The organism is Flintibacter sp. P01028, assembly GCF_041925235.1.
GTDB classification, from domain to species: Bacteria; Bacillota; Clostridia; order Oscillospirales; family Oscillospiraceae; genus Lawsonibacter; species Lawsonibacter aceti.
Genome location: NZ_JBHEVC010000008.1, coordinates 1 through 114,230 on the forward strand (window position 1 = coordinate 1; position 114,230 = coordinate 114,230).

The 114,230-nt window shown below is 57.3% G+C and carries 101 protein-coding genes and 1 other annotated feature; of the genes, 40 read left to right on the top strand and 61 right to left on the bottom strand.

The window, feature by feature from the left end; all coding sequences use genetic code 11:
- The coding region (locus ACEVJK_RS12655; RefSeq protein ID WP_374740730.1) for a hypothetical protein at positions 1-2,540 on the top strand (2,540 nt) is incomplete at its 5' end.
- A 79-nt stretch (positions 2,541-2,619) separates the two neighbouring features.
- Here ACEVJK_RS12655 and ACEVJK_RS12660 read toward each other — a convergent pair.
- The 9 genes from ACEVJK_RS12660 to ACEVJK_RS12700 all read right to left on the bottom strand — a co-directional run bounded on the left by ACEVJK_RS12660 (position 2,620) and on the right by ACEVJK_RS12700 (position 14,936).
- A complete protein-coding gene (locus ACEVJK_RS12660; protein WP_374740731.1) occupies positions 2,620-3,303 on the bottom strand; it encodes a hypothetical protein in 684 nt (227 codons plus the stop codon).
- A 312-nt stretch (positions 3,304-3,615) separates the two neighbouring features.
- A complete protein-coding gene (gene rpiB, locus ACEVJK_RS12665; RefSeq protein WP_147572373.1) occupies positions 3,616-4,050 on the bottom strand; it encodes a ribose 5-phosphate isomerase B in 435 nt (144 codons plus the stop codon).
- Positions 4,051-4,069: 19 nt separating this feature from the next.
- On the bottom strand, positions 4,070-4,873 hold the full coding sequence (locus ACEVJK_RS12670; RefSeq protein ID WP_186852855.1) for a histidinol-phosphatase HisJ family protein: 804 nt from the start codon (positions 4,871-4,873) through the stop codon (positions 4,070-4,072).
- Between the two features lie 93 nt (positions 4,874-4,966).
- Entirely contained in the window at positions 4,967-7,402 is a 2,436-nt protein-coding gene (locus tag ACEVJK_RS12675) for a glycogen/starch/alpha-glucan phosphorylase (protein ID WP_147572371.1), read from the bottom strand.
- A gap of 243 nt (positions 7,403-7,645) precedes the next feature.
- Positions 7,646-9,082, bottom strand: a complete 1,437-nt coding sequence (gene glgA / locus ACEVJK_RS12680) for a glycogen synthase GlgA (protein ID WP_262669985.1) — start codon at positions 9,080-9,082, stop codon at positions 7,646-7,648.
- Between the two features lie 51 nt (positions 9,083-9,133).
- Complete coding sequence (glgD, locus tag ACEVJK_RS12685) at positions 9,134-10,249, bottom strand: glucose-1-phosphate adenylyltransferase subunit GlgD (RefSeq protein ID WP_147572369.1); 1,116 nt, start codon at positions 10,247-10,249, stop codon at positions 9,134-9,136.
- Positions 10,246-11,454 carry a glucose-1-phosphate adenylyltransferase gene (locus ACEVJK_RS12690; RefSeq protein ID WP_147572368.1) on the bottom strand — a complete coding sequence of 403 codons (1,209 nt, stop codon included), beginning with the start codon at positions 11,452-11,454 and terminating at the stop codon, positions 10,246-10,248. The genes glgD and ACEVJK_RS12690 overlap by 4 nt, the downstream gene beginning before the upstream one ends.
- Positions 11,455-11,531: 77 nt before the next feature.
- The gene (gene glgB / locus ACEVJK_RS12695) at positions 11,532-13,595 is read right to left on the bottom strand and encodes a 1,4-alpha-glucan branching protein GlgB (protein ID WP_340405997.1); all 2,064 of its coding nucleotides are present in this window, start codon (positions 13,593-13,595) and stop codon (positions 11,532-11,534) included.
- Positions 13,596-13,790: 195 nt separating this feature from the next.
- A complete protein-coding gene (locus ACEVJK_RS12700; RefSeq protein ID WP_374740732.1) occupies positions 13,791-14,936 on the bottom strand; it encodes a D-alanyl-D-alanine carboxypeptidase family protein in 1,146 nt (381 codons plus the stop codon).
- 293 nt (positions 14,937-15,229) lie between these two features.
- On the opposite strand from ACEVJK_RS12700, the gene hemW reads away from it, so the two are divergent.
- The 4 genes from hemW to rlmH all read left to right on the top strand — a co-directional run bounded on the left by hemW (position 15,230) and on the right by rlmH (position 19,425).
- Positions 15,230-16,477: a radical SAM family heme chaperone HemW gene (gene hemW, locus ACEVJK_RS12705; protein WP_262669983.1), complete on the top strand. Its 1,248-nt coding sequence runs from the start codon at positions 15,230-15,232 to the stop codon at positions 16,475-16,477.
- A 260-nt stretch (positions 16,478-16,737) separates the two neighbouring features.
- Entirely contained in the window at positions 16,738-18,033 is a 1,296-nt protein-coding gene (locus ACEVJK_RS12710; RefSeq protein WP_147572364.1) for a UDP-N-acetylglucosamine 1-carboxyvinyltransferase, read from the top strand.
- Positions 18,034-18,136: 103 nt separating this feature from the next.
- A complete protein-coding gene (locus tag ACEVJK_RS12715) occupies positions 18,137-18,949 on the top strand; it encodes an MBL fold metallo-hydrolase (RefSeq protein ID WP_262669981.1) in 813 nt (270 codons plus the stop codon).
- Positions 18,943-19,425: a 23S rRNA (pseudouridine(1915)-N(3))-methyltransferase RlmH gene (rlmH, locus tag ACEVJK_RS12720; RefSeq protein ID WP_262669980.1), complete on the top strand. Its 483-nt coding sequence runs from the start codon at positions 18,943-18,945 to the stop codon at positions 19,423-19,425. Before ACEVJK_RS12715 ends, rlmH begins: the two co-directional genes overlap by 7 nt.
- Before the next feature lie 154 nt (positions 19,426-19,579).
- On the opposite strand, the gene ACEVJK_RS12725 is transcribed toward rlmH, so the two are convergent.
- The 6 genes from ACEVJK_RS12725 to recG all read right to left on the bottom strand — a co-directional run bounded on the left by ACEVJK_RS12725 (position 19,580) and on the right by recG (position 26,678).
- Positions 19,580-21,421 carry a 5'-nucleotidase C-terminal domain-containing protein gene (locus ACEVJK_RS12725; RefSeq protein WP_374740733.1) on the bottom strand — a complete coding sequence of 614 codons (1,842 nt, stop codon included), beginning with the start codon at positions 21,419-21,421 and terminating at the stop codon, positions 19,580-19,582.
- A gap of 19 nt (positions 21,422-21,440) precedes the next feature.
- Positions 21,441-22,319, bottom strand: a complete 879-nt coding sequence (locus ACEVJK_RS12730; RefSeq protein ID WP_374740734.1) for a 4Fe-4S cluster-binding domain-containing protein — start codon at positions 22,317-22,319, stop codon at positions 21,441-21,443.
- A 46-nt stretch (positions 22,320-22,365) separates the two neighbouring features.
- Complete coding sequence (gene mutY, locus ACEVJK_RS12735; RefSeq protein WP_186852861.1) at positions 22,366-23,412, bottom strand: A/G-specific adenine glycosylase; 1,047 nt, start codon at positions 23,410-23,412, stop codon at positions 22,366-22,368.
- A 297-nt stretch (positions 23,413-23,709) separates the two neighbouring features.
- Positions 23,710-24,099: a C-GCAxxG-C-C family protein gene (locus tag ACEVJK_RS12740; RefSeq protein ID WP_240286535.1), complete on the bottom strand. Its 390-nt coding sequence runs from the start codon at positions 24,097-24,099 to the stop codon at positions 23,710-23,712.
- Between the two features lie 19 nt (positions 24,100-24,118).
- Positions 24,119-24,571 carry a GNAT family N-acetyltransferase gene (locus tag ACEVJK_RS12745; protein ID WP_186852863.1) on the bottom strand — a complete coding sequence of 151 codons (453 nt, stop codon included), beginning with the start codon at positions 24,569-24,571 and terminating at the stop codon, positions 24,119-24,121.
- 10 nt (positions 24,572-24,581) lie between these two features.
- Positions 24,582-26,678, bottom strand: coding sequence for an ATP-dependent DNA helicase RecG (gene recG / locus ACEVJK_RS12750; RefSeq protein WP_374740735.1), 2,097 nt, complete (start codon positions 26,676-26,678; stop codon positions 24,582-24,584).
- A 170-nt stretch (positions 26,679-26,848) separates the two neighbouring features.
- Here recG and ACEVJK_RS12755 point away from each other — a divergent pair, with 170 nt between their 5' ends.
- Entirely contained in the window at positions 26,849-27,787 is a 939-nt protein-coding gene (locus ACEVJK_RS12755; protein WP_374740736.1) for a D-2-hydroxyacid dehydrogenase, read from the top strand.
- Between the two features lie 42 nt (positions 27,788-27,829).
- On the opposite strand, the gene ACEVJK_RS12760 is transcribed toward ACEVJK_RS12755, so the two are convergent.
- The 20 genes from ACEVJK_RS12760 to ACEVJK_RS12855 all read right to left on the bottom strand — a co-directional run bounded on the left by ACEVJK_RS12760 (position 27,830) and on the right by ACEVJK_RS12855 (position 40,844).
- The gene (locus tag ACEVJK_RS12760; RefSeq protein WP_147572355.1) at positions 27,830-28,393 is read right to left on the bottom strand and encodes a DUF2313 domain-containing protein; all 564 of its coding nucleotides are present in this window, start codon (positions 28,391-28,393) and stop codon (positions 27,830-27,832) included.
- Positions 28,390-29,448, bottom strand: coding sequence for a baseplate J/gp47 family protein (locus ACEVJK_RS12765; RefSeq protein ID WP_374740737.1), 1,059 nt, complete (start codon positions 29,446-29,448; stop codon positions 28,390-28,392). The genes ACEVJK_RS12760 and ACEVJK_RS12765 overlap by 4 nt, the downstream gene beginning before the upstream one ends.
- Positions 29,442-29,816 carry a hypothetical protein gene (locus ACEVJK_RS12770; protein WP_147572354.1) on the bottom strand — a complete coding sequence of 125 codons (375 nt, stop codon included), beginning with the start codon at positions 29,814-29,816 and terminating at the stop codon, positions 29,442-29,444. Before ACEVJK_RS12770 ends, ACEVJK_RS12765 begins: the two co-directional genes overlap by 7 nt.
- A 10-nt stretch (positions 29,817-29,826) precedes the next feature.
- Positions 29,827-30,213 carry a hypothetical protein gene (locus ACEVJK_RS12775; RefSeq protein ID WP_147572353.1) on the bottom strand — a complete coding sequence of 129 codons (387 nt, stop codon included), beginning with the start codon at positions 30,211-30,213 and terminating at the stop codon, positions 29,827-29,829.
- Between the two features lie 11 nt (positions 30,214-30,224).
- On the bottom strand, positions 30,225-31,175 hold the full coding sequence (locus ACEVJK_RS12780; RefSeq protein WP_147572352.1) for a hypothetical protein: 951 nt from the start codon (positions 31,173-31,175) through the stop codon (positions 30,225-30,227).
- Complete coding sequence (locus ACEVJK_RS12785) at positions 31,172-31,744, bottom strand: LysM peptidoglycan-binding domain-containing protein (protein WP_240286545.1); 573 nt, start codon at positions 31,742-31,744, stop codon at positions 31,172-31,174. Before ACEVJK_RS12785 ends, ACEVJK_RS12780 begins: the two co-directional genes overlap by 4 nt.
- A gap of 41 nt (positions 31,745-31,785) precedes the next feature.
- Positions 31,786-32,352 (bottom strand): hypothetical protein, encoded by a 567-nt coding sequence (locus ACEVJK_RS12790; RefSeq protein ID WP_374740738.1) that lies wholly within the window; start codon positions 32,350-32,352, stop codon positions 31,786-31,788.
- Positions 32,349-32,603, bottom strand: a complete 255-nt coding sequence (locus ACEVJK_RS12795; protein WP_240286547.1) for an anaerobic ribonucleoside-triphosphate reductase — start codon at positions 32,601-32,603, stop codon at positions 32,349-32,351. The genes ACEVJK_RS12790 and ACEVJK_RS12795 overlap by 4 nt, the downstream gene beginning before the upstream one ends.
- On the bottom strand, positions 32,597-32,980 hold the full coding sequence (locus ACEVJK_RS12800) for a hypothetical protein (RefSeq protein ID WP_374740739.1): 384 nt from the start codon (positions 32,978-32,980) through the stop codon (positions 32,597-32,599). Before ACEVJK_RS12800 ends, ACEVJK_RS12795 begins: the two co-directional genes overlap by 7 nt.
- A 2-nt stretch (positions 32,981-32,982) precedes the next feature.
- Positions 32,983-33,372: a hypothetical protein gene (locus ACEVJK_RS12805; RefSeq protein ID WP_147572349.1), complete on the bottom strand. Its 390-nt coding sequence runs from the start codon at positions 33,370-33,372 to the stop codon at positions 32,983-32,985.
- A gap of 51 nt (positions 33,373-33,423) precedes the next feature.
- Positions 33,424-34,482: a phage tail sheath subtilisin-like domain-containing protein gene (locus tag ACEVJK_RS12810; RefSeq protein ID WP_240286551.1), complete on the bottom strand. Its 1,059-nt coding sequence runs from the start codon at positions 34,480-34,482 to the stop codon at positions 33,424-33,426.
- Complete coding sequence (locus tag ACEVJK_RS12815; RefSeq protein WP_147572347.1) at positions 34,479-34,982, bottom strand: hypothetical protein; 504 nt, start codon at positions 34,980-34,982, stop codon at positions 34,479-34,481. The genes ACEVJK_RS12810 and ACEVJK_RS12815 overlap by 4 nt, the downstream gene beginning before the upstream one ends.
- On the bottom strand, positions 34,979-35,299 hold the full coding sequence (locus ACEVJK_RS12820) for a hypothetical protein (RefSeq protein ID WP_262669968.1): 321 nt from the start codon (positions 35,297-35,299) through the stop codon (positions 34,979-34,981). Before ACEVJK_RS12820 ends, ACEVJK_RS12815 begins: the two co-directional genes overlap by 4 nt.
- Positions 35,296-35,646 carry a hypothetical protein gene (locus ACEVJK_RS12825; RefSeq protein WP_147572346.1) on the bottom strand — a complete coding sequence of 117 codons (351 nt, stop codon included), beginning with the start codon at positions 35,644-35,646 and terminating at the stop codon, positions 35,296-35,298. The genes ACEVJK_RS12820 and ACEVJK_RS12825 overlap by 4 nt, the downstream gene beginning before the upstream one ends.
- A 1-nt stretch (position 35,647) precedes the next feature.
- Positions 35,648-36,661, bottom strand: a complete 1,014-nt coding sequence (locus ACEVJK_RS12830) for a phage major capsid protein (protein WP_186852870.1) — start codon at positions 36,659-36,661, stop codon at positions 35,648-35,650.
- 21 nt (positions 36,662-36,682) lie between these two features.
- Positions 36,683-37,069: a hypothetical protein gene (locus tag ACEVJK_RS12835; protein WP_240286553.1), complete on the bottom strand. Its 387-nt coding sequence runs from the start codon at positions 37,067-37,069 to the stop codon at positions 36,683-36,685.
- A gap of 56 nt (positions 37,070-37,125) precedes the next feature.
- Positions 37,126-38,058, bottom strand: coding sequence for a hypothetical protein (locus ACEVJK_RS12840; RefSeq protein WP_374740740.1), 933 nt, complete (start codon positions 38,056-38,058; stop codon positions 37,126-37,128).
- Positions 38,055-39,194, bottom strand: coding sequence for a serine/threonine protein phosphatase (locus ACEVJK_RS12845; RefSeq protein ID WP_374740741.1), 1,140 nt, complete (start codon positions 39,192-39,194; stop codon positions 38,055-38,057). Before ACEVJK_RS12845 ends, ACEVJK_RS12840 begins: the two co-directional genes overlap by 4 nt.
- A gap of 97 nt (positions 39,195-39,291) precedes the next feature.
- Complete coding sequence (locus tag ACEVJK_RS12850; RefSeq protein WP_374740742.1) at positions 39,292-40,554, bottom strand: PBSX family phage terminase large subunit; 1,263 nt, start codon at positions 40,552-40,554, stop codon at positions 39,292-39,294.
- Positions 40,551-40,844, bottom strand: coding sequence for an XRE family transcriptional regulator (locus ACEVJK_RS12855; RefSeq protein ID WP_147572341.1), 294 nt, complete (start codon positions 40,842-40,844; stop codon positions 40,551-40,553). Before ACEVJK_RS12855 ends, ACEVJK_RS12850 begins: the two co-directional genes overlap by 4 nt.
- A 172-nt stretch (positions 40,845-41,016) precedes the next feature.
- On the opposite strand from ACEVJK_RS12855, the gene ACEVJK_RS12860 reads away from it, so the two are divergent.
- The 5 genes from ACEVJK_RS12860 (at position 41,017) to ACEVJK_RS12880 (ending at position 45,051) form a co-directional block, all read left to right on the top strand.
- On the top strand, positions 41,017-41,220 hold the full coding sequence (locus tag ACEVJK_RS12860) for a helix-turn-helix transcriptional regulator (RefSeq protein ID WP_147572340.1): 204 nt from the start codon (positions 41,017-41,019) through the stop codon (positions 41,218-41,220).
- Positions 41,217-41,642 carry a hypothetical protein gene (locus ACEVJK_RS12865; RefSeq protein WP_374740743.1) on the top strand — a complete coding sequence of 142 codons (426 nt, stop codon included), beginning with the start codon at positions 41,217-41,219 and terminating at the stop codon, positions 41,640-41,642. Before ACEVJK_RS12860 ends, ACEVJK_RS12865 begins: the two co-directional genes overlap by 4 nt.
- A 47-nt stretch (positions 41,643-41,689) precedes the next feature.
- The gene (locus ACEVJK_RS12870) at positions 41,690-42,532 is read left to right on the top strand and encodes an RluA family pseudouridine synthase (RefSeq protein WP_262669963.1); all 843 of its coding nucleotides are present in this window, start codon (positions 41,690-41,692) and stop codon (positions 42,530-42,532) included.
- Positions 42,533-42,625: 93 nt separating this feature from the next.
- Entirely contained in the window at positions 42,626-44,353 is a 1,728-nt protein-coding gene (locus ACEVJK_RS12875; RefSeq protein WP_147572338.1) for a phospho-sugar mutase, read from the top strand.
- Positions 44,354-44,571: 218 nt separating this feature from the next.
- On the top strand, positions 44,572-45,051 hold the full coding sequence (locus tag ACEVJK_RS12880) for a hypothetical protein (protein ID WP_240286565.1): 480 nt from the start codon (positions 44,572-44,574) through the stop codon (positions 45,049-45,051).
- Between the two features lie 66 nt (positions 45,052-45,117).
- On the opposite strand, the gene ACEVJK_RS12885 is transcribed toward ACEVJK_RS12880, so the two are convergent.
- Positions 45,118-48,231, bottom strand: coding sequence for an S-layer homology domain-containing protein (locus ACEVJK_RS12885; RefSeq protein ID WP_374740744.1), 3,114 nt, complete (start codon positions 48,229-48,231; stop codon positions 45,118-45,120).
- A 636-nt stretch (positions 48,232-48,867) separates the two neighbouring features.
- Between ACEVJK_RS12885 and ACEVJK_RS12890 the strand changes: the two genes are divergently transcribed.
- The 5 genes from ACEVJK_RS12890 (at position 48,868) to ACEVJK_RS12910 (ending at position 56,118) form a co-directional block, all read left to right on the top strand.
- Positions 48,868-49,494, top strand: coding sequence for a TetR/AcrR family transcriptional regulator (locus ACEVJK_RS12890; protein ID WP_147572335.1), 627 nt, complete (start codon positions 48,868-48,870; stop codon positions 49,492-49,494).
- Positions 49,491-50,867 carry a TolC family protein gene (locus tag ACEVJK_RS12895; protein ID WP_374740745.1) on the top strand — a complete coding sequence of 459 codons (1,377 nt, stop codon included), beginning with the start codon at positions 49,491-49,493 and terminating at the stop codon, positions 50,865-50,867. The genes ACEVJK_RS12890 and ACEVJK_RS12895 overlap by 4 nt, the downstream gene beginning before the upstream one ends.
- A gap of 11 nt (positions 50,868-50,878) precedes the next feature.
- Positions 50,879-52,048: an efflux RND transporter periplasmic adaptor subunit gene (locus tag ACEVJK_RS12900; RefSeq protein ID WP_147572333.1), complete on the top strand. Its 1,170-nt coding sequence runs from the start codon at positions 50,879-50,881 to the stop codon at positions 52,046-52,048.
- A gap of 6 nt (positions 52,049-52,054) precedes the next feature.
- Positions 52,055-55,177: an efflux RND transporter permease subunit gene (locus ACEVJK_RS12905; protein ID WP_374740747.1), complete on the top strand. Its 3,123-nt coding sequence runs from the start codon at positions 52,055-52,057 to the stop codon at positions 55,175-55,177.
- 269 nt (positions 55,178-55,446) lie between these two features.
- Complete coding sequence (locus tag ACEVJK_RS12910; RefSeq protein WP_374740748.1) at positions 55,447-56,118, top strand: hypothetical protein; 672 nt, start codon at positions 55,447-55,449, stop codon at positions 56,116-56,118.
- A 65-nt stretch (positions 56,119-56,183) separates the two neighbouring features.
- Here ACEVJK_RS12910 and ACEVJK_RS12915 read toward each other — a convergent pair whose 3' ends face one another.
- Positions 56,184-59,306: an S-layer homology domain-containing protein gene (locus ACEVJK_RS12915; RefSeq protein WP_374740749.1), complete on the bottom strand. Its 3,123-nt coding sequence runs from the start codon at positions 59,304-59,306 to the stop codon at positions 56,184-56,186.
- A gap of 125 nt (positions 59,307-59,431) precedes the next feature.
- Here ACEVJK_RS12915 and ACEVJK_RS12920 point away from each other — a divergent pair, with 125 nt between their 5' ends.
- From ACEVJK_RS12920 to ilvC, 12 genes are all read left to right on the top strand, one after another.
- The gene (locus ACEVJK_RS12920) at positions 59,432-59,863 is read left to right on the top strand and encodes a hypothetical protein (RefSeq protein ID WP_374740750.1); all 432 of its coding nucleotides are present in this window, start codon (positions 59,432-59,434) and stop codon (positions 59,861-59,863) included.
- A 345-nt stretch (positions 59,864-60,208) separates the two neighbouring features.
- A complete protein-coding gene (locus ACEVJK_RS12925) occupies positions 60,209-60,457 on the top strand; it encodes a phage ORF5 protein (protein WP_374740751.1) in 249 nt (82 codons plus the stop codon).
- Positions 60,458-60,462: 5 nt separating this feature from the next.
- Positions 60,463-60,978 (top strand): hypothetical protein, encoded by a 516-nt coding sequence (locus ACEVJK_RS12930; RefSeq protein ID WP_374740752.1) that lies wholly within the window; start codon positions 60,463-60,465, stop codon positions 60,976-60,978.
- Entirely contained in the window at positions 60,975-62,639 is a 1,665-nt protein-coding gene (locus ACEVJK_RS12935) for a major capsid protein (RefSeq protein WP_374740753.1), read from the top strand. The genes ACEVJK_RS12930 and ACEVJK_RS12935 overlap by 4 nt, the downstream gene beginning before the upstream one ends.
- A gap of 56 nt (positions 62,640-62,695) precedes the next feature.
- A complete protein-coding gene (locus ACEVJK_RS12940; RefSeq protein ID WP_374740754.1) occupies positions 62,696-63,697 on the top strand; it encodes a hypothetical protein in 1,002 nt (333 codons plus the stop codon).
- A gap of 120 nt (positions 63,698-63,817) precedes the next feature.
- Positions 63,818-63,964: a hypothetical protein gene (locus ACEVJK_RS12945; RefSeq protein ID WP_374740755.1), complete on the top strand. Its 147-nt coding sequence runs from the start codon at positions 63,818-63,820 to the stop codon at positions 63,962-63,964.
- Positions 63,965-64,212: 248 nt separating this feature from the next.
- Complete coding sequence (locus ACEVJK_RS12950) at positions 64,213-64,596, top strand: hypothetical protein (RefSeq protein ID WP_374740756.1); 384 nt, start codon at positions 64,213-64,215, stop codon at positions 64,594-64,596.
- A 237-nt stretch (positions 64,597-64,833) separates the two neighbouring features.
- Positions 64,834-65,068: a binding site (T-box leader), on the top strand.
- Positions 65,069-65,133: 65 nt separating this feature from the next.
- The gene (gene ilvB, locus ACEVJK_RS12955) at positions 65,134-66,762 is read left to right on the top strand and encodes a biosynthetic-type acetolactate synthase large subunit (protein ID WP_374740757.1); all 1,629 of its coding nucleotides are present in this window, start codon (positions 65,134-65,136) and stop codon (positions 66,760-66,762) included.
- A gap of 14 nt (positions 66,763-66,776) precedes the next feature.
- On the top strand, positions 66,777-67,262 hold the full coding sequence (gene ilvN, locus ACEVJK_RS12960) for an acetolactate synthase small subunit (protein WP_147572328.1): 486 nt from the start codon (positions 66,777-66,779) through the stop codon (positions 67,260-67,262).
- Between the two features lie 151 nt (positions 67,263-67,413).
- Positions 67,414-69,117, top strand: coding sequence for a biosynthetic-type acetolactate synthase large subunit (ilvB, locus tag ACEVJK_RS12965; RefSeq protein WP_374740758.1), 1,704 nt, complete (start codon positions 67,414-67,416; stop codon positions 69,115-69,117).
- A gap of 15 nt (positions 69,118-69,132) precedes the next feature.
- Positions 69,133-69,699: an acetolactate synthase small subunit gene (gene ilvN, locus ACEVJK_RS12970; RefSeq protein WP_147572326.1), complete on the top strand. Its 567-nt coding sequence runs from the start codon at positions 69,133-69,135 to the stop codon at positions 69,697-69,699.
- On the top strand, positions 69,680-70,699 hold the full coding sequence (ilvC, locus tag ACEVJK_RS12975; protein ID WP_147572325.1) for a ketol-acid reductoisomerase: 1,020 nt from the start codon (positions 69,680-69,682) through the stop codon (positions 70,697-70,699). The genes ilvN (ACEVJK_RS12970) and ilvC overlap by 20 nt, the downstream gene beginning before the upstream one ends.
- Before the next feature lie 56 nt (positions 70,700-70,755).
- Here ilvC and ACEVJK_RS12980 read toward each other — a convergent pair whose 3' ends face one another.
- The 7 genes from ACEVJK_RS12980 to ACEVJK_RS13010 all read right to left on the bottom strand — a co-directional run bounded on the left by ACEVJK_RS12980 (position 70,756) and on the right by ACEVJK_RS13010 (position 75,526).
- The gene (locus ACEVJK_RS12980; protein ID WP_147572324.1) at positions 70,756-70,995 is read right to left on the bottom strand and encodes a hypothetical protein; all 240 of its coding nucleotides are present in this window, start codon (positions 70,993-70,995) and stop codon (positions 70,756-70,758) included.
- 449 nt (positions 70,996-71,444) lie between these two features.
- Positions 71,445-71,666: a hypothetical protein gene (locus tag ACEVJK_RS12985; RefSeq protein WP_262669508.1), complete on the bottom strand. Its 222-nt coding sequence runs from the start codon at positions 71,664-71,666 to the stop codon at positions 71,445-71,447.
- Positions 71,667-71,801: 135 nt separating this feature from the next.
- Complete coding sequence (locus ACEVJK_RS12990; RefSeq protein WP_374740759.1) at positions 71,802-72,587, bottom strand: hypothetical protein; 786 nt, start codon at positions 72,585-72,587, stop codon at positions 71,802-71,804.
- Positions 72,562-72,840, bottom strand: coding sequence for a hypothetical protein (locus ACEVJK_RS12995; protein ID WP_374740760.1), 279 nt, complete (start codon positions 72,838-72,840; stop codon positions 72,562-72,564). Before ACEVJK_RS12995 ends, ACEVJK_RS12990 begins: the two co-directional genes overlap by 26 nt.
- A 95-nt stretch (positions 72,841-72,935) precedes the next feature.
- On the bottom strand, positions 72,936-73,124 hold the full coding sequence (locus ACEVJK_RS13000; protein WP_374740761.1) for a hypothetical protein: 189 nt from the start codon (positions 73,122-73,124) through the stop codon (positions 72,936-72,938).
- Positions 73,125-73,463: 339 nt separating this feature from the next.
- Positions 73,464-74,516 (bottom strand): stage II sporulation protein D, encoded by a 1,053-nt coding sequence (gene spoIID / locus ACEVJK_RS13005; RefSeq protein WP_374740762.1) that lies wholly within the window; start codon positions 74,514-74,516, stop codon positions 73,464-73,466.
- 65 nt (positions 74,517-74,581) lie between these two features.
- Positions 74,582-75,526, bottom strand: a complete 945-nt coding sequence (locus ACEVJK_RS13010) for an L-lactate dehydrogenase (RefSeq protein WP_147572321.1) — start codon at positions 75,524-75,526, stop codon at positions 74,582-74,584.
- 209 nt (positions 75,527-75,735) lie between these two features.
- Here ACEVJK_RS13010 and ACEVJK_RS13015 point away from each other — a divergent pair, with 209 nt between their 5' ends.
- Positions 75,736-76,374: a recombinase family protein gene (locus ACEVJK_RS13015; RefSeq protein ID WP_147572320.1), complete on the top strand. Its 639-nt coding sequence runs from the start codon at positions 75,736-75,738 to the stop codon at positions 76,372-76,374.
- Positions 76,375-76,581: 207 nt separating this feature from the next.
- Here ACEVJK_RS13015 and lepA read toward each other — a convergent pair whose 3' ends face one another.
- Together lepA and ACEVJK_RS13025 are read right to left on the bottom strand one after the other, a co-directional pair.
- Positions 76,582-78,390, bottom strand: coding sequence for a translation elongation factor 4 (gene lepA / locus ACEVJK_RS13020; protein ID WP_147572319.1), 1,809 nt, complete (start codon positions 78,388-78,390; stop codon positions 76,582-76,584).
- Positions 78,391-78,573: 183 nt separating this feature from the next.
- Positions 78,574-79,269, bottom strand: coding sequence for a helix-turn-helix domain-containing protein (locus ACEVJK_RS13025; RefSeq protein ID WP_147572318.1), 696 nt, complete (start codon positions 79,267-79,269; stop codon positions 78,574-78,576).
- A 239-nt stretch (positions 79,270-79,508) separates the two neighbouring features.
- Between ACEVJK_RS13025 and pta the strand changes: the two genes are divergently transcribed.
- Positions 79,509-80,483 (top strand): phosphate acetyltransferase, encoded by a 975-nt coding sequence (gene pta, locus ACEVJK_RS13030; RefSeq protein ID WP_147572317.1) that lies wholly within the window; start codon positions 79,509-79,511, stop codon positions 80,481-80,483.
- Between the two features lie 238 nt (positions 80,484-80,721).
- On the opposite strand, the gene ACEVJK_RS13035 is transcribed toward pta, so the two are convergent.
- The 4 genes from ACEVJK_RS13035 to ACEVJK_RS13050 all read right to left on the bottom strand — a co-directional run bounded on the left by ACEVJK_RS13035 (position 80,722) and on the right by ACEVJK_RS13050 (position 84,091).
- Positions 80,722-81,186, bottom strand: coding sequence for a helix-turn-helix domain-containing protein (locus ACEVJK_RS13035; protein ID WP_374740763.1), 465 nt, complete (start codon positions 81,184-81,186; stop codon positions 80,722-80,724).
- A 184-nt stretch (positions 81,187-81,370) separates the two neighbouring features.
- Positions 81,371-82,279, bottom strand: coding sequence for an RluA family pseudouridine synthase (locus ACEVJK_RS13040; protein WP_147572315.1), 909 nt, complete (start codon positions 82,277-82,279; stop codon positions 81,371-81,373).
- Positions 82,266-82,751: a signal peptidase II gene (lspA, locus tag ACEVJK_RS13045; RefSeq protein WP_147572314.1), complete on the bottom strand. Its 486-nt coding sequence runs from the start codon at positions 82,749-82,751 to the stop codon at positions 82,266-82,268. Before lspA ends, ACEVJK_RS13040 begins: the two co-directional genes overlap by 14 nt.
- 89 nt (positions 82,752-82,840) lie before the next feature.
- On the bottom strand, positions 82,841-84,091 hold the full coding sequence (locus ACEVJK_RS13050) for a pitrilysin family protein (protein ID WP_147572313.1): 1,251 nt from the start codon (positions 84,089-84,091) through the stop codon (positions 82,841-82,843).
- Between the two features lie 147 nt (positions 84,092-84,238).
- On the opposite strand from ACEVJK_RS13050, the gene ACEVJK_RS13055 reads away from it, so the two are divergent.
- On the top strand, positions 84,239-84,994 hold the full coding sequence (locus ACEVJK_RS13055; protein WP_262669499.1) for a M23 family metallopeptidase: 756 nt from the start codon (positions 84,239-84,241) through the stop codon (positions 84,992-84,994).
- Positions 84,995-85,240: 246 nt separating this feature from the next.
- On the top strand, positions 85,241-86,959 hold the full coding sequence (locus tag ACEVJK_RS13060; RefSeq protein WP_374740764.1) for a DUF262 domain-containing protein: 1,719 nt from the start codon (positions 85,241-85,243) through the stop codon (positions 86,957-86,959).
- Between the two features lie 251 nt (positions 86,960-87,210).
- On the opposite strand, the gene ACEVJK_RS13065 is transcribed toward ACEVJK_RS13060, so the two are convergent.
- The 4 genes from ACEVJK_RS13065 to ACEVJK_RS13080 all read right to left on the bottom strand — a co-directional run bounded on the left by ACEVJK_RS13065 (position 87,211) and on the right by ACEVJK_RS13080 (position 90,311).
- Positions 87,211-87,447, bottom strand: coding sequence for a helix-turn-helix domain-containing protein (locus ACEVJK_RS13065; protein ID WP_374740766.1), 237 nt, complete (start codon positions 87,445-87,447; stop codon positions 87,211-87,213).
- Positions 87,444-87,929 carry an RNA polymerase sigma factor gene (locus tag ACEVJK_RS13070; protein WP_374740767.1) on the bottom strand — a complete coding sequence of 162 codons (486 nt, stop codon included), beginning with the start codon at positions 87,927-87,929 and terminating at the stop codon, positions 87,444-87,446. The genes ACEVJK_RS13065 and ACEVJK_RS13070 overlap by 4 nt, the downstream gene beginning before the upstream one ends.
- 400 nt (positions 87,930-88,329) lie before the next feature.
- A complete protein-coding gene (locus ACEVJK_RS13075) occupies positions 88,330-89,568 on the bottom strand; it encodes an MFS transporter (protein ID WP_374740768.1) in 1,239 nt (412 codons plus the stop codon).
- Positions 89,569-89,660: 92 nt separating this feature from the next.
- Positions 89,661-90,311: a TetR/AcrR family transcriptional regulator gene (locus tag ACEVJK_RS13080; protein ID WP_374740769.1), complete on the bottom strand. Its 651-nt coding sequence runs from the start codon at positions 90,309-90,311 to the stop codon at positions 89,661-89,663.
- A 293-nt stretch (positions 90,312-90,604) separates the two neighbouring features.
- Here ACEVJK_RS13080 and ACEVJK_RS13085 point away from each other — a divergent pair, with 293 nt between their 5' ends.
- Complete coding sequence (locus tag ACEVJK_RS13085; protein WP_374740770.1) at positions 90,605-90,859, top strand: hypothetical protein; 255 nt, start codon at positions 90,605-90,607, stop codon at positions 90,857-90,859.
- 3 nt (positions 90,860-90,862) lie between these two features.
- Positions 90,863-92,512 carry a DUF4368 domain-containing protein gene (locus tag ACEVJK_RS13090; RefSeq protein WP_374740771.1) on the top strand — a complete coding sequence of 550 codons (1,650 nt, stop codon included), beginning with the start codon at positions 90,863-90,865 and terminating at the stop codon, positions 92,510-92,512.
- Positions 92,513-92,605: 93 nt separating this feature from the next.
- Here ACEVJK_RS13090 and ACEVJK_RS13095 read toward each other — a convergent pair whose 3' ends face one another.
- Positions 92,606-95,647 (bottom strand): S-layer homology domain-containing protein, encoded by a 3,042-nt coding sequence (locus ACEVJK_RS13095; RefSeq protein ID WP_374740772.1) that lies wholly within the window; start codon positions 95,645-95,647, stop codon positions 92,606-92,608.
- 403 nt (positions 95,648-96,050) lie between these two features.
- Between ACEVJK_RS13095 and ACEVJK_RS13100 the strand changes: the two genes are divergently transcribed.
- Complete coding sequence (locus tag ACEVJK_RS13100) at positions 96,051-98,315, top strand: glycogen/starch/alpha-glucan phosphorylase (RefSeq protein ID WP_340405948.1); 2,265 nt, start codon at positions 96,051-96,053, stop codon at positions 98,313-98,315.
- A gap of 41 nt (positions 98,316-98,356) precedes the next feature.
- Here the strand turns inward: ACEVJK_RS13100 and ACEVJK_RS13105 are convergent, their stop codons facing one another.
- From ACEVJK_RS13105 to ACEVJK_RS13115, 3 genes are all read right to left on the bottom strand, one after another.
- Complete coding sequence (locus tag ACEVJK_RS13105; protein ID WP_340405949.1) at positions 98,357-99,886, bottom strand: DUF6056 family protein; 1,530 nt, start codon at positions 99,884-99,886, stop codon at positions 98,357-98,359.
- A 19-nt stretch (positions 99,887-99,905) separates the two neighbouring features.
- Positions 99,906-101,393, bottom strand: a complete 1,488-nt coding sequence (locus ACEVJK_RS13110; RefSeq protein ID WP_186853384.1) for a DUF1846 domain-containing protein — start codon at positions 101,391-101,393, stop codon at positions 99,906-99,908.
- 136 nt (positions 101,394-101,529) lie between these two features.
- Positions 101,530-102,579 (bottom strand): sensor histidine kinase KdpD, encoded by a 1,050-nt coding sequence (locus ACEVJK_RS13115; RefSeq protein WP_240286495.1) that lies wholly within the window; start codon positions 102,577-102,579, stop codon positions 101,530-101,532.
- A 368-nt stretch (positions 102,580-102,947) separates the two neighbouring features.
- Here ACEVJK_RS13115 and gap point away from each other — a divergent pair, with 368 nt between their 5' ends.
- Positions 102,948-103,958, top strand: coding sequence for a type I glyceraldehyde-3-phosphate dehydrogenase (gene gap, locus ACEVJK_RS13120; RefSeq protein WP_147573480.1), 1,011 nt, complete (start codon positions 102,948-102,950; stop codon positions 103,956-103,958).
- 185 nt (positions 103,959-104,143) lie between these two features.
- Positions 104,144-104,575: a hypothetical protein gene (locus tag ACEVJK_RS13125; protein WP_186853382.1), complete on the top strand. Its 432-nt coding sequence runs from the start codon at positions 104,144-104,146 to the stop codon at positions 104,573-104,575.
- Positions 104,576-104,653: 78 nt separating this feature from the next.
- Here ACEVJK_RS13125 and ACEVJK_RS13130 read toward each other — a convergent pair whose 3' ends face one another.
- From ACEVJK_RS13130 to ACEVJK_RS13140, 3 genes are all read right to left on the bottom strand, one after another.
- On the bottom strand, positions 104,654-107,626 hold the full coding sequence (locus ACEVJK_RS13130; protein WP_374740773.1) for an S-layer homology domain-containing protein: 2,973 nt from the start codon (positions 107,624-107,626) through the stop codon (positions 104,654-104,656).
- Positions 107,627-108,015: 389 nt separating this feature from the next.
- Entirely contained in the window at positions 108,016-109,674 is a 1,659-nt protein-coding gene (locus tag ACEVJK_RS13135) for a ribonuclease J (RefSeq protein WP_186852889.1), read from the bottom strand.
- Positions 109,675-110,015: 341 nt separating this feature from the next.
- The gene (locus ACEVJK_RS13140; RefSeq protein ID WP_374740774.1) at positions 110,016-112,376 is read right to left on the bottom strand and encodes a sugar phosphate nucleotidyltransferase; all 2,361 of its coding nucleotides are present in this window, start codon (positions 112,374-112,376) and stop codon (positions 110,016-110,018) included.
- A gap of 129 nt (positions 112,377-112,505) precedes the next feature.
- Here ACEVJK_RS13140 and ACEVJK_RS13145 point away from each other — a divergent pair, with 129 nt between their 5' ends.
- From ACEVJK_RS13145 to ACEVJK_RS13155, 3 genes are read left to right on the top strand one after another with little or no spacing between them, the layout of a single operon-like run.
- Positions 112,506-112,724, top strand: coding sequence for a DUF1653 domain-containing protein (locus tag ACEVJK_RS13145; protein ID WP_147572394.1), 219 nt, complete (start codon positions 112,506-112,508; stop codon positions 112,722-112,724).
- Positions 112,721-113,053 carry an arsenate reductase family protein gene (locus ACEVJK_RS13150; RefSeq protein ID WP_147572395.1) on the top strand — a complete coding sequence of 111 codons (333 nt, stop codon included), beginning with the start codon at positions 112,721-112,723 and terminating at the stop codon, positions 113,051-113,053. The genes ACEVJK_RS13145 and ACEVJK_RS13150 overlap by 4 nt, the downstream gene beginning before the upstream one ends.
- Positions 113,054-113,112: 59 nt before the next feature.
- A complete protein-coding gene (locus tag ACEVJK_RS13155; RefSeq protein ID WP_186852886.1) occupies positions 113,113-114,108 on the top strand; it encodes a YafY family protein in 996 nt (331 codons plus the stop codon).
- The last annotated feature ends 122 nt before the right edge of the window (positions 114,109-114,230 follow it).

Consider the following 114,230-nt stretch of genomic DNA (forward strand, 5'->3'; position numbering starts at 1 on the left):
AGATCGGCACTTATGCCGACAACGCTGACGACTCCATGGTCATCAACAAGACCCTGAGCGCCCAGGCGATTCTGGTCACCGACAGCGACTATTTTGATTATAACCGCAAGGATCTGGCCTCCGATGGCGAGCTGAACCTGTACATCAACGGCGACGCCGCCTTTGAGAATGGGGACTATGACGACCTAGCCAATGTGACCCTGTTCGCCGGCGACCAGGTGGAGCTGTTTGAGAACGACGACAAGGAAGTGGACACCATCGCCGTGATCCGCTACTCCCTGGCCAAGATCGACACCATCGAGGACAACCTGTCCAGCACCTACACCAACAAGGGCGCCTCCTACGCCATTGATCTGGAGGACCTGAACGAGAGTTCCGTCGGTTCCGGCACCTACTATGACGTGTACGACGGCGATTCCTCTAAGGAACTGCCCGGCTTCAACGCTGAAACCTATGAAGAGGGAACCGTTCTGGCCGTGGCTCTGAACAACGACGGTGACGTGTTCGCCTCTCATGTGGCCAAGACCGCCGAGGGCACCATCACTACCTATAACAGCGGCTCTAAGGCCTACGTGACCATCGACAGCGCCAACTATCCCCTCCACGCCGTGGTGTTTACCTCCAGCCAGAGCCCCGCTCTGGATGAGGAGAACCGCAAGTCCCTGGCCTTCAACATGGACGACAGCATCTACACTGTTTACACCGACGCCAACGGCTATGTGGTGGGTATCGATGAGACCGAGTCCGTGAAGATTGAGGATGTGTACTATGTCTCCGGCATCCTGAAGGATACTAGCCGTTACACCACCTACTACGCCCAGGCCGTGTCCGTGTCCGACGGCACTATCACCGAGTTTAAGCTGGATCCCACCGACACCGGATTTGGTGGTACTCCTGCAACTCTGATTGGTGGAGGCAACTTTGCCAAGATTCAGGGCCTGTATACCTTCGACAAGGACGGCAGCAACTACGATGCCAAGCCCTACACCAGCGCCTCCGACAACACCTACTATGTATTCGGCGCTCCCACTAAGGCCAACGCCACCGACACCAACATGGCCGACAAGCTGGCCCGGGACGACACCAGCATGAAGCTGACCGGCGTCAGCCGCACCCTGTACCTGAACGACCGGACCAACTATGTGAAGGTTGAGGACGACCAGGCAGACATCGACGTGTCCTTCGTCACCGGCGGCACCTCCGTGGCCAATACCTGGACCTCTGGCGGTACCACCTACGGCACTGACGCCATCGTGATTGCCACCAAGACCGGCAACAACTATGTAGCTTCCTATGTGGTCCTGGTCAGCGACAAGTTCAACAACGCCGGCAGCGACGACGTGGTCTTCGTACACGAGCGTTCCAGCTCCTCCGTCAGCTACACTGACGCCGACGGCGAGAGCCAGAGCGGCTGGGCCACTGAGCTGTGGTTCCTGGATGGCTCCGGCAACAAGGAGACTGTGACCGTTACTACCCGTGTGGACGCCGGCTTCTACACCTGGGAGCTGAACGATGACGGCGTGTACGAGCTGAGCAATGGCAAGACCTATAATGCTCTGACCCTGGCCGCTGACTACAAGGATGAGACCGGCCACGCTGGCTTCACCGCCTCCGGCAACGACATCGACCTCACCGCCGGTGTCACTCTGGACAGCATCTACAACAACGGTCTGACCGTTAAGAACGTGTACAGCACCCACGACGCTGACGATGTGGCCTTCGCCGAGAATGTCATCATCGCCGACGACCGCAGCAAGGCTGTCCGCGACAACGATCCTTACACCAGCGCGATCACAAACGCCAGCCAGCTGAAGTCCGCGATTGACAAGGCTAACAGCGATGTTCAGGCCATCGTGTACTACGATGACGAGGAAGTCATCATGGTCTATGTTCTGAAGATGGTCGCCACCGCCGACAGCAATGTCGCTGAGATCAACTCCGTCACCCTGAATGGCGACGAGGTCAGCGTGTATACCACTTCCGCCGCTGCCGCTGCCAAGCCCATCACTGTGCCTGTCAGCAGCACTATGACGGTTGCGGCTGACGGTCTGGGCAACATGACCTATAAGCTGCAGCGCGACTACACTTCCGGCGATTTCAGTGGTAATACAATCAACCAGGGCAGCAGCCAGTTCTCTGGTACCGCTAACAAGGTGGATGTGATTGAGGTCACCGCTACCTCCGGTGACGGCAGCAAGACCGTATCCCGCTACTTCGCCGTGAAGACCGCAGTGGACTACACCATCAGCAACGTTGGCATGACCGCTACTACCGGCACCGCCACTGTGACCTTTGATGTGGCCACCGCTCTGACTGCCAGCCACAAGATCCAGGTCAAGCTGTACAGCAAGACCTATGAGGGAACTCTGGCTGCTGACTCCGGCGCGGTTGCCGCCAGCGCTGCTACTAGCCAGAGCGTTACTGGCTTGACTGTCCCCGTCACCGGCACCTATTTCGGCACCATTACCGTGTACGACACTGATGGGACCACCGTTCTGTACACTGCAGAGATTGCTGATCAGCTGCTGAGTGCAACCTAAATAGTATTTTCTGCTCACTCAACTCAAGTCGAGCAAAATACAAAGCAGAGCCCCGGGATTCTTCCCGGGGCTCCCCTTTTTACCGTTTCAGCCCATAGAGAACAATATGTCCTCCGGTCAGGATATCAGGCGCTCCCCCTCCCCGGCCCCAGCCTACCAGATTCAGGGTGTGCAGGTCGGACGGATCCAACTGTACCCCTCCCGGAGTCCATTGGGAGTCGCTGTATCTGTTGTTTCCCCAGCACCAGCCGCGTCCGGTGGCGCCAATCATCCCCGGGGCCAAATAAAGGCTTACCAAACTGCTTCCGTAGCTGCCATCCGGGATCATCGTGAAGTTGCACAGTGCGTCCATCCACTGGTTGTCAATTCCGGACCAGCGGTAGACGTTTTCCATGCCGTTGCACCGCAAGGCTATCCGCTCGCCGGGGGAGGCCACATTCAGGGACGCGTAGATATCGAGTCTGCGGTACTGGTTAAGGTCCAGGCCAGTCAGGTCAATATTTACTTTGGGCGAGCGTTTCTCAACGGACAGCTCCATGATTGGGACATAAAGAGTTGCCCACTCTGCCGCCTCCAATCGTGTTTTTAATGCGGCTATTTCCTGAAACATCGCAGCAGTTTCTGCCTTGCCTGCCAGACCCTCTGCCAAGTTAGTCAAAGCATCTTCTAACCTCTGGTTATCCTCGTTAAACTCCGTGCGGAGCACCTTATCCTCCGCCTCCCATTGGTTAAGCTGGTAGTGTTGGGTCTTGTTGGTTGACATGATGGTTCCTCCTTTAATGAGTAAGGTTAAGGGTGTGGCTTTTGCGGGGTACGCCTTTTTTATACACTTTGACAGGATTGTCTGAAGGGGCCTGTAAAATACGGCACGCCTAGTTGTCACACCCTGCATGACCGGTTAGTCGGGCCGGAGCCGTAGCGTGACCCCTTCTATCTAACATAAGAAACCGCCCCGGAGTGGGACGGTTTCATACATTTTTTGGAAATTATAATACAATTCTGTTCAAGGAGACTCTGCCATCGGGTCTCTTCCCATAAAAGGGACCTGGAGGCCACGCCCCCAGGTCCTTGCCCTTTATTTCTCCATATCCATGATTTGGGACACGCGGCGGGCGTGGCGCCCTCCCTCAAAGTCCGTGGTCAAAAACACATCTACGATGCGCTCGGCCAGGTTGGGCCCGATCATCCCCGCGCCCATCGCCAGCATATTGGCGTTGTTGTGGCGGCGGGTCAACTCGGCGGACAGGGGATCGGCGCACAGGGCGCAGCGGATACCCTTCACCTTGTTGGCGGTGATGGAGATGCCGATGCCGGTGGTGCAGATGACAATCCCCTTCTCACAGGCGCCGGAAGCCACAGCTTCGGCAGCCGCCTTGCCAAATACAGGGTAGTCACAGCTGGCGGTACTGTCTGTACCGAAGTCCTGGCAGGAGATGCCCTTGGCTACCAGATAGGCCTTGATATGCTCCTTCAAATTATAGCCGCCATGGTCAGATGCGATTGCGATCATAATAAATATCCTCCAATTCTTATAGTTTGATCCATTCAGGCCGCCGCTTCCGATAGACGGCAAAGCGATGGAATCCTGTTTCACGAAGGAGGGCCACAGCCTGGGAGATGCCGCGTCCCACATTTCCGGGGGAGTGGGCGTCAGAGCCGGTAGTGACCAACTCGCCCCCCAACTGATGGTAGTGTCTAAGGATGGGGCGCCAATCCTCCACCTCCCGGCCGCCGTGGGTGTTGACCTCGATTGCCTTCCCGTTTTGGATGACGGCACGGAGCAACTGGTCCAGCTGGTCCCCATACCGGTCCAAGGTGATGTGCCAGCCTGCTCTGCCGTTCATATAGCGGAGGGGATAGATAATATGGCCCAGGGCGTCGTAGCAGTCCAGCCGGGTCAGAGCCAGCATACTGGCGAAATAGTCATCCAGCGTGGTGTAGCACGCCTCCTCGGAGCGGTAGTCCAAATAGAAAAAATCTCGACCTCCCGCCTCTGGGCTCAGATTGTGGATGGAGCCGATGACAAAATCCAGGGGTGCGGCGGCCACAAGAGCCTCAGCCCGGCCGGGGTCCGTATAGGCCCCGCCCAGCTCGAGGCCCAGCAGCACCTTCACCTCGCTGCCGCCTTTGTCACGGGCCCGCCAGTATTGGTCCAAGATGGGCGTCCAGTCCCAGCCGCCCAGAGGAGCTCCGTTTTCGTCCTGCAGGTCACAGTGGTCGGTGGTGCACAGCTCCCGGAGGCCGGCCCTGCGTGCCGCCCGGACCATGTCCTCCAGCCGGGCGGTGCTGTCCGGTGAACAGCAGGAGTGCGTGTGGTAGTCTGTAAGATACATGGCCCACCTCCTTCTTCCCTATTGTAGTGCCTTTCCCCTGTTTTTGCAAGGGGGAAGGATGGAAAAGCGGGCCCTCCGGGCCCGCTTTTCCCATTATTTTCGGACAGGAACATGCCAGATCTCTCTGGCGTAGTCGCTGATTGACCTGTCGGCAGCAAAGAGGCCGGAACGGGCGATGTTGATGAGGGACATCTGATTCCATCGCTGGCGGTCGGCATAGGCCTCCAGCGCCCGCTTGTGAGCCTGGCAGTAGCTAGAGAAATCGGCCAGCAGCATATATTCATCCGCCATAGAGCCCCCAACGCCAAAGAGGAGGCGGTCGGTGATGCTGCTATACGACACATGGTCGTCAAAGCCGGCGGCGATCTGGTCAATGACCCGCTTCAGCCCATGGTCCCGCTGGTAGAGGTCCAGGGAGCGGTAGCCCTCCCGCTTGCGCTGGTTCACCTGCTCGGCGGTCAGGCCGAAGAGGAAAATATTTTCGTCCCCCAACTGCTGGTGCATCTCCACATTGGCGCCATCCAGAGTACCGATGGTCAGCGCGCCGTTCATCATGAATTTCATGTTGCCGGTGCCGCTGGCCTCCTTACCGGCGGTGGAGATCTGCTCGGACAGCTCACTGGCGGGCATCAGCTTCTCCGCCAGGGACACCCGGTAGTTCTCCAGGAAAACCACCTGAAGCTTATCCTTGCAGACCGGGTCCCTGCTGATTTGGGCTGCCAGGGAGTTGATGAGCTGGATGATCTCTTTGGCCACATGGTAGCCGGGAGCCGCCTTGGCGCCAAAGAGAAAGGTCTGGGGGGTGAAATCCATGTTGGGATTATCCCGCAACTGCTGATACAGATAGACGATGTGGAGGACATTGAGCAGTTGTCGCTTATACTCGTGGAGGCGCTTGACCTGGACATCGAAGATGGCGTCGGTGTTCAGGATAACGCCAGATTCCCGGGCCACATAGGCGGCAAAGCGGCGTTTGTTCTCCCCTTTGATGGCCTCCAGCTGCTTCAGCACGGACTTGTCGTCCTTGCAGTTCTCCAGCTTCCGAATGGCCTCCGGGTGGATGAGGTACTCGTCTCCTCCGGAGCAGTCCCGGATCAGGGCGTCCAACTTGGGGTTAATTTGAGACAGCCAGCGGCGGTGGTCAATGCCGTTGGTCACATTCTTGAACTTACCCGGGGCGGCCAGATAGGCGTCATGGAATACCTCCCGTTTCAGGATATCGGAGTGGAGGGCGGAAACGCCGTTGATATACTGGCAGGCACAGACGCACAGGTTGGCCATGCGCACCTCGCCCCCCCAGATGATGGCCATGTGGGCGATCTTGCCCTGGTCGCTGCCGTAGCGCCGCTCCAGCTCCCCCTGGTAGCGGTGGGCGATCTCCTTCAGGATCTGCCACACACGGGGGAGCAGGCTCTCAATCAAGGCCTGGGGCCACCGCTCCAGAGCTTCGGCCAAGACGGTATGGTTGGTGTAGCACACGGTATGGGTGACAATATGCCATGCCTCGTCCCAGGAATAGCCCTCCTGGTCCAACAGGATGCGCATTAGCTCCGGGATGACCAGGGTGGGATGGGTGTCGTTGATCTGGATGACATGCTTTTCATGGAAATTGTGGAGGGTGCCATACTGGGCCCGGTGCTTGCGGACAATGGACTGGACCGTGGCGGATACAAAGAAATACTGCTGCTTCAGGCGCAGGGATTTCCCCTCGTAGTGGTTGTCGTCGGGGTAGAGGACCTTAGCGATGACCTCCGCCATGGCCTGCTGCTCCACAGCCTTGAGATACTCGCCCCGGGAGTAGAGGGACATATCCACCGGGACCGGACTCTTGGCGTCCCACAGGCGCAGGGTGTTGGTATGCCGGGTCTGGTAGCCGGCGATCTCCATGTCCCGGGGAATGGCCAGCACGGCGGTATAGCCCACATGCTCAGGGTGGTTGACGCCGTTTTCATCCCATCGGTCCTCAATCTTTCCGCCGAAGCGGACCTCCTCCGTCTCATCCAGCTTGGGGATGAGCCAGGCGTCCCCCAGACCTAGCCAGTTGTCCGCCAGCTCTACCTGCTTGCCGTCGATGATCTTCTGCTTGAAGATGCCCAGCTCGTAGCAGATGGAGTAGCCGGTGGCGGGGATCTCCAGGGTGGTCATGGAGTCCAGGTAGCAGGCGGCCAGACGGCCCAGGCCGCCGTTGCCCAGGCCGGCATCGGGTTCCTGCTCAAATAGATCGGCGGCGGAGAAGCCCAGTCCCTCCAGCGTCTCCTTGAGTGTATTCAGCAGCCCCAAGTTATAGGCGTTCTTCTCCAGAGAGCGGCCCATGAGGAACTCCAGGGACAGGTAGTGGACCTGACGCCGCTGCCCCTCCCACACCTGGTTGCCCGTTTCGATTTGATGGCGGGACATGATGTCCCGGAGGACTAGGGCACAGGCCTTGAACATATGGTTGGGGGTGGCCTCTTCCACAGTGCGGCCGAAGTTGCGCTGGAGCTTACCGATAATCATCTCGGTGAGCTGGGCCTTGGTATATTCTGCCATAGAGAGCCTCCTGTAATATCAAAATCGGTGCTTCCGCACGCAGGAAAAATTGCAAAAAGCGGTCTTTGCCCAGCCATTGTATCAGGTTTGGGCAGGAGCGTCAATGGGCAGAAACGCCCAAGATATGGGCGTTTCCGGGGATTTCTCAACATTTTTCATAAGAAAAGATGCCTTGTAAAAATCGATGGGCCCCGGACGCTATACACATCGTCCGGGGCCCTCTGATTATGTCAGACAGAGCTGTCAGCCGAGGATGCGCTGATAGATGTCCAGATACTGCCTGGCCGAGTTGTCCCAGGAGAAGTCGGCAGTCATTCCCTCTCTTTGCAGAGCCCGCCAGGCCTTTTTGTTGCTGTGGTAGAGGTCTACGGCCTCCCGCAGCACCCAGACCATGTCCCCCGCGTTGATGTTGGCAAAAGTGAAGCCACGGCCGGTCCCATCAAACTTATTGTAGGGGACAACGGTGTCCTTCAGGCCGCCAGTCTCCCGAACCACAGGGATGGTGCCGAAGCGCATGGCGATCATCTGAGACAGGCCGCAGGGTTCGGAGACCGAGGGCATCAGGAACAGGTCGGCTCCGGCATAGATCATGGTGGACAGAGGGGCGGAATAGGTCAGTTGGGCGGCGAAGCGGCCGGGGTACTGACTCTGAGCGTGGCGGAACGCCTCCTCATACTGCCAGTCGCCGGTGCCAAGCACCACCATCTGCACGTCCAGGCCCATGATCTCCTGAAGGGAGTCTGTCACCAGGGAGAAGCCCTTGTGGCCAACCAGACGGGACACGCAGGCGATGATGGGCACATCAGGATTCTCCTGAAGGCCAACGGCCTGCTGCAGGGCCTGCTTACACTGGTTCTTGCCCTTGACCAAGGCGCGGGGGGTAAAGTTGGCGGCAAGGCCAGGGTTGGTGGCTGGATCGTAGAGGTCCACATCGATGCCGTTTAGAATGCCCTCCAGCTTGCCGCTCTGTTGATTGATGACCCCGTCCAGCCCATGGGCGTAGAAGGGAGTGCGCAGCTCCTGGGCATAGGTGGGGGATACCGTAGTGACGAAGTTGGAGGCCATAATAGCGCCCTTCATCAGGTTCACGTCCCGATGGTAGGCCAGCATCCCCTCGTTGAGATAGCTCTTGTCCAGACCGATGACATCCTGAAGGACCTGGTCGCCGTAGCGGCCCTGGTACTCGATGTTGTGAATGGTAAAGACGCTCTTGGTCCCTCCCAGTTGAGGGATGCGGTATTTCTCCTCCAGCAGATAGACGGGGACGAGGGCGGTCTGCCAGTCGTTGCAGTGGATGATATCTGGGGCCCAGTCCAGCTGTCCCGGAGTTTCGATGATAGCCCTGGAGAAGAAGGCGAACCGCTCGCAGTCGTCGAAATGTCCATAGAGCTGCCAACGCTTGAAGTAGTATTCGTTGTCTACAAACCAGTAGGCGACCCCCTCCCGCTCCAGATGGAAGATGCCACAGTAGACCTGCCGCCAGGACAGGGTGACATTGAAGTATTTGAGAAAGGTCATCTGTTCCCGCCACTCCTGGCCGATGCCCTCGTACAGAGGAAGGATGACCTTGACCTCGTGGCCCTCCCGAGCCAGAGCCTGGGGCAGGGAGCCGGCCACATCGGCCAGTCCGCCGGTCTTAATAAAGGGAGCAACCTCGGAGGAGGCAAATAGGATCTTCATAGACGATTCCTCTTTTCAAAAGATTCAAACTGGAGTGGATGAAAGAGACGGTCATACCACCGAATTTTTGGCGATGGCCAGGGGATATGTAGCGTGGCCCATGAGCATCCGGTCCTCATTAATCACCACGTTTTTGTCCGCGATGACATAGGCCAGAGAAGCTCCGGCTTTGACCACCGTACCCTGCATCAATACGCTGTTGGACACCTTGGCGCCCTTTTCTACAATGACGCCGCGGGAGAGGATGGAGTTTTCCACCACGCCCTCAATATAGCAGCCGTCGGCTACCAGGGACTGGACCGCCACCGCGTCGGGCCCGTAGTAGGTGGAGGGGTTGGACTGATCCTTGGTGCGGATGGGGCGGCTGATGTTGAACAAGTCAGCGCGGACCTTGGGATCCAGAAGATCCATGGAGTGTTGGAAGTAGTCGCTTACAGACTGGAAGCGGGCCACATAGCCCTGGTGGATGTAAGGCATCATCTTCAAGCTCTTGAGCCGGGGGCGCAGGACACCTCGGCTGAAGCTGTGGATATCGTGCGCGGAACAGTACTCTACCATATCCAGCAGCAGCTGCTTGGACAGGATGTACACCTCCAGGGACTCCAGGGCCTGGTCCGCAGTAGTGGGATGGATGGACAGATCCGTGATCCGGCCCTCCCCGCTGACCTCCACATACTCCGAAAACTGAGGAGCCCCTTTCAGGGTGGGGGTACACACCATAGTCACGTCGGCCCCGGAGGCGATGTGCTGCTCCAGTACCTGGGCCACGGGCAGGTTAACAGCGATATCGCCCCAGCCCATGATAACATAGTCCTGGCGGATATTCTGAAGATATCCGGCTACGCCGGCCAGAGCCTCCATGTTGCCCCGATACTCGCCGCCTCCCTTGCCCTGATATCCGAAGGGGGGCAGGATGCGCAGGCCGCCGTGTTTGCGGGACAGGTCCCAGTCCTTCCCGGTTCCAAGGTGATCCAGCAGAGATTGATAGCTCTCATGGACCACCAGCCCCACGTCGGTGATACCCGCGTTGACATAGCTGGACAACATGAAATCGATCAGGCGGTACCGCCCGCCAAAGGGCAGGGAGCAGGTGTTGCGGGGCCTGGTCAGCTCTCCCAGATTGGCGTTAGAGCGATAGGCGAAGAGAATGCCGTGGAGATCATTCATGCCCGATCACCTCCCTTCACTGCTTCCCGAACCATGGCGCCGGGGGACACCACAGCCTGTTCCCCTACGGTGACGCCGCTGGCCACCACGGCGATGCCCCATTTGGGATCATCGTTGGGAGCGGAGCCCACTACGGCGCCCGCCTCAATGACGGCGGCCTCTGCCACAATGGCGTAAGACACCTGGGCTCCGGCTCGGACCACCGCCCCTGGCATGAGGATGGAGTACTGAACGCTGGCTCCTTCCTCTACAGTGACAGAGTGAAACAGTACAGAGTTCTCCACCGTCCCGTCCACCCGACTGCCGCCGGTCACCAGAGAGTGGGAGATGTGGGCGTTGGGGCCTGTGACATGGGGAGGTTTAACGGGAGTTCTGGCGTAAATGGGCCAGTCTGGGTCATACAGGTCGATGCTGTTCCGGGGGGCCAGCATATCCATGTTAGCGTCCCACAGAGAATTGATGGTGCCAACATCCTTCCAGTAGCCGTGGAAGCGGTAGGCCATCATCACCTCGTTGGCGGCGAGCATGTTGGGGATGATGTTCTTCCCGAAGTCGTTGGTAGAGGCCGGATCAGCTTCGTCGTCAATGAGGTACTGCCGGAGCTTGGACCAGGTGAACACATAAATGCCCATGGAGGCCAGATTGCTCTTGGGTTGGGCCGGCTTCTCCTCAAACTCGTAGATCCGGTCGTTTTCGTCCACATTCATGATGCCGAAGCGGGTGGCCTCCTCCATCGTGACCTCCAGGACGGAAATGGTGCAGGCCGCCCCGGACTTCTTATGCAGGTCCACCATGTCGGCGTAGTTCATTTTATAGATGTGGTCACCGGACAGGATGACCACATACTCCGGGTCATACAGGTCCAGAAAGCCAATGTTCTGGTAAATGGCGTTTGCCGTACCCTTGTACCAGGTGCCCTGGTCGCCCTCCCTCATATAGGGGGGGAGGATGTGTACGCCGCCGTCAGACCGGTCCAGGTCCCAGGGCTGCCCGTTGCCGATGTAGCTGTTCAGCTCCAGGGGACGGTACTGGGTCAGGACACCGACGGTATCAATGCCGGAGTTGACACAGTTGGACAGGGGAAAATCAATGATGCGGTACTTGCCCCCAAAGGGGACGGCAGGTTTGGCTACATGGCTGGTCAGAGCGTAGAGGCGGCTGCCCTGGCCGCCGGCCAGCAACATGGCCACAACTTCTTTCTTCATGCTGTTCACCTCTTGTCTGTTTCGAGCGCGGGGGAAGGAAAACGTGAAATCAGGGCGCAGAGCTCTGGAATTTCCAATCAGTGCTTAGGGCTTTTCCCGGCAGGGGTCTTTTTCCCCCTGGTGGGAGCCTTTTTTTCTTTGGCTGGCGCTTTTTTGCCTTTGACAGGGGCCGCCTTCTCAGCCTTTGCCCCCTCCTCTTTGTCTGCCTTGGACCTGCGTGCCGGATTTTTCCGCACACAGCGGTAAATGACCGCCGACATGGGAGGCAGGTCGATAACCAGGGACTGCTGCTGGTCATGGCAGGGGACCTTCTCAGTTTTAAGCGGCTCCTTGTCCCCCAGTCCCTGGCCGCCGAACTGCTGGTCGTCGGTGTTGAGGACCACGGCCCACCGCCCGCCGAAGGGGGCGCCTACCCGATAGCCGTCCCGGTGCTCTGGGGAGAAGTTGCACACCACAATCAAAGGGTTGCCCTTTTTGTCCCACCGGAGGAAGGAAATGGTGTCGGCTTGATTATCATCGGCACATAGCCACTGGAAGCCCTGCCAGGAGTCGTCCTGCTCCCAAAGGGGGGGCTGGGAGAGGTAAAAGTTGTTGGCCGTTTTGAAAAATGCCTGGGTCTGGCGGTGGGGCTCGTACTGGAGCAGGTGCCAGTCCAGGGAGTACTCGTAGTGCCACTCGTTCCATTGAGCCAGCTCTGCCCCCATGAAGGTAAGCTTTTTCCCCGGATGGGTCAGCATATAGGTATAGAAGGCCCGGACTCCGGCGAATTTCATGGGGTTGTCCCCCGGCATCTTGCCAAAGAAGGAGCCCTTCATATGGACCACCTCGTCGTGGGACAGGGGAAGGATGTAATTCTCAGAAAAGGCGTACATCAGGGAGAAGGTGATATCCCGGTGATTGTACTGCCGGAAATAGGGGTCCAGCTTGATGTAATGGCAGATGTCGTTCATCCAGCCCATGTTCCACTTGAAGTTGAACCCCAGACCCCCGTCATGGACGGGCTTGGTCACCTTGGGCCAGGCGGTGGATTCCTCGGCGATCATCAGCACATCGGGATGGGCGGCAAAGACGGCGGTGTTCAGCTGCTGGAAAAACTCGATGGCCTCCAGGTTCTCCTTGCCGCCGTGGATGTTGGGCATCCAGGCCCCGTCCTGTCGGCCGTAGTCCAGATAGAGCATGGAGGACACCGCGTCTACCCGCAGGCCGTCCATGTGGTACTCCTCCAGCCAGAACATGGCCGAGGAGAACAGGAAGGAGCGGACCTCGTTTCGCCCATAGTCAAAGACCTGGGTGCCCCAGTCCGGGTGCTCCCCCTTCCTGGGGTCGGCATACTCATAGGTGGGGGTGCCGTCAAAGTGATATAGCCCAAAGGCATCCCGTGGGAAGTGGGCCGGGACCCAGTCCATGATGACCCCGATACCCGCCTGGTGGAGTTGGTCAATGAGATACTTGAGATCGTCAGGGGTGCCGAAGCGGCTGGTAGCGGCAAAGTATCCGGTGCATTGATAGCCCCAGGAGGCATCCAGGGGGTGCTCGGTGACCGGCAGGAGCTCCACATGGGTGAACCCCATCTCCTTTACATAGGGTACCAGATAGGAGGCGATATCCCGATAGCTGAGGAACTCCCCCTCGCCGGTGCGCCGCCAGGAGCCCAGGTGACATTCATAAATATTCATCGGGCCGGTATAGGGGACATATTTGGACCGATACTCCAGCCAGGACTGGTCGCCCCACTGGTAGGCGTTCTCCCACAGATCATAGATCTTGGTAGACACATCGGGCCGGGTAGCGGCGTGGAAGCCATAGGGATCGGCTTTGCCCACGAAGGAGCCGTCCTCTTTATGTATGGCATACTGATAGGCGTCATAGCGGCGCAGCCCTGGGACAAACGCCTCCCAGATGCCGCCCTCCAGCTTAGTCATGGGGGTGGCTTCCAGGTCCCAGCCGTTGAAGTCGCCGATGATGGTGACCTTAGGGGCGTTGGGGGCCCACACCCGGAACAGATAGCCCTCTCTGCCGGCCTCGTCCTCCGCTGGGTGGGCGCCGAAACACCGCCACGCATGGGTGGAACGTCCCTCTGAAAATGCCTCCAATTCCAAAAACAAGTCAAAAGAAGACAAACTTCCCTGATATTTCAACATTTTTTCACCTCAAAAATAAGTGCTTCCGCCGCCTATCGGCCAAAGTAACAATATTAAACGGATAGTTTGATAGTATATTTATATAAATTATACAACGGCGGTGGTGCCACGTCAAGTAAAATAGAGGTAAAGCCTCCCATTTTCTTTCAATATTCTCGCCGCTATGTAGGGTCGGGCAAATAAGCCCGGCCTGGTTCAGCGCGCCATGAGCAACTGCCGTAGCAGCTGGCCAAAGATGCCAGGGACAGTAAGCCTGTCCACCTGTTGCGCGGAGACGATGGGAATGGTGTCCCGAAGCTCCCCGCCCACATAGACCTCCATCTGCCCCAGAATCTGACCCTGGTCCACAGGGGCTTCCACGTCCTGAGCCACGGTCAGCTGGGTGGTCACCTGACTCTCCTCCCCCTTGCGGACCAGCAGGCGGCAGTCACGATTGAGCTGCGGCTGGACCTGCTCCACTGTACCCAGGAGCACATCTACCGGAGCCAGGGGGGCGTCCGGGTACACATCCACCAGGGCATAGTTGGCAAAGCCATAGTCCAGCAGGGCCTTGGCGTCGTCAAAGCGCTGGGCGGTGGTGGGGGCCTTCATGACCACGGCGATGAGCTCCATGCCATCCCGCTCCGCGGTAGCGGACATACAGTACAACGCTGAGTCGGTGGAGCCGGTCTTCAGGCCGGTGGCTCCCTGGTAAAAGCGGATGAGGCGGTTGGTGTTAGTCAGGCCGAAGGCGCCGTTTCGGATGGAGTCCATCCAGATGGTGGTGTACTCCCGGATGGAGGGATGGTTCAGAATGAGCTCCCGAGACATGAGAGCGATATCATGGGCGGAGGTCTGATGTCCCTGGGCGGGCAGCCCGGTGCAGTTGAGGAAGGTAGTGTCCGCCATCCCCAGCTCCTGGGCCCGCTGGTTCATCAGGGAAACAAAGGCCCCCTCACTGCCGGCCAGATGCTCGGCCAGAGCCACAGCACAGTCGTTGCCGGACACCACGGTGACACATTTGATCATCTCGGCCACCGACATCTGCTCCCCTTCCTTTAGATAGACTTGGGAGCCGCCCATTCCAGCGGCATAGGCGGAAACGGTGACGGTGTCGTCCAGGGCAATCCTGCCGCTGTCTACCGCCTCCATCACCAGCAGAAGGGTCATGATCTTGGTGACACTGGCGGGTTCCAGCTTCTGGTGGGCATCTTGCTCATAGAGGATGGTCCCGGTCTCCTTCTCCATCAGGATGGCCGAGGGGCAGGACAGGGATAGTCCCGCATCCTCCCCCACAGCAGCCGCGGGAAACAGGCCGGCGAGCAGCAGGACAGCCAGAAAAATCGTGGACAAGCGTTTCATAAAAGGTTCCTCCTGATCCTTCATTTGTCGGTAAGGTCAGGATATGGAGAGAGAAACTTTTCTATACAGAGAGAAACTGCGGTATTTTTTTCTGGCTGTTCACTTATTACCATAGCGCATAGAGACGGCAAGATGTGTCGAAGGCGGGCGAAAGGAGCCTAGAATGGTAAATTTTGGATTTTATTGCCTCTGCCACTTGTCCACACGCTTCTGCGGATCAAAATTTTTCTCCCCCATTTGCATTTTCGCTCACATTCGATATAATACTGATGAGAAAGAGGGAGGGACGCCCCATGTTTGGAAAAAAGAAAGAAACCCAACCCAAGGCCCCCACAGGGGACAGTCTTGGCATTTACATCCACATCCCTTTTTGCCGCAGCAGATGTGACTACTGCGACTTCTACTCTGTGGCCGGTCGAGAGGACCGGATGGACAGCTATCAGAAGGCACTGCTGGCCCACATCAAAGAGACAGCTCCCCTGGCCCAGGGGATCCCGGTGGACACGGTCTATTTCGGCGGCGGTACCCCCAGCTTCTTTGGGGATAAGCGGCTGCGGGAACTGCTGGGAGCCATTCAAAAGCAGTTCCAGCTTACCCAGGACGCGGAAATCACTTTGGAGGCCAATCCGGACAGCGTGGATGTCCGGGCCCTGCGCCGCCTCCGCAAGGCAGGCTTCAACCGACTTTCCTTAGGGATGCAGTCCGCCTGCCCCGCGGAGCTGGAATCGGTCCACCGCCCCCATACCGTCCAGCAGGTAGACCAGGCGGTGGCCGCGGCTAGGAAAGCTAAATTTAAAAACCTGTCCTTGGACCTGATCTACGGATTGCCGGGCCAGACCATGGACAGCTGGAAGGCCACAGTGGAACACGCCCTGTCCCTCATTCCCCAGCACCTGTCCTGCTATGGGCTGAAGGTGGAGGAGGGCACGCGGCTGGCCGCCCGGGTGGCGGCGGGGGAGCAGCTGCCCGACGACGACGCCCAGGCGGACCTGTACCTGTGGACCGTGGGCCGCCTGGAGCGGGCCGGTCTGCCCCAATATGAGATCTCCAATTTTGCCAAGCCCGGTATGGAGTCCCGGCACAACCTGCGCTACTGGCTCACCCGGCCCTATATCGGATTTGGGCCCGGGGCCCACTCCGACTTCGGCGGACGGCGCTACTCCTTTGTCCGGGACCTGGACGGATATATTGATGGTGTGCTCCGCGGGGGCAGCCTCATCGACAGCGAGGAGCTGATTCCCCGCCGGGAGCGGAGCGGGGAGTATCTGATGCTCCGCCTGCGTACCGCCCAGGGCATCGAGGAGTGGGAATACCGGGGAACCTATTTTATGGATTTCGCCCCCCTGGAGGCCCGGTTGGAGCAGTTTTGTGATAAGGGCTGGGCGGAGCGGACGGCGGAGGGCCGCTGGCGGTTGACACCCCAGGGCTTTCTGCTGTCTAACCAGCTCATCGGTGATTTGTTGGAGCGGCAGGAGCAGTCCGAACTGTCTGACCTGCTGCCTCGGGCCCGACAGCAGTTTACCAAGCGAAAGGGGGAGTAAGGACCCAAGTTCGTCAAAAACAGACCGTTTTTTTTGCGCCATCAGACAGCCCAAAGGCCATTTTATGAGACCGCTCTGTATTTTTTTACAATTCGAGGCCGGCTATGTAAAATCTGTTGCTACTCGGATATAATAGTGCTATAATATATTTGTTTTATAGCGCCCTGGTGAAGATACAGGGCTTTTTTTGACTTACATATGGCCGTTTTGGCCGTATAATCCATAAATTCCACCATTTGGAGCAAAAGAGGGTGCAATATTTGACCAAGTATCAGATCCGTGGCGGAAGGCCCCTGCACGGTACTATCGAAATCAGCGGCGCCAAAAATGCCGCTGTGGCTATCATCCCCGCCGCTCTGCTGGTAGATGGGGTGTGCCGCATTGAGAATATCCCTCAAATCAGCGATGTGACCCTGATCCTCCAGATCCTGCGGGAGCTGGGGGCGGATATAAAGACTGTCAACCGCACGACTGTGGATGTGGACTGCTCCCACATCCGCAACCGTCAGGTCCCCTATGAGCTGGCGCGGAAGATCCGGGCCAGCTATTATCTGGTCGGGGCTCTCCTGGGCCGCTTTGGCTGGGCGGAGGTACCTCTGCCCGGCGGCTGCGATCTGGGCGGCCGTCCCATTGATCAGCACATCAAAGGCTTTGTCTCCATGGGGGCCGAGGTGGACGTGCGCAACGGCCTGATCTACGCCCAGGTGCCCGGCGGCGGCCGTCTGGCTGGGGGACAGGTGTACCTAGATATGGTGTCCGTGGGCGCGACCATGAATATTATGCTGGCTGCGGTCCTTTCCGCCGGCATGACTGTGATTGAGAACGCCGCAAAGGAGCCCCATATTGTAGACCTGGCCAACTTTCTCAACTCCATGGGCGCCGACATCATGGGCGCCGGTACTGATGTCATCAAGATCCGGGGTGTGGAGCGGCTGCGGGGTGGCTCCTATTCCATCATTCCCGACCAAATTGAGGCGGGCACCTATATGGCCGCAGTAGCTGCCGCTGGGGGCGAGGTTTTGATCAAAAACGTCATCCCCAAGCACCTGGACTGCATCACCGCCAAGCTGGTGGAGATGGGGGTAGAGGTGGAGGAGCAGGACGACGCGCTGCTCATCCGCCGGAATGGCCCCATCAGCCGGGTCAATGTGAAGACCATGCCCTATCCTGGCTTTCCCACTGACATGCAGCCTCAAATCGCCGCAGTCCTGTGCCTGGCACGGGGGACCAGCGTTTTGACAGAAGGAGTATGGGAAAACCGCTACCGCTATGTGGATGAGTTCCGCCGCATGGGCGCCCAGATCCAGGTGGATGGAAAAGTAGCCGTTATTGAAGGGGTGGAGGCACTGACCGGGGCGCCGGTCCATGCCTGCGACCTGCGGGCGGGGGCCGCCATGGTCATTGCCGGACTGGCCGCACAGGGGGTCACGGAGATCGACAGCATCCATCATATCGAGCGGGGCTATGAAACTCTTGTGGAGAAACTGGCCGCTGTGGGCGCCGAGATCCAGACCGTCACCGTGCCTGACGAGGAGAGCCAGCCACAGGTAGGATAAGCAGCACCGCATCAGGAATTAGGAGTTAGAAATCAGGAACCGGTCTATGGTCCCATTCCTGATTCCTCATTTCTAATTCCTGATTTTTTGAGAGGGATCTGATTTGCTTACATTTACAACACTGGCCAGCGGCTCCAGCGGCAACGCCGCCCTGGTATCCTGTGGAAATACCCATGTACTGCTGGACGCCGGGATATCGGCCAAGCGCATCACCGCCGGGCTAAAGTCATTGGGCATAGCGCCCGAAGCTCTGGCCGCCGTCCTGATCACCCATGAGCACCACGACCACATCAGCGGGCTCCAGGTGCTGACCAAGCGGTTCCGGCTCCCCGTTGTCGCCTCCGGCCCCACCGGACGGCAGCTTTGCTACCGTGTCCCATTCATGGACGACCTGATCCGACAGCAGGAGCCTGGAACCGGCATCCAGCTAGGGGATCTGTGGATAGAGTCCTTCCCCACGCCCCATGACGCGGCGGGCAGCGTAGGATACTCTATCACCGGCGGCGGCCATCGGGTGGTACTCTGCACCGACCTTGGCTATGTCACCGACCAGGTGAAACAGGCCGTCCGGGGCTGCGATCTGTTAGTGTGCGAGGCCAATCACGACGAGGACTGGGTCCGCTCAGGCCCGTATCCTTACCACTTGAAGGCCCGCATCCTGGGGGACCGGGGCCATCTGTCCAACGAGGCGGGGGCGGAACTGGCTGCTCTGGCCGTGGAGTCTGGCACCCGGCAGGTGGCGTTGGCCCACTTGTCCGCCGAGAATAACACTCCCTCCCGAGCCCGGCAGACGGTCTGCCGCCGCCTGTCCGCCATGGGCTGTGACCCGGAGCGGGACATCGCCCTGTGGGTGGCCCCCCGGAGCGAAATGGGGCCGGTGTGCCAGATGAACCGGGAGGAGGCTGTCCTGTGCTGAGTATATATCTAGTCTGTGTAGGCAGGCTGAAGGAGAGGTTCTACCAGGATGCCTGCGCTGAGTACTTAAAGCGGCTGTCCCCATACTGCAAGCTGACTTTATTGGAGCTGCCGGAGGAGCGACTGCCACAGACCCCATCCCAGGGGCAGATCGATGCCGCCTTGGAGAAGGAGGGACAGGCCATCCGCTCCAAGCTCCCCCCCAACACCAGCCTCGTCTGCCTGTGTGTGGAGGGCAGGCTTCGGTCCAGCGAGGAACTGGCCTCCCTGGTCCAAACCTGGGAGCACAACAGCGCCAAGCATCTGGCCTTTGTCATCGGAGGGTCCTTTGGGCTGGCGGAGAGCCTGAAGGCGGAGGCTTGGGTGCGCCTGTCCATGTCCCCCATGACCTTTCCCCACCATTTGGCACGGGTTATGGTGCTGGAGCAGCTCTACCGGGCCTTTAAAATCAATGAGGGTTCCAACTATCATAAATAAAAGAGAGGGAGGCGCTGCCGTTGGGCAGCGCCTCCCTCTTTCTTAATATTTGAATCGAATCTCTGAAGCCACTGTGCCGCTTCCCCCAGTGTCAAGCCGGAGGCCTTGTCCGCGGCCGTGGGACCGCCGATCAAATACCGGCGCTTCATGGCAGCTATGGCAGCCTGAGCTGCTGACCCACATAGATACGGTGGGGATTGGAGAGGATGTCCCGATTCCGGTCATAGATCTCCTGCCAGCGGCGGCCGTCCCCCAACTGCCGCGCGGCGATGCTCCACAGGCAGTCCCCTTTCTGCACCGTATAAGTCCGGTCCTGGGGCTGTGTTCCTGTCACTGGCTCTGGTTCCGACACATCGGACAAGATGGTAATGCGGTCCTGTCCGGCGGGGTCCTGATAGGCCGCGCCTACCAGCCCGTCCAGCTCCTCTGCCACATAGCTGATAAGGGCTTGGTTGTCCAGCATGGTACAGTCCTTCAGCAGTCGGTCGTCCTGGAACATGGAAAAGCCGTCTCCTCCAGACTTGATCATATAGTTGTGGGAGGCCACAGTATATACCTGGTCCAGCACCAGGGGCTGGCCGCCCACCTTTACGTCGGATACCCGGTAGGATCCCTCCACCCGCTGAAACATACCCTTGTCTGACAGAACCACCGAGGAGGGAGTGGAGGGATCCAGGGTATAGGTCAGGCCGGACACCTGAAGGAAGCCGCCGCTGCTTTCCGGATAGCGGCTGGCCCCCAGCTCCAGGGCATCCAGAATGTCCTGCCCGGTGGTCTCGACCAGGCACAGCTCGTTCCCATAGGGCTGGACGGAGATCAGCGACCCATAGGTGATATCGCCAGCCGTGACATTGGCCCGGATGCCGCCCCCGTTAGCAAAGCCTATATCGGCGCCCATCATCGTCCGGTAGGCGTCGGCCACCAGGTCCCCCAGATTGGTTTCCCGGACACGGACAGCCCAGTTCCACTGGTCAGCCTCGGTGGCCATCAGATCCGCGGCCGCAGTGCCGACCACCCGATTCAGCTGGACCTGGAACTGGCTGCTCAACTGGTCCAGATAGATCTGTGTCTCCTGGTCTGCCGGGACGCCCTCCCCCTCCAAGGGCAGAAGCTGGGTGGAGATCTCCCCAGTATCTGGGTCCAGGATCAGACAGCCCAGGCTGGCCAGCTTTGTTCCGGTCTGAGTCAGAGGGATAAGCTGGCCGTCCCTGTTGGCCGCCTGCTGCTGGTATACCTCGTGGGAGTGCCCGTCGATGACCGCGTCGATACCAGTGGTGCTGGCGATCAGGGCGGCGGAGGTCCACTCCTCAGTAATACCCTCTATGCCCAAGTGGGCCAGCAGGATCACATAGTCCGCTCCGCCGGCGGTCCGCAGGGAATCCACGGTCTGCTGGATATCCTCATAGAGCGCCAGGCCGCCGTCCCCTTCTGAAAATGTGTAGACATAGTTTCCCTCTCCGTCCTGAAAGTGGGTGGGATCGGATTTGGTCAGGGTCTCCGGTGTGGTGACTCCAACGAAGGCGATGCTTGTATCCCCACATCTGGCCATATAAGCTCCGGGCAGCACAGTGGTCCATCCGGCGTACGCATCTCTTCCCTTCCAATTTTCCGACAGGTAGAGATACTCCGCCTGATTTTGCGCCAGGTCCAGAAACACGTCCATGCCATAGTCAAACTCATGGTTGCCTGGGATGGCCAGATCATAGCCCACGAAGTTCATCATGTCCACTACACTAGCCCCCTGGGTCAGTGTGGCGATGGGGCCGCCCTGAATGGCATCGCCAGCATCCACCAGAAACACCCGGTCGGCGCCGTACTCCGCCTCAAGCCGCTTCTTATAGCCGGCCACCGCGGGGTAGTGGTCCAGGCTGGCATGGACATCGTTGGTATGGAGGATTACAATGGGTCCCTCCTTGTCAGGCCCAGCCGCCAGGGAAGGGACGACCAGCCCCAGCAGCAGAACGGCAAGCAGACAAAACCGGCACAGCTTCTTCATAGGATGCTCCTTTCTCTTATCATATCCCCGTCAGGTCAAAGGGCGGGGTGTATTCTTCCTTAGCCGAGGTTCGCTCCTGGGTAAAGCCCGCCAGACCTAGATTTTCCATATATTCCAGAGCTGCCCGCATCTCGCTGGTCCGTAGCCGACGGCTGATCTCTGGATAGCGTTCCAGATCCCCCCAGGGAGTATACTGGCTCATCAACGAGAAAAGCACCGTCCCCGGCGCAAATTCCGCAGATATCCAGTCCATAACCGCCTTGGCTTCGCCCACCTGACCGGGCAGGATGAGGTGGCGGATAATCGTCCCACTTTTCAGCAGGCCATCCCCGTCAAATTGACAGGGACCCGTCTGCCTTACCATTTCCCGGAGGGCAGCGACAGCTGCTTCGGGATAGTCCGGCGCCCCGGAATACCGGGCGGCCACTCCGCTGTCCAAATATTTCAAATCGGGCAGGTAGATGTTTACCAACCCCTCTAGGGAACGGAGTGTATCCACCTGGTCATACCCTCCGGAGTTCCAAACCACGGGAATGGGCGGCCGCCAGTTTTCCAGCAGCTCCCGCAGCGTATGGGCGTAGTGGGTGGGGTTGACAAAGTTCAAATTGTGTGCCCCCTGGTCCGCCAACTCCTGACAGATGTCCCGCAGGCGGGCCATCGTCACCGGCTTTCCGAAATCTTGATGGCTGATTTTCTCATTTTGGCAGAACACACAGCCCAGGGAGCAGCCGGAGAAAAAGATGGTCCCCGATCCTCTGGTGCCGGAGATCGGGGGCTCCTCCCAGTGGTGGAGAGCCGCCCGAGCCAAAACCGGCAGAGCAGGCATCCGACACAGTCCGTCTCCCCGTGTGTCTGTACGGAGCGCCCCGCAGCTCCGGGGGCATTGGGTGCAGAGCATAGAACGCCTTCTTTCTCAAAATCAAGGGTTGAGCTTCCGCCCAAATTCAAAACCGGCCCAACTGGTCAGCCACGACCTGGGCAAAGCTTTGAAACGCATTGGGGATGGCGTAGATATCCCGCAGTTCCCGCCGGTCGGCCCAAACCCAGCCTTCCGGCAGATCGGCGCTGCCCAGCTCCCCACCCATGGCGGTCATATGCCACTCGATGTGGGTAAAGATGTGCTTTCCAGCGCCCAGCCGCTCCAACGGCACCGTATCCAGGCCCCAGGAGGCTGGCCAGTCCGTGCCGTCCGCCAGCTCGTTGGGATATTCCCACAATCCGGCCAACAGTCCTCTTGGCCCTCGGCGGCGAAGGGCCACCCGGCCCTGGCAGAACAGGAGATAGACAGTCCGTACCTCCACCTTCCGTGCCTTCTTTGCGGCTTTGACGGGCAGCTCCCCTGTCCTCCCCTCCTGAAAAGCACGACAGAAGGGGGCGGCGGGGCACCGCTCGCACAGTGGCGCGCCGTTGGGCAGACAGACCGTGGCCCCCAGCTCCATCATGGCCTGGTTAAAATCTCCCGGTGCCTCCAGAGGAATGATTTGGGCCAGCGCCTGTGTCACCTTCCTCTTCATGGCGGGCGTGGTAATGTCGCTGCTATCTCCACAAACGCGGGCTGCCACCCGCAGTACGTTGCCGTCCACCGCGGGTACAGGCAGGTGAAAGGCAATGGATGAGATGGCTCCTGCCGTATAATCCCCAACTCCGGACAGGGCCCGGATTTCCTCATAAGTATTTGGGAATACCCCGCCATGAGTCTCCATGATCTGGCGGGCGGCCTTTTGTAAATTTCTGGCCCGGCTATAATAGCCCAGTCCCTGCCACAGCTTCATCAGCTGATCCTCCGGCATGGCGGCCAGGTCGGCCACAGCAGGGGCGGCCTCCAAAAAACGGCGATAGTAGTCCAATACCGCGGCCACCCTGGTCTGCTGGAGCATAATCTCTGAGATCCAGACCCCGTAGGGGGTGGGATCACTTCGCCAGGGCAGGACCCTGGCGTTTTCCCGGTACCACACCAGCAGCGGGATAACAAGCTGTTCCAATTCCTTCAAAGCAGACCTCCTGGCGCAAGATTTCTCCCCCTGATTATACTCCGGTTTTTGGATGCGGGCAACGGGAGAAATTATAACCTTTTCGTAATGTTGAGTATAACGGATTTGGGGATGGCAATTTCCAGGGCCCAGTGGTAAATTAATTGCAGGACAAGGGTTAAAAATTTAACGATATTCGGTGGCCGCTCTTCCGAATGTCGGGAAAGTCCTTTCGTCCTAACATTCCTTTTTCATCCATCCTTCCAGATCAAACCACAGAGGGACGCCTGTATGGGCGTCCCTCTGTGGTTTGATCGTTCATTTCTGGGCAGTCAATTGGTCCAGAGCGGCAGCGGTCTCCAGGACCAGGTCGTTGCAGAAGTCCTTGCGGTCCTGGCTGTCTGGATCAGAAAATCCGCTGATCAGCACACCGCAGGCGGTGTCCCCGCGGCGCTTCTGAAATTGTTGGATAAACGCTGCGGCCTCCTCCTCGCTAAATCCCATGGCACCCAGCACCAGCAGGGCGCCGGATAGGGCCCCGCAGGTGCCGCCGTGGCGCATTCCCTTCCCAAGGTGGGCCCCCAGGGCATAGGCCTGCTCCTCAGTCATGCCCAGCTCCTTACAGAAGGGAACCAGGATAGACTGACCGCAGTTGTAGTGGGGCTCCACAATGGCCCGCACCTCTTTCACTCGCTCTATGTGGCTCATTTCTATCTCCCTTTCTCTTTTATTTGATCTTATCCAGTACCATCTGGTCATACCGCAGATACTGGTATCCGCTCTTCTCATATAACCGGATAGCCCCCTGGTTGATCTGGGTCACCTCCAGGCGGAAACGCCGGGCAGCGGGGTATTCCCGCTCCAGCCAGGCCATAATCTCCCTGCCTAACCCCTGTCCCCGGAAGGGGGCGGCTAAAAATATCTCCTCGATAAAAACGCACCTGCCCCCCACCTCGGCGGAGTAGCACTGGGTCACATAAATATATCCTGCCGGCTCCTGGCCCTGGTACACCAGGATTCCCCGGAGCAGGGGTTCGCTGGGGTCCACAGCGGCCTGGAAGGACCGCTCCAGGATCTCCCGTTCCACGGGGTGATCCACCGCGTCCGATTGATAGAAGGTCTCCACCATGGGCAGGACCAGGTCCCGGTCCTGTATGGTCATGTTACGAAAAGTCAGCATAGTATCTCTCCTAGTTGAAAATATCAGGGGTAGCGGCAAAGAGCTGCCGCACCCGCTCCAGCACAGGCCGGTCCTCCGGAGCAGACAGCTCCGGGTCCTCCTCCAGCAGCTGCTTCGCCGCCTCCTGGGCCAGATTCAGCAGCCTCATATCCCCAGCCAGGTCAGCAATCTTCATCTGGGGCAGGCCATGCTGCCGGTTGCCGAAGAAGTCGCCCGGCCCCCTGGCCTTCAGGTCTTCCTCCGCGATCTTAAACCCATCTGTGGTGGAGGCCAGCGTCCGCAGCCGGGCCATGGACTCCGGATTACGGGTAGCGGTGATGAGGACGCAGTAGGACTGGTGCCTGCCGCGGCCCACCCGGCCCCGCAGCTGGTGGAGCTGACTGAGGCCGAAGCGGTCAGCATTCTCCACAATGATGAGAGAGGCGTTGGGCACGTCCACCCCCACCTCGACTACGGTGGTGGATACCAGCACCTGGGTATCTCCTCGGTGGAAGGCGGCCATCACGGCCTCCTTTTCCCGGGACTTCATCCTGCCGTGAAGGAAGTCCACCTTCAGATTGGGGAACACCTGCTCCTGGAGCTGGACAGCGTAGGTCTTTACCGCCTTCAGGTCCATGGGCGGCGAGGCTCCCTCACGGGCGGCGAGGGCCAGCTCCTCTTCAGATCGCTCCTCTACCGCCGGACAGATGATATAGACCTGCCGGCCTTCCTGGACTTGCTTGCGGACAAATCCATACATCCGCTGGCGCTTATCCTCACGAACCACAAAGGTCTCCACCGGAGTCCGTCCTGGCGGCAACTGGTCAATAACAGATATGTCCAGATCCCCATATACGATCAGAGCGAGGGTACGGGGAATGGGTGTGGCGGACATGACCAGCACATGGGGGGGCCTGTCCCCTTTGGCTGCCAGCGCAGCTCTCTGAGCGACGCCGAACCGATGCTGCTCGTCAGCCACCATCAGCGCCAGGTCCCGAAACTCCACCCCGTCCGAGATCAGGGCGTGGGTACCCACCACAAAGTCGATGTCACCAGAAGCCAGTGCTGTCCGGACCCGTTTTTTCTCCGCCGCCCCCATGGAGCCGGTGAGCAGAGCCACTTGGACTCCGGCCGGGGAGAGCAGGCTGGACAGGGATTTGGCGTGCTGCTCGGCCAGTACCTCTGTGGGGGCCATCAGGGCGGCCTGGTGACCATTTTTCACTGTCAGCCAGGCCGCATAGGCGGCCACCACTGTCTTCCCGGAGCCCACATCCCCCTGGACCAGCCGGTTCATAGGGCGGCCTGCGGCCATGTCGTCGGCCATTTCTTCCATCACCCGGCGCTGGGCCTGGGTGAGTTCAAAGGGGAGCAGGGCCCGAAACTCCTCCAAAGGGCGGGGCAGGATGGAGCAGCCGGAACAGTCCCCCTCCCGTCGCCCCTTCAGGAAAGACAGCCCCACGGAGAAATAAAACAGTTCCTCAAAGGTGAGCCGTTTCCGGGCCAGCTCCAGGGCCTCCTCGTCAGCGGGGAAATGGATATTCTGGACAGCAAATTGGGTGGAGGCCAGCCCCTGCTCCTGGCGGATGCGCTGGGGCAGGGTATCCGCCAGGCCGTCGGCGCACGGGAGGACCTGCCGTATCAGGGAGGCCATCAGGTGATTGGAGATCCCCGCAGTCAGCCGGTAGATGGGCATGATGCGGCCGGTAAAGGACTGGCTGTCCGCCCGCTCGAAGATGGGATTGACCATGGCGCGGCGGCGGCCCTGCTCCTCGACAGTGCCGAAGAAGATATATTCTTCCCCGGCCCGGAGGGCTTTCTCTACATATCCCTGGTTAAAGAAGGTGAGATGAAGGGCTCCGGTGTGGTCCACCACCTTCAGCTGGACCAGCTCCAGCCCCTGGCGGATGCGGGCCTTCCGCGGGTGCTCCGCCGCCATGGCGGCCACACATACCCGCTGTCCCACAGGGGCCTCCCGCAGAGCATATATCTTCCTCCGATCCTCATAGTCCCTGGGATAGTAGGTCAACAGGTCGGCGGCCTGGGCCAGCCCCAGCTTGGCCAGCTTTTTCGCCCGCGCCTCTCCCACGCCGGCTAACTGGGTAATGGGTGTATCCGGACCGACGGCCATCTCTGTCCCCCCTTTTCCGGAATATTCTAACAAATTATTTTATCATAGAACACGATGGGAGTAAAGGCGAAGAATGTCTTTTGTCCCGTCTTGCGGCGGGGGACAGAGTGTGGTATGATGAATGTAATTCTTCTAAAATCGTTTTATCTTCCCTCTAAGGAGAGAATACTATGTCTGAATATATCCTAAACCTCCTTCCGGTTACAGAGGCAGAAAAGGCGGAGTTTGAGGCCATCGCACCAGATGCCGTTCATGTCTATGCTGGCCGAAGGACGCTCACCTCGGAGCAGATTGCCCAGGCTACCGTTATCCTGGGCTGGCCCAGGCCCAAGGACATAAAGGGGGCGGCCCGCCTCAAATGGTTCCAGACCATGTGGGCCGGCACCGACGAGTACGAGGGGGAGGGCATCCTGCCCTCCGGAGTCATCTTCACCTCCTCCAGCGGCTCCAACCGCCAGTCGGTGGCCGAGCATATCCTTTCCTTCACCCTGGCCCTCTGCCGCCGCCTGCCCACCTACCGGGACGCCCAGAGGGACCACCGCTGGGAGGACCACGGGGCTATGAAGACCATCTTTGGCGCCAACGTCCTGGTGGTAGGGGCTGGAAACATCGGCGCTACCTACGCCGCGATGTGCCGGGGGCTGGGGGCTCATACCATCGGCTTGAAGCGTACAGTGAACGGCCCCATTGCCGGATTTGATGAGGTATTTTCCATCGACCACTTGGACGACCTGCTGCCCCAGGCGGACGTGGTGGTGCTGGTCCTGCCCCACAGCGCTCAGACTGTCGGGCTTATGGATGAGGGCCGCCTGTCCCTGATGAAGGAGGACGCTATTCTCATCAGCAGCGGGCGGGGCTCTGTGCTGGACCAGGAGGCCCTGGCTCGGACCATGAAGGGAGGCAGGCTATGGGGTGCTGCCCTGGACGTGACCGAGCCCGAACCCCTTCCCACCGACAGCCCACTGTGGGATATTCCTAATCTAATCATCACCCCCCATGTGGCCGGAGGGATGCGTCTGGAGTTGACCCGCCGCGTTTGTATCCAGATGGCCCAGGATAACCTACGGCGCTATCTGGCGGGAGAACCGCTGAAAAACCGAGTCCGATGAATATAGAAAAGGGGCCCAACTCCCAGGAGTTGGGCCCCTTTTCTATATTACACAAGTCTCCAGACCAGACCAGGTCAGGTCCCGGTCCTCGATATCCCGCCAACAGGAGAACTTATCCTCCAACTCCGCCCAGGTTAAATACCAGAAGTGGTACTGAATATCTAGGTGAGGGGGAAGGATGTCCTCAATGATCCGCTTCAGCTCCCCGAAGCCAGGGGGCTCTCCCGCCACTCCGGGGAAGGACACCGCCACCGCGGCGGCCCCCAGCTCCTCCACTTTGGCGGGGATGCCGCAGCCCAGGATGGTGTCGTTGATCGCCTCGAGGGTAAAGCTGTCCCCGCCGATGCGCAGCAGTGCAGCCAAGGCATCTGCCAACGGGCGGGGCTGGGTGGCTACTGGCCGCCGGAGAAACAGCCGGGCCACCTGTTCCAGTCCCCAGCTCTCTGCCGTGGTCAGGCTGCTCTCCCGCTGGATCTCCTCCAGGGCGGCCATAGCCCTGTCCAGAGCCTCCCCCTGGGCATCCAGCTCACCGCCGTTGAAGGGTGCCTCTAGGTCATAGATCCCCAGGGGACGCAGCAGATCTCGGAGGTATTGGCTGTGGCTCATGGCATCTCCTCCACAGTTAGAGCATCCAGAACGGGCAGCACATCCTGCTCCACCTCCACGTCAGCGGTGGGGGAGAGGATGGCGTAGTTTGCCACGCCATCACAGCCGTAGATCAGGCTGCCCAACTGGGCCAGCAATACATCATGCCCCAGGCGCTGTCCGGTAAACCAGCCCCGGACCGCATCTTCTACTTCCTCCAACACCTGCTCCGCCCGGTATTCGGAGTGGGGCGCCACCTGGACGGCCACCTGGACAGCCTGTGTCTGGGGCGCCCGCACCTGGACCTCCACAGCAATCTCTCGGCGGCGCTGAAAATACTTGGCCAGTTCATCCAACAGGTCCCGGTCTGGAAGCCCCTGGTGGGTGGCCACCACCACATCCAGCGTCCCTGTTCCCCTGGGCTTGGGTACTACCACTGCCGCCGCCACCGGGTCAAAGGACAGGGCCCCCTGCTGATAAAAGGCGGCGTTGGCCCCGTTGGGCAGCCGCTGGAAGGTATCCAGCACCCGCTGACGCAGCTGCTCATCCCCCTCCCGGTCCACTCCCCCTTGGCAGGGCGACGGGTTGGAGCAGGCGGATATTCCAGCGGGCGCTACCGCCATGGACAGGATGGTTCCTGCTGCCACATTCCCAGAAATGCCGGGGACCAGAGCCTGGACCGGGACATCCACGTGGGCCTGTCCAGCGGCTAGCAGACCATCCTCGATCGTTTCAAAGCGGATCAGGCCGGCTGTCATACAGACCGTCCCCACTGGAATGGGCCGGTCCGTATTCTCTGAAATTTCGCCAGAAAAACGGACTACGCCCCGCGCCGCCACCGGCTCCTTCCGCTCCAGCCCCCGGAGCTGGGCGTGGCGGTCCAGATACTCCCCCTCCGCCGTCTGGGGAAAAGCCTGCCGTGCCACCCAGCCAGCCTGGACATAAAGGGAAAAGACCTGAGCGGCGCAGGCATACAGGCGGGCGGACAAATCACACCCCTCTGCCGGGGCCACCCCTGTCTTCTCTCCATAGGCGGAAAGCATCTCCTGATAGATCTCCTCCACAGTCTTCACCATGTCACCTCCACCGCTTCACGGGGGGACAGCTCCAGGTCCAGGGAGAGCGGCTGACCCTGCCATTCCAATTGTACCCGAAGCTCCGCTCTGTCTCCTGTCTGTGCCAGGGCTACGTCTTTGACCTTCAATTCCCGCTCTCCTTCTAAGGCCTGGGCCACATACCGGGCAGCCAAGGACTGCCGGACCGATGGCTTCTCCCGCGGCACCTGGTAGAGCCGGCTGCCCAGCTCAGGCAGAAAGGGCAGCCCGCCCCGCCGGGCGGTGAGCCTGTACAACGCCCGGGCCAGTACCTCCTCGCTGCCGGTGAGGGTGGTCAGTCCTCCCGCCCCGTCGGGCACATAGTCCCCCTCAATCAGCTTTCGTTCCATATCTTCCTCCTCACCCCAGCATCTCGGCCACAATTTTTTGGATATATGCCTCCAGAGTCTGGCCGTTGAGATAGACCGTCCCCTCCAGCTCCACTCTGCCCTGGTCCAGCCCAAGGGCGCTGCCTGGGCCGAACAGACGGATCGGTCCCGCCTCCTCAACATTCTCCTGGATCTTTCCCAGGATATAGGGGCTCTCCCGTTCCACGCCCGCCTTGAGTACCAGCACCTTGTCCCCGGCGCCGGGCTGCCAGGAATAGCCGCCTGGGGCGCAGACCGGCAGCCACCGCCGCTCTCCCCCTAACTCCACGGCGGCAGGATCTCCTCCCAGCGTGACTACGCCTACCTCTGCCGCCGGCTCCTGGCTCTGGGGCAGGCGGCCTCGCTCCGATGTCCACATATTCCATCACCTCAGACCACAAAATCCGGGAGCGCCAGTTCCAGCCTGGTCCATGCGCCCTCCATACCCATCCCTGTGGCAGACTGGAGTACCCGGTATCGCCCGTTCCAGTCCCACTTGCTCCGCCGGATGGAGACCAGGTCTCCAGGCCAGGCGCAGAAGGGCTGGGCGATGGTCAGTTCCACCCGCTCCTGTTCCGAGGCGGACCGGTCCAGCTGAAACTGGCCGTTGTACCGCATCGTTTTATAGTTGCTCCGGCCTGGCATAGTCAGCACTCTCCGAGCACTGCCTCCCTGGGACAGAAAATCCCCGTTATCCACCCGCTGTACCGCCCCGGACCACCGGTCCCGGACCAGCACTCGGGATAGAACCCCATACCGCCGGTCCCGGCGGACCAGAGTGGTTACCGGAGTTCCATCCTCTACGAGCCGCTCCTGGCTGTCCTGCCAGCCAGACAGGACCAGACGGCCCAGGCGGTCAAACCGGGGACATACGCCGCCGTAATAGCGGGCGAAATCATAGACCACCGACCACTCACTGCTTCCTGTGGCCACGGAGAAGCGGGTTACAGCGGGCAGCGCCGCCCCTGGAGCGGTCTGGATGCCGTAGGGCGTCACATGGTCCCGGAGGATGTCCGCCAGGGTGGCGGTGCCGTAGTCCTGCCCAATGGCCTCGTTGTCCAGCAGCAGGGCCGCCAGCCCCCGGCCGCTGATCTCCAGCTGGCAGCCTCCCTGGTCCAGCGTGACCTGGCACTCGTCCACCACTCCGTTGAACATATCTTTTCCCTGGTACCGGGCGGAAAAGCGGACCCAGTCTCCAGGGGCGGTCTCTCCCCCCATCTCCCAAGGACAGCGAAAAGTAAAGCTGTCACAGGGCACCCCGGCAGTATACTCCAGCTCCCACTGAGTGGGATAGGGCAGCAGCCACTCCCTGCCCCGCCAGTCTGTCACATAGCCTCTCACCGCACTCGAACCTCCTCGCCCACCCGGATAAGATTCGGGTTTTTGATCTGGGGATTGAGGGCTACCAGCTCGTCCAGGGACAGGCCGTACTGTCCCGCCAGCGCCCACAGGGTGTCCCCCGACACCACCCGGTGGTAGACGGCGGACGGCTCCCACTCCTGGGCGGTCTGGCCGCCCGCTCCGCCCTGGTTCTGCCGGACCGCCAGGCCGGTGTACCAACTGTCGTCCTCCCAAAAGGTGAAGGAATAGCGCACAAAGTCAGGCCGGGGCTCTTGTTCCAGCCGCAAAGACACGAAATAGGCGTTGGCCGCCTGCCACAGCGGGTGGATCAGCAGTCCCGGACCGCCGTTGTAGAACATATTGGCCAACTGCCCAAACTGGCTGTATGCGTCCGGGCCCACAAATTCCCCCTCCCCCTCCATGATCCGGTTGGTCCGCCCCAGGTCCTGGAGGCGGAACAGGCCGAAGGGTGTCTTGTGAACGGCCATCTTTCTCTCATAGTCGATGGAGTACACCCTGGGGTTGTGGGGCCAGGTGTAGCTCTTGTAACGCATGGGTGACAGGTCCATTCTGCATACCTCCTTCTGTGGCGGCGGGCCTGACTGCCCGCTCAATAGAGGAAAAAGCCCCCGTCATAGCGGCGGCTGTCCCGGCGAAAGGCCTGGTCCATCTGCCGAATGGACGGCCCGGAGGAACTCTCCGCCTCTCTCGCCCAGTCCGGCTCCGGTCTTCGGCTGTCTGGGCCCATTCCCAGCCCGCCAACTTGGGAAAATGGCCTGTGGAGCGGGATAGGCCCAGCTTCTAGGCCTCCTCCGGACCGGCGCATACCGGAAGCCTCCTGGGCGGTTCTGATTTCATTCAGGGCCGCCGCTGCCCGTTCCCGCTCCAGGAGGACGGAGAGCAGCGGGAGGGCGTCCTCCCCATCCTCCCTTCCCCCTCTGATGAGCGGGGCCTCCGCCCCGGTGGAAGAACCTGGGGCGTCCTCCCGGTCCGGCTCCCGCCGATCCGCCGGGGAAACGAAACTGCCCTGTATACAAAGATCCGTGGCAGGGAGGGAGGTGCCCCCATCCGCCTCCGCCGTCCGGCCGTCCGGGACCGGGATCCACAGGACCATCGCCTCCAGCGCTTGGAGCAGCGCCTCCCCCTGGCCGGGCCCTTCTTCCAAATAGTCGGTCATGGCTTCCCAGCTCCCTGTTCAAATTTCTCCATGTCAAAGGAGATGTTTACGCTCCCCTCCGCCCAGCTGGAGGCCGGCCGGCCGCACACAGGGCAGCGCTCCTCCGCTCCCCGGCTCCTGCACTCTGGGCAAAAACGCTCCAGCTCATCCTCCCGGTCCAGCAGAGTATGGACTAGGCACCAGAGATAGTCCCTTCCCTTCATCTCCCTGGCCCGCTCCTCGGTGGGCAGGGCGTGAAATTCCTTCAGCACCCGCCATCGGAGTCGTTCAGCGGGGGCCCCGCGAAGTTTTTTTTTAGTTCCTCCAACTCCGTTTGGCTCACATCCAGTCCAGGATCGGATCGGCGGCGCAGCTGGGCCCACCGGGCGGCCAGCGCCCCAATTTCCTCCACCGTCAGTCCGGCCAACACGCTCTGCCCATCTGGAAAGACGGGGGTGTGGTTCTCTGTCCGCTCCAGGGCCCTGGCCAGCAGGCAGGCGTTGGAGCACAGGGCCCGCTCCCGGTCCTCACAGGCCAGCTCCCCGGCCTCCCGTCTGGCCTGGAGCACCTCCAGAGCGGACAATAGCCGCAAATCCATCCCGTTATCTAGGTGGACGCAGTCCTGCCGTGCCAAAATAGAACTGTCCACCCCTATACCCCCGTTTCGATGCGCCGGGAGGCTACCAGGGTTACCTTCTCCAACACCATGGAGCCTAGAGTGGCGCTCTCCTGAATGGCGCTCCACTGGCAGTCGGAGTAGATGATTTTTTTATCCGGCTTACAGATCACCAGGGAGAAACCGGACAGCTTGTAAAAGTCAATGCCGTCCCGGACGGCCTCATCCGTGGCGTACAGCCGAGTCAGCTCCACCACGTGGGTGGCTTGTCCGGGGACGGTGGCCACCGGCTCCGATTCCCCAAAGGCCTCCACGGCGGTGCTGGATTTGGTAGCCCGTGCGGTGTAGCTCTGGACTACCGCGACCCGGGTGCCATCCACTTCCAGATAGATGTCACTGCTGGTGGGAAAGCCAGCGATACTCATATCAATACCCCCTTCTCGCTCTTGTGCCCCAGTCTTTTTTCAGCGGGGCCATTATACCGTGATGTGGGCGGTCAGCCAAATCTGGTTGAGACCGTGGGCCACTGTAAAGGAGAAGTCCACTAGGCATCGGGTGGGCTCCTCAGGGTCAGCGCTCACCGCCACATCCTCATAGCCGGTGATAATCTCCCTGGACAGCTTTTGCTCCAACTCCAGCACTACCTGGGCTCGGATCGCGCCGCGGCTCTGGGGTGTGTTTTTGGCTCTTCGAAACTTGGCCGCCAGCGCTTGGCGCAGGGATGGGATTACGTCGTCCACCACCCGAATGGTGGCCAGGTCCCGCCAGGTGGGGTCCGCCGCAGCCCCAGTGGCAGTCCGGGTGGTCACACCCCGTACCACGCTGACTGTGCCGCCTACCTGCTCTACCGGGGTAACGCCCCCCAGGATAAGCCGGTCCAGGTCCTTTTCTCCATAGCGGCCCTCCAGGCCGTACAGTCCAAGCAGTTCCGCTCCGCCCAGAGGGACTGCCGGATCCGATTCCCCCGCCAGGGCTCCAGCCACCGCCGCCGCCACGGTCAGCCCGGAAATGTCCTCTCCCTCCTGGTCCAATCCACCGGGGGCCACCAGGACCGCCCGCTCCGAGTTCAGTCCCTTTGCTCGGTCGATCAGGTCGTCCACACTCTCCCCCTTGGCTCCAGCCAACAGGGCAAGGCGCTCCCGGCGGTCCGCCGAGGCCGCTTTCACGCTGTCCAGCAGCAGCTTCTGTATCTCTGTGTCGGTGCTGTCACAGAGGACTACGGCGATATCCTCCACCTCTGACAGCTGCGCGAAGGCGGCCTTATAGCCCGCCTCGTCCGCTGTCGCCACAGCGGCCACACCGGAGGCTCCGTTTTTCAGGGCTAGCCGAATCAGCTCCGCCATGCCCTCCGCCCCTTCCGAGCCAAAGGCGGCCACCGCCCTGTCATAGCTGGTGATAATATGCGTCTCTCCGGGAGCGGCTACGGTATTGACTGCCGCCAGTCCCACCAGCCGTCCGCTTCCCCGGCCGCTGACCAGGGATGAGGCATCGTAGGAGGAGTAGACCCCCGGACGCTCATGTACTGTTATGCTCATGGTTTGATTCCACCTCTCAGTTCAAAGTCGGTAAAGAGCCCTCCGGGCTGGGCCGCGGCGTAGAGATAGGCCTGGCATACCACCTGGGCGGGCCGCTTCATCCGCTTGGCCTGACCGTCGTAGACTGTCTCTCCGCAGGCCACCTCCTGAACGGCCAGCCCCTGGGGAGCGCCCTGTGCGAAAGCCTGGACCACCTGGTCAAAGGCCGTCTGAATGCCCACATCCCCCTGTCCCCGAGGGGCGTACAAGTCCAGTCCAAATGTCAGGGCGGCCTTTCGGCCGTACAGCTCCTGCCACAGGCCGGTCCTCTCGTCATACCGCTCTCCCAGGTAGTGCTGAAAGCCGGCGGGACCGGCCTGACATCCCCGGAGGGACACCACGACCAGTGCTCCTTCTTGAACTGGGCGCTCCCCGGCGGGCCAGGCGGCGAACGCCTGAACTCCCCGCTCTTTCAGGTAATCCACCATCTGTTCCCGGATGTTTTCCAGTCCTCCGCTCATGTTGCCTCCCTGTCCCTGGGCCGCAGCAGGGCCCACCAGTGGCTGTCCCCCACCAGATGGGCCGACTGCACCTCAAAGGCCCGGTCCTTCCACTCCACTTGGCTCCGCCCTGCCTCCAGCGGGATGTCGGCAGGTCCTAGATATAGATACCGGTCCTCCGGACGCTGGCCCAGGGGAGAAGGGAGGCGTTGCTCCCTCTCCCGGTCCAGCACTGGCTGGAGGAAAGCCCGCAGAGGCCGGTCCTCCATCCCTTCCAAGCGCAGTGTCACCTCCTGGCCGTACATGGCCAGAAGGGAGCGCCACTCCCGCTCCATCATCCCCGCACCCCCCGAAAGGCAAAGCCGGTCTCTCCCAGCCAGGGGGCCAGCAGCCGTTCCGCCGTAGCGGTCAGGCCGCCCTCTCCGGCCGTTCCCCCCATACGGATGGACACTTCTCCGGCGGTGAAGGAGGACACTCGGCCACTTCCCACGGCCCGCTCCAGCCCATCCATAGCCAGCATGGCGGCAGCCAGAGGGAAGGCGGGACCACACAAGCCGGGGGAGGTCCCCGGCTTCAGCCGCCGCTCCAAAGCCTGCGCACTGGCCTGAGCCAAGGGGAGCAACAGCCCCTCCTGGTCCTCGGTGGCTCCCATGGCTCGGCACAGAGCCATGATCTCCTCCGTCATGTCACACCTCCAGTACCCGGCTGGCTCCCTGGAAGATCTTGGCGAAGCCGCAGATCGTGGTGATGGCGGCCCGCTCTAGCTGCCGGTCGATAAGTTTGTCATACTCCACCATTACGTCGCTCCCCTGGACCATCTCCAGGGCAAATCGCTTGTCCAGCCCGATAGCGGTGCCGCTAGGCAGGACCGAGGTACGCAGCAGCTGGGCGCCCAGGGGGGTGGTCAGCTTGCCCGTCCCCTGGAAATTCAGGCCGGTAAGAGGGTTCTGGAACTCCGTCAGCTTGAGCAGCTTGACCATAACATCCCCGGACACTAACAGGGCGTTCATCTCATAGGGGTCAAATTTGGCCCAGAAGTCCACCAGGTCCTCATACGTCAGAGTGCCGGTTGACTTAACCTGGTCCGCCTCGGCCCCATTGTCGTTGCCGTCCCCATGGATAAGCACTTCCACGCCGTCGGCCAACAGTGTCCGGGCGATGTGGGCCCCCATCTGACGCAGAGTGACCGAGAACAGGTCCAACTTTTGATAGCGCACCGCCTCATAGCTGGCTACCAGCATCCGTCCTCTCTTGTGGAGCCGGACCAGGTTGGACTGGACCTGCACTGTGGTGGCGGGGATGGAGGCGCCCTCCTCCACGTGGCGCAGCTCCTTACTGTCCCCTCCCGCCTCGGCAGTGATGGAGCGGTAGTCCATGCCGTCAAAACGGGTCACAGCGGCGGTGATGTGGGGGAGAATGTCGCTCTCCTCCATACCCTGCCGGACCGACCGGGCGATGTACTCTGGAAAGAGGACGGCGGAATCGGCGGTTCGGAAAAACTTTTCCACTACGTCGCTGCCAGCTCCCTTTACCCGGATATCAAACCGCTTGAGCTGCCGCTGGAAAGCGTCCAGCCCCTCCAGGCTGGTTCCCTTGTACTGGTCGCTGGGGTCCTGGCGCTCTAGCACCTGGGTGAAGGTACTGCCCGCCTCCTGATACATCCCCTTGTCCAGCTTCAGATTATCGTAACAAAACGCCATGCTCACACGCTCCTTTCCAAATTACAGGCAGAGGACAGCAGTGCCGTCCTCTGCCGTGCTGACCACCAGGGCCCTGACCCCGGCGGGGGAGGGCAGTGTGACCGCTCCGCTTTCCACAGTCACCGAAGGGGCTTCGGCCGCCTTTACGCCTCCCTGCCCGTCCGCCACCAGCTCCACCCAGCCCAGGTTCAGCTGCCCAGTGCGGGACACTTTTGTAAAGCCCTTCACCTGGACGGCCGCCGCCCCATTTCTGGGCTCCAGAGCCACGCCGCAGAAGGCGTCCCCATCCGCGCAGGGACCAACTGTGCCATCCTCTGTCACCTTGACCACCTGGCCGCCCTTCATGCCGGTGTCGGCGGCAAAGCTGACCGTCACCGCTCCCATCTCTTCAAAGGAAAATTTGCTCATCCTCATGTCCTCCTCTGTTTATTTGGCAGGGCGGGGCAAATCCCCCGCCGCTGTCCTCAGATCAAAAACGCCCTGTCCCTGTCCCGCTCTGGGGCCTGGTCCTGCTGATATTGGAGCTGGGGGAGCAGCGGATACCGCTCCGCCGCCCGGCGACGGCAGCCATCTTCCATCGCCAGCAACTCCTCCCAGGACAGCTTGGCCGCCACACCTTTTAAGGTGTCCCGGTCCAGTCCTATCTGGGCTAGCATGCCAAGCCGGACTACCTCCTCCCGTAGCCGGGAGAGATAGCGCCGCCCTGTTTCAGCCTCCTCCTCCAGCCGCTCCAGCTCCAGGGCACAGCCGGGGGCCTGACGGACCAGCTCCTTCAGGCTGGTATGCCGCCCCGCCCCTTTGACCACCCCGGCCAGGGGCTGGGCGGGTACCGCTACGAAGGAAAACTCATAGGCGTCGCTCGCCCCTTCCAGACTGGCGAAACAAAGCCTTCCGCCGTATTCCTGGCCCTTCCGGTGGCCGCAGTCCCCAGTCCGCAGGTCCCCGCCGCAGATGGAACACACCGCCCGCTCCACGGCGCAGCCCACGCTGACCTCCCGCTTGATCCCCCCTTCGATCTCCGCGATCAGGTCCCGGCCGCTCTCGGTCCGCACCATGTAGGCGTAGCCCTTCAGCCAGCAGTAACCGTCCCCGGCCAGAGTGATTTTTTCCGGCTCCCGGATCACCTCCGTCTTATAGATCCGGGCCGACTGCCCCCGGGCGGACCACTGGTGGTCAAAAATTCCGCTCTTGCCCACAAACAGTCCGGCCAGCTCCTCCAAAGTCTGTGGAGAAAACCGCTCAAAGTCCCGGTCCACCTGGTCGTCACACAGTCGAACGGAAAAGGTGTACACCTCCTCCGCCGTCAGCTCTTTGCGGGCCAGCTGGTTGATCAGGGCCAGGTCCTCCGAACTCACCTCTGTTCCCTGCCCCCCCTGGCTCTCTTTTATGATCTTCATGCCATTTCCTCCCTCAACTTGTCCGCTTGGGCCCGGTACAGCTCGGCCCGAGCTTCTTCCACCATATCCTGCAGGTCGATGTCCTCCCACTCCAGCTCCACCCGGTCGTCAAAGCCGTGGAGCCGCAGCCACAGCTCCGCCACACGGAGCAGGGCCGGCTCCACCGTCCGGCGGATGGCTGTGATCTCACTGGTCAGCAGGTCGGCCTGCTGGGCGCTCATCCGCTCCGTGGCCGACCAGGACAGGCCCAGCATGAAGGGCGGGATGCCTGTCCGGGCCACTAATTGTTCCAGAATCTGCCGCACGGGTACTTGGCTGTCCAGCACCGGACTGTCCGCCCCGATGACCTTGATGTCCACGTCCCCCACCGCTACAAAGTCACGCACCTGACCCTCCCGGCCGGCGGCCATGGCGGAGGACCACTCCTGGACGATCTGGCCGCACCGCTCCTGGGCAAAGGGCTCCTCGCCCTGGCCCGGCCTGCATACCACCGCAAAGCGGAGGTTACCTGCCCGCTCCCAGTTCTGGCCGGTGGCCTGAAAAATCTTCAGCAGGATGCCTGCCAGAAAGGGCATGGAGCGCAGCAGGGATACCCCGCAGGGGGCGTCTCCTGTGGGCTGGAATGGTGTAAACAGGAGCAGCTCCTGCCACGGCAGCTCCCGGACTGCCCCCGCCTCTCTTCGGCACAGGAGGAAGTCCATGGGGCTGTCCCCCAGCCGCGCCTCTACCTGCTCTGGATCGGCACAGAGCAGGGCGGCGATATCCCTGCCGTCGCCGGACAGCACCATCTCCCCCAGACCGTGGCCGCAGGTGAACAGGTCGTCCAGATACCGGTCCAAGAAGGATTGGACGCCCCGCTGCCCCCAGCCCGTGTCCACAGTTCGCCAAAAGCGATCCAGACCCGCCTGAGCCCTGCCGTCTCCACACCGGGGAGTCGTCCCGCCACACAGCCGTACCAGCTTCCAGATGGCGGCGTCCACTAGGGGGACCCCCTCCCGGATTGCCCGGTACAGCTCCACCTCACCGGAGCTCAGGGGCACATAACGGTCCAGCGCCCCGAAGGGCTGTCCCTTTCCCTGACGTACCTGGACCACCGGGGCGGGAGGCTCCCGCCGCTTTCGTTCCCACCATTTCATGCTGTTTGCTCCTTTCTATGGATTATCTGAGAGTACCAGCCTCTATTGGTAATCAGGGTCTGATCTCCCGCCGCAAAAATAAGGGAGAACTATGTCTTTAAAACCCGCTCCGCTCTACCACTCCGGCGTAGAGACCGCCTCGGCTCTCCTCTCGGGCGGCTACCGTGGCAGCGAAATACCGGATTTCGTCCATAGCGTGGTCGTGCTCCTTTTTTACCTGGTCCCGCCCCTGGCAGTCCGGGTCCCAGTGGTAAAGGGAAAACTCCCGGATGGCGGCCGTGCATCCCGCGCAGACGACTAGCTTTCCAGCCTTTAGCAGCCTGGCGGTGAGACGAATACCTGATAGGACCCGGTTGTCAGCCGGCAGCACCCGCCATCCCCTGCGGCGCAGAGTTTCCAGGAAGCTGGCCGCAGCCGGGTCTACCACTACGCCCTGGATGGACCGTCCACCCGCCAGAGCCGCTAGGTCGTCGGCGTACTCCTCGTCGGTCTTTTGCCGGTGTTCCTCTCTTGAGTTGTAGTAATACTCCTTTACCCGATACCAGATTCCATCTCGCTGTCCCCACAACCCCATAGAGGTGGGGTTGGCCGTTCCATAGTCCACAGAGATGTGCCACCGCTCCAATCCGTTCTCCGGGGGCTCTTTCCAAAAGCTCTCGTCCAGAAAGTCGTAGACCAGCCCTTCGGCGGCTACCCACTCTCCCAGAACGAACCGCCGGTAAAAGGTCCCCTGAAACATGGTACGGTATCTCTCACGTACCTCAGGGGTCAGCCCAGGATTGTCCTCCATAGAAAAAGGGAGGCGCAGGACTTTCTTCTCCTCCGCCTTTCGTACCCACTCCTGATAAAACCAGTGGGCTGGAGACTCCGGGTTGCAGGAGAACCACAGTCTGCTGCCCGCCACCGAGCACCGGGCCACAGCCTGCTCCACAAAGGACCGAGGCATGAGCGCCACCTCATCTAGCAGGGCTCCCGCCAGCGTAACCCCCTGGATCAAAGCCGCTGAACCCTCGTCCCGCCCTCCAAACAGATAAAAGGTGTTGACCCGTCCCCCCAGTCGGACGGTGAGCAGGTTTTTGGACGTCCTTTTCTCGCACCGGAATCCCATATCATCCAGCAGAGGCAGCAGTTCCTCCAGCAGATTGCGGCCTATGGACTGGATGGTCTTGCCACACAGGGCAAAGTTCTTCCGGTGAAAGGACACCATGGCCCAGCAAAAAAAGGACAGGCCAGTACACAGTGTCTTGCCGCTTCGTACTGCCCCGTCGCAAAGAATAGCTTGCCTGTCCCGGTCCGGAGATCCTGGCCGCCACCAGGTCAGCACCCGCCGTTGTTTTGGGGAAAATACCAGCTCTCTCACTCCTGCCCCTCCATAGCCTGGAGGAACCGATCCACCTGTTCCTGACCGCTGTGTTCCGCCGCGTCCAGCAGCAGCTCCAGCAATCTGGCCCGGTCGGTAAACTTCAGCTCAATGACCCCATTCGCCCCCCGCTTAAATTCGGTGAGTCCGTCCAGCTCCAACTTCTCCAGCCGCCCCGGCTCCTCCTCCGGCCAGCAGGCCAGCCGTACCGCGTCCTCCACCCTGGCGTTAGCCAGCTTCCACATCCGTTCTAAAATATCCTCCCTCCCAGGGAGCTTTTTCTTTGCCACCCTATCCCTCCTCACCCTCTGCCCTCCCGCCCCAAAAGTTGTATCTTCCCGTCCATGCAGGACCAAAAATGAAAATTTTTTCTAAATAGTAAAGTCAGCTTGACACAAAATGTTAAGTGTGCTATACTTTTTGTTGTAAAGTGCGCTTTACATCTCGAAAGGAGGTGTCTGGGTGACCAACCGCATCGCGGAGCTCCGGAAGGAGCGCCGTATCTCTCAGGCGGAGCTGGCGGACGAGGTGGACGTCACCCGTCAGACCATTATTTCCCTGGAGAACGGCCGGTACAATGCCTCGCTTCTCCTGGCCCACCGCATTTCCAAATACTTTGGGTTGACCATCGAGGAAGTCTTTTTGTTTGAGGAGGATGAGCCATGAAAAAATTTCCACCAAAAAATTTTTTCCCTGGGATCGGTCTGGGGATCGCCGTTGGACTTGGCGTAGCGGCGGTTATTTTGGGGGACCGCCTCACGGCCCCTATCAGTGGGCTGTGCTTTGGCCTGGCCGGAGCTTTGGGCGGTCTCTCCGGCAGCCGGCTCCTCATGGCCCACTTTGACCGGACCTGGACCCCGGAGGAGCGGAAGGAGTTTGAGCGAGCGGAGCGTGACGAACGCAACGTATCCATCCGGGAAAAGGCGGCCTATTCCAGCTGGTACTGGACGTTATATCTTCTGTGGGCGGTATTTTTTCTTACGTTGGTGCTGGGCAGCGGATTTCCCACCGCTCTAGTGGCGGTCGTCATCACCCTCCACTGTGTGTTCTACATGGTCAATGTGAACCGCTGGACCAAAAAGCTGTGAGCCGCCGGTTGGAGTTGTCCATTTCCCCGGAGCTGGAGGGGAGCAAAGTGGACACTATTTTAAAAAAGCGGCTGGGACTGTCGGGCACGGTGGTCCGCCGGATTAAGTGGTGGCCGGACGGCATTCTTCTGGATGGACAGCGGGTTCAAACTGATGCCCGCCCCCAGGTGGGCCAGCTTCTCTCCGTCCGGCTGGATGACCTGGAGCGGCGCAGCGGCATTGTCCCGGCCCCCGGCCCCTTGGACCTCGTCTACGAGGATGAAGACCTGATAGTAGTGAATAAGGCCCCCGGTGTCCCCGTCCATCCCGGTCCGGGGCATTATAATGATACTCTGGGTAATTTTTTACTCTGGCATTACGATTTGGAGGGAGATTCTGCGGACTTTCACCCGGTCCATCGGCTGGACCGTGGCACCTCCGGCCTGCTGGTGGCGGCCAAACACCCTCATGCCCAGGAGATTCTGAAACGCCAACTCCACGCAGAGGGATTCCGACGGACCTATCTGGCGGTCTGTGAAGGCAGGCCGGAGCCCCCCTCCGGCCTCATCAGCGCCCCTCTGGGGCCGAAGGACGGGTCTCTGGTGGAGCAGATGGTCCGCCCAGACGGCAAGCCGGCCCGCACGCGCTATCGAGTGCTGTCCGCCCACAGTGGCCGCTCCCTCCTCCGCCTGGAGCTGGATACCGGCCGAACCCACCAGATTCGGGTCCACATGGCCTATCTCGGCCACCCCCTTACCGGGGACTTCCTGTATGGGAGGGAAGACCGGACGCTGATCTCTCGCCCGGCCCTTCATTCGGCGGAGCTCTCCTTCCTTCACCCCCTGACTGGCCGCCTTCTGTCCTTCTCCCGCCCGATGCCAGGGGATATGGCCGCCCTGCTCTCTGATTAGAGGTGTTTTCCCCCAAATGCGGCTGGAAATTTCCCTTTTTCTGTGTTATACTGTGGGCGAAACCTGATCTTACCACCAGAGGAGGATTTTTCTATGTCCTATCAAGATAGATACCAGGAGTGGCTCCACAGCCCCGCCCTCTCCGCCGCGGAGAAGGCGGAGCTGGAGTCCATCCAGAACGACCCCAAGGAGATCGAATCCCGTTTCTTCGATCAGCTCTCCTTTGGCACCGCCGGCCTGCGGGGCACCATGGGGGTGGGACTGTACCGGATGAACGTCCATGTCATCCGCCACGCCACCCAGGCCTTTGCCCAGGTGATTCTGGAGGAGGGGCCCCAAGCTGCCGCCCGGGGGGTGGCGATCTGCTTTGACTGCCGGAACAATTCTGATATTTTTGCCAAAGAGGCCGCCTGTGTCATGGCCGCCAACGGCGTCCCTGTCCGTCTGTTCCAGGCGCTCCGCCCCACGCCGGAGCTTTCCTTTGCCGTTCGGGAGTATGGCTGCATCGCCGGCATCAATGTCACCGCCAGCCATAACCCCAAGGAGTATAACGGCTATAAGGTTTACTGGGAGGATGGGGCCCAGCTCCCTCCCAGGCACGCCGACGAGGTGGCCAAAAAGATGAAGGAGCTGGACGTGTTTGCCTGTGTAAAAACCATGGATTACGACCAGGCCGTAGCCAGCGGCCAGATCGTCCTCATGGGGGCGGAGACCGACGAGAAATTCCTGGCCAACGTCATGGAGCAGGTCAATGACAAAGCCGTGGTGGAGCAGGTGGCGGACACCTTTAAAATGGTGTATACCCCCTTCCACGGCACCGGCTACCAACTGATTCCCGAGGCCCTGCGCCGTCTGGGCATGAAGCACGTCATCTGCGTTCCGGAGCAGATGGTGGTGGACGGGAACTTCCCCACCGTGGTCTCCCCCAACCCGGAAAACCCAGAAGGCTTTGCCCTGGCGGTGGAGCTGGCGAAGCGGCATGGGGCGGACTTTATCCTGGGCTCCGACCCGGACGCGGACCGGGTGGGCATCATGGTCAGGACCGGGGACGGCAACTTTAAGGTCATTTCCGGCAACCAGACCGGCGTACTGCTGCTGGACTACCTGATCGGAGCCAAGCGCCGCACAGGCAGGATGCCGGACAAGCCCGTAGCTCTGAAAACCATCGTCACCACCGAGATGGCCCGTAAGGTGGCCGAGGTCAACGGCCTTCAGTGCTATGACACCTTCACTGGCTTCAAGTTCCTGGCCCAGAAGAAGGACCAGCTGGAGGAAAGCGGCCAGGGCAGCGTCATCATGTCCTACGAGGAGTCCTACGGTTATATGCTGGGTGACTATGTGCGGGACAAGGACGCTGTGTCCGCCAGTGTGGAGCTCACCGAGATGGCTGCCTGGTACGCCTCTCAGGGCATGACGCTCTACGATGCCCTCCAGGCGCTCTATCAAAAGTACGGCTGCTACGGGGAAAAGACCCTGAATCTGGTCATGCCTGGATTGGACGGGCTAAAGAAGATGGCCGCGCTCATGGCGTCCTTGCGCTCCCAGCCCCCGGTGGAGATTGCCGGTGTGGCGGTAAAGGAGCAGAAGGACTACCAGGATGGCTCCGTAGTCGCTGTGGCCGATGGTTCCAAATCCTTTATGGAGCTGTCCGGCTCCAATGTCCTGCGCTATGAGATGACCGACGGGACCAGCCTGATTGTCCGACCCTCCGGCACCGAACCCAAGGTCAAGGTCTATATCCTGGCCAATGGACAGACCCAGGCTGAGTGCGACGAAAAGGTGTCCAAATACTCCGTCTGGGCGGAGAGTCTCAAAGGCTGAACCTGTGAGTGAATCAAACAAGGCCCGCCGGTCCATGGGACCGGCGGGCCTTGTTTTGGACAAAATTGCCCTATGATTTCCAAAAAATGTATGCAGCCGTCCCACTCCGGGGCGTTTTTTTGTGTCGGGTAGAGGGCACTTCGGTGGAAGCCCATGGCTGACAGCCCCTCCAAAAAAAGAGAGCCAAAACAATAACTTTAATTAAAGGAGGAACTACCATGTCAACGAACAAGACACAACACTACCACCTCAACCAATGGGAGGCGGAGGACAAGGTGCTCCGTGCGGAGTTCAACCAGGACAACGCCAAGCTGGACAGCGCCATGGCCCAGGCGGCCCAGGAGCGGGCGGAGCTTCGCTCCGCCATCCCCAAAATTGTCACCGGGACCTATCAGGGGAATGGAGCGGCCAGCCAGACCATCCCCCTGGGCTTTGCTCCCAAGGCGGTCCTGACCATGACCCAGAGCGGCCTGATGTACAGCCCCAATTCCTCCGGCTATATGTTCGGCGGTCTGGCCCTCCCCGGCCATTCTGCCAGCCACCGATATCGCCGGTCAATTTCCTCCCCCTATGAGTATTACCCCGGTGTGGAGGTGACGGATACGGGCTTTACGGTGTACGAAACCAGAATAGGGGAGTACGCCGGGGTATCCTGCAATTCAGCGGATACCACCTATCACTATCTGGCTGTTGGATAAAAGGCTGGCACCCCCGGATTTCTCCGGGGGTGCCTCAGTGCTAGATTGGATTCAACTGTTTCTGGTTCAGCTCACAGTAACAGCCAAAGCCTGGTCGGCATCAGCGATTACTACCTGGAAAGAAGCCTCACCATTGGAGGGCAACTTAGCACCGGAATTACCGCTAGCGGCGCCAGTGTAATTGAAGGTGCGCTTGTCGCTTTCGCTGGAGCCAGTCCAAGTGGGGTGAGAAACATACACGTTGACGGTATCGCCATCAGCAGCGTACTTATCGCCCTTCAGGACCCATTCACCGCCCATGTTGTTGGTATAGGTGATGACCTTAGCTTCATTTCTGGTAATGGTAAAGTTATAGGTCACACCATCCTTAACAGCTCTCAGAGCAGTGTTGCTGGTAGCGGAGATGTCGGTATAATCCTGGGCCTTGAGGTAGTTGATGGCAACGCTCTGAACATTACCAGCGCTCTCAGAAGCCACAGCATTTACTGTAATCTCGGAACCATCGACCTTGGAAACATGGGTGGTGTAACCATCCACGGTGGGATCCGGAGGAGTGACAACGCTACCGTCTACCTTGGAGCAGGCAGTTACGACCACATAGACCCGGGCGGCCAGGTCGCTGTCGTTCTTGTCATCGTAGATGACATAGGCAGTACCAGTCACGGTGCGATCCTTGAACAGGTTGGCCAGGGAACGGGCAGCAATGCTCTCCACCACCTCATAGTCGGCGTTGTTGTCGTTCATGACTTCGCCGGACAGGGGGTAGCGGTCGCCCTTGTTGTCAGGAATCATAACCAAGGAAATCTTGGTATCCTCACCAATCACCAGGGGAGTGGTATCCAGGGTCAGGGTGTCGCCGCTCTGGTTAATCTTGTCGCCGCTCAGAGGGACAGCGTCCTTATCAACGTCGCTAACATCAAAGGCGGAGCCGGTCTCATAGTAGCCGTCGGCATCGATGGAGTAGTCCTCATACAGGGCCTTCGCAACCCAGGTTTCCTTGGTGTCAACCTTAGTCAGCTCGCCGTCCAGCACCACGATCCAGCGATTGATCCGCTCGTTGTTGTTGTTGTCCACGAAGGTGGTGTCCTTCTTGATGGTGTACAGCAGGCTGTCAACCACGCTCTTCACACGGCCGTTGGCACCGGTGTCCACAAAGACCAAAGAGGCGGCCTTGCTGCTGTTGTCCTTGTCCCGCATAAAGGCGATCTTGTGGTCGCTGTCAGCAGTCTTGAAGGTGATGTCTGGTACATTGGTGATGCCGGTGTAAACAGTGATGTCGTCGTTCTTGTCCTTCACGATGAACACGGTGTTGCTGTTGCCGGCAACTGCATTGCCATTGCTATCATTGAACATGGCTACCTTGTTGTTCTTGATGGCGGTGTAGGTAGAATCAATAACAACAGTAGCGGTGCCGGTGCCAGTGGTCGCGGCCTTGGTCAGAGTGTACTCGTCCTTGCTGTTCTTGCTGTAAGAGTACCAATGGCCCAAATCCAGAGCGGTGTTGCTACCAATGCTGTTGGCAACGGCGGTGCCTGGCTTCAAGGTGATGGTCTCGTTGGTGCCGTCGAAGAAGTAGGCGTCAGCGATAACCTTGGTGGACAGGTTGGTCTCCTTGGCGATACGGGAGATGTAGACATAGTTGCCCATGGACAGGGCAGCGTCGTCCACATACAGGGCGTAGCCATACTGATCCAGCACGATGGCGGCGCTGTTGCCTACGGAGAAGACGGTGCCGCAGCCGTGATCGGTGCTTACATCAGCGAACTTGGCGTAATCGTGCTTGGTGCCGTCGATGGTCACGTTGCCGCCGGCGTCGCCATAGGTCTTGGTAGCGTCGGAGTAAGCGGTGACCTCGCCGGTCAGGACCTCAGCCTTCACAGCGGACTGAACCTTGCCGCCAGCGTAGGTGTACAGGATGTAGTCGTCCTCGGCCATATCCTTGACGGAGTCGAAGTCGTCGTCAGCCAGGGAGTTGACGCTGTTGGTCAGACCGCCAATGGGAGTGGTCAGAGTGGTGACAGCCACAGTGCCCTTGCTCTCGTTGTAGTCGCCGGTGGCCTGCATCAGATAGGTGTTGGACACGGTGACGGTGACCAGTTCCTTGTCGGCGTCCGTATACACCTCGGTCAGCACGCCCTTGCCGCTCTGGCAGGAGGCGGAGGAGGAGTTGGCCTGAGCGTAGGTGGTGGTGATGGCGACCTCGTCGGCCACCTTCACACCGTCAACGAACAGATCCAGACGATAGTCGTCCACCACGTCCTTGCCCAGCAGGTCGTACAGGTCGTCCTTGCTCATCTTGGCGGTGTAGGTGGCGGCGGGGGTATCGGAGTAGGTGCCAATGGTAGTGGTCTTGTAGGTCCAGCGGGTGCCGGGACGGCCGAAGTCGTCGCTGCGATCCTCGTACATCTTCAGATCGCCCTGATACAGCTTCTCGCCCAGCTCCACGATTCGGGTGCCGGAGTTGACAACAGTGCCGGCGGTGGTCAGGCCCTTGATGGCGCCGGCATAGGACTCGCCGCTGGTGATGAAGTTGTAGCTGACCTTACCAGCCTCAACCTTGACGCCGTCGGCGTCGACCTTGATGGTGTCGTTGTCGGCCTCAACAGTGCCGGCCTTCAGGGTGTTCAGCACCAGTTGAGCCAAGTCGTTGCGGGTCATGGGCTCGATGACGCCGGACTCCACATCGATGAACAGGTCGATCTTGTTGGCCTGCTTGATGGTGGAGAACTGCCAGTCATTCTCAAAGTCGGACTGGAACTGGAAGTAACCCAGGGCCTTCATCAGCATCAGAGCGGCCTGGGCAGTGGTGACAGACTGGTCACCGCCGTAGGTGGTGGCGCTGACACCGGAAGTGATGCCGTTGGTGTAGCAGGCGGCTACATAGGGTTCAGCCCATGCGGGGACATCGGTAAAGGGGCTGGTGCCCTTGTAGTTGGCTACGCGGTAGTCCATCAGGTTGGACATGACCACGGCCATCTCATTACGGGTGACCAGTGCGTCGGGGTTGAAGTTGCCGTTCTCGTCGCCGGTCATAACACCGACTTCCTGGAGAACTTCGATGGCTTCCTGATTCTGCTTGGAAGACACATCGTCGTAGGCCGCGCCGGTGCCGACTACCATCAGGCCCATGACCATGACGGAAGCCAGAGCCAGGCTAAGGGCCCGCTTCAGGTTTCTCATTCGGGATTCCTCCTTAAATTTTTTGGCCCTCGGACCTGTGCAGCCTTTCGGACCATATCTCAACTGACCGCTTTTCGCCCCGGAACCCGAAACAGGCGGGAGAGCTGCCCCTTCCTGTGCCGACCGTCAGCAGAGGCCCTGTGGAGCGCTCCATGGCAACGTTCAGGGGCCGCCCTCCGACCTGTTTCGAGTAGAGAGCCATTATTTTACAGCGGTCATTGTTAGGGGAAAACGCCTGAATTTTCGCGCTTTTTTCGTTCAAAACAGGGGAGTTTTCGCCCAATAGTCGGCCCAGCGGAAGTATAACGCCCCTTGCACAGCAAAAAAGGTGAGGAAAACCCGCTAAGAGCAAATAAAAAAGGGCGCTTTTCCAAAGAAAAAGTACCCTTGGTAGACATCTGGTAGACACCCAGAAAATGGAAAAGCGGGAAAGCCCTGTTTCCCAGCGCTTTCCCGCTTTTTTTGGTAGACATTTGGTAGACATAGAAGAGAAAAATAATTTGGGATGTCTACCAAATAGGGCCTCAAAAAATTCACAAAATCGTAACAGGTCTTTGAGTTGACACAGGGGGAGATGGTGTGTATAATATGCGACAGGCTGTCATAAGCGACAGGTCGTCATAAGGGAGGACGCATATGCCAACCAGTACATTTTTTCGCCTGCCGGAAGAAAAACGGCTGCGGCTGATGGACGCCTGCTGGGAGGAATGTACCCGGGTCAGATTCACTGATGTATCTATCAACCGTATCATTGCGGCTGCCCACATTCCAAGGGGTAGCTTCTACCAATACTTTACCGATAAGGAGGACATGATCCGTTACTTACTAAAAGGTGTACGGGAATATTTTATCCAAAGCCTGCGGGATATTTTGCACACCCATGAAGGTGATTTATTATCCCTTCCTCTTGGGGCGTTTGACCGTTTAGTTCAACAAAGAGGAGTCGCTGACCCAGTGCTGGCACGTTTTATTCAGGTCCTGCGCCTCAATCCGGGGATAGAGACCCAGAGCTTTTTGACAGAACGACCAGGATTGATGCCAGAACCTTTATGGGATGAGACGGATATGACCGGGCTGCGGCAACAGAATAGAGAGTATGCGGAACATATCTTTTTCCTGGGCATGGCTATTTTAGGCGGTGCTGTCGTGGAAACTCTACAGGAATATAGTCAGCGGGAGATACAACGTGATATCCTGCAAGCAAGAATCGATTTGCTGCGCTATGGCTGCGCAGCCCGGACACATGAGGAGGAAACCACATGAAACATAGGACCATCGCGCTGCTGCTGGCGGCGGCGCTGGGGCTGTCCCTGATTGGCGGGGCGGCTCTGGCTGTGGAGGACGACGCCGTGTCCTCCGGGAGCACCGCTACCCAGACTGACGGGGCCCCAACCTCTGGAGAACCGGATGTTTCCCCGGAAAATACGGAAGGCGCCGAGGAGATGGAGAGCGCCGTCTATGGAGCGGACGCTGGGGAAGCGGAGGAGGAACAGGAGGAACAGCCGCCCGCGGAGGAATACATACCTGATCCGGTGGGCTCTATCAGTTTTACCAACTTGGAGCACCGCCTGCGGGAGAACAATCTGAATCTGTTAGCCTTGGAGGAGAGTATCCAGGCCATCGAGGCCATAGATTATGAAAAAATGACCGACGATATCCGCAAGCAGATTAACCAGATTGCCCAGGCCCAGTGGGGAATGATTGTCACAGGAGGTGCTGTGGGCTCTATCGCCGCCTCCTCTATGGATGCCGCCTACGATTCCCTGCGGGATACCTTTGACGATTTGAAAGATGGAAAGATCCAGGAGGACAACGCCGCTGTCATCCGCCAGCTGGAAAACGCCCAGGAGCAGATTATAATGGCAGCTGAATCCCTATATGTGGCTTTGGTGGATTTGGAGTTGAATGACAGCGCCCTGGACCGCCAGCTGACTGCCCTGGACCGCACTATCCAGGAAATGGAGCTGCGCTATGAGCTGGGCCATATTTCTTCCCAGACACTGCGTCAGACACAGGCCAGCCGCACGGCCCTGGTCAGCGGTCAGCAAACACTGGAGATGAATATCTCCAACTACAAGGCACAGCTTGAGATGCTGATCGGAGCGGAGCAGACCGGGAACATCCAGCTTCAGGGGCTGCCCCAGGTCACCAGCCAACAGCTGGAGGAAATGGACCTGGAGGCGGATTTGGCTGCCGCCAAGGAGGTCAGCTACGATCTGTTTGCCGCCCAGCGCACCTTGGAAGACGCCCAAGAGGACTTTAAGGACGCTGGAAAGGATTACAATTACAACGAGAAAAAGTATCAGTATGTTTCCGCCCAGCACACCTGGGAATCTGCCCAATATACTTATCAGGCGACATTACAGAGCTTTGAAAACAGCTTCCGCTCCCTGTACCTCCAAGTGAAGGACTATAAGCAGGTGCTGGACGCCGCCAGGACCGCCTTGGCGGTGGAGCAGGACAATTACTCCGTGGCCCAACTGAAGCATAGCCAGGGCAGCTTGTCCGACAACGGGCTGTTGGAGGCGGAGGACAAGGTGAAGAGCGCCCAGGAAACGGTGGAGGGCGCTGAGGTCGACCTGTTTACCGCTTATAACAATTACCGCTGGGCCGTGGACTACGGCATTTTGAATTGAAGGAGAGCACCATGAAGCACACTCGTACGATTTCCACTGTCCTGGCGGCCGCCATGATCTTGTCCCTTGCCGCCTGCCAGTCTGGGGAGGAGGACAGCTCCCAGACAGATGTCCCCGCCGGCGTGGCGGTTCAGGTGGAGGAGGTATCCCGCCAGACCATCTCCACAGAGAACAAGGTGTCTGGCAAGGTGGTCGCTGACGGACAAGAGTCCATTTTTGTGGCTGTCAATGCCCAGTGTACCGCTGTCTATGTGGAGGCGGGTGATACCGTATCTGCCGGGGAGAAAATCTGCACACTGGATATGGCGAGCACCCTCTCCTCTTACAACGCCGCCAATATTAGTTACAGTTCCGCTGTTCAAAGCTACCAGGATCAGAAGGCAGTCTTTGACAGCCAGATCGCCTTATATGAGAAAAACCTCAGCGACCTGAAGGCGCTGAAGGAGATTGGGGCGGCTTCTCAGCTGGAGATCGATCAGGCTGAACTCCAGCTGGAGAGCGCCGTTGCAACCCGCAACTCCACGCTCTCCCAGTTAGAGGCTGGGATGCAGAGCTATAAATCTAATGTGGAGCAGCTGGCCACTGTTTTAGAGAATGTAGACAGTGGTGGAAATGTGATTTCCCCCGTTGCCGGGACTGTGGTTACTTTAAATGCCACAGAGGGTGGCTATGTATCTGCCTCTATGCCGGTAGCCGTGGTGGAGGGAGTGGACACCATGAAGGTCCAGGTGTCTGTGTCGGAGGCTCTGGTACCCAAGCTTGGCCAGGGAGATGAAGCCGACGTGACCATCAGTTCCCTAGGCGTATCCACGGTGGGGACCATCCGGGGCATCGAAAAGGCGGCCAATGCGCAGACCAAGCTATATACCGTCACTGTAGCCTTGGACGAGGACATCGAGGGCCTGCTGTCTGGTATGTTCGCCGATGTGACCTTCCACACGGACACCTCTGCGGACGCTGTGGTAGTTCCCACTGAGGCCATCCTGACCAGCGGTTCGACCCAATATGCCTTTGTAGTGGAGGATGGCGTGGCCAAGTACACCGAGGTGACGATTGGGCTGACCGGAAACGGTGTAACCGAGGTGACCTCTGGCCTGAGCGAAGGGCAGCAGCTCGTAACTGTGGGCCAGTCCTATCTGGCTGACGGCACTGCGGTGCGGATCGTATCCGGGGAGGATTGAGCCCTGATGAATACTGCAAAAGCCTGTATCCGCCATAAAGTAGCGACATTGTTGGCAGTCATCATGGTGGTCATCTTCGGTGTCCTTTTCAGCGCCCGCCTGCAAATGGCTCTGATGCCTAATATGGAAATGCCCATGGCTGTGGTGATGACTACCTATGTGGGTGCCAACCCCAGCGACATTGAGGATCTGGTGACCGCTCCATTGGAATCCGCTATTATGTCGGTTTCCGGTGTGGATGAGATCCAATCCACTTCGTCAGAGAGCGTCAGTACCATTCAAATTACTTACGAGGAAGGAACCGACCTAGACATTGCGGCTACCAAGCTGCGGGAGAAATTTGACATGGTTTCCCTGCCGGAGGACGCCGCAGACCCCATGATCATCAACATCAACGCCAGTGAACTGATGCCCACAGCTATGATTGCCCTGATGGGCGAGGACCTGTCCCAGCTCCAGACTCTGGCGGAGGATGAGATTGCTCCCGCCCTGGAGCGCATCGACGGAGTGGCACAGGTATCCGTCGGCGGCGGAAACGCGCAACAGATCGCCGTGGAGATTGACCCGGCCAAGGCGGCGGGCTTTGGCCTGTCTAACAGCTATATCAGTCAGTTCTTGGCAGGACAGAACCTGCTGTACCCCGGCGGCGATCTACAGAGCGGCTCGAAGAAGCTGACGGTGTCCACCGACGCCAAATACACCTCACTGGAGGATGTTGCCAACACCCTGATTACGCTGCCGGCCGGCGGGACAGTCCGTCTGTCCGAGGTGGCCGATGTCAGGATGGAGGCGGAGGACCTGGACGCGGTCGCTAAAGTAGGGGGAACCTCCTGCGTTATTCTTCAGGTATCCAAGCAGGCGGGCGGAAATGAAATGGCCGTGGCGCGGGCTGTGGAAACACGGCTCCAGGAGCTGGCGGCGGAGAACCCAAATATTCGTTACTCTGTCCCCTATATCGCCAGTGATTACATTGACCAGTCGGTGAACTCTGCCTTCAGCAACATCTGGCAGGGCGTCCTGCTGGCCGCTGTCGTGGTGCTGCTGTTCCTGCGCCGGGGAGGCTCTACCCTAACTATTTGTATCTCCATGCCCGTGTGCATCCTGTCTGTGTTCGTTCTGATGAGCGTGCTGGACCTGACCTTAAACATGATGAGTCTGGGCGGCATCGCCATGGGCGTAGGTATGATTGTGGACAACTCCATCGTCGTACTGGAAAACATCAACCGTTTTTCTGACGAAGGACACAATCGGTTGAGTGCCTGTGTCGATGGAACCCAGGAGGTCACCTCCTCTGTGGTAGCCTCCACCCTCACCACTCTGGCCGTGTTCGTCCCCTTGGGACTGGTGGAAGGTATGGCGGGGGATATGTTCCGCGACTTCTGTCTGACCATCGCGTCGTTGATCGCGGCTTCTTTGATTATCTCTCTCACACTGGTGCCCCTTCTGTGCTACTTTACCCTGGATGAGGAGAAGGTCCGTCGCCGCAGGGAGAAGCAGGCCGCCCGGGCCCTGAAGAGGAGCGGTGGGGCTACCTTCTCCACCCGCCTGTTCCAGCGGATCTATCACGGCTATATGGGCCTTCTGGGCTATTTTGTCCGCCATCTGAAGATGGGAATGCTGGCCTCCCTTGGTCTGGTGGCAATATTTGTTCTCACCCTGGCCAACACCAAGATGGTCATGATCCCGGAAATGGATCAGAACAGCGTTTCCATCAGTATTGGAATGCCTATCGGCTCCTCTGTGGAGGAGGCCACCGCTATCTCCGATCGTGTCGCCGCCATTGTGGAGCGGGAGGTCCCGGAGATGGAAGATATGTATTACATCGCCCAGGGAGGCGGCTCCTCCATGATGTCCTCTGGAAACTCTGTGACCATGGGTGTCAACCTTGTGGGAAAGAGTGAGCGGGAGCGCAGCGCCTTTGATATTGAGGACGATCTGCGTCTGGCACTGCAGGATATCGCGGGCTGCGAGATCACGGTCAGCGCCTCCAGCTCCATGACTATGATGAGCGGCAACGATATCAACGTAGAGGTCTCTGGCGATGACTATGATACGCTGGAGATGATCGCGAACGATCTGAAGGACCAAATTGCCGCCCTGCCTGACGCCGTGGATGTGGAGAGTTCTCTGTCCGAGGCTGTGGATCAGGTCAAGGTATCCATTCGGAGGGAGGCGGCCGCCCAATATGGCCTGACCGCCGCGTCTGTTGGCTCCGCGGTCCGGTCGGAGCTGACCGGCGTCACCGCCACCACAGTTACCATTGACAACAAGGAGTATGATGTAGTGGTCAAGGGCGACGGGGCCGCCTCCGCCAGTCTGGATGCCCTGAAGTCCATGCCGGTTCCTTCCAGCTACGGGGGGACCATCCCCCTGTCCTCGGTGGCGGAGGTGACTGTGGAGCAGGCGCCCCAGAGCATCACACGCAGCAACCAGACCAGACAGGTCACCATCACCGGTGATACCATCAGCGGCGATACAACAGCGATGACCGCCGCCATCAATGAGATCCTGGACGGGTATGCCATGCCCCAGGGCTATGAGGCCCAGACCGCCGGCTCCTATGAGGATATGATGGAAAGCTTTGCTGACTTGGGCTTTGCTCTGGTGGTTGCGTTGCTGCTGGTCTACTTTGTGCTGGCGGTCCAGTTCGAGTCCTTTGCCATGCCGGTCATGGTCATGCTGATCCTCCCGGTGGCCTTTACTGGCGCTCTGTTCGCCCTGCCCCTCACTGGGCGGGACCTGTCCATCCTGGCGCTGGTGTCTATTATTATGCTGGCCGGTACGGTGGTCAACTCCTCCATCATCCTCGTGGAGTACATCAAGATCCGCCGCTCCAAGGGAGAAAGCCGGGAGGAGGCCATCCTCCACGCCTGCCCCCTGCGCGTCCGGCCCATTCTGATGACCACCCTGACTACGGTGATTGCCATGATCCCCATGGCCCTTGGTATTGGGGAGACCAACGAGATGATGACCGATATGGGCGTCACGATGATCTCAGGCATGGTCATATCTACGGTGATAACCCTGGTATTTACTCCAGTGTATTACTCAGTCATCGACGACTTGAGCCATACCTTCCGCCGGAAAAAGAAGGAGGCCGAGCCCCCTGTCCCCGCTGAAGTGGGCTGAACCGGCCTAATAAAAAGCTCCCCTGTCCAGGACAGGGGAGCTTTTTTGAAAAGGAATAAAGTTCGCTTATAATTTCCAAAAAATGTATGAAACCGTCCTACTCCGGGACGGTTTTTTGTGTTAGACAGAGGGGGACCTATGTGTAGGGCGTGACAACTAGGTGCGCCGTGTTTACAGGCCCCCTTTAGACAATCCTGTCAAAGTGTGTAAAAAAGGCGTACCCCGCAAAAGCCACACTCTTAACCTTACTCATTAAAGGAGGAACCATTATGTCAACGAATAAGACGCAGCATTACCAGCTCAACCAATGGGAGGCGGAGGATGCGGTGCTCCGCACAGAGTTCAATGAGGACAATCAGAAGATAGACGGGGCGCTGTCGGCGCTCTCGGCGGGTCTGGAGGGAGCGGCAACTGTGGAGCAGTTGACCGCCCTGAGCGGAGCGCTCCAGTCAGTCCAGGCCGCCAACCGCTTGGAATTGCTGCTGGACAGGACGCTGACACAGAACACGGAGAAGGTGGCTCTGGATGTGAGCCAGCTCGACATGGGGTCCTATCTCAAGCTGTTTCTGGTGGTCCGGGCCGCTGTGGCCGCCACAAACGGTTATTCCATATGGATGCGCTTCAACGGGATCAGCGACAAGGTCTACTCCTCCCTAAACACCGTGTCCTCTAACACCACCCGGTATGCCGAGTATTCCCTGGGGATCAGCAGCGGCTGGACGACACGCTTTCTGGACCTCTGGGAGTCAAACGGGGCGCTGTGCTATGGGATGGAGGGCCTGTCGATCAGCATGGACCTGTACGAGCGGAGCGGCGGGCACTGTTCCGCGCTGGGGCTGGGACAGCTGAAAACCATCAACCTGTACTCCTCCAGCACCAGCTCCGGACCGGGCAGCGCCATCAAGCCCGGGTCCTCTTTCCGGCTCTTTGGGATAAAATAAAGGGGAAAGAACACCCCCGGACCGAAGCCCGGGGGTGTAAGAAATGGATGCGCTAAAGTCAGGAATTAAGACCAGCTGATGGTGATTTCCTGATCTGCATCAATGTTGCTGGAGCTTAAAGTCAGTTCAGCAACGCCTTTGGCATCAATGGCAACACTGCTCATAGCGTCGAAGGTAGCATCACCAGTGGCGGTGAAGTTACGGGTCGCACTCTTCAAATCCTTGAAGGTGACCTTCACAGTAGCATCCTCAGTGGTATTCATGTACACAGTGGACTCAGAGGTAATGCTCGCAAATGCCTCCAGACCCTCAGCCAGCTTTACAGTGACAGCAAATACCTCGGAAATATCATCGGTATCATAAACATAATTCCGAGTGATCTTCCCCTTAGTGGCGCTGAACACATAAGTGCCAGGAGTGCTGCTCTCGGTGATCTCATTGACGGTGTAGCCGGCCTTTACGATCTCAGCCTCAACAGCGGCCAGAATGGTCTCCAGCTCGGGCGTAGCATCGCCGTTGTAGGTGACGGTCACATCAGTGGGATCGCTGATGTCCACAAACACGCCGGTGTAATCGGGAGTTTCGGGGGTGGTGGTCCCGCCGATGTTAGCCTGCTTGATCACATAGACCAGAGTGGCGTAAGGAGTGGCGTCGGTCTTGTCGTCGGCATCGATGACATAGACGGCGGTCACGTCGTCCTCGGTCTCGATGTCGGCGTCGGTGCCCAGATAGACCTTGTCAGCGTCGACCACGGTGCCCTTCTTGTTCTTGGGCTCGATCACCACGAAGACAGTCTCGTCGTCATAGCGGAAGGTGTCGTTGGTCTGACCATCAGCCAAGTCGCTGGAGGCGTTGTGCAGGCCCAGAGTGTAGCCGTCGGCCAGGGTGGCATAGTTGCTGGTGAAGATGCTGGTATCGTCCCAGGTGGCGATCCGATCAACAGCAGTGACCTCGTTGTCGGCGTTCTGCTTGGTGATTTTGTACAGGGAGTTCTTGGGCAGCACGCCGCTGGCATCAGCCTCGGACAGCATACCCTTAGTGGTGACCTTCACGGCCTCGCCGTCGATGAAGGCGTCATAGGTGTAGTACTTGGTGGAGCCGTCCTTGGTGATGACGGGCTTGCCGTCCTTCACGAAGAAGTAGTCGGCGTCCACACCGCTGACGGAGCAGTTGGTGACAAAGATGATCTCAGCCTTGCCGTTCTTGTCAAAGACCACAGCGGCGTTGGCGTGCTCATAGTCCACGACCTCGGTGTAGCCGTTGTAGATCACATTGTCCTTCACGTCCACGAACACAGTGTCGGTGGTCAGACGGACGTCGGCGGGAGCGGTGCTGCCGGAGGCGGCCTTACCGACCATCTTGGCGATGTCCCGCTCGATGGTGTAATACACCTTGGAGTTTGCGGGGGTGGTGTCGTTGTACTGGTTATTGGAGCTGCCCAGGGTCAGGATAGCCTTGTACTGGCCGTCGCTGGTGCCGCTCTTCAGAGCGGTCAGAGTATAGACACCGTCGTCCTCGGTGTAGGAGTAGATGTTGTTAGTAGCAACAGCGCCGTCAGCACCGTAAGTGCCGATCACAGCGTCCTCGGCCTTGGCGGAGGCACCGTTGCCCTCGACCTCGTCGACAGCAATGGTCTTCTCAGTGCCGTCAGCCAGCACGACCTTGGCGTCTACGCCAGTCACGCTGGGCAGAGCCTTGGTGACGAACAGATAGTCGTCGATGGTTTCCACGCCCTTGAAGGCGATCATGTAGCCATAGGTATCCAGATAGAACTCATAGCCATCGTTCAGAGAGGGATCGGTGGCGGTGTTGTCGTCCAGATTCTTGGCGATCATCTTGGAGTAGTCGTACTGAGTGCCGTCCAGGCTGGCGTTCTTGCCGATCTTGACGGAGGTCACGTCGCCGCTGACGATCTCGGCCTTAGCAACAGACTGGATCTCGCTCTGAGCGGCGGTGTAGACCACGATGTCCTCCTTCTCAAAGCCGACAACGTCGGTCTCGAAGGTGCGGTCACCGGCGGCGGGGTTGCTGCCGCCATTGGGAGCGTAGGGCTTCAGGGTCAGGGTGTACTCGCCGTCGTCCTCGACCACCTTAGTGATCTCGGCCACGTAGGAGTTGACCAGAACCACGTCCACGGACTCGGTCTTGTTGTCCACAAAGACCTGGGTCAGAACGCCCTTGCCGGTCTGATACCAGTCGCCGGAGGCATTCTTGTCGGGCTTGGCAGCGGTCTGATAGTTGCCGTCCACGGAAACGGACCAGCTGTAGTTGTCCAGAGCGGTCTTGCCAATGTCGTTGGCCAGAGTCTTGTTAGACACAGCGGCAGTGTAGGTGTACTTGGCGGCGTCGGCGTACTTGCCGATCTCGCGGCTCTGGTAGCTCCACACGGAAGCAGGACGATTGAACTCGTCGGTGCTGTCGCGCTTCTCCAGATCGCCGTCGTACAGCTCCTCGCCCAGCTGGACGGTGTACTTGCCGTTGTCGTTGTTGCCCTCGAAGATGGTGGTGTACTGGTTGCCGGACTTCTCCAGCTCGAAGTACTCAACCGCGCCGACCAGAACGGTGGTGCCGTCGGGGGTGATGACCTTGTTGGGCTCGCCGGAGGCATCGACCACAGTGGCTTCCAGGGTGTTCAGAGCCAGCTGGGCCACGTCGTTGCGGGTCATAGCCTCCAGAGCGGCGGCCTTAACATCGCTGTAAAGGTCGATCTGGTTGGCCTTGCGGATGGTGGACAGCTCCCAGCTGTCGCCGAAGTCGGACTGATACTGGAAGTAGCCCAGGGCCTTCAGCATCATCAGAGCGGCCTGAGCGGCGGTGACGGAGTCGCTGCCGCCGAAGGTCTTGGTATCATAGCCGGAAATAATGCCGTGGGTCCAGCAGGCAGCCACATAGGGCTCGGCCCAGGCGGGCACATCGGTAAAGGGAGCGGTGCCGGCATAGTTGGACACCTTGTAGTCCAGCATATTGGACATGATGACGGCCATCTCGTTACGGGTGACCTTGGCGTCGGGGTTGAAGTTGCCGTTCTCGTCGCCGGTCATAACACCGACGGCCTGGAGAACTTCGATGGCTTCCTGATTCTGCTCGGAAGACACATCGGCGTAGCTCGCGCCGGTGCCGACGACCATCATGCCAATGACCATGACGGAAGCCAGAGCCAGACTCAGAGCCCGTTTCAGGTTTCTCATTCGGGATTCCTCCTTAAATTTTTTCGGGGACTTTTCTGACAAAATTCCCATTTTTTCGAGGCTTTGAGGACTTTTTATGGCATCAGCCCTGTATAACTCCCCTTGCAGAAAGATCACAAAATGGCATGGTAGTTGTTGCTGATGTTAGTTGGGAAACCTGTGCCTATGTTGCCCGGTATACCGCTAAGAAGTCTAACACCTACGGCCCCAGCTTTTTTGAGAGTTTTAATATCGAGTCACCCTTTTCTCTTATGTCCCGGAAGCCCGGTCTTGGTCGTCAGTGGTACGATGATCACCCGGATGTCTACGATTATGAGTACATTAATTTGTCTACCAAAGATGGCGGCAAAAAGTTCAAGCCTCCGAAATATTTCGACAAGCTCTTTGACGTGGAGAATCCTGAGAAGTCCGCCGAGATAAAAGCTATTCGGAAGCATCTGGCCGAGGAAGCTACCAAGGCCAAGCTGGCCGCAACTGACATGTCCTTTATGGAGCTCCTCGCTGTCGAGGAAGCCTCCAAGGAAAATAAAATCAAGTCATTACAAAGGAGGTTGTAAAAATGCGTAAGAAAGAGCCTATTGCCCGTGACAAGCGTACCTTTCGCCGGACGGCCGCTAAGTCGAAAAAAATTAACATCAACCCCACAATTTATAGAGGAGGTATTAGGTTATGAGCGGTGCATGTGATGATCTTTATCGAAAGTCGACTATCCGTTCCTTTCGGTATTTTTTGGAGAATCAAGGTTTTCTTGGTGCATCCATAGTTCGTTTGGAGGAAGATTCTAATCGTTATTGTGTATCTTGTTTTGACCCTGCAACGAATTGTCCATTCTGTCGAGTTTATAAGCTTAGAGAGATGGAAGTGATTCTGGAGGCTCAACGGATTTTTTGGAGGTATGTAAAATGAAATTTTCTGTTTACGCTATTCGTGATATCCATACTGGTTTCCTTACCCCTACTTTCGAGGTCAATGATGCCGTCGCTATGCGAAATTTTAATCACGCTGTTAATAATGTTGATTCTGTGCTTTTCACAGCTATGAAGGACTTCGACCTCTACAAGATCGGTGAGTATGATTCCGATACAGGCCGCCTGATCCCTCTGGATCTGCCTGTCCTGCTTATGTCTGCGAGTGATTGTCTGAAAGGATGATGGTTATGAAGTTTCCCACTCAATATGATAAGCGTGATCCTGTTTTTTCTAATCCCGGTGATCCTGTAAAGACTCTCTATGCTCCGGAGTTCGATAAGAATGGTGTTATGTCCCTTGTTGAATCCGGTAAAGAAGATCTCTATGGTTTTATCCAGTCCCACGCCCAGTCCGTTGATATCCATGTCCTGCTCCAGCAGTACCAGAATGGTGATGCTATGGCTCTTAACCGCCGTCAAGGTGTTTTCGGTGATTTTACTGAGATGCCTCAGACCTATGCCGAGGCCCTTAATGCCATGATTCAGGCCGAGACCTATTTCAATTCCCTGCCTGTCGAAACCCGTGCCCAGTTCGGTCACAGCTTCCATCAGTTCCTTGCTCAGATGAATACCCCCGAATGGTCTACCAAGATGGGCATAGCCCCCACACCCATCCTTGAACAACAGCCTAACCAGCCCCCGACTACTGATCCGGTGCCCCCCGGCCAACCCGCTCCTAGTGCTTCTGGAGGTGAAGTTAAATGAACAGAAATACTGAATCCCATTTTGCGCTGAATCCCACTAATATCGATATGTCCCGGTCTACGTTTGACCGCTCCTCGTCTATCAAGCTGTCCTTCAATACCGGAGATATTATCCCTTTCTATATCGATGAAGTTCTTCCCGGTGATACCTTCAAGGTCAAGACTTCCAAAGTAGTGAGATTGCAGACCCTCATCACTCCCATGATGGATAACCTGTATCTGGATACCTATTTCTTCTTTGTGCCTAACCGTATTGTCTGGAATCATTGGAGGGAGCTGAACGGTGAAAACACTCAAAGCGCGTGGATACCCCAGACGGAGTATCAGGTACCTCAGATCACAGCGCCTGCTAACGGTTGGAGCGTTGGCACCCTTGCCGATTATATGGGCGTACCCACAGGAGTTCCTAAGTTATCTGTTAACGCCCTTCCATTCCGTGCTTATGCTCTTATTATGAATGAGTGGTTCAGAGACCAAAACCTCTCTGATCCTCTCCAGATTCCCGTTGATGATGCCACTGTTGCTGGTGTGAATACTGGCAATTACATTACCGATACCGCCAAGGGCGGCCTTCCCTTCAAGGCCAGTAAGTACCACGACTATTTTACAAGCTGTCTCCCCTCCCCCCAGAAAGGACCGGATGTAACGATTCCTGTTTCTGGTGGTGCTAATTACCCGGTTATGTCTCTTGATGATAAAATTCCTAATGTTGGTAGTGTTGCTACTACTTGGACCGATGTTAAAGGCGGTGTATCAAGTGCAAATTGGCATTTGGGAGGCGATAATTATAATGGTCAGCTTCCCGGTAATAACTTAGGCATGTTCAATGTGTCTGCAAATGTTTCTTCGCTTGTTGCTCCTACTAATTTATGGGCCATTAATGATGGTTCTGTTTCTTCCGCCACTATCAACCAGCTTCGTATGGCGTTCCAGATCCAGAAGCTCTATGAGAAAGATGCCCGTGGTGGTACTCGCTACATTGAGATTTTGAAGACTCACTTCGGTGTGACTTCCCCTGATGCCCGCCTCCAGCGGCCAGAGTATCTAGGTGGTAACCGTGTGCCTATCAGCATTAACCAGATTGTGCAGCAGTCCGCTACTGCCGAGGGTACCACTCCCCAAGGTAACCCTGTCGGTCTCTCTGTTACTTCTGATGTTCACTATGATTTCAAGAAGTCCTTTGTGGAGCATGGTTTTGTGATCGGTGTGATGGTCGCCCGTTATGACCATACCTATCAGCAGGGCCTAGAGCGTATGTGGTCCCGTAAAGACCGCTTTGATTATTACTGGCCTGTGTTCGCTAATATTGGTGAACAGGCTGTGAAGAACAAGGAGATTTATGCCCAAGGTAACGATAAAGACGATGAGGTCTTTGGTTATCAAGAAGCCTGGGCTGATTATCGTTATAAGCCTAGCCGTGTCGCTGGTGAAATGAGGTCCGCCTATGAGAGATCCCTTGATGTCTGGCATCTTGGTGATAACTATGAGCAACTTCCTTCTTTGTCTGATGCTTGGATTCGTGAAGATCCTTCTAACGTGGACAGAGTGCTGGCAGTGCAGTCCTCTTTACAGAATCAGTTGTTCGCTGATATCTACATTCAAAATAGGTCTACTCGGCCAATGCCTATGTATTCTATTCCTGGTCTTATTGACCATCACTAAGTGAATAGGGCCCCCAGCTGGGGGCCCTTGTTGTTCAAGAAAGGAGTGTTTTAATTGTGGCCGTATCCTATGGAAATAATGGCTATGGATGGTCTCCCTTTCCCGGTGGTCCTGTGTATAGCGGCGGTTCTGCTAATTCTGCTGTTACTGCTTCTAAATCACAAAATTCCGTTTCTGTCCCAAGCGCAGCAGCAAGCCTTGTTTCAGACCTTCAACGCAATTCTGCGCAGAATAACGCTTGGTCTGCTTCCCAAGCGGAACAGCAAAGACAATGGCAAAAAGAACAAAACCGAATAGCTATGGATTTCTCTGCTCAGGAAGCCGCTAAAAATCGAAACTGGCAGGAGTATATGTCTAGTACGGCCCATCAGCGTGAGATTGCTGATCTAAAGGCTGCTGGTCTTAATCCCATCTTGTCCGCTATGGGCGGCAACGGTGCCGCCGTTACAAGCGGTGCTACGGCCTCTGGCGTGACCTCTGCCGGCTCCAAAGGCGATACCGATACTTCCGCCAATGCTGCCATTGCTGGTCTCCTTGGAAGTTTTCTGAATGCCCAGACGCAGTTACAGGCCATGAATACCAATGCCATTACCAATCTTGCCGTGGCCGATAAGTATACCGCCATGAGTAAGTATACCTCCGAGCTGGCCGCCCAGACGCAGTTAACTACTTCTAATATTGCTGCTATGGCCTCTCGCTATGCTTCGGATAATGCCGCAAATGCTACGAAGGTGGCCGCTTCCATTCATGCCGCTGCCCAGAAGTACGGCTATGATGTTTCTGCTATGACCCAGAAGGATATTGCCGCTTTTAATGCTGAGGTGAATAAGGATCTTTCTGCTCAAGGTTATCGTCAGGAGTTTAGTCTAAAGGAAGCTTTCCCTTCTAATGGTTGGCAAGCTTTAGGTGGTGTTAATTCTCGTTTAGGCGATCCCGTTGGCGGTATTGCTGATGCGATTACTGATGCTCTTGGTTTGAAACCTTTTGAGGGTTTCGGTAATTCTGGTAAGTCGTTTTCGGAAGGTCGTCGAGGCTCTGGCTTTACAGGTAGAGGCTGAGGCCCGACAGGGCCGAACACTCATCCCCATTACCCTCTTGATGTAATGGGGATGAGTGACACCAAATCTGATAGACAGTCAGGTTTGTGTGTGCTAAGATAGGTTCAGGAGGTGAGGAAAATGAATACCATTCTTAAAGTTTTGCTCGCAATTCTTCTGGTGCTTATGATTCTTTTTTCTTTCTTGGCGTGTTATTGGCTGGCTTCAAGTATTGCTGTGAGTGGTCCCGGTGCTCTTAATGTGATTATTTGGGATGGTGTTGCTTAGTGGCCTGTTATCATCCGCTGTTTGCTCTTCCTGATATTAACCCCAGGACGAATAGACCTTACTTAACAGAGAATGGAAAACCCCGGCTTCGTGTTTTTGGTGCGTCTGCCAATATCGACTTGAATGACCCGGAACTTATTCGGATTCCCTGTGGCCGCTGTATCGGCTGTCGTCTTGAGTATTCCCGCCAATGGGCCAATAGATGCCTTCTGGAATTGGAGTATCACAAGGAAGCCTGTTTCGTTACGTTGACCTATGATGATGATCATGTTCCTGTTTCTCGATATCCTGACCCGGCGACTGGCGAGGCTCTGCCTTGTCTGACGCTTCGCAAGAGAGACTTCCAGCTTTTCATGAAGAGGTTTCGTAAGGCCCTTGGAGATATTCAGATCCGTTTCTTCGCCGCTGGTGAGTATGGTCGTCAGACCTTCCGTCCGCATTATCATGCTATCATTTTTGGTTGGAAGCCCAAAGATCTGGTTCCCTATAAGCAGTCGGAAGCTGGTTTCATGTACTATAACTCCCCTTTCATGGACAAAATTTGGACAGGTCCCTTGAATGAGTATGGAGAGATGTGGTATAGTGGAGCTAGCAAGGAAAGTATAACGCCCCTTGCAAAGCAAAAAAGGTAAGGAAAACCTGCTAAGAGCAAATAAAAAAGGGGGCTTTTTCAAAGAAAAAGTGCCCTTGGTAGACATCTGGTAGACACCCAGAAAATGGAAAAGCGGGAAAGCCACGTTTCCCAGCACTTTCCCGCTTTTTTTGGTAGACATTTGGTAGACATGGTCAAGCAAAAAAAAACGGAGAAATTTCCGGGGAAAGGGAATTGACAAATCCGACAGAATAGAGTATGATTGTGAACAATCATCATAAACGCGATGAACGGGATAGTAGGCTTGTCTGGATGCGAAGAGAGGGCGCGGTCGGTGTAAGCGCTCGTGAAGGACCTCCCCCGAAGCTCGCCCGTGAGCAGTCCTTCTGAACTGGCGGCGTGCCATAGTAGGTTGGAACGGTTTTCCCACCGTTATTGGGGAAATGAGCGCATAACCAGCCAAAGGTTATGAATTTAGGTGGTACCACGGAGCATCCGGCTTCGTCCTATCTGTATGGATAGGACGAAGCCGCTTTTGTTTTTTTGATCCAAAGCACACCAATGGAGGTGAAGTTCCATGAATGGAGCGCACGCGTTGATTGAAAGCCTGCTACGTGAGCAGGTAGACCATATTTTTGGCTACGCCGGAGCCACCATCTGCCCGGTGGTAGACGCCCTAAAGGAACATCCGGAGATCGGCTATACCCTGGTGCGGACGGAGCAGAACGCCGGCCATATGGCCTCCGGCTATGCCAGGGTCAGCGGCAAGGTAGGAGTATGCATGGTCACCTCCGGTCCCGGAGCTACCAACCTGATTACTGGTATTGCCACAGCCTACATGGATTCTATCCCCATGGTGGCTATCACTGGACAGGTGCCCAGTCATCTGCTGGGCCGAGATATCTTTCAGGAGGTGGATATCACCGGCGCCGTGGCCCCCTTCTCTAAGCACAGCTATCTGGTGAAAAACGCCAACGACATTCCCCGGGTGGTCCGGGAGGCTTTCCATATCGCCTCCACTGGTCGTCCGGGCCCGGTCCTCATTGATATTCCTATCGATGTCCAGGAGCAGACGTTAAAGAAGTTTGACTGGCCCGAGGAGGTCAATATCCGGGGGTACAAGCCCAGCGTCAAGGGAAATGACCTCCAAATTAAGCGTGTAGTGGAAACCATCGCCAAGGCCCGCCAGCCTCTGATTTGCGCTGGCGGCGGTGTGTGGCTGGCCGACGCGCAGGAGGAGCTGCTGGAGCTGGCGGAGACCGCCAATATCCCGGTTGTCAAGACCATGATGGGCATTGGCCTGATGCCCACAGACCACCCACTCAACCTGGGAATGATCGGAGCCCACGGCAACCACTGCGCCAACAAAGCCCTGGCAAAGTCCGACCTGCTCATCATGGTGGGCACTCGGGCTGCCGACCGGGCCATCACCTCCCCCGACGAGATACAGCGCAGGATGGCCACCATTCATATCGACGTGGATCCGGCGGAGATCGGGAAAAATATGCAGGCCGCCGTCCCCCTGGTAGGCAACGTGAAGGTCATCCTTCGCCAGATCCTGGATATGGGTGTTTCCAGCACCGATTCTGCCGACTGGCTGGCCATGCTTCGGGACTACCGGAAGGCCGAGTTGAGCCGGGTCTTTCCTAAGCGCCCCGGTTCTGTGTTCCCTGGTACTGCCATCCGTAGGCTGGGGGCCAAGCTGGATGAGGACGCCGTGGTGTGCGTGGATGTAGGCCAGAATCAGATCTTTACCTGTAAGTATTTTCCCCAAAAGCACGGCCGACTGCTGACCAGCGGCGGCCTGGGGACCATGGGCTACGCCCTCCCCGCTGCGATCGGCGTCAAGGTGGCGAAACCGGACAGGCAGACCGTCGTTGTCTGTGGAGACGGCTCTTTCCAGATGGCCATGAACGAACTGGCCGCCATACGGTGTGCTGATTTGGATATCAAGATCCTTGTGTTTCAGAACCATACCCTGGGTTTGGTCCACCAGATCCAGAAATCGCTTCCTTATCACGGCCCATTTGGGGTGGATTTGGACGGTTCCCCGGACTTTGCCGCCATTGCCGCCGCTTACGGAATCCCCAGCATTATGGTCCGCGAGGAGGAAGAACTGGACGAGGCCATCGAGCGCTTTCTGTCCACCAAAGGCGCCTGCCTGATGCTCTGTGAAGTCCACCCCGACGTGGGCACCAACGATTAAAGGAGGGGGACCAGATGAAACAGACAATCTCCGTGCTGGTGGAGAACCAGGCGGGCGCTCTAAACCGTATTACTGGGTTGTTTGCCCGCCGAGCCTTCAACATCGAATCCCTGGCCGTGGGTGTCACCGACGACCCTACCATCTCCCGTATCACAATCATCGTGGATAGCGGCAACAGCGTGGTGGAGCAGGTGGAAAAGCAGCTCAACAAACTCATCGAGGTCATCAAGGTCCGCACTTTGGAGGAGACCAACTTGATTGGCCGGGAGCTGATGATCTTAAAGGTAAACGCCAACAATAAAACCCGGCAGGATATTATGACCATCTGTTCCATCTACGGGGCTAAGGTGGATGATATCTCTCCTACCTCTATGACTCTGGAACTGTCCGACACGCCGGATCGTCTGGATACCTTCCAGGCCATGATGCGGCCCTTCTCCATTTTGGAGGTTGCCCGTACCGGCGTCATCGCCGTGCAGAAGGGCGGAGGGAAAATTTGAGCGCGGAGCTTGGAGCGGAGCGGCGAATACAAACCAGGGCAGGCGAAGTCCGGCCGTTTGTGTCCAGAGCCGCAGCGAGAGCGCCCAGACCGCATGCGCAAAGCGCAGCGTAACATCACACTTCTATCTCACCCAAAGGGGGTCAGCCGTTTTGAAAGTACGCGCCACTCAGGCCATCATGGAGTGTCTGCTGGAGCAGGAGGTGGACACTGTTTTCGGATATCCAGGTGGAACGATCCTGAATCTCTATGATGAGCTGTATAACTATCAGGATAGGATCCACCATATCTTGACCGCCCATGAGCAGGGGGCTGCTCACGCCGCCGACGGCTATGCCCGTTCCACCGGGAAAGTGGGGGTCTGTTTCGCTACCAGCGGCCCTGGCGCCACAAATCTGGTCACCGGGATTGCCACCGCCTATATGGACTCTTCTCCCATTGTGTTCATCACCTGCAATGTGACGGAGCAGACGCTGGGGAAGGACGCCTTTCAGGAGGTGGACATTACCGGCATCGCTATGCCTATTACCAAAGCCACCTATCTGGTCCGGGACGCCCAGACCATCCCGGACGTGATGCGTCAGGCATTTGCCGTGGCGGCCACCGGCCGGCCCGGCCCGGTGCTCATCGATTTCCTGAAAAATGTTACGTTTCCCAGTGTGGAGATCGACTATGAGTTTGTCCCGTGGAGCAGGAACCGCTCCTGCAGCTCCATCCAGTCCCTGGCCACCAGCCACGAGCTGAAGGCTCCGGAGCCCAACAAAGGGGACATTGATACCCTGGTGGAGATGATTGCCCAGTCCAGGCGGCCGCTGCTCATCTGCGGCGGCGGTGTGGTCCGGGGCCGTGCCCACCGGCAGTTCCGGGAGTTTGCCGAGAAGCTGGACGCTCCGGTGGCCATCACTGTTATGGGGGGCGGCGGCTTCCCGGGCGGACATCCGCTGACGACAGGGATGATTGGAATGCACGGCTCTCAGGCATCCAATGTGGCGTGCAATGAGTGTGACCTGCTCATCGCCGTGGGCTGCCGCTTCTCAGACCGGGTGGCGCTCCAGCCGGAGACCTTTGCCAGCCAGGCCAAGGTCGTCCAGATTGACATTGACCGGTCTGAGATTGACAAAAATGTCCTCACGGACCACCACATCATCGGTTCAGCCCGGCGGGTGTTGGAGATGCTCAACGCCAAGCTGCCCCAGTACAGCCATCCGGAATGGAAGGAGCAGGTCCTGCCTCTGCGGGTCCCCTCGGTGGCGGAAACGGGAGATAAGCTTACCCCCAAGCAGGTGCTGGAGACCATCCGGCGTCTGGCGCCCCAGGATACCATCGTGGCCACCGATGTGGGCCAGCATCAGATGTGGTCCATTCAGCACTTCCATTTTGACTATCCTGGGCAGCTGCTGACCAGCGGCGGTTTCGGGACCATGGGGTTCGGCCTGGGAGCGGCCATCGGGGCCAAGCTGGGCAACCCGGACAAGGTGGTGGTCCATACCACCGGAGACGGCTGCTTCCGCATGAACTGCCATGAGCTGGCTACGGTAGAACATTACCACCTGCCTATCATTACAGTAGTGTTCAATAACGGCACCCTGGGTATGGTTCGCCAGTGGCAGAATCTGATCTACCATCAGCGGTACTCGGAGACCACCTTGGACCGAGGCCCGGACTTTGTCAAGTTGGCCGAGGCCTATGGCCTGAAGGGCTTCCGGGTAACCAGTATGGCGGAGATGGAGGCGGCCTTCCAGGAAGCGCTGACCGCTGGCTGCGGCTGTGTCATCGACTGCCGCCTGGATATGGATGAGATGGTCCGGCCCATGGTAGCCGGCGGCGCCCATATCACTGACTTCTTACTGAAATAAGGGGGCTAGGGGGATATGAAACGGGAATTTGATCCAGAAAAAAAGCTGTATACCCTGGCCATCCTGGTCCAGGACATCCCCGGCGTATTGAGCCAGGTGGCCCGGTTGTTTGCCCGTAAGGGGTATAACATCGAGTCCATTGTCACCGGCGGAACCGACCGACCCAACACCGCCCGCCTGGCGATCAGCATTCTGGCGGACGAGCTGATGATAAACCAGATTGCCGACCAGTGCCGTAAGCTTATCCCTGTGCTGGCGGTAAAGATCTTGGACGAGGCCACCTCTATCCAGAGGGAATTTTCTCTCATCAAAGTCCGGGCCACGGACCGCAATTCCAGGGATGAGGTCATTCAAATGGCCAACATCTTCCGGGCCAACATCATCGATGTGGGCCGGGACACCCTGACAGTAGCTATCTTCGGTGACCGGTCCAAGACCAGGGCACTCACAGACCTGCTGGCCGACTTCGGCATTCTGGAGATCGCAAAGACGGGTACTCTCGCCATCGAAAGAGGGCGTAGCACTATATATGATGACAACAAACTGAAGGAGGAATACAACTATGGCAAAAATGTACTATGAGAAGGACTGTGATCTGAGCTATCTGGACGGGAAAAAGATTGCCATTATCGGATACGGTTCCCAGGGCCACGCCCACGCCATGAATCTGAAGGACTCCGGCTGTGATGTCTGCGTCGGCCTGCGCCAGGGCTCCAAGAACTGGGCCAACGCTGAGAAGGCCGGCCTGCAGGTCAAGACAGTGGAGGAGGCCGCCCAGTGGGGCGATATCGTCATGATCCTGATCAATGACGAGGTCCAGGCCGAGGTCTATAAAAAGTCCATCGCCCCCAACCTGTCCTCCGGCAATATGCTGATGTTTGCCCACGGCTTCAATATCCGCTATCAGCAGATCGTTCCCCCCGCCGACGTAGACGTGGTTATGATCGCCCCCAAGGGCCCCGGTCACACCGTCCGCTCCACCTATGTCAACGGCAAGGGCGTGCCCTGCCTGATCGCCGTAGAGCAGAACGCCACCGGCGACGCCTATAAGCTGGGACTGGCCTATGCCGCCGGCATCGGCGGCGCCCGGGGCGGCGTGATGGAAACCACCTTCCACGATGAGACTGAGACCGACCTGTTCGGTGAGCAGGCCATTCTGTGCGGCGGCGTGGTGGAGCTGATGAAGCTGGGCTTTGAAACTCTTGTCGAGGCCGGCTACGAGCCCGAGAACGCCTATTTTGAGTGCATCCACGAGATGAAGCTTATCATCGACCTGATCAACAAGGGCGGCGTGGCGGCCATGAACTACTCTATCTCCGACACCGCAGAGTATGGCGAGTATGTGTCCGGTCCCCGTGTCCTGCCCTATGAGGAGACCAAGAAGAACATGAAGGCAGTTCTGAAGGACATCCAGGACGGCACCTTTGCTGGTAAGTGGATCGCCGAGAACAAGAACGGCCGCACCTTCTTCAACTCCATGCGGGCCAATCTGGCCAAACACCAGATGGAAACCGTGGGTGCCGAGCTGCGGAAGAATATGATCTGGGGCGGGGATACCGATTTGGATACTGCTTCCAACTAAATACTGCTCCGCATCAAAATTCAGGCCCCCCGGCATAAGCCGGGGGGCCTGCTTAGTTAAGACATGAGCTCAAGGAGCTTTTTGACCACCAAAATACCGTCCAAGATCCCCGCTACGAGCAGTACCGGCACAATCCAGCCTTTCGGCCGATCTACGATCAAAGCGCCGAAACATTCAATCAAAAGTGATGTGTAGAATATGAGGCTTACTGCCTTCATACTGGAAAAAATCCCGGCTGCTATCATGATTACGAGAACAGTGACGCGGTAGCGGTAACGGTACTTTTTACGGTCCATGTCCGAGCCCTCCTGACATCAGCAGTCGTATCCGCCTTAAATGGGTTCCATGGCGTAAGCTGGGGGTTCCCTCTATTTTTTTAGGGCTGGTGATAACTCCCGAAGCAGAGCGACGAAGGATAAAATGATAAGGGGGAGATAAACCAGGGCCCGAACATAATGCTTCTTTTTTATTGTACAGATACACCCAATGCCCCCATAAAGAAAGATGCCAAAACAATAAATACAGATAGCATACGTAATACCTGCAAATAAGAGGGCGATCAGGGAGGAACACAAGGCTAGTATCAAAATATATTTATCTATGTTCCGATCAGACCCCATTTTTATCAGTCCTCCAATGGTGCGCTGGTATTTTGGTGCGGCCTACGCCCAAGCACCTGTGACATCAGCGGCCGTATCCATCTTGAACTGCTCCCCTGGCAACACCGGAGGTTCTAGTTTTTCAATTACTCGGATAAGAGTCCAACAAATTCCCGGACGGTGAACACGCTGCCCAAAACCACCATGACGAGCAGCATCAGGGCGAGCCAGCGATTCCGCCGAAATTTGATCAAACAGACGATGCCTTCTATCAAGATTGAGAGGGAGAATACAAAACTTCCCACCTCCGGGCCGTAAAGAAATGCGGCTGCTGTCATGACCGCCAAGCCAGCGATCTCATATTTCATAGAATCCATCCCCAGTCACTCCCTTACTGCCGGCAGCGGTCGTATCAGTCTTGAAGTGGGTCCCCCGGTTTTGGTGGGGAATCAGCATTTAGCCCATCGAGCTACTCCTTCCGCCGCCTCCGTGGGTACAGGATATCAGGAAGATATTACTGTCTTTATTTTAACGAGATTTATGCAATTTGTAAATGATTGCCATGTAAATGAGATATATTTATTAAAAATAACCAAATCAAGGTGCCGACTTTTGCTGACTGGAACAGAAGCAGCCCTCCCGGCTTGCCGGGAGGGCTGTGCCTTTCTCACCAGAGAGCGTCTACCTGGGTGCCGGTATAGTACCAGGTCAGGATGTCTGTAAAATTTTTCCCCTCCTTGGCCATGGCGTTGGCTCCATACTGGCTCATGCCTACCCCGTGGCCGTAGCCAGTAACGTCGAAGGTAAAATTTTCCCCGTCCCAGGTCACGGTACCGGAGGGACAGCATGGACCGGACCTGGCCGCCGGTGAGGGTAAGGCCGCCAAAGGGGATAGAGGTGACGGTGCCGCCCTCGTCCCGGACGGCCGGACCGAACCAACTGGAGGGCTCCCCGGACAGATCCGCTCCAGGGTAGGCGGCCAAAGCCGCCTCTTGGACCTGCCGAGAGGAGAGAACGACCTGGCTGTGGTAGTTGGGGACCTCATCCCCCTCTGGGCTGTCCACGCTTTTCAGATAGTCCACACTGTTGCCCCACACCGCCACAGCGTCCACGGTCCGGCCGGCGGCGGAGGAGAAGAACAGTGCCTGAATGGGCCGCCCCTCATAGAGAATACCCAGCCCGTCGGTCCCCTCCACCACTTGGGAAATCTTTTCCTCATACTCCTGGGCGTTTAGTCCCCAGCGGGCCAGGGCCGCCTCCCAGTTACCACCAGAGCACAGAGTGGACAACGCCGGATATGATGCAGAGCGGCCCCCACATTCCGAAAAACACATAATTCCAATTGATATGATACCACTGGGCGTCCGAACCCTTGGGGGCGGGCGCCCCATATCTTTTCGTCAAAAAGGCGAACGCCGCCACCAGGATCGAACCGCCCCACCACCAGCGGGGGTCCTCAAACACATAGATCGCCCAAAAAAATTTGACCTGCATATCCCCAATCAAAATCACATTGAGGAGGATGGGCAATCCCCGTTTCACCATGCGTTCTCACCACACCCTTGTATCGACTGGCAGGAACAGACCGGGATCATAGGCAGAGCTCCACTTTACCGCACAGGCGCGGGCCGCCCGGCCTAATAGGCCGCTACGTCATAAACGATCAGCAACAGCGAAATACTGGCCGCCACCGCGGGAATAATATAGTATTTGTTCTCCTCTTTCAGGAACCATTTGATCGCAAACAGCAGAGAAAACACAAATACGAATGGGGTGATATCTCTAAACTGATTTCCTAAAGAAATCATCCAACTATACCAACTCATACACGACTTTCCCCATTCCTATCCATTATTTTGCGTTCTGCCATCTGAGTAGATCGAATAACTCATAATTCCTTTTTCTGCTTATTTTACGATTCAATTTGCACTGAAAAACATAGGCATACCAGCTTTCAGCCCATTGGCCTGCTCCTTTCGCCGCCTCCGTGGGTGTAGGATATCAGGAAAATCTTTCCGTCTTTATCCTAATATAATTTGTGCAATTTGTAAATATTTTTCTTGCAAATAATAAATATTTATCAAAAATAGCTAAATCAGGGTGCCGCCTTTTGCTGAATGGAACAGAAGCAGCCCTCCCGGCCTGCCGGGAGGGCTGTGCCTTTCTCACCAGAGAGCGTCTACCTGGGTGCCGGTATAGTACCAGGTCAGGATGTCTGTAAAATTTTTCCCCTCTTTGGCCATGGCGTTGGCTCCATACTGGCTCATGCCTACCCCGTGGCCGTAGCCAGTAACGTCGAAGGTAAAATTTTCCCCGTCCCAGGTCACGGTAAAGGCGGCGGACCGGAGGGACAGCATGGACCGGACCTGGCCGCCGGTGAGGGTAAGGCCGCCAAAGGGGATGGAGGTGACGGTGCCGCCCTCGTCCCGGACGGCCTGACCGAACCAGCTGGAGGGATCCCCGGACAGATCCGCTCCAGGGTAGGCGGCCAAAGCCGCTTCTTGGACCTGCCGAGAGGAGAGAACGACCTGGCTGTGGTAATTGGGGACCTCATCCCCCTCTGGGCTGTCCACGCTTTTCAGATAGTCCACGCTGTTGCCCCACACCGCCACAGCGTCCACGGTCCGGCCGGCGGCGGAGGAGAAGAACAGTGCCTGAATGGGCTGCCCCTCATAGAGAATACCCAGCCCGTCGGTCCCCTCCACCGCCTGGGAAATCTTTTCCTCATACTCCTGGGCGTTTAGTCCCCAGCGGGCCAGGGCCGCCTCCCGCTCGATATAGGCCTGACAGCAGGTGCTGTCTTCACAGATATCCGCTCCTGGGTGCTTGTCAGAGCCGGAGTTCTGCCTGACTACCGTATAGGTTCGCGCGGCGCAGGCTTGGGCTTTCAGGGCCTCTAGTTCAAAGGAGGCCGGCATTTCAGCCGCCACTACCCCCCACAGGTAGTCAGACATAGACAGCTCCCGGATCGTTCCGTCGTCCATCTGCAGCCGTACAGCTCTCCCGCGGTCCCGGGAGGCGGCCTGTACTCCACCGGAGGCTGCGTCCCCGGACGGAGGAAGTGATTCAACCACCTCGGATCCTTGATATAAGGGATCTCCCCGGATTAGAATTCCGGGCAGACAGAACAGTACGCCCACGCTCAAGAGAGCGGCCGCCACCACCTGCCGCAGAGACCGCCCCAGCCATATTTTTGCCCGTGCCCGCTGTATCCTCATCCCGCGCCCCTCCTTGTCCTTTGGGACAACTTATGGGACGGCGGGTTTTTTTATGCCTGTTACCGTTACAGGTCCAAAGACTCGATGGCCTCCTTCATCTGGCGGGCGGAGTCCTCCAGCGCCTGACGCTCCTCCCCGTTCAGCGGGATTTCCAGCACTTCCTCCAGGCCATTCCGCCCCACGACAGAAGGGATGCTGAGGGCCAGGCCCTCCAAGCCGTACTGTCCCTCCAGCACCACGGACACCGGGAGAACAGAGTGTTCGTCCCGCACCAGGCACTGGGCGATGCGGCCTACTGCCATGGCGATGCCGTAGTAGGTAGCCCCTTTTCGTCGGATGATCTCATAGGCGCTGTCCCGCACCCGTCGGTACAACTGGTCCAGGTGGCAGTTGTCCACTCCGCCCCGAAGCTGACAAAACTGGTCCAGATCGATGCCCGACACATTGGCCCCGCTCCAAACCGCCAGCTCGCTGTCCCCGTGTTCCCCAATGATAAAGGCGTGAATATTTCGGCTGTCCACCGCCAGCTCCTCGCCCAGCAGCTGCTTCAGCCGTGCGGTGTCCAGCACGGTACCCGAGCCGATGACCCGGCCTCTGGGACAGCCGGACAGCTTCCAGGCCGCATAGGTCAGTACATCTACCGGATTGGAAACGATCAGCAGGATACCCTGAAAGCCGCGGGCGTTAATTTCAGTGAGAATACTTTTGAGGATGGCGGTATTTTTGCCGATCAGGTCCAGCCGGGTCTCACCGGGCTTCTGGTTTGCCCCGGCGGTGATAACGACAAGAAAACAGTCAGCCAGATCGTCATAGCCCCCGGCCGATATTTCCATGGCGGAACCGTAAGGCAGGCCGTCACTCAGGTCCATGGCCTCGCCCTCCGCCTTGGCCCGGTTTACATCTACCAGCACCAGCTTGGAAAACAGGCCCTGCTGCAAAAATCGGAAGGCGATGGAGGCACCCACCGCACCGCAGCCAATGATGGCCGCCTTTCTGGGATCTGTAGTCATGATTGTTCTCCTTCCTCAGGCCTAAAAGCCCTCTGGCTTTTAGTTGTGCCTGATTTTTCGAGCTGCTATTCCTGAAGATTCGGTGTTCACTTTCAATTAGAGGATGGGAAGGGTTATGAGTTCCTGATTTTTTTGACTGTCTCTTGATCTGGGCTGCGCTTTCTCCTCACGTTGTCTTATGATGGTAGAAAACGAAGGAGGGAAGCAAATTGATCTATGGCTATATTCGTGTGTCCAGCACGGACCAGAACGAGGACCGGCAGCGGTTGGCCCTGCTGGCTGCCGGGGTACCATCAGACAGTCAATATATGGATAAGCTGTCCGGCAAAAACTTTGAGCGGCCAGCTTATAAGCGGATGCTCAGACGGTTACGGGCAGGGGACCTGCTGTATATCCTAAGCATCGACCGCCTGGGCCGCAATTACTCCGAAGTGCTGGAGCAGTGGCGGGTGCTGACCAAAGAAAAGGGAGTGGACATTGTGGTGCTGGATATGCCTCTTCTGGACACCCGACGGGGCAAAGACCTGATGGGTACCTTTATCGCTGACCTGGTGCTTCAGATCCTGTCCTTTGTCGCGCAGAACGAGCGGGAAAATATCCGCAAGAGACAGGCCGAGGGCATTGCCGCCGCCAAGGCCAGAGGAGTGCGGTTTGGCCGGCCGTCCCAGGCTTTGCCGGATAATTTCTACCTGATCCATAAGGCATGGCGGGAAAAGAGCATAACCCTCCCCCAAGCAGCCCGTGCCTGTGAAATGCCCATCGGTACCTTTTATGCCAAGGCCAGGAAGCTGGAGGAGCTGTCCTCCATGATCCGAAGTTCCAAGAGGTTGTCATCAGAACGAGGATAGAAAAAACCGGGCGGTACATGAAAAAATCATGTACCGCCCGGCCTCACCACTGTTTTGGCGGAATCGGCCCGGTTTGCCGGGGGCCCTGAGGGTGATTTCAATGCTTGGGTGGGAATAAACGCAATTTTCCGCTTCGCTGCGAATTTACGGCGCACAGCGCCGCCCCATCAAAGATGGGGGCCCAGGAAGGCAGACGAAAATGCCCGTTTACTCCTCGTCCAGCTTGAGGACTGCCATAAATGCCTCAGTGGGCAGTTGGACGGTGCCCAGAGTACGCATTTTCTTTTTGCCTTCCTTCTGCTTCTCCAGCAGCTTTTTCTTTCGGGTGATGTCACCGCCGTAGCACTTGGCCAGCACGTCCTTCCGCATGGCCTTCACCGTCTCCCTGGCGATGATCTTGCCGCCGATGGCCGCCTGAACGGGCACCTCAAAGAGCTGGCGTGGGATATTCTCCTTTAGCTTCTCGCAGATGCGCCTGGCCCGGCCATAGGCCTTCTCCCGGTGGACAATAAAGGACAGGGCGTCCACCTGGTCCCCATTGAGGAGCAGATCCACCTTCACCAAATCGCTCTTCTCATAGCCCTCTAGCTCATAGTCCAGGGAGGCGTACCCCTTGGTGCGTGCCTTTAGCGCATCGAAGAAATCATAGATGATCTCCCCAATAGGCATGGAGTAGTGCAGTTCCACCAGATTGGTGTCCAGATACTGCATGTCCTTAAAAACACCTCTACGGTCCTGGCACATAGGCATAATATTACCCACATAGTCCGGGGGCGAGATGATGGATACCTTGGCGTAGGGCTCCCGCGCCTCACTGATGGAGCCGGGGTCGGGGTAGTTGTGGGGGTTGTCCACACGGACCACTGTGCCGTCGGTCTTTGTTACCTCATAGATAACGGAGGGCAGGGTGGTTACCAGGTCCAGATCGAACTCCCGCTCCAGCCGCTCCTGTATAATCTCCATGTGGAGCATTCCCAAAAATCCACAGCGGAAGCCGAAGCCCAGGGCAATAGAGGACTCCGGTTCAAAGGACAGGGAGGCGTCGTTGAGCTGGAGCTTTTCCAGGGCGTCCCGCAGGTCGGGGTATTTGGAGCCGTCCTCGGTATATATGCCGCAGTAGACCATAGGCTGGGCGGGCCGGTAGCCGGGCAGAGGGGCCGCCGCCGGGACCTCCGCCCCTGTGATGGTATCGCCGACGCGGGTATCCTTCACATTTTTAATGGAGGCGGTGAACCAGCCCACCTCGCCGGCGGTCAGCTCTTGGCAGGAATCCATGCCTAGGGGGCGCAGATAGCCGCAGTCCAGCACCTGATAGGAGGCTCCGGAGGCCATCATCCTGACCTGCATCCCCTTTTTCAGTGTTCCCTCCATTACCCGGAAATAGACCACCACTCCCACATAGGGGTCATATTGGCTGTCGAAGATCAGGGCCTTTAGCGGGGCTGAGGGATTTCCTTGGGGAGCGGGAATATTTTGAACAATGTCCTCCAACACGGCGGAAATATTGATTCCCTGCTTGGCGGAGATCTCTGGAGCGTCCTCGGCGGGGAGAGCCAGGATGTTCTCGATCTCCTCCTTTACCCGCTTAGGGTCGGCGGCGGGCAGGTCGATCTTGTTGATTACAGGCAGGATCTCCAGATCATGCTCCATAGCCAGATAAGTATTGGCCAGGGTCTGGGCCTCGATGCCCTGGGAAGCGTCTACAATAAGCACCGCCCCCTCGCAGGCGGCCAGAGAGCGGGACACCTCATAGTTGAAGTCCACATGCCCAGGGGTGTCGATCAGGTTGAGGGCGTAAGTGTTCCCGTCCTCCGCCCGGTAGTCCAGCCGGACAGCCCGGGCCTTGATGGTGATGCCACGCTCCTTTTCCAAGTCCATGTTGTCCAGCAGCTGGGACTCCATCTGCCGCTGCTCTACCGCTCCGCACAGCTCGATGAGCCGGTCAGACAGCGTCGATTTGCCGTGGTCAATGTGGGCTATGATAGAAAAGTTGCGGATTTTAGATTGATCGGTCATAAGCATAAACCTCCGGTAGGAAATCAAACCAAATCAAAGCCAAACGACTGCACATCTGTCAGCGATTTATCGCTTGCGGAGTGGAGCCCCCTTGTGAGCAGATGGATCTGATATGGAGAGGGCGAGCGGTTGAAGCTTGAGAGGTGGAGGGGAAAATGAGCAAGTGGGAAAAACGCGCCCGCCTCACTTGCTCTTCCGGCCTTCCAACAGCCCATTGACCCGCTCTCCGGTGTTATGGACGATTTGGAGCAGGGATTGATACAGCACCGGGTAATCACGGGCCAAAATATCATTGGACAGCTCAGGCAGGGGGGCCTTCTCTTTGACCTGGGCCGCCAGGGCAGCAGAAAACTCCGACTCGGAGCAGCTCATGTCCGCGTCGGCCAGCCCGCCTTCAAACAGGTGGGGGGGTACGGAAAAAAAGTCCGGGTTGTTGGCTGGATTGGCCTGATACAGCCGGCGGTACATTTTATAGACCGCCCCGGACAGATAGTTGGCGCAGGTGCGGATGGCCTCCCGGCTGCCCGTCTTGGCCAACAGGTCGAACAGTACGCCGATGGAGTTGACCAGCAGCTTTTTAGACAGGAGGGCCAGGACGCCCCCGCGCAGAGAGTTGTCCTTCTCGTCGCTCAGGTCGTACAGCTCCTCGGGGGCAATGGTGGTGCCGTCCCGGCTAAGGGTGCGCCCCAAGAGAAAATCAGCGGACACACCGTAATAGTCACAGGCCCGGACCACAAAGGGTAGGCCAGGCTCCCGAATACCGTTTTCATAGTGACTGAGCAGGGCCTGGGAGATGCCCAGGGCTGTGGCGGCGGTGCGCTGGCTCACCCTTTTCTCCTGCCGCAGCAGGGAGAGGGTGCGGGAAAATTCTTCATTCATATCTCTCACCTCAACGCGCTCCAGGGGAGCGACAATACACTTGGTATAGTATACCTGAAACCTATACTTGTCGTAAAGAGCAAAACTGAAAAATTTTGTTCCCGCCGAACAAAGATTTTTCACAGGATACACGGGAAAAACAGGCGAAAGCCCCTTGCATTTCGGGTCCGAAAATGCTACCATAGGGACCAGGAATTGGCGCTTTTCCGCGCCTGATTTTTGATTTGGAGGAAGTCGTTATGTTTAGAAAGCTCATTGAGATCCTGAAGGCCCATCCTCGCAAGATTGTATTCACTGAGGGGACCGATCCCCGTATCCTGGAGGCATCTGCCCGTCTGCTCTCCGGGACCTTCCTGACCCCCATTCTCATCGGCAACGAGGCTGAGATTCTGGCTGCCGCCGAGGACGCCGGCTTCAATATCCGGGGTGCCATCATCGTAGACCCTGAGAACTATGAGAACATGGAGGCCATGGTGGCCCGCATGGTGGAGCTGCGCAAGGGCAAGATGACCGCCGATGAGTGCCGCGCCATGTTGAAGAAGGGCAACTACTTTGGCACTATGCTGGTGGCTATGGGGGAGGCCGACGCCCTGCTGGGTGGCGCAACCTACTCCACTGCCGACACCGTCCGTCCCGCCCTGCAGCTGGTCAAGACCAAGCCCGGCAATTCCATCGTGTCCTCCTGCTTCATCCTGGTCCGTCCTTCCGCCACCGGCGAAAACGATGTGCTTGCCATGGCTGATTGCGCCATCAACATCAAGCCCACTGAGGACGAGCTGGTGGAGATTGCCTCTGAAACTGTGGACTGCGCCAAAATTTTTGGCATCGACCCCAAGGTGGCCTTCCTGTCCTACTCCACCTTTGGCTCCGGCAAGGGCGAGGATGTAGACAAGATGCGCAACGCCGCCGAGAAGGCCAAGCTGGCTATGCCCAACGTGCCTATCGAGGGCGAGCTGCAGTTTGATGCTGCCGTGTCCCCCCGTGTGGCCCAGACCAAATGCAAGGGCTCCAAAGTGGCCGGCTATGCCAACACCTTTATTTTCCCCGACATCAATGCCGGCAACATCGGCTATAAGATCGCCCAGCGCCTGGGCTCCTTTGAGGCATACGGCCCCATTCTGCTGGGCCTGAACGCCCCCATCAACGACCTGTCCCGCGGCTGTAACGCCCAGGAGGTCTACTCCATGGCAATTATTACCGCGGCCCTGGCCTGATTTAATCAAAGCGGAAGGAACGCTCTTCGGAGCGTTCCTTTATTGTCTGCTATGGAGTGGCCTGCCACCCCACAGGCGGGGCGCGCTGTGAGCCGCAAAGCGGAGCTATCCGCGCTACAAGTCGTAGCGAAAGCGGCCCAGCATCGAAGAGACCAAGACATGACAACACTGCCGTTGAAAGGGGAGCGCCCAGATAGGCGCTCCCCGCGTTTGTATTGATGCAATTTCCTTCCCCACACTACTCCAGGTCGTCGTTTTCCCGGTCCTCTGTCTGGTCATAGTAGTCCCGGTTTCGGATCTCATCCTTCAACCCACAGTAGCAGAACATCATGACGATGGCTAAAAAGAGCTGACCGCACAGCACAATAGCTGTATCAGTAAAAGTGCCTGCTACCAGGCTTATAGGGATGGGCAGAACCCAGAATACCATAACATAAAACATGGGGATCACGCCCAATACCGGCCAGAAAGACACGCCGCGGTAAACCCGCCCCCGGCCGCTGTCCTCGCCGTAAAGCAGCCGCTCCGGCTCCACCCCCAGTAATTGGGCGATCTGCCCCAGAACGTCCAGACCTGGTTGGGCTATTCCCCGCTCCCAGGCGGATACCGTCTGCCGCGTCACATGAAGGGCCTGGGCAAGCTGTTCCTGGGACATCCCTTTTTCTTTCCTAAGCCGGCGGATATTTTGAGAGATCTGTTTCATAAGTCCCCTCCTGTTCTTGTGTTCTGGGTTCAGTATATCTGAACCGGTTTGCCCTGACAAGCAAATCATATTTGCCCGCCGCTTTCAGCAAGGGAAAAAGCCCGCCGCTCCTGTGATTCTGGTATGGAAATCCAGATACCCATGAAAAAGCTCCTGTATCGGCCATAGGCCAGCACAGGAGCTTTTAATGTTCCAGCTTTTCCAAGACATCCCGGAACCAATCAGGCAGCGGACACTCCAGTTCCAGCGGCTCCCCGGTGGAAGGGTGGACGAACCGGAGCCTGCGGGCGTGCAGGCATTGGCCGGCCAGTCCGGGCCATGGCTTTTTGCTGCCGTACACCGTATCCCCCAGCAGCGGATGGCCGATGGAGGCCAGATGGACCCGAATCTGGTGGGTACGGCCTGTTTCCAGCCGGCACTCCACATGGGTATAGCCAGGATAGCGGGCCAGAACGGACCAGTGGGTCACCGCCTCCCGGCCGTTTTTGCGGTCAACGGCCATCTTTTTCCGGTCCACCGGATGGCGGCCGATGGGAGCGTCCACAGTGCCACAGTCTTCCCGAAAGCCTCCCACCGCCACCGCCTCGTACACCCGGGCCAGGGAGTGATCCTGGAGCTGGGCGGCCAGGGCCAGATGGGCACGGTCGTTTTTAGCGGCGACGATCAGGCCAGAGGTGTCCCGGTCAATGCGGTGGACGATGCCGGGGCGAAGCTCCCCGTTGATTCCGGAGAGAGAGGTCCCACAGTGGTACAGCAGGGCGTTGACCAGGGTCCCGTCTGGGTGTCCGGGTGCCGGATGGACCACCAGCCCCACCGGCTTGTTGACCACAATCACATCGTCATCCTCATAGATCACATCCAAAGGGATGTTCTGGGGGACCAAGTCCACGGGCTGTGGTTCGGGCAGACAGACTGTTAGGCTGTCCCCAAGCCTGGTCTTGTCATTTTTTTTGGCGGCCCGGCCCCGGAGGGTGACCGCCCCCCGCTCCAGCAGCCGCTGGGCGGCGGAGCGGGTCAGGTCGGGGACAGAGCGGGCCAAAAAGGCGTCCAACCGCTCCCCCTCCCGGTCGGCCGTCAGATCAAGCGGGATCATCGTCAGTCTCCCTGCCCGGATGGGGCTCCAATTTATCCGCCAGAAAGAGATAGTAGAGGGCGGCGGCAATGCCCCCCACCACCACACAGATGTCCGCCACATTAAAGACGGCAAAATTCATGAACAGCACGTTGAACATATCCACCACGAAGCCCCTGAAGACCCGGTCGATAAGGTTGCCCACCGCCCCGGCCAGCAGCAGGGTCAGGATGACCTTTCCCAGTGGATGATGAAAAAAATTCTTCCAGATAGCCAGGGCCAGCAGCACGGACATGACCAGGGACACCAGGGCGAGCAGCCAGGTGTGCTCGGAAAAAATAGAAAAGGCCGCCCCAGTATTTTTTACATAGGTCAGTTCCAGCAGATGGGGAATAAAGGGCACATGGGCCCCCAGCTCAATGTTTTGCAGGACCAGATATTTCACCAGCTGATCCAGGGCCACCAGGACAGCCGCAAGGATGGCATAGGGCATGGACTTCTCCTCCAGGCACGTTCTTTTTTTCTATCATAACACATGGACCGGGCGAGAAAAAGCCCCTTTTCCAAAAAGCGGGAGAAAAATCACCCCTCCAGCCAGCGGCGGTACTGGTCCCCGGCCTCCACCCGTCCTAAAGCGGACAGGGAGGCCAGGTCCCAGTGGAAGATCTCACGGGCCAGATCCCTCAACTGCGCCCGGGTGGCGCTGTCATAGAGGGAGATGATCTCCTCGGTCTCCTGCACCCTGCCGTACAGGAGGGCGGAGGCCCCCAGGTGGCTCATCCGGGCCTGAATAGACTCAGCGCCCATCAGGAGATTGGCCTTGGCCTGCTCACGGGCCCGGTCAAGCTCCTCCTGGGACGGCCCCTCCTGGAGCAGCCGCTCCACTACGTCCCGGACCGTGTCCAGGGCCTGGCGCTCCTGCTCTTTTCCAACGGCGGTATAGATGCCAAGAAGCCCTGTATCCTGGTGGTCGGCCACATAGGAGTAAACGGTATAGCACAGGCCGCGCTTCTCCCGGACCTCTTGAAACAGGCGCGAGGAGCACCCTCCCCCCAGCAGGGCGTTGAGCAGCTGGAGCTGCCGCCGCCTGGGGTCCAGATAGGTCGGGGAGGGAAAGGCCAGGATCAGGTGGTTTTGCTCAATGGCCTTCTTCCGGGCGGTGACCGCCGGGCGGTAGGCGGCTGGCTTCTGGACAGGAGCGACCCCCGGCTCCAGAGCGGACAGGCAGTCCTTCAGCTTGTCCACTTGGCTGTCCGTAAAGCTGCCTGCCAGGGCGGCAACCAGAACTCCTGGTCGGTAGTGCTCCCGCCGCCACTGGTCTAGCCACGCTCCGGTCATGGGGGCCAGGGTGGATTGGGTGCCTAGGATGGGACGGGCCAGGGGGGATCCCTTGTACACGGCGGCGGCCAGCCGCTCGGATACCAGGTCGTCCGGGGCGTCCTCATACATTCCAATCTCCTCTAGGATGACGCTCCGCTCCATCTCCACATCTTTCTGGGCGAATCTGGAGTGAAAGAGCATGTCGCTCAAAATATCCAGGGCCTGGTCCAGGTGACGGTCAAGGCTCCGGGCGTAGAAGCAGGTGTGCTCCTTGGTGGTATAGGCGTTGACCTGACCGCCAATGGCGTCCATGTCTCGGGCCAGTTGGGCAGCGGACCGGCGGGCTGTCCCTTTGAACAGCATATGCTCAATGAAGTGGGCGGCCCCATTCTCCACAGCCGATTCGTGTCGGGAGCCAGCGCCGACAAAAAAGCCCAGGGCCGCCGACCGCGCGCCGGCCACCCGCTCTAGTAGAATCCGGGCTCCATTAGACAGTGTTAGTTCTTGATACATCTGGACCTCCCGAGAACTGTAATTGATTTTTAAGCAGTATACCATAAAAAGGGGGATTCGTCCATGGCCGGGCCGGCCAGAAAATTTTTGCCTGCCATGTATAACCACTCCTTCCGCTGTCCACAATAGGCTTCGGAGGTGCATTTTGTGAAGAATCGAAACCTGATACAACGTCTGGGCGACTTCATGCTGGGAAAGGGCTTTTACATAGTCCTGTTCCTGTGCGTCGCCACCATAGGAATCTCGGGCTATTATCTCCTCAACTCCATCGCCGGTGATATGGGTGGGACCTCGCCGGTGACCGGAAACCCCACCGTGGTCCTGCCTGACTCCGAGGCCAACGGGCCCGATCCCGCGGGCACCATTACCCCGCCGGTCTCATCAAAGCCGGATGACCAGCCCACCGGCAATCCGGAACCGGTGACCCAGCCGGATGACCCAGAGCCGGTCAAGCAGCCCGCCGAAACCACGCCCCAAGAGGACAAGCCTACCGCCACCGTTTTCACCTGGCCTGTAAAGGGAGAGATCTTACGGGAGTTCAGTGTGGAGACGCTGCTGCTGGACCCCACACTTGGGGACTGGCGTACCCATGGAGGGTTGGATCTCTCTGTCCAGGCGGGCACCCAGGTGCTAGCCATGGGCGACGGCACTGTGGTCCAGGTCTTTGAAGATGGCCTGATGGGTACGTCCGTGGTCATTGACCATGGGAACGACCTGACCTCAACCTACTGTAACCTAGACCAGGTCCTGGTTGCGGAGGGAGATACGGTGGAAACAGGTACCGCGATTGCCACCGTCGGTGCCACAGCCATCGCGGAGAGCAACATGGGCTCCCACCTCCATCTGGAGACTGCGGTGGACGGTGTGGTGGTAGACCCCGCCGAATACCTGCCCCAGCGATGAACAAAAGGGCCTCTGCCATTAGAAGAACGCTAATAAGGAAGTGGTAGAGATCCCCCCAACTTAATAGCCGACAAACAGGGTTGCTAATTCTTTAGAAAAAGCCGGTACTGAATCAGATAAGACTGGATCAGTACCGGCTTTTTTATGTTAGCAATTGTCGATAAATCATTATCGTGGTATAATTTTGGTAAATTAATTATAGATGGGATGTTTTCATTCAACATTTGAAATAGGAGGCAGATGAAAATGGCCTTTGATGCTCAACAGAAAAAAGTTAATGATGTTCTTTCTGGAGATGTCAAGTATGTAATTCCACGGTATCAGCGAAAATATGTATGGCAAGAGAAGCAGTGGCGAGAACTCTTTGATGATATAAAATATTGTCTTGATGTTTCCAATGAGTACAAAGAAAAAGGTCAAGAAATTGAATGGACTCATTTTTTGGGAAGTTTTGTTTTTGAGCGCAGTGGGAAAGATCTAATCGTGATTGACGGCCAACAGCGTTTGACAACCATTACCCTTATGCTATGTGCTATATGTACACTTTTCAATGAAATAGGAGAAGAAGCTCGTTTTCGCGGTGTAACAAAGTATATTATTGGCACAGATGATATGGGAGCAGATTATGTACGGGTTGATAATCAAGACCTGAATAATTTCCAATTTATTGTTGCGGAATCAACAGAATATAACAGCTTACAATCTAAATCCAATTTGTTTTCCGGAGCATATTTGGAAAATTCACCACAAGACAATGTTAATGTCAAGCAATGCTTTCTCTTTTTCTATAATCAGTTTCAAGAGTTGATTCATAATAGTAAAGATCCTGCTGTTGAACTTGGAAATATTAAAGATAAGATTATGGGATTAGATGTAATAGACATCCGCGCTTCAAATCAGCAAGAAAGTTACAATATTTTCGAAATTCTAAACGCGCGTGGTGTTGATTTGAAGCAGCATGAGCTGATAAAAAATTACATTTTTAAGTATATTCATCCTCGTGCCAATATTGATACAGCCAAAATGAAATGGGATTCTATGGAGGCTAAACTGTATATAAATAGGCGATCAACATTAGATAGCTTTTTCACACATTATGTCTCACACCGATTCGAAAAGCCTAACAAGGATAATACAGAATTCCGAATTGTGAAGCAGTTCTGCGATCGCCAACATATGGGAGATTTTTTGGATGACCTGTATGAAAAGGCCTCCTTTTATCGGATGTTTTATTTTCCAGACGAATGCGACAATCCAATTATTAAAGAATCATTGCAATTCTTTTTGAGTAATAATCATCGACAATTCCGCCCATTATTCCTTTCGGTAATTTCCGCATATAAACGTCATAAAATCACAGAAAGCGAAGCGGAAAAGTTTTTTGTTTTTATCCGAAATTTTTATCTTGGATACGGTGTTGTGTGTAATGGTAAATCAAATACCATAGAAGATATGGTATATCAATATGCTCGTAAAATTGAAAATGAGGATGCTACCACTGCTTTAAACGAATTAAAATCAAAGCTATACCAATATTACCCAGATTACAATACATTTGAAGCAAATTTTATACTTTTGGGATGGTCACACCGGGTAAAAAGTTATAAGACTCCAAGTCGGAAAAAAGAGGTTCAATACATCCTTTCTGGAATTGAAGAATACTATTTATCCTCCAATCAGGAACTAACTGTCCACAAATTCTCTATCGAACACATAGCCAATGATGACGGAACAGATACTCATTGTCTGATTGGAAATTTGCTTATGCTTGCAGAACCAATAAATGGCGGTGCTGCTGATAAAACTTATACCGAAAAGATTCCTTATTATAAGAGATCAAATTTTGTTTCAACAAAAAAATTTGTAGAACGTTACGGAGAATTAGTAGATTGGCCTGAGAGTAATATAACTAATCGCGGGAAACATATGGCAAAACTTGCATATGATACAATTTGGAAATTTTAATTTCTACGCATTTTAAGTTGTAACTATAAGGGATTGAATGTCAGGCTATTTCTGGTTGCCCATTCATACTGTAAAAGCCTTATGCTATCGGTACTTTCCCCCTCTAAATGCGTAGGCGCAAACATCATAATATCAGCGGGCGCATGCGGATTTCTGCTTGCGCCCGCTTATTTACCATACAGTAAAGACAGAGGAAGCCGTCAAGGGCGCGGAGCGTTCATCTTGACCCTTGACGGCTTCTTTTGTCTTTGCTAATTCTTGTTCACGATGGCTTTCACCAGCTTTGCTTGCAATCGGTGTTTCATGTATTCATCTACACGCATATGAGGCATACCGTCCTCCTCATAGAGCGTCCGGGTACAAAGTTTGTTGATATAGCGATCATAATACCGCAAGACACGTTCCACTGCCAGAAGATCACCAGCACGGGCTGCTTCGATTATGGACATGGGCAAAAGCGCCCTGCCGTTAAAAGTTGGCTGCTTCATGTTTTCGCTCCTTTGGATTCTAAATTTTTTCGTAGTTCACTCAGCGTCTTTGTTCTGTGCCGTTGTACGGCGCTGCGGGACATTCCCACAAAGCCGCCAATTTCGCCGTCGGCCAATTCCAACACACAATGCAGAATTAGAATCTTCTGTTCCTGCTCTGGCAAAGTGGCAAAGGCCCCGGCCACCAGCTCGTCCCGAATATGTAGGTCATAGCCAAAGGCCGTGAACACAAAGCTGTCACTTGGGTAATCGTCCAGCGTACAAAGCCTGTCCATTTCATGCTGCGACAAAGTGTTGAACTGGATCCCCCTTTTCCGTTGGCGGCGGAGTTCGCGGAAATAGTCTATTGCTTCATGGCGTAGAACGACTTTACAAAAAGCATCAAACCGGCACCGTTCTTCATACTCATTAAAGGCGTATATCATCTTTTCACCTCCCCTCTGCGGGAGAGTGAAAAGTCGGGAACGGTTATGTTGCCCCATGTATTTATGTTATTACAGTGGCTTCGGCCCGCACCGAAAGTCCGCAACAACACAGGATTTTCGCCCCACAGGGGACAGAACCAATGACCACAATGGTATACCGTATGAACCTTGCTTACATCGTATCGTACATATTCTCGTCCAGACTTATCCCATACTGGGGAGAAACTTTTTTTAAGAAGCTATTCTTCAGAAAAACAGACTGTTGCAACATAGCAGTTTCCTCCACGAGCCGCCGAACCTGTGTTGCTCTGGGCAAAGAATTGCGGCGACTTTGATTCATCAAAACCGCCGCAGGGATATGTATATTGAGCGCACGAAAGCAACCTGCCCGGCAACGGTTTTTTTCTTTTCCGCCGCAGGGCAGATCAGGTTTAGCTATTTATATTACAGTAGGTGGTCACTTGCTATTTTCCAACCTGCCGAAAATTTTTTTCGAGTAAAGAGAGATCAAAAATGCAGCTATCGCTGCCCCAATTAAAACCACCCATGTATGCGCTGCAAAAATGTCAAATAGAACACCATAAATCGCCTGTCCAATCGGTTGCCCACACATTGCAATGGAAATCAGTGCTGCCATGATCTTGCCAACTAATTGAGGCGGGGTCTGCGTCTGTACCAGTGTGTAAATCTGAACCATAAAGAGCGTAGAGGCTCCCATAGCGGTAAAGCTCATGAAAGTGATTGCCCAATACGATACGATGGCGGGCACATTCAGGAAAAGGGAAATCCCCATAACCGCCACGGCAATGGAACAAACCAAAAGCAGCACATAGGAATTTTGGATTTTCAGCTTTTCCGATACGATTGCGGTTAAAATTCCGCCGCACAGACCGCCCAACGCCAGCGCCCCCTGTGCAAAGCCGTACATGGTATCAGACATCCCTAACACCTGTGTAATGAGAATGGGGGTTCCCACAATCATCACCGCGCTTAAAACCAAATTGAAGATGGACACCAGAAAGACCACCGAAAAGAAAATGGGCTTTTCTGTCTTTACAAACTGATAGCTTTCTTTCAAGTCCATTCCGACTACCCGAAATACGCCGACTTCACGCGGGCGTTTTTCATGCGGGATGTGGATAAAGATTTCCATGATAGCGGAGAAAGTAAAGCACGCCGCACTCAAAAGCAAAATCGGATAAATGCCCCAAAGGGTGAACATCACACCGCCGATCACCGGCCCCAACAGGCCGGAAAGCGTATTGACCTGATTGATCACCGCATTTCCAGCCATCAGTTTATCTTTCGCTACCAGAAGCGGAACGCTTGCCTGTACTGCTGGCTGGTATGTACCGGAAATACCATAGAGTAGCATCAAGACAACGATAAAAAGCGGAACGGTTGGGATTTTCCCCAGCGAAAAGTAAAATAGCATGATAATAGCTGCCGTGGAGAAGTCCAGCCCCACCATAATGTCACGCTTGTTCACACGGTCAGCCAGGACACCGCCGACCATCGAAAGAATGACCATCGGAGCAAAGGAGCAGGCGGTCACAACACCAAATAACGTTGACGAACCTGTTTCCCTCAACAGATACAGCGGCAGAGCAAAGCGCAAGATGGCATTGCCGAATAGGGAAATGATCTGGCCGATCACGACGAGAGTGAAATCTCGCCTGAAAAGTTTTGTTTGCATAAAATACCTCCACTATTTTACTATTAAACCGACCGTCGGTTTGGTGTGTGTCTAAAATAAACTGCTCATTGAGAGCAGCTCATTTTAGGGAGTTAAGCCGTGTGCTGGGATTTGCAGTAGCTAATATAGCCCTCTATCATTTCGCCATCCAAAAGTTGATTGATACCAACGCCTTGCAGCAGGTCATTGAATGTTTCACAACGATTATGCATCCCCGCTTCATCCGTCATACTAACCAGCGGATTGAGCCATACATTCGACAAGACCATGATGGCTTCTGCCAGTTCACCGGGATTTGTCGCCTGAATGGAACCATCGTCAATCCCCTGCTGCAAGATTGGCTGGATGAACTTTGGAGCAACAATCTGATAGAGCTGGGCAATCTGCATTGCCAAAAAGCGCGGATTATCCAATAAGCAGGGCGTAACGGTCAGCATTAGGCTCTGGTTAGAGTTAAACAAAGCGGCCTTAAAGATCGCCCGCAGCTTTTCCAGCCCGTTCAGGGATTTATCATCGCGGACTTTTGCCAAAGCGTTTGTGTTTTCTTCCCCTATACGGTGAAAGATCGCTTCAAATATTTCTTCTTTGGACGAAAAGTGATGGTAGATTGCGCCTTTTGAAAGTTTCGTTTCGTTGATGATGTCCTGCAAAGATGTTGCGTCATATCCTTTTTTAAAAAACAGATGGGTGGCAACATCCAAAATCAGCTTCACGGTTTCCTCAGGGTATTTGTTTCTCGCCATCCTGCACCTCCATACAAACCAACGGTCTGTATGGAGTATAGCAATCTCTTTTATACTTGTCAAGCAGATTATATTGCGCACAGAATGATTTTTTTAGGAGCTTTCCATTTTAGCGGGCAGTTTTCGTCCTTGCAAACGTATTATTAGCAAAGCAAAAAACAAGGATTTGGGAAGTTCCCAACAGACCAAAATCTCCACTCCGGCAGGTTGCCGGAAATGGAGATTTCGCGGGAGTGTGGCCACACTCCCTATGCTTGCTCTGTTGTGATTCTTCCAGAAAGGACGGGAACGGAATGGAACAGAAAACAAAAGTACAAGAGAGCGATTATCTCCCGAAAAGAGGAAATCCACTGCAAGAAACCGTGTGCTACACAATCGGCGGAACCGTATATGAAGTGGAAACCTCCTGCGGCGGTACAGAACTGCTTTACGACAAAATGATACGGCTCATTCGATCAGAAACCACCACGGATGCTGACAAAGACCACAAAGCACGGTATAATAAAGACAGCAACCTGTTTGTCGGGCGTTCATTACAGGAGGAATGAACCATGACAGCAAACACCAACTATCCCGACAACATCACCGCTTTATACGCCCGCCTGTCCCAAGAGGATGCGCTGGACGGCGAGAGCAACAGCATTGCCAATCAGAAGAAAATCCTTTTGAAGTATGCAACCGATAATGGTTTCCCCAATCCGACATTTTTCATTGATGATGGAGTGTCCGGGGTGACGTTTGATCGGCCGGGCTGGAATGAAATGATTCGTCTGGCCGAGGCCGGAAAAGTCAAAACCGTCATTGTCAAAGATATGTCCCGCATGGGACGGGACTATCTGAAAGTCGGCTACTATACCGAAAGCTTCTTTGCAGAACGTGATATTCGGTATATTGCTATCAATGACGGTGTGGACAGCGATAAAGGGGACAACGATTTCACTCCTTTTCGCAATCTGTTCAATGACTTCTATGCCCGCGATACCAGTAAGAAAATCCGGGCCGTTATGCGTGCCAAAGGGAACGCTGGGGAACACCTCTGCACCAATCCGCCATATGGTTACATGAAAGACCCGGCGGACAAAAAGAAGTGGATTGTGGACGAGGAAGCCGCTGAGGTTGTCAAACGGATTTTTGATCTGTGTATTGCAGGAAAAGGCCCCATGCAGATTGCCAAACTGCTGACCGCCCAACACGTCCTGACGGTGAAAGCTCACTGCGCCCAGCGGGACGGAAAACTGCTGCCGGAGAAGCCTTACAGGTGGAGCCCCAAGTCTGTTGCGGGAATTTTGGAGCGGCCAGAGTACACCGGCTGCACGGTGAACTTTAAGACTTATTCCAAGTCCCACAAGCTGAAAAAGCGGCTGCATAACGCCCCGGAAAACCAGCGTATTTTTCCTAATACTCAGCCCGCCATTATCGAAGAACAAGTCTTTGCGCGGGTACAGGAGCTTCGGGAGAACAAGCGCCGTCCCAGCAAGACAGGAAAGCAGGGATTATTCTCTGGATTGCTCTACTGTGCGGATTGCGGGGACAAGCTGTATTTCTGTACGACAAACAGCTTTTCGCCCAAGCAAGACCACTATGTCTGCTCCAATTACAAGAGCAATACAGGAACTTGTTCTGCACATTTTATCCGGGAAGAAACGCTGAAACTGTTTGCCTTGCAGCGGATTTTCGATGTGACGGCATTGTTCTTTGACGATGCTATGACATTTGAGGAAGCCGCGAAAAAGCAGCACTTCCAAAAAGCCGAAAAAGAGGTCAAGAAGCACAAGCGTGAAATCGCCCAAGCGGAAAAGCGTATTGCCGAACTCGACCGCATTTTCAAGCGCATTTATGAGGACGACATCAGCGGCGCAATCAGCCATGAGCGGTTCTTGAAACTCTCCGCTGCTTATGAGGCAGAACAAAAAGAACTGATAGAGCAGGTCAAAATATGGCAGGAAGCGGTAGAAACCTTTGAACAGGATAAAGCCGACTTTGACAGCTTTGCAGCCATTGTACGGAAATATGTGGGTATTCGTGAACTGACGCCCACCATCGTCAATGAGTTTGTAAAAAAGATTATCGTCCATGCGCCGGATAAGTCCAGCGGCCACCGCAGGCAGAAGATTGAACTGGTCTGGAACTTCATTGGAGAAGTCAACCTGCCGGGCGACGATCAAACCGTGGAACGGCAAAGAAAAGGCAGGACGGCATGACCTTTCAGCCATGCCGCCCTGCGACAATCAAATTACTTCCTTATAGGGGCGCGCCTTTCGGCAGAGGCCCTTTCCTCTTATTTTAATGTCCGCTTACTTGGCAATGTTCTCACAGAAGTTCATAAAAATCTGTGCTACCTCGGCACGGGTGGCCCCGGCGGTAGGCGCCAGGGTGTTGTTCCCCTTGCCGGACAGCAGACCGGCGTTTACCGCCCAGTCCATGGCCTTCACGGCATAGCTGGAGATGGAGGAGGCGTCCAGATAGCCCTCTGTCCCCTTGCCGCTCTGGCTGGTCTTGTACCCCTCGTTCTGGGCATAGCGGTACAGGATGGCCGCCAGCTGCTCCCGTGTAATGGGATCGTTGGGGCCGAAGGTGTCGCCATAGCCGGACACGATGCCCTCACCGGCCGCCCAGGAAATGGCGTCGGCGTACCAGGCGTCCTCCGCCACGTCAGCGAAGTCAGCCCTGCCGGCCGCGGGCTTGCCCTCCAGGCTGTACAGCATCTGGGCCACCATAGCGCGGGTCAGGGTGCTGCCGGGGGCGAACTCCCGGTCGGACACACCGGACATCAGGCCATTGTCCAGGGCATAATCCACCGCCTCATGGTACCAGGCGTCCTCGTCCACATCCCGGAAGTCGGCGGCGGGGCAGGTATCCTGGTGGTCGATCTCCACGAAGGAGGCCTCAATGGTTACCTTGGACCGGGGCATCTTGAAGGTATACCTGCCGTCGCCCTTGTCGGTCAGCTCGATTTCGTCCCCGTTCTTGTCGGTGACGGTCAGCTCGTCCAGCTCATAGCCCTCGTCGGCCTTGACAGTGATGGTCACCGTCCGGCCGCTGGAGGCGCTCTTGGGGGACACGGTCACGCTGCCGTTGTCAATGTTCTTGTCCACGCTGACGGAGTAGCTACTGGAGCCGCCTCCACCGCCACTGGAGGAGGGGACATAAGTGTTCAGATCTTCAGGGCGCATAGTAGGCGCGGTGTAGTAAGGACCTAGTTGTGTGTTTTCATTTGTCCCTTCTTCTGTTGTGTCATCTCGTACTAGCAGGATCTTTCCCTGGCCTTCGCCAATGATCTCATCAGGATTTAAGCCATTCCAATAGCAATAGCTCAGGTCGATGTCCTGCTCCGCGCCCAGCTCGGTGACCTTGATGATCTCCTCCTGCATGGTATCGCAGATAAAACTGTTTTTGGTAATATCCAAGGTAGTGGCGTCGGACAGATTGGACAGTCTCATCGCGCGGCCGTCCTTCTCGCCAGTGCCATGAGTGGCCCACTGGTCAAATTTGTTGTCAGAGATAACAACAGTTTTGATTCCGTCAGAACCTGATAGGGTGATTCCATTGAATCCCATATTCGCAAAAATGTTATTCGTAATTGTAGCTGTGCCGCAGACTGTGGCATACACGCCGCCGTTTTTAGTGCTATCCTGGGCACCGCTGAATTGATTTTGGGTGATGGTCAGCCCGCTGATAGGAGAGTCGCCATTATTGATATGGATGGCATAGATATTGTCGCCGGTTATATTCCGGAACTCATTGTCACGGAAAACCAAAGTCCCTACCTGGTGCAGATCGGTGGTTTGGGTCCAGGCCGTCAGGCTGATTCCTTTGCCGTCGAATACCAGGTCCTCGATGGTCATATTCAGTCCACTGGCCGACCCTCCGGCGAAGGAAATACCGCCGGTCAAAATGGCTGTATGATCCTCCGGGCCCTGCACTGTAATGTTTGTTAAGGGCATAGTGATAGCTTCCGAATGGGTGCCAGGCAGGATCTGGACCGTGTCTCCGTTCTGAGCATCGTCCAAGGCGGCCTGCAAGGAGTTGTATCCCACATTTCCAATCTTGGCTACGGGAGAAAGGACACTGCTCACATAACTGGAGAGGTCGTATACCTCTGATCCTTTGATGCCCTGATCGGAGATTATCCCACTGTCAACAGCGTTGCCCTCCCAGACAAGCGTGAAATATTCCCTGTCTTTATTCGTTGCGCTAATGTCGTCATAAATCAAATAACCCTGCACACCATCTACGCTGTATATCTTGTTGTTTTTAACGGTGATCTCCCGGTTGTCTATTTGATTGTTTGCCAGATTCTCATGCAGAGTAATCGCGTTTCCTTGATCATAAATAGTGTTATTCTCAATTAAAATGGTCTGACAACCAGAGATCTGAACAGCGGAATATCCCACACCCGGAGTAATGGTATTTCCGGAAATGACGGCGTCCGCTGTTGCCTGATCAATGTTGATCCCCCTGGGATATCCAGATACCGTGTTGTTCGTAAACTGAACCGCCAAGGGTTCCGTTTCGTGCCCCTGCGCAAAGAATGCATAGGATGCTGTACTGCCGTTCCCATCAAAATTACAATCATTGACGGTCACATTGCCTTTTCCATGAAAGTAGTAGTGTATGGAACCCTGAATATTACAGTTATCTAGGGTGGTGTCAAACCCCGATTTGTAATTAGCCTCAATGGCAAAAGATCCTGCCGCATTGACCTTTGCGCAGTCTAAGGTCAAATTTTTAATTGAGAGAGCCATAAAGTCATCCGCGGTTTCTCCCCACCACAGATAGGGCATTTTCAGGGGCTTTTCAATGTCGATGGAGGCATTGTCATCATAACCTACGATATTGATGGCGCGGATACTCCTATCAACACTGCCGTACCATGCGGCTTGTCGGCCTCCAGACAAATAATATTGATTCAAAGTGCTGGGAAGCTGGACCTCTCCAAATATAGTCCACGTCAGGCTGACACCTTGGTGCTCGCTATCTTCTGGCACTTTATCGGTGTACAACGCGTTAAATTCTTCCTCTGTTAATCCATCTTGCCCTAAGCCGCCTGTTTCTGCCAGCTTTGCGCTGACCGCGCTAACGGCGGCTTCCATTGTAGGAAATACCTTCCCATTAAAATCCGCGATGCCGTGCAGACTGACACCGCTAAACTCAGCCAGTTCGTCGCCGGTCAGCTCAGTTTTTGTTTCTTCACCGTTTTGCTTGTAAACTACGCCGTCTTCATAAACATAATTGAATTCGGCATCCCCTTGCGGTTCGGTCGCAAAAACATTCGAAGGAACAAAAGTCATCACAATTATTACAGCCAATATTTTTGCCATGATTTGCTTCTTCATTGTTTTCAAGATCCCCCTTAATCCAATTTGAAAATGTGTACTTTCCCAAATTTGAGAAAGCACACCTTTACAATAAAAAATATAGCATTCACGCAAGGAAAAAGCAACTATTTAGCTACAAATTTTATCATAATCTTCGATTCCAAAAAGTACACTTTTTTATTTTTTGCGTTCTACTCCTTAAAATATCCACAAGACCAGCGCCATGGATTTCTGATAAAAAATTCCATCTGGAAGGTGTTGATTTTCAAAAATAGGTAGAAAGTTCTAATATCTATGTAAAATTTGGGAAAAATCTTTTCAAAAGATTTGACGTGCCATGGTTCTTACTGATATACTGTTGGCCGAATTGGAACTTGTTCCCATTTCCGGCCCCCCTTGGGGCCAGAGAGGAGATCCTATCATGGAATTGAAAGAGAGGTTTTGGCAGCTGACACAAGAGCGGTTTGGCCGCGCCCCGGACCAGTGTGACGACGGCCAGCTCTATGAGGGGCTGCTACTCCTTACCCAACAGATGGCTCAAAGCCTTCCCGCTCCGGACAGCGGCCGGAAGCTGTACTATTTTTCCGCCGAGTTTTTGATGGGCAAGCTGTTGTCCAACAATCTGCTGGCGCTGGGCCTCTATGACCCAGTGAAGAAGATACTGTCCGACCTGGGCCGTGACCTGGGGATCATTGAGTCTATGGAGCCGGAGCCCTCTCTGGGCAACGGCGGCCTGGGCCGGTTGGCTGCCTGCTTTCTGGACTCTATCGCCGCCTTGGGGCTGCCTGGGGACGGGGTTGGACTCAACTACCACTATGGCCTGTTCCGGCAGAAGTTCGTCCATAACAAGCAGGCGGAGGAGCCGGACCCCTGGATCCAGCCGGACAGCTGGCTCATCGCCACCGGCCGGACCTTCTCCGTCCCATTCGGTGGTTTTGATTTGACTGCGGTCCTCTATGATATCGTCGTTCCTGGCGCGGGCAGCGGGTGCGCCAACCGCCTCCACCTCTTCGACGTGGAGCGGCCCGCTCCTCAGCCCTGGGTAGGCATCAGCTTCGACAAGGAGGACATTGCCCACCGCCTGACCTCCTTCCTCTATCCCGATGACAGCGACGAGGCGGGCCGGCGGCTTCGGGTCTACCAGCAGTACTTCATGGTATCCGCCGGCGCCCAGCTCATCCTGACGGAACTGGAGGAACGGGGCTTTTCTCCCCGTCAGCTCTCTGATCATGTGGTCATCCAGATCAACGACACCCACCCCTCTATGGTCATCCCGGAGCTGATCCGCCTGCTTACGGACCGGGGACTGTCTATGGATGAGGCCATTGATCAGGTGTCCCGCACCTGTGCCTATACCAACCACACAATTTTGGCGGAGGCACTGGAAAAGTGGCCCCTTTCCTTTCTCCAGGATGTGGCGCCTCAACTGGTCCCTATTATCCAAGAGCTGGACCGCCGGGTCCGGGAGGACCATCCAGATCCCCGTGTGGCCATTCTGGACAGCCAAGGGCTGGTCCACATGGCACACATGGACATCCACTACGGCTTTTCCGTCAACGGGGTGGCCGCTCTCCACACCCAGATCCTCAAAGAGTCTGAGCTGAAGCCCTTTTACGACCTCTACCCCCAGAAGTTCAACAACAAGACCAACGGCATTACCTTCCGCCGGTGGCTGGAGGCCTGTAATCCCAGCCTGGCGGGCCTTATCGACCAGTGCATCGGCGGCGGTTGGCGGAAGGACCCCCGGCAGCTAGAGGACCTGTTGAACTTCGGGGACGATCCGGCGGTGCTGGAGCGGCTGCTGGCTATCAAGCAGGACAACAAGAATCAGCTCTGCCGCCTGTTGTGGGCCGAGCAGTCCATCGCCCTGGACCCACAGTCTATCTTTGATATCCAGATCAAGCGGCTCCATGAGTACAAGCGGCAGCAGATGAACGCCCTGTATATCATTCGGAAGTATCTGGATATCAAGGCGGGCCGGCTGCCCCAGCGGCCGGTGAGCGTCCTCTTTGGGGCCAAGGCCGCCCCGGCCTATACCATGGCAAAGCACATCATCCATCTGATCCTCTGCCTCCAGCAGCTCATCGAGCGGGACCCCCAGGTCCGCCCATGGCTCCGGGTGGCCATGGTGGAGAACTACAATGTGACCTGGGCGGAGCGGCTGATCCCCGCCTGTGATATCTCGGAGCAGATCTCCCTGGCCTCCAAGGAGGCCAGCGGCACCGGGAACATGAAGTTTATGGCTAACGGGGCGGTCACACTAGGAACGATGGATGGAGCTAATGTAGAGATCGCCCAGCTGGTGGGGCCAGAGAATATCTACACCTTCGGCGTACAGAGCGGCCAGGTCATCCAAATGTACGATGAAGGAAGCTATCGGCCGCTGGACCTCTACCACCGTCCGAGCATCGAGGAGCTGGTGGACTTCCTGGTGTCCCCGGAGCTGCTATCCATCGGGGACCCTGCCTGCCTGTCGGCCCTGTGGAATGATATGAAGTGCAAGGACTGGTTCATGGCGCTGCTGGACACAGAGGACTACATCGCCGCCAGGGACCAGTGTGTGGGTGACTACGGCGACCGGCAGGGCTGGGCCAAAAAGATGCTGGTCAACATCGCCAGGTCGGGCTACTTCTCTTCTGACCGGACCATCCAGGAATACAATCAGGACATCTGGCGCCTGAAATGAAAGACCGCTCCCCCGGCATTGCTGGGGGAGCGGTCTTCCTCTTAGGGCAAGGAGGGGGTGTAGTCCTTGGAGGGGAAAAATTCCAGCCTCCGTTCCCACTGTTCCGGGTCAACATCCGGCCAGCACTCATAGGAGCCGGCGGGCAGGATGACCAGCGTTACCTGGTCGGGGATGTGATAAAACTGGCGGTAGTAGTCGGCGTACTCCACATTCCAGGGGTTTCGGGTGTGCCAGACCACCCTCTCGTACCGGTCGGTAGGCAGGATCAGGGTGTCGTTTCCCTGTTCCACCGCCTGGGAGGTGAGTTCCTCCCGCAATGTTGTACAGCCCAGCACTGTCCAGTGCATCCACCCCCAGCAGATCATCAGAGCCGCCAGCGCCCCACTGGTCAGGAGCTGGACGGGCCAACGGGCGAGCAGCGGGGCGGCCATATCGGCGGCGGTCAGAATCAGCATGGCCATGGGGAAAAAATACAGCCGCTGGCCCAGGGTAGTGGTAGCGGCCAGGGGGAGTAAGGACAGTGGGGCGGCCAAGCAGAGGAGGAACCGGCCGAGCTTTACACTAGGTTCTGTCCGCTGAACCAACGGGGCCAAAAGGACCAGGGCCCAGATCAGGGCGCTGACGGCAACTCGAACGGGAGTGTCGTATTCCTCAGTCTGGAGGAGCAGCCCGTGGTAACCCAGCGGCAGAAGCCCCAGAAGCGCCAGGGGACGGAGCCGGCTGTTCCAGAAGCCGAGGGCAAGGATGACCGCCGAGGGCAGGGCGATATGGGGCCCCCGCAGGAAACTGATAGGCAGCAGGCGGACGAAATACTGTTCCAGGATACCAGTCAAAGCCGCTGGGAGGCCCCCAGACCAGTCGAAGGTCAGGTCACGCAGACCGTTGAGGGCGGAGCCTTCCAAAAGTAGGTGGGAAAAAGAACCGCCGCCAAAGATGATGGCCGCTGCCAGGGCGGAGCCTAAGAATCCCGCCCACAGGGGCAAACGCGCGGATTTGTTTCCCAAGGAGCAGAGGGCGGTCAGCAGAGCGGCCCCCAAAAACAGCAAGGTCAAATTTTCCACGAACAGCCCCATAACCACCTCAAGGGCAAGGAAAAGAACAGCCCAGAGCAGACGATGTCCGCCCCTATCCACGACGCGGCGTACCAGAAGCAGCCATACCAGAAATAAGAGGGTGGGCACTACATAGTTGCCAAATCCGGACACCCATGCGTAGGTCTCCTGCCACATGACGGGCGGCATGAGCAGCAGCCCCGCGCTGGAGGCCAGATAAATGGGCAGGAGGGACCGCTCTTCCCCACGAGCCGCCAGTCGGGCCATTAGGAGAGGGATAGCGAACATGGTCAGCCCCATGATCAGAGTTTTGACCAGTGGAGAATGGCACATGGCAACGGCAAAGAAATTACCCACATACCGGCTGTTCAGCGATCCCTGGAGCCACCAGCGCAGCCCCTGGTCCATGCCCCACTGCAGATCGTCCGTGGTACTGTATGGCACCGACCAGGCAATATACAGATAGAAGACCAGCGCCCCCAGAAGGAGCGCTGTCTCTGCTGAACTTCGTTTGGACAAGCCAACGCCACCCTTCATGTTACCGGTGATAGAGTTTGTTGGTCTGGTACTGGGGCTCACAGGTGAGCTGAAGGCCCAACTTTTTATAGGTCACCGCGTCGGCGGGGGAGAGGATGACGGTGCAGTGGGCCTGACATCCCCCTAATTCTTCCAGATGATCCAGGGCCCTGGCGGCCTTGGGATCGGCGTTGGCCGAGGAGGCCAGGGCGATAAGCACCTCGTCACTGTGGAGACGGGGGTTGGCTGAACCCAGATGCTTGACCTTCACGGTCTGGATGGGCTCAATGGCGGACTGGGCAATGAGATGGATTCCGTGGCCTCCCGCGCCGGACAGATATTTCAAGGCGTTAAGCAGGGCGGCGGCGGAGCAGCCCATCAGCTCTGAGGTCTTTCCGGTGACCATAGTGCCGTCTGCCAGCTGGATGGCCATGGCGGGCTCGCCGGTCTCCTCGGCCATGTGGGCGGCCGCTGCCACCACAGGGCGGATATCGGGGGTGACGCCGGCCTGCTGCATCAGAAGCTCCAGCTTGTATACCGTGTCCTCCGAGCCACGGCCCTGGCGCTGATCGCACAGGGCCTCATAGTAGCGGCGGACGATCTCCTGACAGGCGGCCTCCCGGCACACCGGATCGTCAGTGATGCAGTTGCCTGCCATATTCACCCCCATATCAGTGGGGGACTTATAGGGGCAGCTTCCGGTAATCTTTTCAAACATGGCCGCCAGAACGGGGAATACCTCCACGTCCCGGTTGTAGTTGACGGTGGTCTGCCCATAGGCCTGAAGATGGAAGGGATCGATCATATTCACGTCGTCCAGGTCCGCGGTCGCCGCCTCGTAGGCCAGGTTTACCGGATGCTTCAGCGGAAGGTTCCAGACGGGGAAGGTCTCAAATTTGGCATAGCCGGCCACAATGCCCCGCTTGTGCTCATGGTAGAGCTGGGAGAGGCATGTGGCCATCTTCCCGCTCCCCGGGCCGGGGGCGGTGACCACCACCAGGGGATGGCTGGTCTCCACATAGTCATTTTTTCCAAAGCCCTCGTCGCTGACGATCTTTGTGATATTATGGGGATAGCCGGCGATGGGGTAGTGGCGGTACACTTTGACGCCTAACTGCTCCAGCCGGGACTGGAAGGCGTCGGCGGCAGGCTGGCCGGTATACTGGGTCACCACCACGCTGCCCACGAACAGGCCCCTGCCCCGGAAAATATCGATGAGGCGCAGTACCTCGCTGTCATAGGTGATACCCAGGTCCCCACGGACCTTGTTCTTTTCGATATCGCCGGCCTTGATGGCAATGAGAATCTCCGCCTTGTCCTTCAGCTTCTCCAGCATCCGGACCTTGCTGTCCGGCGCGAAGCCGGGCAGGACGCGGGACGCATGGTAGTCGTCGAAGAGCTTGCCCCCGAATTCCAGATACAGCTTGCCCCCGAATTGATCGATCCGGTCCTGGATATGCTGGGACTGGAGCTGCAGATACCGCTGGTTGTCAAAGCCTGTCTTGCTCACAAAAGACTCCCCCGTTCTTTCCTAATACAAACAAGATATTTTACCCCTGGGCGGCGGGGACCGTCAAGGGGTTTCGAGAATTATCGGGCATAAAAGGGGCCCGGAACTCTTATTCCGGGCCGTCCGCAAAAGAATTTTAGTCCAGCCCTTCCTGACCAAAGAGCTGAGGGGGCAGCACGTCGGACAACTCTACCAGCAGTGGGGATAGGCCGCCATCCTGCTGTACCTCCGGTGTGCGCACCGCAAGCCGCTCCTGGGCACCAGCAGGCAGAGAGATGAGAATGACCGGGGCCTTCTCACCCCACTCCACCAGCATGGTCCCCCTGTGGAGGGCTGCGATGTGCCGAACTACCGACAGGCCCAGTCCGGCCCCCTGGCCGGGCTGGGGGATAGCTTGATCAGTGTCCTGCTGCAACAGGGCCGCCAACTGCCGGTCAGAGGGCCGCTCCCCGCTGTCTGTGAGGGAGAGTACAGCGCGGTCACCCTGACGGCGCAGAGAGAGGAGCACCACGCCACCCCTCATCGTCTGTACTGAGTTGGAGATCAGCCCCAGCAGCATACGCTGAAGGAGGGGGATATCTCCCTGGATGAGCAGAGAGGGCAGGTCAGAGCGGTACTCCAGGTGGGTGTCCTGCTGAAGCAGTTGGCCCGCGTCCCGGGCGATCTGGCGGCACAGCCCAGCCAGGTCTAATACGGACGGTCGGAAGGGGATGCCGTCCGGCCCGGCAGCCGAAGTGACAAAATCTAGGTTGTTCAGCAGTCGGAACATCCGGTGGTAGCTCTTGCTGAAATTCTCCCGGGCCGCGGTAGAGAGCTTCCCCTCTCCCCCCTCTGTCATGGGTCCGATCTGGGTCAGAAATTCCGCCATCAGCTGCCGCATCTGCCGGATAGTCCCCTCCAGCTGCAGGTCTGTCAGCGACGTCTGTGGGGCGGGGTGGAACAAAAACAACTGTCCCTCTCCTGTGTCTGTACGGCTGAAGGCATAGGTGGTCCGTCCGGCGGTAAACGTGCCAACCCCCTTAGGGCCATACCGGGGCAGGTCCAGATAACCGGGCACCGGTCCGTCGATCTCCAACTGGGGCAGATAGTGGGCCGCCATGGGATTGATGGCCGTGATCCGTCCCAGCACGACATAGACCGCCGCCTCTGGCAGATTTTCTAAAATAGACAGGTTTAATTCGATCATGTCGCATCCTTTCGGTCAGGGTTTCTTAAGGCGCGTACCGAAGACAGCCGCGCGGTTAGGATGTGTTGCCTGCGCCGCTATCATGACGCATTTCCAGTATATCAAAAATTTCCACTGGCAACAAGAGAAAAGTCGAAAAACAGCCTCTTTGGGGAAAGCGGCGGATAAGCCCCGCCTTAACCCCAAAGAACCTCCGAAAATCCTACCTAGTCCTCGCTTAACTTGTCGAATTGCCAATTTTATCGGAAAAGTATTGGAAAATCCTCCCGAAATATATGAAAAAAGTCACTATCAAAAGGCATTGAAACGGGGTATAATACCAGTGGAAGCAATAGATATTGATTCTTTGAAAAAAAGGAGTTTTCAACATGAGCATCAAAGTTGGCATCAATGGGTTTGGCCGCATCGGCCGTATGGTGTTCCGCGCCAGCCTGAACCACCCCGAGATCGAGATCGTTGGCATCAACGACCTGTGTCCCGCCGACTACCTGGCTTATATGCTGAAGTATGATACGATGCATGGCCACTGCCAGGCCGAGATCGGCTACACTGAGAGCGCCATCATCGTCAATGGCAAGGAGATCCCTGTCTCCGCCGAGCGCAACCCCGCTGACCTGCCCTGGGCTAAACTGGGCGCCGAGTATGTGGTGGAGTCTACCGGCCTGTTCCTGACCAAAGAGAAGGCCCAGGGCCACCTGGACGCAGGCGCCAAGAAGGTTGTTATGTCCGCCCCCTCCAAGGACGACACTCCCATGTTTGTCTGCGGCGTCAACCTGGATAAGTACACCCCCGACATGAAGTTCGTGTCTAACGCCTCCTGCACCACCAACTGTCTGGCCCCCATCGCCAAGGTTCTGAACGATAACTGGGGCATCACCGACGGTCTGATGACCACTGTCCACTCCACCACCGCCACCCAGAAGACCGTGGACGGCCCCTCTCTGAAAGACTGGCGCGGTGGCCGCGCCGCCTCCGGCAACATTATCCCCTCCTCCACCGGCGCCGCCAAGGCCGTGGGTAAGGTCATCCCCGAGCTGAACGGCAAGCTGACTGGTATGTCCATGCGTGTTCCCACCCTGGACGTGTCCGTGGTGGACCTGACCGTTAACCTGGCCAAGCCCGCAAAGTATGAGGAGATCTGTGCCGCTATGAAGGCCGCCTCCGAGGGTGAACTGAAGGGGATCCTGGGCTACACCGACGAGGCTGTGGTGTCCAGCGACTTCCTGGGCGATCCCCGTACCTCCATCTTCGATGCCGACGCCGGCATCGCCCTGACCGACACCTTTGTGAAGGTCGTGTCCTGGTACGACAACGAGATCGGCTACTCCAACAAGGTCCTGGAGCTCATCAAGCACATGTACTCTGTGGATCACAAGTAAGATTTTTCTGATTCGATCAGGGCGCCGCAGCCGCGGCGCCCTTTTTCTTTTTTTGAATATAGAAGTATTATAATTTCCAAAAAATGTATGAAACCGTCCCACTCCGGGGCGGTTTTTTGTGTTAGACAGAGGGAAAGGCCTCACGCCCCAATCAAAGATTTCAAACACAGAAAGGACGATGGACTATGGCAAGCAGTTACACGGAACATTTCCAGCTCAATCAATGGGCGGCGGAAGACCCCGTCCTCCGGGAGGACTTCAATGCTGACAACGCAAAGTTAGACAAAGTAATTCCAAGAATCGTCACCGGGACCTATACCGGCGACGGGACGGCAGACCGGACAATCTATCTGGGGTTCCGTCCCAAGGCGGTGCTTTTATTTCCAGAAGATGGAACGACCTGCTTTTACTACTGTCCACCAAACTATTTTACCTGTCAGGGCGGCTTGATCTTAGACGGATACCCTCTGCGGTTAAAAAATGACCGCTGCAACATCATTTGCGCGGAAATCACGGACACCGGGTTTGCCGTCAAAATTTTCTCGGACCAGAGCAAGGCTGCCAATATTGCCACCAACCGAAATGGGACGGTATACCATTACCTTGCACTAGCCTGATATGAAAGAATCGCCCCCAGGCCAACTGGCCCAGGGGCGACACGTTATGGTTGTCTTAGATTGCTGACCAATAAAAGCTTAGGAGAAGATCATGGCGCTGGAACCGGTCAGAGTATAGGTGTTGTTGTCCATGCCCTGGAAGGTGACAACGACAGTAGCCTGATAAGTATGGCTGCCGGAGATAGCCACATTGGGCAGTGCGCTGTCGTCGAGGGAACTCAGAGTAGCACCAAGAGAAACCTTCTCATCCTTAGCGCTGCTGACAGTCTTAGCGAAGTCTTTCCCGTCAACAGTCAGAGTGGTCTTCACAGTGACATTCTTGGCTTCCCAACCAGAGATGTCCTTGCCATCAATGGTAGGAGCGGTGATGGTCATAGCCAGACTGCTGGAGTTCGTCAGCCCGACGGTCACAGAACCATCGGTGGTCACCACGGGGTCCTTGCCGCCCTCAGTGATGCCCTTGTCGTCGGGTACGACAACCAGGACAGTCTCGGCCAGAGGAGCCTGGTCATACTCGTTGTCCACGGTCATGACATACACGCCGGTGGTGTCAGCGGCGCGAGTGGTATCGGCCTCGATATCAGAGATATCGCCGGTGCGCAGCAGGTCCACATCGCCATTGGCCTTCAGCTCCACCACCACGAAGACGGTGTTGTCGTCATAGGCAAAGGTCTTTTTGGCGTTGCCGCCGAAGGTGATGCCAGTGTTCAGGGTCAGCACGCCGTCCTTGGCGGCGGTAGCCCAGTTGGCAGCGGCCTTACCGGCGTTGCTCTTCAGATCGAACTTGGCGGTCCAGGTCTGGACATAGTCATCGCCATCGCGCTTGTCGATCAGGTACATAGCCTTCTTGGCATTCTTAGCCAGAGTCTCGCTGGCGGTATAGAGGTCTTCGACCTTCTCGCCGTTGGCGTCATAGGCGTCGATGAAGCGATAGACGGTCTTGTTGTTCTTGTCCTTCTCAGCCTGATAGCCGGTGCCCTTTAGGATGATGTAGTCCTCGGCGTCGGCATCGCTGGTGAAGTTACCATAGATGAAGACGACCTCAGCCACGTTGTCGCTGTTCAGAACCAGCTTTACATCAGCGCCGGTCTTGCTGGATACGTTCTTGTAGCCGACCCAGGAGTTGTTATTCTCCACGTCTACGAACACGGTATTGTTGTTGGTAGCCTGCCCATTCGCAGTGCCGGTGGCGGAGATGGAGGGAACATCCTTCTTCACAGTGGCGCTGGTGCCGGCCTTCTCGGCGACGACCTCCAGGTCATAGCTGCTGGAGCCCTTGGTGAACTTGTAGATGGTCTTCTCAGCAACGGTCTTGGTGGTGCTATTGTCGCCACCATTCTTAACGGCGTCATAGGACTTGCCGCCGTCGATGATCTGGTCTACGGTGATGGTGTCCTCAGTGCCATCATAGAAGACGACCTTGGCAGAGGGCTCGCTGTTGAAGACAGTGCCCACTTCCTTCACGAACAGGTAATCCTCGGCAGTAGCGGTATCACCCTCGAAGGCCACGGCGTAGCCGTAAGCATCCAGATACAGGGTGGCTTCCTTGTCGATGACGGGGTTGGCGTCGGCGACGCTGTCCTCCAGGTTGTACAGGCCGGTGCCGATACCGTTGGCGGCGACAGCCTTGGTGTAAGCGTAGTTGTAGCTGTACTTGGTGCCGTCCAGAGTGGCGTAGTCGGCGTTCTTCACAGCAGTGACCTTGCCGGCTACAGTTTCGGCTACAGCCAGGGACTCGATCTCGCCGGAGGAAACAGAAGCGGTGTAGATGACGATGTCGTCCTTCTCAAACTTCTGATCGGTGGTGAACTTGTTGTCGGGGGTGTAAGCAGAACCAGCGCCGTTGTTTACCTTGGTCTTAAAAGACACGGTGACCTCGTAGTCGCCCTCGTCGCCGGTGACCTTGGTGACCTTGGCTACGCCGGTGTCGATCAGGGTCAGAACGACGGTCTCCTTGTCGGAGTCCACGAAGACCTCAGTCAGGACGCCCTTGTCAGCGGTCAGCACGCGCTCGCTGCTGGTCTTGCTGTGAGCGATAGCCAGGTCGCGGGCAGCGTGAGGGGCGGCGTTGGTGTCCTCGGCAACCAGGCCGCCGTTCTGGTAGATGGCCCAGTCGTAGTTATCAAAAGCGGCGGAGCCGACAGCCTGGTACAGAGCCTTCTCGGTGACCTTGACAGTCCAGGTCTGCTCGGCGGAGTCGGCATACTTGCCGATCTCGCTGGACTTATAGGTCCAGACGTTGGCGGGACGGTTGAAATCGTCGCTGCCCTCGTCCTTTTTCAGGTCGCCGTTGTACAGCTTCTCGCCCAGTTCCACGATGGAGCCCTTAGTAGAGCTGGTGGAGGAGGTGGGCTGCAGATCGCTGATGGCGCGGGCATAAGCCTTGTCGCTGGTGACATAATTGTAGGTGACCTTGCCGGCCTCTACGATCACACCGTCGGCGTTGACCTTGATGGTGTCGTCGTCAGCCTCGACCATGCCGGACTCCAGAGCGTTCAGAACCAGTTGAGCCAGGTCGTTGCGGGTCATGGCCTCGGTAACGCCGGAGTCCACATCTTCAAACAGCTCGATCTTGCCAGCCTGCTTGATGGTGGCGAACTGCCAGTCGTCCTCAAAGTCGGACTGATACTGGAAGTAGCCCAGGGCCTTCATCAGCATCAGAGCGGCCTGGGAGGTAGTGACGGAGTCGCTGCCGCCGAAGGTCTTGGCATCGTAGCCGGCGATGATGCCGTTGGTGTAACAGGCAGCCACATAGGGCTCGGCCCAGGAGGGCACATCAGTGAAGGGGCTGGTGCCCTTGTAGTTGGCTACGCGGTAGTCCAGCAGGTTGGACATGACCACGGCCATCTCGTTGCGGGTGACCTTAGCGTTGGGGTTGAAGTTGCCGTTCTCGTCGCCGGTCATGATGCCGACTTCCTGGAGAACTTCGATGGCTTCCTGATTCTGCTCGGAAGACACATCGGCGTAGCTCGCGCCGGTGCCGACTACCATCAGGCCCATGACCATGACGGAAGCCAGAGCCAGGCTAAGAGCCCGTTTCAGGTTTCTCATTCGGGATTCCTCCTTAAATTTTTTCGGGGACTTTTCTGACAAAATCCCCATTTTTTCGAGGCTTTGAGGACTTTTTAGGGCATTAGCCCTGTATAACTCCCCTTGCCTCGTGATTATCTTAGCAGAAGTCAAATTTGAAGTCAACGGGTTTGATACAAGTGTAACAGAACCGTAATATTGCGTCCGGATTGTTACAGCAGAGGAAATTGGCGGCTTTTCAGGGGATCTCTGCCTGGGGCGGGGAACCCGCTGCTTGGGGCTGCTGTTCCCCGTGCTACCACACATCTCCAGGACATGAGATCACGGTCCCCTTACATTATAATAACAGCCCCCCGGGCGTGTGGCACAGGACCGTACACCCAGGGGGCTGTTTTCATTTGTTAAGGCCGTCAGACCTCCATGATGACAGGCAGGATCATGGGGGACCGCTTGGTCTTTTTATAGAGGTAGTTGGACAGGTCGCCCTTGATGGCCCCCTTGATGGCGGACCAGTCGGTGGCGTATCGGCCGTCCACGGACTGGATGGCCTCCAGGGCCACCTGGCGCAGCTCCTCCATCAGCCCCTCGGACTCCTTCACATAGACGAAGCCCCGTGTGATGATATCCGGGCCGGACACCAGAGCGCCGTCCTCGCCGGACATGGATAGGACCACCACGATCATGCCGTCCTGGGCCAAGTGCCGCCGGTCCCGAAGGACCACGCTGCCCACGTCGCCCACGCCGTAGCCATCCACAAAGACCTGCCCGGCGGTGACGGTACCCGCCAGCTTGGCGGAGGAATGGGTCAGCTCAATGACCCGGCCGATGTCGCCGATGATGACCTGGTTGGGGGTCATGCCCATCTGCTGGGCCAGCTTGGCGTGGATCTGGAGCATCCGCTGCTCCCCGTGGACGGGGATGAAAAACCTGGGCTTGACCAGGGCGTGGACAATCTTCAGCTCCTCCTGACAGGCGTGTCCGGATACATGGAGGGTCATCTCCCGCTCGTTCATCACCTCCACGCCCTTGCGGTACAGCTCGTTGACCACGTTGCCGATGGCGTTCTCGTTGCCTGGAATGGCGGAGGCGGAGATAATGACCCGGTCTCCGGGGAGCAGGTCCACCTGGCGGTGGGTGTTGAAGGCCATGCGGGTGAGGGCGGACATGGTCTCGCCCTGGCTGCCGGTGGTGATGATGCACACCCGGTCCTTGGGCAGTGACTTGATGTGGTTCAGGTCCATGAGCACTCCGTCTGGGATGTTCATATAGCCCAGCTCGGAGGAGACCTTCATCACATTCTCCATGGACCGGCCGGTGACCGCCACCTTCCGGCCGTACCGGGCCGCCACGTCGATGATCTGCTGGATGCGGTCCACATTGGAGGCAAAGGTGGTGATGATGATGCGCTCCTCACACCCCCGGAACAGGGCGTCAAAGGAGGCGCCCACGCTGCGCTCGCTGCGGGTATAGCCGGGGCGCTCCACATTGGTGGAGTCTGCCAGAAGGGCCAGCACGCCCTCCTTGCCCAGCTCGCCCAGGCGGGCCAGGTCCATCATCCCCCCCTGGATGGGGGTGGTGTCGATCTTAAAGTCGCCGGTGTGGACACAGGTTCCCACAGGGCACTTGATGGCAAAGGCCACCGCGTCGGCAATAGAGTGGTTGACGTGGATAAATTCCACGCTGAATTTCCCCGCCTTGACCACATCCCCCGCCTCGCAGGTGATGAGCTTGGTCTTATCCAGCAGACGGTGCTCCTCCAGCTTCAGCTTAATGAGGCCCGCGGACATCCGGGTGGCGTAGATAGGGGCGTTGATGGAGCGGAGGACATAGGGCAGGGCGCCAATGTGGTCCTCATGTCCGTGGGTGATAAAGATGCCCCGAATCTTCTGCTGGTTCTTAATGAGATAGCTGACATCGGGGATGACTACGTCGATGCCGTACATATCGTCGTCGGGGAAGCCCATGCCGCAGTCCACCACCACGATGTCGCCGCCGTACTCGTAAACCGTGAGGTTCTTGCCGATCTCGTTGAGGCCGCCAAGAGGAATGATTTTCAATTTTTCAGCCATAAATACTCCTTGTCGTCGTTTTAATTTGGATGTAGCGGCGAAAGGACCCACAAAAACCAGCCGTGCCCCACGGCACAGCTACTGGACGGAAGGACTGCCCCCCTCCGGCCCTGCCTCGCCGGAGGGGAAAATGGTCCCTTCGCCTGTCTAGTGGATCTCGCCTTGGTCCCCTGTGGGCCGACCCCGCCTGTTACTCACGGTTTGGGCGCACAGGATATATTTAAACGCGCGGGCCTGGGGCCCGTACGCGCATAAATCAAAAACAAAGCCAATTACTGGCACAGATAGTATACCACACTTTTTTCTAAAAGTATACTATTGCTTTCAAGAGAACAAAAGAACTACTTTTTATCCCTTCCTTGGGCACATTGTTCAGAAATGGCCCGGTCCAGCTGGGCCGCCCGCCCGGCGTAGAAATCGCACAACTCGGCGGCGATCTCCAGGTCGGGGCCCTCGCCCACCACCCGAAGGGCGGACCGGCGGGCCAGGGGGACCAGATAGACCCAGCCACCCCCAGTGTGGACACGTAGGCCCTCGCCCCCGCAGGTCCGGCCCTGCTCCCGAACCATAGCCTCCATGACCCGCCCCCGGTCTGAGGAGAGGGGGACCTCCCGCCGCCAGGAGGAGAAGCGGGGGGTCTTGGAGATCAGCGCGTCCAGCTTTTGGCCCGATACGCCCATCCGAGCGCAGATCCGGGCTGCGGCGCTGGGCGCCGACCAAAACCAAGGTTGAGCGGCATACAGGTCCCTGGCTGGCTTTCCGTCCCGGTCCAGCCGCAGGACGGTCCCGTCATAACCGGCGGCTACCAAGTCCACCGCGGCGCTGGCCCCGGAGGGGACGGCCAGTCTGCCAGAACCGTTCTCCATCTCGATGAGGGCCACCAGGGCCAGCAGCTGGCTGGAATCCAGGATGGCGCCCCGCTCATCCTGGGCGGTAAGACAGAAGCCGCCGTGGCTGGCCCGGAAGGCCGGGATGCCCGGCCGCCAGCGGTCCTCCACCTGGCAGCCCAGGGACAGGAGGACCGCCCGTATGGCCCGGTCATCCGGACCATTTCCCTCCACCGCCACCGTCACCCGGCGGAGGGCGGGGTGACCCAGTGAGGCGGCGGCAGCCACTTGGTCGGCCCACTGCCTCCGCGTCAGTTCCAGACGCTCCATCTGCCCCACCTGCCGGGCTCGGACCCGCCGGAACTCCCCCTGGAGAAGGGCGTGCTCCAGCTTCCGCTCCCTGGCCCGCTCCAGAGGCAGGCCCTGGCGGTCAAAGAAATGGAGAAAGACGCGCTCCTCCCCTTCCTCTATAAAGAGGGAGATGGGCAGCATACGGCAGGCGGACACCCAGGCTCCCTGGACGGGGCTGTCCAGGCCATAGGTCAGCACCTGACCACCTGCGGCCGCGGCTCCCGCCGCGGCCGCCCGGGCCAGCATTCTGGCTCCGGGAGTATTGGAACATCCTAGTCCAACCTGGCCCTCCACACCCAGGACGCTGCCGATCCCCAGCAGGGCGTCTGGCCCCAGATCCTCGCCCAGCACGCCCCGGATTACCCCGCCATCCCCGAAGCGGTGCACTCCCTTCTGGCTGCCGCTGGTGATAGATCGGGCCAGCCGACAGCCAGCGGGGGCTGTCTGCCCAGGCCACAGACGCACCCGCTCCAACAGGATGGCCCCCTCCTCCGCCAGGGCGTTGTCCCCCAGCACAGCTCCATCCTTCAAAATAGACTTCTTCTGAGCGGCAGAGCCGGGGCATAAAATGGCGCCGTCCAGTGAGGCCCTAGAGTCTACGGCGGTTCCTTCCAGCAGGACGGACCGCTGGACCACCGCCCGTTCTCCCACCCGGCACTCTCTGCTGATTACCGCATAGGGGCCTACAATGGCGCCTGGTTCCAGTTCCACATCCCGGTCGATCCAGCAGGGAGGCGTCAGCGTGATCCCTTGGGGAAGAGATTGGGCGGACCAGATCCCGTCGCTCCGCTGGGGAATATTCAGGTCCATTGTTACCCGTCCATCCAGGGCGTCCTGAACACACTTAAGATAGGCTCCGCAGTCCCCCATATCGCACCAGTAGCCCTCCAGGGGACAGCCGTACAGAGGCATCCTCTGTTCCAGCAGGGTAGGGAACAGGTCCTTGCCAAAGTCAAAGGGGCCCTGCTGGGGCACCAGCTCCATAGCCCGTGGGGATAGGATATAGATGCCTGTATTTACCATGTTGGTAACCACCTGGCCCCAAGAGGGTTTTTCCACAAACCGCTGTACACGCCCCTGCTCGTCGGTGAGGACCAGACCGTACTCCAGAGGCTTGGGGTGGGCGTAGAGGACCAGAGTAGCGCAACTCTCCCGCTCCTGATGCGCCTGGATGGCTTCAGTCAGGTCCAGGTCGCAGACACAGTCCCCGCTGATGACCAGGAAGTCCTCCCGCCCCAGGTGGGACAGGCAGTTTCTAACACTTCCGGCGGTCCCCAGAGGCTCCTCCTCTACAAAATAGGTCAGCTGGACGCCCAGCTGTTCCCCACTGCCAAAGTAGTCCATCACTGCCTGGGGTTTGTAGCACAGAGTGACACAGATATCGGTGATGTGGTGGCGCTTTAACAGGGTGATGATGTGCTCCATTACCGGCCGCCCGAACAGGGGAGTCATGGGCTTTGGGACACCAAGGGATAGGGGCCGCAACCGGGTGCCTTCCCCGCCGGCCATAATAACTGCTTTCATGGACCGCTACCGTCCTTTCCTTTGTTAGTAACGGTTAGTATGGTCCGGCCGGTTGCCTTTCATGCCAACCGGCAGCTTGTCCAGTTCAATTGAATATGATATACTTTGGAAAAACAGGAGGGACTGGATATGGACATCAAGCCGGGGCGCTACCGCCATTTTAAAGGGAGTGAATACCAGGTGCTCGGTTCCGCCACGCACTCGGAGACCGGGGAGGCTATGGTGGTCTACCGGGCCTTATACGGGGAGGGCGGACTGTGGGTCCGGCCGGCCGTTATGTGGAGCGAGTGGATAACGCGGGACGGGTATTCTGGCCCTCGTTTTATCTTTGTGGGGGATATAGGATGAATATTCAGATTTTTGGAAAAAGCAAGTGCTTCGACACCAAAAAGGCGGAGCGATGGTTTAAGGAACGGCGCATCAAATTTCAGGCTGTGGACGTAAAAAAGTATGGCATGAGCCTGGGGGAGCTGACCAGCGTGAAAAACGCCGTGGGACTAGCCGTCATGGTAGACACGGGACACCCGGACGCGGCGCTGCTGTCCTATCTGGCCTCCGACCAAGCTAAACTGGAGAAGCTCTACCAGGACCCGTCTTTGCTCCGCACCCCAATCGTCAGGAATGGCAGGCAGGCCACCGTGGGCTACTGTCCCGACGTCTGGGCCCACTGGCAATAAAGTCCTATTTATCGGACATAGGCTCTGCTATCCTTGAGTCGAGAAAGGAGAGATGCCCTGTGGCAAAAAGCGCCAATCAAAAATCCAAGCTGCTCTATCTGTCCAAGATCCTGCTGGAGCAGACGGACGAGGATCACCCCATCACCGTCCCTGAGATGATTCAGGAGCTGGCCAAGCGGGACATCAAAGCGGAGCGAAAGAGTATCTATGACGACCTTGAGACACTTTCCTTGTTCGGCCTGGATGTTCAGAGCCGCAAGGGCCGTTCACCAGGCTGGTTCATCGGTTCCCGAGAGTTTGAGCTGCCGGAGCTGAAGCTGCTCATGGACGCAGTACAGTCCTCCCGTTTTATCACCCAGAAAAAGAGCGACGCCCTGATTCGCAAGCTAGAGGGGCTGGCTAGCATCCACCAGGCCCGGCAGCTCCAACGCCAGGTCTATGTCAGCGGGCGGATCAAGGTGATGAACGAGAGCATCTATTATAATGTAGACAGGCTCCATGGGGCGCTGTCCGCCCAGAAGGCCATCACCTTCAAATATTTCGACTACGACATTTCTCGCCAGAAGGTCTTTCGCCGGGACGGCAAGCGGTATACTGTCTCTCCTTATGGCCTGATCTGGGACAACGAGAACTACTACCTGGTAGCCTTTGATCATGTCAATCAGGAAATGCGCCACTACCGGGTGGACAAGATGGCAGATATCGTAGTCACCAATCTTCCTCGCTCCGGCCAGGAGCAGTATCCCAACTTTCAGGTGGCCTCCTACGGCCAGAAGCACTTTGCCATGTATTCCGGCAAAGAGATGACAGTTACCCTTCGGGGCCGCCAATCTATGGCCGGCGTGGTCTGGGACCGCTTCGGACAGGACATCATTCTGGTCCCTGACGGGGAGTCCCACTTTCGGGTCACCCTCTCTCTAGTCATGAGTCCCCAGTTTTTAGGCTGGCTTTTTGCCTTAGACGGTATCGAGCTGGTGGCCCCGCAGGAGGCTGTGGATTTATACCGCCAGCGGCTCGTTTCTATTCAAGCGGCATATCAAGATGTAAGTTTGTGATCTTGTCTACCAAATGTCTACCAAAAAAAGCGGGAAAGCGCTGGGAAACAGGGCTTTCCCGCTTTTCCATTTTCTGGGTGTCTACCAGATGTCTACCAAGGGTACTTTTTCTTTGGAAAAGC

Bases quoted from the DNA above. Each gene is read 5' to 3' on its own strand.
- ACEVJK_RS12660 (WP_374740731.1), bottom strand. From the start codon at position 3,303: ATGTCAACCAACAAGACCCAACACTACCAGCTTAACCAATGGGAGGCG.
- rpiB (WP_147572373.1), bottom strand. From the start codon at position 4,050: ATGATCGCAATCGCATCTGACCATGGCGGCTATAATTTGAAGGAGCAT.
- ACEVJK_RS12670 (WP_186852855.1), bottom strand. From the start codon at position 4,873: ATGTATCTTACAGACTACCACACGCACTCCTGCTGTTCACCGGACAGC.
- ACEVJK_RS12675 (WP_147572371.1), bottom strand. From the start codon at position 7,402: ATGGCAGAATATACCAAGGCCCAGCTCACCGAGATGATTATCGGTAAG.
- glgA (WP_262669985.1), bottom strand. From the start codon at position 9,082: ATGAAGATCCTATTTGCCTCCTCCGAGGTTGCTCCCTTTATTAAGACC.
- glgD (WP_147572369.1), bottom strand. From the start codon at position 10,249: ATGAATGATCTCCACGGCATTCTCTTCGCCTATCGCTCTAACGCCAAT.
- ACEVJK_RS12690 (WP_147572368.1), bottom strand. From the start codon at position 11,454: ATGAAGAAAGAAGTTGTGGCCATGTTGCTGGCCGGCGGCCAGGGCAGC.
- glgB (WP_340405997.1), bottom strand. From the start codon at position 13,595: ATGTTGAAATATCAGGGAAGTTTGTCTTCTTTTGACTTGTTTTTGGAA.
- ACEVJK_RS12700 (WP_374740732.1), bottom strand. From the start codon at position 14,936: ATGAAACGCTTGTCCACGATTTTTCTGGCTGTCCTGCTGCTCGCCGGC.
- hemW (WP_262669983.1), top strand. From the start codon at position 15,230: ATGTTTGGAAAAAAGAAAGAAACCCAACCCAAGGCCCCCACAGGGGAC.
- ACEVJK_RS12725 (WP_374740733.1), bottom strand. From the start codon at position 21,421: ATGAAGAAGCTGTGCCGGTTTTGTCTGCTTGCCGTTCTGCTGCTGGGG.
- ACEVJK_RS12730 (WP_374740734.1), bottom strand. From the start codon at position 22,319: ATGCTCTGCACCCAATGCCCCCGGAGCTGCGGGGCGCTCCGTACAGAC.
- ACEVJK_RS12740 (WP_240286535.1), bottom strand. From the start codon at position 24,099: ATGAGCCACATAGAGCGAGTGAAAGAGGTGCGGGCCATTGTGGAGCCC.
- ACEVJK_RS12745 (WP_186852863.1), bottom strand. From the start codon at position 24,571: ATGCTGACTTTTCGTAACATGACCATACAGGACCGGGACCTGGTCCTG.
- recG (WP_374740735.1), bottom strand. From the start codon at position 26,678: ATGGCCGTCGGTCCGGATACACCCATTACCCAGTTAGCCGGCGTGGGA.
- ACEVJK_RS12755 (WP_374740736.1), top strand. From the start codon at position 26,849: ATGTCTGAATATATCCTAAACCTCCTTCCGGTTACAGAGGCAGAAAAG.
- ACEVJK_RS12760 (WP_147572355.1), bottom strand. From the start codon at position 28,393: ATGAGCCACAGCCAATACCTCCGAGATCTGCTGCGTCCCCTGGGGATC.
- ACEVJK_RS12765 (WP_374740737.1), bottom strand. From the start codon at position 29,448: ATGGTGAAGACTGTGGAGGAGATCTATCAGGAGATGCTTTCCGCCTAT.
- ACEVJK_RS12770 (WP_147572354.1), bottom strand. From the start codon at position 29,816: ATGGAACGAAAGCTGATTGAGGGGGACTATGTGCCCGACGGGGCGGGA.
- ACEVJK_RS12775 (WP_147572353.1), bottom strand. From the start codon at position 30,213: ATGTGGACATCGGAGCGAGGCCGCCTGCCCCAGAGCCAGGAGCCGGCG.
- ACEVJK_RS12785 (WP_240286545.1), bottom strand. From the start codon at position 31,744: ATGGACCTGTCACCCATGCGTTACAAGAGCTACACCTGGCCCCACAAC.
- ACEVJK_RS12790 (WP_374740738.1), bottom strand. From the start codon at position 32,352: ATGACCGACTATTTGGAAGAAGGGCCCGGCCAGGGGGAGGCGCTGCTC.
- ACEVJK_RS12805 (WP_147572349.1), bottom strand. From the start codon at position 33,372: ATGAGTATCGCTGGCTTTCCCACCAGCAGTGACATCTATCTGGAAGTG.
- ACEVJK_RS12810 (WP_240286551.1), bottom strand. From the start codon at position 34,482: ATGAGCATAACAGTACATGAGCGTCCGGGGGTCTACTCCTCCTACGAT.
- ACEVJK_RS12815 (WP_147572347.1), bottom strand. From the start codon at position 34,982: ATGAGCGGAGGACTGGAAAACATCCGGGAACAGATGGTGGATTACCTG.
- ACEVJK_RS12820 (WP_262669968.1), bottom strand. From the start codon at position 35,299: ATGATGGAGCGGGAGTGGCGCTCCCTTCTGGCCATGTACGGCCAGGAG.
- ACEVJK_RS12825 (WP_147572346.1), bottom strand. From the start codon at position 35,646: ATGACGGAGGAGATCATGGCTCTGTGCCGAGCCATGGGAGCCACCGAG.
- ACEVJK_RS12830 (WP_186852870.1), bottom strand. From the start codon at position 36,661: ATGGCGTTTTGTTACGATAATCTGAAGCTGGACAAGGGGATGTATCAG.
- ACEVJK_RS12835 (WP_240286553.1), bottom strand. From the start codon at position 37,069: ATGAGCAAATTTTCCTTTGAAGAGATGGGAGCGGTGACGGTCAGCTTT.
- ACEVJK_RS12840 (WP_374740740.1), bottom strand. From the start codon at position 38,058: ATGAAGATCATAAAAGAGAGCCAGGGGGGGCAGGGAACAGAGGTGAGT.
- ACEVJK_RS12845 (WP_374740741.1), bottom strand. From the start codon at position 39,194: ATGAAATGGTGGGAACGAAAGCGGCGGGAGCCTCCCGCCCCGGTGGTC.
- ACEVJK_RS12865 (WP_374740743.1), top strand. From the start codon at position 41,217: ATGAAAAAATTTCCACCAAAAAATTTTTTCCCTGGGATCGGTCTGGGG.
- ACEVJK_RS12875 (WP_147572338.1), top strand. From the start codon at position 42,626: ATGTCCTATCAAGATAGATACCAGGAGTGGCTCCACAGCCCCGCCCTC.
- ACEVJK_RS12880 (WP_240286565.1), top strand. From the start codon at position 44,572: ATGTCAACGAACAAGACACAACACTACCACCTCAACCAATGGGAGGCG.
- ACEVJK_RS12885 (WP_374740744.1), bottom strand. From the start codon at position 48,231: ATGAGAAACCTGAAGCGGGCCCTTAGCCTGGCTCTGGCTTCCGTCATG.
- ACEVJK_RS12890 (WP_147572335.1), top strand. From the start codon at position 48,868: ATGCCAACCAGTACATTTTTTCGCCTGCCGGAAGAAAAACGGCTGCGG.
- ACEVJK_RS12895 (WP_374740745.1), top strand. From the start codon at position 49,491: ATGAAACATAGGACCATCGCGCTGCTGCTGGCGGCGGCGCTGGGGCTG.
- ACEVJK_RS12900 (WP_147572333.1), top strand. From the start codon at position 50,879: ATGAAGCACACTCGTACGATTTCCACTGTCCTGGCGGCCGCCATGATC.
- ACEVJK_RS12905 (WP_374740747.1), top strand. From the start codon at position 52,055: ATGAATACTGCAAAAGCCTGTATCCGCCATAAAGTAGCGACATTGTTG.
- ACEVJK_RS12910 (WP_374740748.1), top strand. From the start codon at position 55,447: ATGTCAACGAATAAGACGCAGCATTACCAGCTCAACCAATGGGAGGCG.
- ACEVJK_RS12915 (WP_374740749.1), bottom strand. From the start codon at position 59,306: ATGAGAAACCTGAAACGGGCTCTGAGTCTGGCTCTGGCTTCCGTCATG.
- ACEVJK_RS12920 (WP_374740750.1), top strand. From the start codon at position 59,432: ATGGTAGTTGTTGCTGATGTTAGTTGGGAAACCTGTGCCTATGTTGCC.
- ACEVJK_RS12925 (WP_374740751.1), top strand. From the start codon at position 60,209: ATGAAATTTTCTGTTTACGCTATTCGTGATATCCATACTGGTTTCCTT.
- ACEVJK_RS12930 (WP_374740752.1), top strand. From the start codon at position 60,463: ATGAAGTTTCCCACTCAATATGATAAGCGTGATCCTGTTTTTTCTAAT.
- ACEVJK_RS12935 (WP_374740753.1), top strand. From the start codon at position 60,975: ATGAACAGAAATACTGAATCCCATTTTGCGCTGAATCCCACTAATATC.
- ACEVJK_RS12945 (WP_374740755.1), top strand. From the start codon at position 63,818: ATGAATACCATTCTTAAAGTTTTGCTCGCAATTCTTCTGGTGCTTATG.
- ilvB (WP_374740757.1), top strand. From the start codon at position 65,134: ATGAATGGAGCGCACGCGTTGATTGAAAGCCTGCTACGTGAGCAGGTA.
- ilvN (WP_147572328.1), top strand. From the start codon at position 66,777: ATGAAACAGACAATCTCCGTGCTGGTGGAGAACCAGGCGGGCGCTCTA.
- ilvN (WP_147572326.1), top strand. From the start codon at position 69,133: ATGAAACGGGAATTTGATCCAGAAAAAAAGCTGTATACCCTGGCCATC.
- ilvC (WP_147572325.1), top strand. From the start codon at position 69,680: ATGGCAAAAATGTACTATGAGAAGGACTGTGATCTGAGCTATCTGGAC.
- ACEVJK_RS12980 (WP_147572324.1), bottom strand. From the start codon at position 70,995: ATGGACCGTAAAAAGTACCGTTACCGCTACCGCGTCACTGTTCTCGTA.
- ACEVJK_RS12985 (WP_262669508.1), bottom strand. From the start codon at position 71,666: ATGAAATATGAGATCGCTGGCTTGGCGGTCATGACAGCAGCCGCATTT.
- ACEVJK_RS13000 (WP_374740761.1), bottom strand. From the start codon at position 73,124: ATGAGTTGGTATAGTTGGATGATTTCTTTAGGAAATCAGTTTAGAGAT.
- spoIID (WP_374740762.1), bottom strand. From the start codon at position 74,516: ATGAGGATACAGCGGGCACGGGCAAAAATATGGCTGGGGCGGTCTCTG.
- ACEVJK_RS13010 (WP_147572321.1), bottom strand. From the start codon at position 75,526: ATGACTACAGATCCCAGAAAGGCGGCCATCATTGGCTGCGGTGCGGTG.
- lepA (WP_147572319.1), bottom strand. From the start codon at position 78,390: ATGACCGATCAATCTAAAATCCGCAACTTTTCTATCATAGCCCACATT.
- ACEVJK_RS13025 (WP_147572318.1), bottom strand. From the start codon at position 79,269: ATGAATGAAGAATTTTCCCGCACCCTCTCCCTGCTGCGGCAGGAGAAA.
- pta (WP_147572317.1), top strand. From the start codon at position 79,509: ATGTTTAGAAAGCTCATTGAGATCCTGAAGGCCCATCCTCGCAAGATT.
- ACEVJK_RS13035 (WP_374740763.1), bottom strand. From the start codon at position 81,186: ATGAAACAGATCTCTCAAAATATCCGCCGGCTTAGGAAAGAAAAAGGG.
- ACEVJK_RS13040 (WP_147572315.1), bottom strand. From the start codon at position 82,279: ATGATCCCGCTTGATCTGACGGCCGACCGGGAGGGGGAGCGGTTGGAC.
- lspA (WP_147572314.1), bottom strand. From the start codon at position 82,751: ATGCCCTATGCCATCCTTGCGGCTGTCCTGGTGGCCCTGGATCAGCTG.
- ACEVJK_RS13050 (WP_147572313.1), bottom strand. From the start codon at position 84,091: ATGTATCAAGAACTAACACTGTCTAATGGAGCCCGGATTCTACTAGAG.
- ACEVJK_RS13060 (WP_374740764.1), top strand. From the start codon at position 85,241: ATGGCCTTTGATGCTCAACAGAAAAAAGTTAATGATGTTCTTTCTGGA.
- ACEVJK_RS13065 (WP_374740766.1), bottom strand. From the start codon at position 87,447: ATGAAGCAGCCAACTTTTAACGGCAGGGCGCTTTTGCCCATGTCCATA.
- ACEVJK_RS13070 (WP_374740767.1), bottom strand. From the start codon at position 87,929: ATGGGGCAACATAACCGTTCCCGACTTTTCACTCTCCCGCAGAGGGGA.
- ACEVJK_RS13075 (WP_374740768.1), bottom strand. From the start codon at position 89,568: ATGCAAACAAAACTTTTCAGGCGAGATTTCACTCTCGTCGTGATCGGC.
- ACEVJK_RS13080 (WP_374740769.1), bottom strand. From the start codon at position 90,311: ATGGCGAGAAACAAATACCCTGAGGAAACCGTGAAGCTGATTTTGGAT.
- ACEVJK_RS13085 (WP_374740770.1), top strand. From the start codon at position 90,605: ATGGAACAGAAAACAAAAGTACAAGAGAGCGATTATCTCCCGAAAAGA.
- ACEVJK_RS13090 (WP_374740771.1), top strand. From the start codon at position 90,863: ATGACAGCAAACACCAACTATCCCGACAACATCACCGCTTTATACGCC.
- ACEVJK_RS13095 (WP_374740772.1), bottom strand. From the start codon at position 95,647: ATGAAGAAGCAAATCATGGCAAAAATATTGGCTGTAATAATTGTGATG.
- ACEVJK_RS13100 (WP_340405948.1), top strand. From the start codon at position 96,051: ATGGAATTGAAAGAGAGGTTTTGGCAGCTGACACAAGAGCGGTTTGGC.
- ACEVJK_RS13115 (WP_240286495.1), bottom strand. From the start codon at position 102,579: ATGATCGAATTAAACCTGTCTATTTTAGAAAATCTGCCAGAGGCGGCG.
- gap (WP_147573480.1), top strand. From the start codon at position 102,948: ATGAGCATCAAAGTTGGCATCAATGGGTTTGGCCGCATCGGCCGTATG.
- ACEVJK_RS13125 (WP_186853382.1), top strand. From the start codon at position 104,144: ATGGCAAGCAGTTACACGGAACATTTCCAGCTCAATCAATGGGCGGCG.
- ACEVJK_RS13130 (WP_374740773.1), bottom strand. From the start codon at position 107,626: ATGAGAAACCTGAAACGGGCTCTTAGCCTGGCTCTGGCTTCCGTCATG.
- ACEVJK_RS13135 (WP_186852889.1), bottom strand. From the start codon at position 109,674: ATGGCTGAAAAATTGAAAATCATTCCTCTTGGCGGCCTCAACGAGATC.
- ACEVJK_RS13140 (WP_374740774.1), bottom strand. From the start codon at position 112,376: ATGAAAGCAGTTATTATGGCCGGCGGGGAAGGCACCCGGTTGCGGCCC.
- ACEVJK_RS13145 (WP_147572394.1), top strand. From the start codon at position 112,506: ATGGACATCAAGCCGGGGCGCTACCGCCATTTTAAAGGGAGTGAATAC.
- ACEVJK_RS13150 (WP_147572395.1), top strand. From the start codon at position 112,721: ATGAATATTCAGATTTTTGGAAAAAGCAAGTGCTTCGACACCAAAAAG.